Origin of the sequence: Microcoleus sp. N9_B4 (assembly GCF_036701635.1) — a bacterium.
Taxonomy (GTDB): Bacteria; Cyanobacteriota; Cyanobacteriia; order Cyanobacteriales; family Microcoleaceae; genus Microcoleus.
In genome coordinates this window covers 1-115,343 of the sequence record NZ_JAUBRC010000008.1, presented here as the reverse complement: position 1 = coordinate 115,343, position 115,343 = coordinate 1, and the positions used below count along the sequence as shown (strand labels likewise).

The 115,343-nt window shown below is 45.6% G+C and carries 99 protein-coding genes, 28 tRNA genes and 2 pseudogenes; 76 read left to right on the top strand and 53 right to left on the bottom strand.

Annotated features, from left to right (window positions below; all coding sequences use genetic code 11):
- The first annotated feature begins 99 nt into the window (after nt 1-99).
- Nucleotides 100-723: a type I restriction endonuclease gene (locus tag QUA43_RS07800; protein ID WP_333372495.1), complete on the top strand. Its 624-nt coding sequence runs from the start codon at nt 100-102 to the stop codon at nt 721-723.
- A 67-nt stretch (nt 724-790) separates the two neighbouring features.
- Here the strand turns inward: QUA43_RS07800 and QUA43_RS07795 are convergent, their stop codons facing one another.
- The 4 genes from QUA43_RS07795 to ispE all read right to left on the bottom strand — a co-directional run bounded on the left by QUA43_RS07795 (nt 791) and on the right by ispE (nt 4,054).
- Nucleotides 791-1,549: a hypothetical protein gene (locus QUA43_RS07795; RefSeq protein WP_333372493.1), complete on the bottom strand. Its 759-nt coding sequence runs from the start codon at nt 1,547-1,549 to the stop codon at nt 791-793.
- A gap of 298 nt (nt 1,550-1,847) precedes the next feature.
- Complete coding sequence (locus tag QUA43_RS07790; protein ID WP_333372491.1) at nt 1,848-2,465, bottom strand: DUF488 domain-containing protein; 618 nt, start codon at nt 2,463-2,465, stop codon at nt 1,848-1,850.
- Nucleotides 2,466-2,539: 74 nt separating this feature from the next.
- Nucleotides 2,540-2,893: a DUF3082 domain-containing protein gene (locus tag QUA43_RS07785; RefSeq protein ID WP_333372490.1), complete on the bottom strand. Its 354-nt coding sequence runs from the start codon at nt 2,891-2,893 to the stop codon at nt 2,540-2,542.
- 183 nt (nt 2,894-3,076) lie between these two features.
- Nucleotides 3,077-4,054 carry a 4-(cytidine 5'-diphospho)-2-C-methyl-D-erythritol kinase gene (ispE, locus tag QUA43_RS07780; RefSeq protein ID WP_333372487.1) on the bottom strand — a complete coding sequence of 326 codons (978 nt, stop codon included), beginning with the start codon at nt 4,052-4,054 and terminating at the stop codon, nt 3,077-3,079.
- Nucleotides 4,055-4,144: 90 nt separating this feature from the next.
- On the opposite strand from ispE, the gene QUA43_RS07775 reads away from it, so the two are divergent.
- Complete coding sequence (locus tag QUA43_RS07775) at nt 4,145-5,671, top strand: ATP-binding protein (RefSeq protein WP_333372485.1); 1,527 nt, start codon at nt 4,145-4,147, stop codon at nt 5,669-5,671.
- Nucleotides 5,672-5,797: 126 nt separating this feature from the next.
- On the opposite strand, the gene rsmA is transcribed toward QUA43_RS07775, so the two are convergent.
- The gene (rsmA, locus tag QUA43_RS07770) at nt 5,798-6,619 is read right to left on the bottom strand and encodes a 16S rRNA (adenine(1518)-N(6)/adenine(1519)-N(6))-dimethyltransferase RsmA (protein WP_333372483.1); all 822 of its coding nucleotides are present in this window, start codon (nt 6,617-6,619) and stop codon (nt 5,798-5,800) included.
- Between the two features lie 378 nt (nt 6,620-6,997).
- Here rsmA and galK point away from each other — a divergent pair, with 378 nt between their 5' ends.
- Nucleotides 6,998-8,077 (top strand): galactokinase, encoded by a 1,080-nt coding sequence (galK, locus tag QUA43_RS07765; protein WP_333372481.1) that lies wholly within the window; start codon nt 6,998-7,000, stop codon nt 8,075-8,077.
- Here galK and QUA43_RS07760 read toward each other — a convergent pair.
- The 4 genes from QUA43_RS07760 to QUA43_RS07745 all read right to left on the bottom strand — a co-directional run bounded on the left by QUA43_RS07760 (nt 8,067) and on the right by QUA43_RS07745 (nt 9,949).
- The gene (locus QUA43_RS07760) at nt 8,067-8,441 is read right to left on the bottom strand and encodes a signal peptidase I (RefSeq protein ID WP_333372479.1); all 375 of its coding nucleotides are present in this window, start codon (nt 8,439-8,441) and stop codon (nt 8,067-8,069) included. The genes galK and QUA43_RS07760 overlap by 11 nt on opposite strands.
- 309 nt (nt 8,442-8,750) lie before the next feature.
- The gene (locus tag QUA43_RS07755) at nt 8,751-9,443 is read right to left on the bottom strand and encodes an SRPBCC family protein (protein ID WP_333372477.1); all 693 of its coding nucleotides are present in this window, start codon (nt 9,441-9,443) and stop codon (nt 8,751-8,753) included.
- Between the two features lie 18 nt (nt 9,444-9,461).
- Nucleotides 9,462-9,713 carry a hypothetical protein gene (locus QUA43_RS07750; protein WP_333372475.1) on the bottom strand — a complete coding sequence of 84 codons (252 nt, stop codon included), beginning with the start codon at nt 9,711-9,713 and terminating at the stop codon, nt 9,462-9,464.
- Entirely contained in the window at nt 9,710-9,949 is a 240-nt protein-coding gene (locus tag QUA43_RS07745; protein WP_333372474.1) for a hypothetical protein, read from the bottom strand. Before QUA43_RS07745 ends, QUA43_RS07750 begins: the two co-directional genes overlap by 4 nt.
- A gap of 580 nt (nt 9,950-10,529) precedes the next feature.
- On the opposite strand from QUA43_RS07745, the gene QUA43_RS07740 reads away from it, so the two are divergent.
- Nucleotides 10,530-11,129 carry a class I SAM-dependent methyltransferase gene (locus tag QUA43_RS07740; RefSeq protein WP_333372472.1) on the top strand — a complete coding sequence of 200 codons (600 nt, stop codon included), beginning with the start codon at nt 10,530-10,532 and terminating at the stop codon, nt 11,127-11,129.
- Between the two features lie 21 nt (nt 11,130-11,150).
- Nucleotides 11,151-11,420 (top strand): hypothetical protein, encoded by a 270-nt coding sequence (locus QUA43_RS07735; protein ID WP_333372423.1) that lies wholly within the window; start codon nt 11,151-11,153, stop codon nt 11,418-11,420.
- A 110-nt stretch (nt 11,421-11,530) separates the two neighbouring features.
- Here QUA43_RS07735 and QUA43_RS07730 read toward each other — a convergent pair whose 3' ends face one another.
- Together QUA43_RS07730 and QUA43_RS07725 are read right to left on the bottom strand one after the other, a co-directional pair.
- Nucleotides 11,531-12,751 (bottom strand): ATP-binding protein, encoded by a 1,221-nt coding sequence (locus QUA43_RS07730; protein WP_333372422.1) that lies wholly within the window; start codon nt 12,749-12,751, stop codon nt 11,531-11,533.
- 163 nt (nt 12,752-12,914) lie between these two features.
- The gene (locus tag QUA43_RS07725; RefSeq protein WP_333372420.1) at nt 12,915-13,154 is read right to left on the bottom strand and encodes a DUF2281 domain-containing protein; all 240 of its coding nucleotides are present in this window, start codon (nt 13,152-13,154) and stop codon (nt 12,915-12,917) included.
- Between the two features lie 311 nt (nt 13,155-13,465).
- Between QUA43_RS07725 and ycaC the strand changes: the two genes are divergently transcribed.
- Nucleotides 13,466-14,107, top strand: a complete 642-nt coding sequence (gene ycaC, locus QUA43_RS07720; RefSeq protein ID WP_333372418.1) for an isochorismate family cysteine hydrolase YcaC — start codon at nt 13,466-13,468, stop codon at nt 14,105-14,107.
- Between the two features lie 122 nt (nt 14,108-14,229).
- Nucleotides 14,230-15,003 carry an antibiotic biosynthesis monooxygenase gene (locus tag QUA43_RS07715; RefSeq protein ID WP_333372416.1) on the top strand — a complete coding sequence of 258 codons (774 nt, stop codon included), beginning with the start codon at nt 14,230-14,232 and terminating at the stop codon, nt 15,001-15,003.
- 165 nt (nt 15,004-15,168) lie between these two features.
- On the opposite strand, the gene QUA43_RS07710 is transcribed toward QUA43_RS07715, so the two are convergent.
- Both QUA43_RS07710 and QUA43_RS07705 read right to left on the bottom strand, forming a co-directional pair.
- Complete coding sequence (locus QUA43_RS07710) at nt 15,169-16,146, bottom strand: heme o synthase (protein ID WP_333372414.1); 978 nt, start codon at nt 16,144-16,146, stop codon at nt 15,169-15,171.
- A 315-nt stretch (nt 16,147-16,461) separates the two neighbouring features.
- Nucleotides 16,462-17,376 (bottom strand): heme A synthase, encoded by a 915-nt coding sequence (locus tag QUA43_RS07705; RefSeq protein WP_333372412.1) that lies wholly within the window; start codon nt 17,374-17,376, stop codon nt 16,462-16,464.
- Between the two features lie 972 nt (nt 17,377-18,348).
- Between QUA43_RS07705 and QUA43_RS07700 the strand changes: the two genes are divergently transcribed.
- The 3 genes and pseudogenes from QUA43_RS07700 (at nt 18,349) to QUA43_RS07690 (ending at nt 20,669) form a co-directional block, all read left to right on the top strand.
- The gene (locus QUA43_RS07700; RefSeq protein WP_333372410.1) at nt 18,349-19,782 is read left to right on the top strand and encodes an ABC transporter substrate-binding protein; all 1,434 of its coding nucleotides are present in this window, start codon (nt 18,349-18,351) and stop codon (nt 19,780-19,782) included.
- Nucleotides 19,783-19,891: 109 nt separating this feature from the next.
- Nucleotides 19,892-20,298: pseudogene (locus tag QUA43_RS07695) on the top strand (XisH family protein).
- Nucleotides 20,289-20,669: a XisI protein gene (locus tag QUA43_RS07690; protein WP_333372408.1), complete on the top strand. Its 381-nt coding sequence runs from the start codon at nt 20,289-20,291 to the stop codon at nt 20,667-20,669. The pseudogene QUA43_RS07695 and the gene QUA43_RS07690 overlap by 10 nt, the downstream one beginning before the upstream one ends.
- A gap of 294 nt (nt 20,670-20,963) precedes the next feature.
- Here the strand turns inward: QUA43_RS07690 and QUA43_RS07685 are convergent, their stop codons facing one another.
- From QUA43_RS07685 to hflX, 9 genes are all read right to left on the bottom strand, one after another.
- A complete protein-coding gene (locus QUA43_RS07685; RefSeq protein ID WP_333372406.1) occupies nt 20,964-21,410 on the bottom strand; it encodes a hypothetical protein in 447 nt (148 codons plus the stop codon).
- Nucleotides 21,411-21,549: 139 nt separating this feature from the next.
- On the bottom strand, nt 21,550-24,051 hold the full coding sequence (locus QUA43_RS07680) for a glycosyltransferase (protein ID WP_333372404.1): 2,502 nt from the start codon (nt 24,049-24,051) through the stop codon (nt 21,550-21,552).
- 776 nt (nt 24,052-24,827) lie between these two features.
- The gene (locus QUA43_RS07675; RefSeq protein ID WP_333372403.1) at nt 24,828-25,409 is read right to left on the bottom strand and encodes a hypothetical protein; all 582 of its coding nucleotides are present in this window, start codon (nt 25,407-25,409) and stop codon (nt 24,828-24,830) included.
- A gap of 166 nt (nt 25,410-25,575) precedes the next feature.
- The gene (locus tag QUA43_RS07670) at nt 25,576-27,414 is read right to left on the bottom strand and encodes a CHAT domain-containing protein (RefSeq protein WP_333372401.1); all 1,839 of its coding nucleotides are present in this window, start codon (nt 27,412-27,414) and stop codon (nt 25,576-25,578) included.
- A 108-nt stretch (nt 27,415-27,522) separates the two neighbouring features.
- Entirely contained in the window at nt 27,523-28,662 is a 1,140-nt protein-coding gene (locus tag QUA43_RS07665) for a Gfo/Idh/MocA family oxidoreductase (RefSeq protein WP_333372399.1), read from the bottom strand.
- A gap of 271 nt (nt 28,663-28,933) precedes the next feature.
- Complete coding sequence (gene gshB, locus QUA43_RS07660; RefSeq protein WP_333372397.1) at nt 28,934-29,893, bottom strand: glutathione synthase; 960 nt, start codon at nt 29,891-29,893, stop codon at nt 28,934-28,936.
- 67 nt (nt 29,894-29,960) lie between these two features.
- Nucleotides 29,961-30,224, bottom strand: coding sequence for a glutaredoxin 3 (gene grxC, locus QUA43_RS07655; RefSeq protein ID WP_333372395.1), 264 nt, complete (start codon nt 30,222-30,224; stop codon nt 29,961-29,963).
- 488 nt (nt 30,225-30,712) lie between these two features.
- Nucleotides 30,713-31,051, bottom strand: a complete 339-nt coding sequence (locus QUA43_RS07650; RefSeq protein WP_333372393.1) for a PEP-CTERM sorting domain-containing protein — start codon at nt 31,049-31,051, stop codon at nt 30,713-30,715.
- A gap of 467 nt (nt 31,052-31,518) precedes the next feature.
- On the bottom strand, nt 31,519-33,114 hold the full coding sequence (gene hflX, locus QUA43_RS07645) for a GTPase HflX (protein WP_333372391.1): 1,596 nt from the start codon (nt 33,112-33,114) through the stop codon (nt 31,519-31,521).
- A 49-nt stretch (nt 33,115-33,163) separates the two neighbouring features.
- Here hflX and QUA43_RS07640 point away from each other — a divergent pair, with 49 nt between their 5' ends.
- The 3 genes from QUA43_RS07640 to QUA43_RS07630 all read left to right on the top strand — a co-directional run bounded on the left by QUA43_RS07640 (nt 33,164) and on the right by QUA43_RS07630 (nt 34,591).
- Nucleotides 33,164-33,289: a hypothetical protein gene (locus QUA43_RS07640; RefSeq protein WP_263053573.1), complete on the top strand. Its 126-nt coding sequence runs from the start codon at nt 33,164-33,166 to the stop codon at nt 33,287-33,289.
- A gap of 512 nt (nt 33,290-33,801) precedes the next feature.
- On the top strand, nt 33,802-34,014 hold the full coding sequence (locus QUA43_RS07635) for a chlorophyll a/b-binding protein (protein ID WP_333056696.1): 213 nt from the start codon (nt 33,802-33,804) through the stop codon (nt 34,012-34,014).
- Nucleotides 34,015-34,312: 298 nt separating this feature from the next.
- On the top strand, nt 34,313-34,591 hold the full coding sequence (locus QUA43_RS07630) for a Photosystem I reaction center subunit PsaK (RefSeq protein ID WP_333372389.1): 279 nt from the start codon (nt 34,313-34,315) through the stop codon (nt 34,589-34,591).
- Between the two features lie 151 nt (nt 34,592-34,742).
- On the opposite strand, the gene QUA43_RS07625 is transcribed toward QUA43_RS07630, so the two are convergent.
- The 3 genes from QUA43_RS07625 to QUA43_RS07615 form a co-directional block, all read right to left on the bottom strand.
- A complete protein-coding gene (locus tag QUA43_RS07625) occupies nt 34,743-35,282 on the bottom strand; it encodes a DUF1349 domain-containing protein (RefSeq protein ID WP_333372387.1) in 540 nt (179 codons plus the stop codon).
- Between the two features lie 15 nt (nt 35,283-35,297).
- Nucleotides 35,298-36,068 (bottom strand): CPBP family intramembrane glutamic endopeptidase, encoded by a 771-nt coding sequence (locus QUA43_RS07620; RefSeq protein WP_333372385.1) that lies wholly within the window; start codon nt 36,066-36,068, stop codon nt 35,298-35,300.
- A 366-nt stretch (nt 36,069-36,434) separates the two neighbouring features.
- Entirely contained in the window at nt 36,435-36,743 is a 309-nt protein-coding gene (locus QUA43_RS07615) for a DUF433 domain-containing protein (protein ID WP_333372383.1), read from the bottom strand.
- A 60-nt stretch (nt 36,744-36,803) separates the two neighbouring features.
- On the opposite strand from QUA43_RS07615, the gene QUA43_RS07610 reads away from it, so the two are divergent.
- The 12 genes from QUA43_RS07610 to QUA43_RS07560 all read left to right on the top strand — a co-directional run bounded on the left by QUA43_RS07610 (nt 36,804) and on the right by QUA43_RS07560 (nt 41,706).
- The gene (locus QUA43_RS07610; RefSeq protein WP_333372381.1) at nt 36,804-37,049 is read left to right on the top strand and encodes a DUF433 domain-containing protein; all 246 of its coding nucleotides are present in this window, start codon (nt 36,804-36,806) and stop codon (nt 37,047-37,049) included.
- A 54-nt stretch (nt 37,050-37,103) separates the two neighbouring features.
- Nucleotides 37,104-37,439: a DUF6883 domain-containing protein gene (locus QUA43_RS07605; RefSeq protein ID WP_015174268.1), complete on the top strand. Its 336-nt coding sequence runs from the start codon at nt 37,104-37,106 to the stop codon at nt 37,437-37,439.
- A gap of 10 nt (nt 37,440-37,449) precedes the next feature.
- A complete protein-coding gene (locus tag QUA43_RS07600) occupies nt 37,450-37,689 on the top strand; it encodes a DUF4926 domain-containing protein (RefSeq protein ID WP_015174269.1) in 240 nt (79 codons plus the stop codon).
- 123 nt (nt 37,690-37,812) lie between these two features.
- Nucleotides 37,813-38,046 (top strand): DUF433 domain-containing protein, encoded by a 234-nt coding sequence (locus tag QUA43_RS07595; RefSeq protein WP_333372379.1) that lies wholly within the window; start codon nt 37,813-37,815, stop codon nt 38,044-38,046.
- 12 nt (nt 38,047-38,058) lie between these two features.
- Nucleotides 38,059-38,232, top strand: a complete 174-nt coding sequence (locus QUA43_RS07590; protein WP_333033969.1) for a hypothetical protein — start codon at nt 38,059-38,061, stop codon at nt 38,230-38,232.
- Entirely contained in the window at nt 38,229-38,639 is a 411-nt protein-coding gene (locus QUA43_RS30820; RefSeq protein WP_333033967.1) for a GFA family protein, read from the top strand. The genes QUA43_RS07590 and QUA43_RS30820 overlap by 4 nt, the downstream gene beginning before the upstream one ends.
- Nucleotides 38,640-38,703: 64 nt before the next feature.
- Entirely contained in the window at nt 38,704-39,447 is a 744-nt protein-coding gene (locus QUA43_RS07585; RefSeq protein WP_333372376.1) for a class I SAM-dependent methyltransferase, read from the top strand.
- A 166-nt stretch (nt 39,448-39,613) separates the two neighbouring features.
- Complete coding sequence (locus QUA43_RS07580) at nt 39,614-39,808, top strand: hypothetical protein (protein WP_333372374.1); 195 nt, start codon at nt 39,614-39,616, stop codon at nt 39,806-39,808.
- Nucleotides 39,809-40,051: 243 nt separating this feature from the next.
- Entirely contained in the window at nt 40,052-40,312 is a 261-nt protein-coding gene (locus tag QUA43_RS07575) for a hypothetical protein (protein WP_333372372.1), read from the top strand.
- A gap of 14 nt (nt 40,313-40,326) precedes the next feature.
- A complete protein-coding gene (locus QUA43_RS07570; protein ID WP_333372370.1) occupies nt 40,327-40,656 on the top strand; it encodes a DUF433 domain-containing protein in 330 nt (109 codons plus the stop codon).
- A complete protein-coding gene (locus QUA43_RS07565) occupies nt 40,653-41,003 on the top strand; it encodes a DUF5615 family PIN-like protein (protein WP_333372368.1) in 351 nt (116 codons plus the stop codon). The genes QUA43_RS07570 and QUA43_RS07565 overlap by 4 nt, the downstream gene beginning before the upstream one ends.
- Nucleotides 41,004-41,082: 79 nt before the next feature.
- A complete protein-coding gene (locus QUA43_RS07560; RefSeq protein ID WP_333372366.1) occupies nt 41,083-41,706 on the top strand; it encodes a Uma2 family endonuclease in 624 nt (207 codons plus the stop codon).
- 253 nt (nt 41,707-41,959) lie between these two features.
- Here QUA43_RS07560 and QUA43_RS07555 read toward each other — a convergent pair whose 3' ends face one another.
- Both QUA43_RS07555 and QUA43_RS07550 read right to left on the bottom strand, forming a co-directional pair.
- Nucleotides 41,960-44,833, bottom strand: coding sequence for a zinc-dependent metalloprotease (locus QUA43_RS07555; RefSeq protein ID WP_333372364.1), 2,874 nt, complete (start codon nt 44,831-44,833; stop codon nt 41,960-41,962).
- 106 nt (nt 44,834-44,939) lie between these two features.
- Nucleotides 44,940-48,461 (bottom strand): hypothetical protein, encoded by a 3,522-nt coding sequence (locus QUA43_RS07550; protein WP_333372362.1) that lies wholly within the window; start codon nt 48,459-48,461, stop codon nt 44,940-44,942.
- Between the two features lie 637 nt (nt 48,462-49,098).
- Here QUA43_RS07550 and QUA43_RS07545 point away from each other — a divergent pair.
- The 3 genes from QUA43_RS07545 (at nt 49,099) to QUA43_RS07535 (ending at nt 54,147) form a co-directional block, all read left to right on the top strand.
- Nucleotides 49,099-49,323 carry a hypothetical protein gene (locus tag QUA43_RS07545; RefSeq protein WP_333372360.1) on the top strand — a complete coding sequence of 75 codons (225 nt, stop codon included), beginning with the start codon at nt 49,099-49,101 and terminating at the stop codon, nt 49,321-49,323.
- A 424-nt stretch (nt 49,324-49,747) separates the two neighbouring features.
- Nucleotides 49,748-52,873: a phosphoenolpyruvate carboxylase gene (ppc, locus tag QUA43_RS07540; RefSeq protein ID WP_333372358.1), complete on the top strand. Its 3,126-nt coding sequence runs from the start codon at nt 49,748-49,750 to the stop codon at nt 52,871-52,873.
- 137 nt (nt 52,874-53,010) lie between these two features.
- Nucleotides 53,011-54,147 carry a phosphodiester glycosidase family protein gene (locus tag QUA43_RS07535; RefSeq protein ID WP_333372356.1) on the top strand — a complete coding sequence of 379 codons (1,137 nt, stop codon included), beginning with the start codon at nt 53,011-53,013 and terminating at the stop codon, nt 54,145-54,147.
- 144 nt (nt 54,148-54,291) lie between these two features.
- Here QUA43_RS07535 and QUA43_RS07530 read toward each other — a convergent pair whose 3' ends face one another.
- Nucleotides 54,292-54,849: an HPP family protein gene (locus QUA43_RS07530; protein ID WP_333372354.1), complete on the bottom strand. Its 558-nt coding sequence runs from the start codon at nt 54,847-54,849 to the stop codon at nt 54,292-54,294.
- 412 nt (nt 54,850-55,261) lie between these two features.
- On the opposite strand from QUA43_RS07530, the gene QUA43_RS07525 reads away from it, so the two are divergent.
- The gene (locus QUA43_RS07525) at nt 55,262-55,411 is read left to right on the top strand and encodes a hypothetical protein (protein ID WP_333372352.1); all 150 of its coding nucleotides are present in this window, start codon (nt 55,262-55,264) and stop codon (nt 55,409-55,411) included.
- On the opposite strand, the gene QUA43_RS07520 is transcribed toward QUA43_RS07525, so the two are convergent.
- From QUA43_RS07520 to QUA43_RS07510, 3 genes are all read right to left on the bottom strand, one after another.
- Nucleotides 55,383-55,949: a diheme cytochrome C gene (locus tag QUA43_RS07520; protein ID WP_333372350.1), complete on the bottom strand. Its 567-nt coding sequence runs from the start codon at nt 55,947-55,949 to the stop codon at nt 55,383-55,385. The genes QUA43_RS07525 and QUA43_RS07520 overlap by 29 nt on opposite strands.
- 20 nt (nt 55,950-55,969) lie before the next feature.
- Nucleotides 55,970-56,878, bottom strand: coding sequence for an MBL fold metallo-hydrolase (locus QUA43_RS07515; RefSeq protein WP_333372348.1), 909 nt, complete (start codon nt 56,876-56,878; stop codon nt 55,970-55,972).
- A gap of 479 nt (nt 56,879-57,357) precedes the next feature.
- Nucleotides 57,358-57,870, bottom strand: coding sequence for an inorganic diphosphatase (locus tag QUA43_RS07510; RefSeq protein WP_006634582.1), 513 nt, complete (start codon nt 57,868-57,870; stop codon nt 57,358-57,360).
- A 42-nt stretch (nt 57,871-57,912) separates the two neighbouring features.
- Here QUA43_RS07510 and QUA43_RS07505 point away from each other — a divergent pair, with 42 nt between their 5' ends.
- Nucleotides 57,913-58,086, top strand: a complete 174-nt coding sequence (locus tag QUA43_RS07505; protein WP_333372346.1) for a hypothetical protein — start codon at nt 57,913-57,915, stop codon at nt 58,084-58,086.
- A gap of 37 nt (nt 58,087-58,123) precedes the next feature.
- Here QUA43_RS07505 and QUA43_RS07500 read toward each other — a convergent pair whose 3' ends face one another.
- From QUA43_RS07500 to ruvB, 7 genes are all read right to left on the bottom strand, one after another.
- Nucleotides 58,124-59,533, bottom strand: coding sequence for a serine/threonine-protein kinase (locus QUA43_RS07500; protein ID WP_333372344.1), 1,410 nt, complete (start codon nt 59,531-59,533; stop codon nt 58,124-58,126).
- 90 nt (nt 59,534-59,623) lie between these two features.
- Nucleotides 59,624-60,961 carry a serine/threonine-protein kinase gene (locus QUA43_RS07495; RefSeq protein WP_333372342.1) on the bottom strand — a complete coding sequence of 446 codons (1,338 nt, stop codon included), beginning with the start codon at nt 60,959-60,961 and terminating at the stop codon, nt 59,624-59,626.
- A gap of 158 nt (nt 60,962-61,119) precedes the next feature.
- Complete coding sequence (locus tag QUA43_RS07490; RefSeq protein ID WP_333372340.1) at nt 61,120-61,668, bottom strand: inorganic pyrophosphatase; 549 nt, start codon at nt 61,666-61,668, stop codon at nt 61,120-61,122.
- A 454-nt stretch (nt 61,669-62,122) separates the two neighbouring features.
- Nucleotides 62,123-65,305, bottom strand: a complete 3,183-nt coding sequence (locus tag QUA43_RS07485; RefSeq protein ID WP_333372338.1) for a GAF domain-containing protein — start codon at nt 65,303-65,305, stop codon at nt 62,123-62,125.
- 600 nt (nt 65,306-65,905) lie between these two features.
- Complete coding sequence (gene recN, locus QUA43_RS07480; protein ID WP_333372336.1) at nt 65,906-67,660, bottom strand: DNA repair protein RecN; 1,755 nt, start codon at nt 67,658-67,660, stop codon at nt 65,906-65,908.
- A 197-nt stretch (nt 67,661-67,857) separates the two neighbouring features.
- Entirely contained in the window at nt 67,858-68,421 is a 564-nt protein-coding gene (locus QUA43_RS07475) for a Uma2 family endonuclease (RefSeq protein WP_333372334.1), read from the bottom strand.
- Between the two features lie 12 nt (nt 68,422-68,433).
- A complete protein-coding gene (gene ruvB / locus QUA43_RS07470) occupies nt 68,434-69,522 on the bottom strand; it encodes a Holliday junction branch migration DNA helicase RuvB (RefSeq protein ID WP_333372332.1) in 1,089 nt (362 codons plus the stop codon).
- Between the two features lie 71 nt (nt 69,523-69,593).
- Here ruvB and QUA43_RS07465 point away from each other — a divergent pair, with 71 nt between their 5' ends.
- The 7 genes from QUA43_RS07465 to QUA43_RS07435 all read left to right on the top strand — a co-directional run bounded on the left by QUA43_RS07465 (nt 69,594) and on the right by QUA43_RS07435 (nt 81,967).
- Entirely contained in the window at nt 69,594-70,133 is a 540-nt protein-coding gene (locus QUA43_RS07465) for a hypothetical protein (RefSeq protein WP_333372330.1), read from the top strand.
- Between the two features lie 181 nt (nt 70,134-70,314).
- On the top strand, nt 70,315-71,169 hold the full coding sequence (locus QUA43_RS07460) for an ABC transporter permease (protein WP_445301954.1): 855 nt from the start codon (nt 70,315-70,317) through the stop codon (nt 71,167-71,169).
- 134 nt (nt 71,170-71,303) lie between these two features.
- The gene (locus tag QUA43_RS07455; protein ID WP_333372328.1) at nt 71,304-72,716 is read left to right on the top strand and encodes an ABC transporter ATP-binding protein; all 1,413 of its coding nucleotides are present in this window, start codon (nt 71,304-71,306) and stop codon (nt 72,714-72,716) included.
- A 15-nt stretch (nt 72,717-72,731) separates the two neighbouring features.
- Nucleotides 72,732-74,252 (top strand): methyltransferase, encoded by a 1,521-nt coding sequence (locus QUA43_RS07450; RefSeq protein WP_333372326.1) that lies wholly within the window; start codon nt 72,732-72,734, stop codon nt 74,250-74,252.
- A 42-nt stretch (nt 74,253-74,294) separates the two neighbouring features.
- Nucleotides 74,295-79,640 (top strand): glycosyltransferase, encoded by a 5,346-nt coding sequence (locus tag QUA43_RS07445; RefSeq protein WP_333372324.1) that lies wholly within the window; start codon nt 74,295-74,297, stop codon nt 79,638-79,640.
- 138 nt (nt 79,641-79,778) lie between these two features.
- Entirely contained in the window at nt 79,779-80,507 is a 729-nt protein-coding gene (locus tag QUA43_RS07440; protein WP_333372322.1) for a class I SAM-dependent methyltransferase, read from the top strand.
- A 179-nt stretch (nt 80,508-80,686) separates the two neighbouring features.
- The gene (locus tag QUA43_RS07435; protein WP_333372320.1) at nt 80,687-81,967 is read left to right on the top strand and encodes a glycosyltransferase family 4 protein; all 1,281 of its coding nucleotides are present in this window, start codon (nt 80,687-80,689) and stop codon (nt 81,965-81,967) included.
- 827 nt (nt 81,968-82,794) lie between these two features.
- On the opposite strand, the gene QUA43_RS07430 is transcribed toward QUA43_RS07435, so the two are convergent.
- The 3 genes from QUA43_RS07430 to QUA43_RS07420 all read right to left on the bottom strand — a co-directional run bounded on the left by QUA43_RS07430 (nt 82,795) and on the right by QUA43_RS07420 (nt 91,885).
- Nucleotides 82,795-84,339, bottom strand: coding sequence for a response regulator (locus QUA43_RS07430; protein ID WP_333372318.1), 1,545 nt, complete (start codon nt 84,337-84,339; stop codon nt 82,795-82,797).
- The gene (locus QUA43_RS07425) at nt 84,339-90,266 is read right to left on the bottom strand and encodes an AAA family ATPase (RefSeq protein WP_333372316.1); all 5,928 of its coding nucleotides are present in this window, start codon (nt 90,264-90,266) and stop codon (nt 84,339-84,341) included. The genes QUA43_RS07430 and QUA43_RS07425 overlap by 1 nt, the downstream gene beginning before the upstream one ends.
- Before the next feature lie 552 nt (nt 90,267-90,818).
- Nucleotides 90,819-91,885 (bottom strand): ISKra4 family transposase gene (locus QUA43_RS07420; protein ID WP_333372586.1). Its coding sequence is split into 2 segments (ribosomal slippage): nt 90,819-91,717 and nt 91,717-91,885, totalling 1,068 coding nucleotides; the frame shifts between segments, so codons are not numbered across the junction.
- A 162-nt stretch (nt 91,886-92,047) separates the two neighbouring features.
- Here QUA43_RS07420 and QUA43_RS07415 point away from each other — a divergent pair.
- Complete coding sequence (locus QUA43_RS07415) at nt 92,048-92,683, top strand: DUF1802 family protein (RefSeq protein WP_333372314.1); 636 nt, start codon at nt 92,048-92,050, stop codon at nt 92,681-92,683.
- Here QUA43_RS07415 and QUA43_RS07410 read toward each other — a convergent pair.
- The 3 genes from QUA43_RS07410 to QUA43_RS07400 form a co-directional block, all read right to left on the bottom strand.
- On the bottom strand, nt 92,670-93,320 hold the full coding sequence (locus QUA43_RS07410) for an ABC transporter permease (protein ID WP_333372312.1): 651 nt from the start codon (nt 93,318-93,320) through the stop codon (nt 92,670-92,672). The genes QUA43_RS07415 and QUA43_RS07410 overlap by 14 nt on opposite strands.
- A 153-nt stretch (nt 93,321-93,473) precedes the next feature.
- Nucleotides 93,474-94,229 (bottom strand): ATP-binding cassette domain-containing protein, encoded by a 756-nt coding sequence (locus tag QUA43_RS07405; protein WP_333372309.1) that lies wholly within the window; start codon nt 94,227-94,229, stop codon nt 93,474-93,476.
- A 177-nt stretch (nt 94,230-94,406) separates the two neighbouring features.
- The gene (locus tag QUA43_RS07400) at nt 94,407-94,988 is read right to left on the bottom strand and encodes an NUDIX hydrolase (RefSeq protein ID WP_333372307.1); all 582 of its coding nucleotides are present in this window, start codon (nt 94,986-94,988) and stop codon (nt 94,407-94,409) included.
- Nucleotides 94,989-95,379: 391 nt separating this feature from the next.
- On the opposite strand from QUA43_RS07400, the gene QUA43_RS07395 reads away from it, so the two are divergent.
- On the top strand, nt 95,380-95,652 hold the full coding sequence (locus QUA43_RS07395; RefSeq protein WP_333372305.1) for a hypothetical protein: 273 nt from the start codon (nt 95,380-95,382) through the stop codon (nt 95,650-95,652).
- Nucleotides 95,653-96,194: 542 nt separating this feature from the next.
- Here QUA43_RS07395 and QUA43_RS07390 read toward each other — a convergent pair.
- Nucleotides 96,195-96,626 carry a hypothetical protein gene (locus QUA43_RS07390; RefSeq protein WP_333251636.1) on the bottom strand — a complete coding sequence of 144 codons (432 nt, stop codon included), beginning with the start codon at nt 96,624-96,626 and terminating at the stop codon, nt 96,195-96,197.
- A gap of 508 nt (nt 96,627-97,134) precedes the next feature.
- Between QUA43_RS07390 and era the strand changes: the two genes are divergently transcribed.
- From era to QUA43_RS07355, 7 genes are all read left to right on the top strand, one after another.
- Nucleotides 97,135-98,046 carry a GTPase Era gene (era, locus tag QUA43_RS07385; protein ID WP_333040924.1) on the top strand — a complete coding sequence of 304 codons (912 nt, stop codon included), beginning with the start codon at nt 97,135-97,137 and terminating at the stop codon, nt 98,044-98,046.
- A gap of 143 nt (nt 98,047-98,189) precedes the next feature.
- Nucleotides 98,190-98,420 (top strand): DUF433 domain-containing protein, encoded by a 231-nt coding sequence (locus QUA43_RS07380; protein ID WP_006634608.1) that lies wholly within the window; start codon nt 98,190-98,192, stop codon nt 98,418-98,420.
- Between the two features lie 83 nt (nt 98,421-98,503).
- Nucleotides 98,504-98,701, top strand: coding sequence for a hypothetical protein (locus QUA43_RS07375; protein WP_333372303.1), 198 nt, complete (start codon nt 98,504-98,506; stop codon nt 98,699-98,701).
- Nucleotides 98,702-98,866: 165 nt separating this feature from the next.
- Nucleotides 98,867-99,067 (top strand): type II toxin-antitoxin system VapB family antitoxin, encoded by a 201-nt coding sequence (locus QUA43_RS07370; protein ID WP_333372301.1) that lies wholly within the window; start codon nt 98,867-98,869, stop codon nt 99,065-99,067.
- Between the two features lie 155 nt (nt 99,068-99,222).
- Nucleotides 99,223-99,462 carry a DUF2281 domain-containing protein gene (locus QUA43_RS07365; RefSeq protein ID WP_333372299.1) on the top strand — a complete coding sequence of 80 codons (240 nt, stop codon included), beginning with the start codon at nt 99,223-99,225 and terminating at the stop codon, nt 99,460-99,462.
- A gap of 183 nt (nt 99,463-99,645) precedes the next feature.
- Nucleotides 99,646-99,852: a PIN domain-containing protein gene (locus tag QUA43_RS07360; RefSeq protein ID WP_333372584.1), complete on the top strand. Its 207-nt coding sequence runs from the start codon at nt 99,646-99,648 to the stop codon at nt 99,850-99,852.
- A 476-nt stretch (nt 99,853-100,328) separates the two neighbouring features.
- The gene (locus QUA43_RS07355; protein WP_333372297.1) at nt 100,329-100,541 is read left to right on the top strand and encodes a hypothetical protein; all 213 of its coding nucleotides are present in this window, start codon (nt 100,329-100,331) and stop codon (nt 100,539-100,541) included.
- A 79-nt stretch (nt 100,542-100,620) separates the two neighbouring features.
- On the opposite strand, the gene QUA43_RS07350 is transcribed toward QUA43_RS07355, so the two are convergent.
- From QUA43_RS07350 to petM, 3 genes are all read right to left on the bottom strand, one after another.
- Complete coding sequence (locus QUA43_RS07350) at nt 100,621-101,538, bottom strand: NAD(+) kinase (RefSeq protein WP_190657000.1); 918 nt, start codon at nt 101,536-101,538, stop codon at nt 100,621-100,623.
- 1 nt (nt 101,539) lies between these two features.
- Nucleotides 101,540-102,517, bottom strand: a complete 978-nt coding sequence (locus QUA43_RS07345) for an NmrA family NAD(P)-binding protein (RefSeq protein WP_333165488.1) — start codon at nt 102,515-102,517, stop codon at nt 101,540-101,542.
- A gap of 197 nt (nt 102,518-102,714) precedes the next feature.
- Nucleotides 102,715-102,819 carry a cytochrome b6-f complex subunit PetM gene (gene petM, locus QUA43_RS07340; protein ID WP_172189541.1) on the bottom strand — a complete coding sequence of 35 codons (105 nt, stop codon included), beginning with the start codon at nt 102,817-102,819 and terminating at the stop codon, nt 102,715-102,717.
- 71 nt (nt 102,820-102,890) lie between these two features.
- Between petM and pdxA the strand changes: the two genes are divergently transcribed.
- A complete protein-coding gene (pdxA, locus tag QUA43_RS07335; protein ID WP_333372294.1) occupies nt 102,891-103,988 on the top strand; it encodes a 4-hydroxythreonine-4-phosphate dehydrogenase PdxA in 1,098 nt (365 codons plus the stop codon).
- A 120-nt stretch (nt 103,989-104,108) separates the two neighbouring features.
- Nucleotides 104,109-107,720 carry an OmpA family protein gene (locus tag QUA43_RS07330; RefSeq protein WP_333372292.1) on the top strand — a complete coding sequence of 1,204 codons (3,612 nt, stop codon included), beginning with the start codon at nt 104,109-104,111 and terminating at the stop codon, nt 107,718-107,720.
- 110 nt (nt 107,721-107,830) lie between these two features.
- Here the strand turns inward: QUA43_RS07330 and QUA43_RS07325 are convergent, their stop codons facing one another.
- Complete coding sequence (locus QUA43_RS07325; RefSeq protein ID WP_333372290.1) at nt 107,831-108,655, bottom strand: biotin--[acetyl-CoA-carboxylase] ligase; 825 nt, start codon at nt 108,653-108,655, stop codon at nt 107,831-107,833.
- Nucleotides 108,656-109,137: 482 nt separating this feature from the next.
- On the opposite strand from QUA43_RS07325, the gene QUA43_RS07320 reads away from it, so the two are divergent.
- The 28 genes from QUA43_RS07320 to QUA43_RS07185 all read left to right on the top strand — a co-directional run bounded on the left by QUA43_RS07320 (nt 109,138) and on the right by QUA43_RS07185 (nt 112,584).
- Nucleotides 109,138-109,211, top strand: a tRNA-Asp gene (locus QUA43_RS07320).
- 125 nt (nt 109,212-109,336) lie between these two features.
- Nucleotides 109,337-109,411: transfer RNA gene (locus QUA43_RS07315), tRNA-Glu, on the top strand.
- Nucleotides 109,412-109,485: transfer RNA gene (locus QUA43_RS07310), tRNA-Cys, on the top strand.
- 102 nt (nt 109,486-109,587) lie between these two features.
- Nucleotides 109,588-109,662, top strand: a tRNA-Met gene (locus QUA43_RS07305).
- A 3-nt stretch (nt 109,663-109,665) separates the two neighbouring features.
- Nucleotides 109,666-109,740 (top strand) — tRNA-Trp (locus tag QUA43_RS07300).
- Nucleotides 109,741-109,746: 6 nt separating this feature from the next.
- Nucleotides 109,747-109,820 (top strand) — tRNA-Glu (locus tag QUA43_RS07295).
- Nucleotides 109,821-109,825: 5 nt separating this feature from the next.
- Nucleotides 109,826-109,900 (top strand) — tRNA-Lys (locus tag QUA43_RS07290).
- Nucleotides 109,901-109,913: 13 nt separating this feature from the next.
- Nucleotides 109,914-109,995, top strand: a tRNA-Tyr gene (locus QUA43_RS07285).
- Nucleotides 109,996-110,029: 34 nt separating this feature from the next.
- A tRNA-Arg gene (locus QUA43_RS07280) sits at nt 110,030-110,104 on the top strand.
- A gap of 4 nt (nt 110,105-110,108) precedes the next feature.
- Nucleotides 110,109-110,195: transfer RNA gene (locus QUA43_RS07275), tRNA-Ser, on the top strand.
- A gap of 5 nt (nt 110,196-110,200) precedes the next feature.
- Nucleotides 110,201-110,273: transfer RNA gene (locus QUA43_RS07270), tRNA-Phe, on the top strand.
- A gap of 6 nt (nt 110,274-110,279) precedes the next feature.
- Nucleotides 110,280-110,354: transfer RNA gene (locus QUA43_RS07265), tRNA-Asn, on the top strand.
- A 10-nt stretch (nt 110,355-110,364) separates the two neighbouring features.
- A tRNA-Gln gene (locus tag QUA43_RS07260) sits at nt 110,365-110,439 on the top strand.
- A gap of 5 nt (nt 110,440-110,444) precedes the next feature.
- Nucleotides 110,445-110,518: transfer RNA gene (locus QUA43_RS07255), tRNA-Gln, on the top strand.
- A 29-nt stretch (nt 110,519-110,547) separates the two neighbouring features.
- Nucleotides 110,548-110,624, top strand: a tRNA-Leu gene (locus QUA43_RS07250).
- Between the two features lie 23 nt (nt 110,625-110,647).
- Nucleotides 110,648-110,728, top strand: a tRNA-Leu gene (locus tag QUA43_RS07245).
- A gap of 4 nt (nt 110,729-110,732) precedes the next feature.
- Nucleotides 110,733-110,805 (top strand) — tRNA-Pro (locus tag QUA43_RS07240).
- Between the two features lie 124 nt (nt 110,806-110,929).
- Nucleotides 110,930-111,003 (top strand) — tRNA-Leu (locus QUA43_RS07235).
- Nucleotides 111,004-111,098: 95 nt separating this feature from the next.
- Nucleotides 111,099-111,170, top strand: a tRNA-Thr gene (locus QUA43_RS07230).
- A 6-nt stretch (nt 111,171-111,176) separates the two neighbouring features.
- A tRNA-Thr gene (locus QUA43_RS07225) sits at nt 111,177-111,253 on the top strand.
- 5 nt (nt 111,254-111,258) lie between these two features.
- Nucleotides 111,259-111,329, top strand: a tRNA-Gly gene (locus QUA43_RS07220).
- A 258-nt stretch (nt 111,330-111,587) separates the two neighbouring features.
- A tRNA-Val gene (locus QUA43_RS07215) sits at nt 111,588-111,658 on the top strand.
- Between the two features lie 6 nt (nt 111,659-111,664).
- Nucleotides 111,665-111,737, top strand: a tRNA-Arg gene (locus QUA43_RS07210).
- 335 nt (nt 111,738-112,072) lie between these two features.
- Nucleotides 112,073-112,146, top strand: a tRNA-Arg gene (locus QUA43_RS07205).
- Between the two features lie 7 nt (nt 112,147-112,153).
- Nucleotides 112,154-112,230, top strand: a tRNA-Ala gene (locus QUA43_RS07200).
- 114 nt (nt 112,231-112,344) lie between these two features.
- Nucleotides 112,345-112,417: transfer RNA gene (locus QUA43_RS07195), tRNA-Ala, on the top strand.
- Nucleotides 112,418-112,423: 6 nt separating this feature from the next.
- Nucleotides 112,424-112,498, top strand: a tRNA-His gene (locus tag QUA43_RS07190).
- Between the two features lie 5 nt (nt 112,499-112,503).
- Nucleotides 112,504-112,584 (top strand) — tRNA-Ser (locus tag QUA43_RS07185).
- A 72-nt stretch (nt 112,585-112,656) separates the two neighbouring features.
- Here the strand turns inward: QUA43_RS07185 and QUA43_RS07180 are convergent.
- From QUA43_RS07180 to QUA43_RS07165, 4 genes and pseudogenes are all read right to left on the bottom strand, one after another.
- Nucleotides 112,657-113,895 (bottom strand): IS110 family transposase, encoded by a 1,239-nt coding sequence (locus QUA43_RS07180; protein WP_333372288.1) that lies wholly within the window; start codon nt 113,893-113,895, stop codon nt 112,657-112,659.
- Between the two features lie 241 nt (nt 113,896-114,136).
- Nucleotides 114,137-114,436, bottom strand: coding sequence for a hypothetical protein (locus tag QUA43_RS07175; protein ID WP_333372286.1), 300 nt, complete (start codon nt 114,434-114,436; stop codon nt 114,137-114,139).
- An 89-nt stretch (nt 114,437-114,525) separates the two neighbouring features.
- Nucleotides 114,526-114,993 (bottom strand): hypothetical protein, encoded by a 468-nt coding sequence (locus tag QUA43_RS07170; protein WP_333372284.1) that lies wholly within the window; start codon nt 114,991-114,993, stop codon nt 114,526-114,528.
- 38 nt (nt 114,994-115,031) lie between these two features.
- Nucleotides 115,032-115,343 (bottom strand): annotated as a pseudogene (locus tag QUA43_RS07165) (hypothetical protein); the annotation flags it as partial.

Genomic DNA, 115,343 nt, shown 5'->3' with positions numbered 1-115,343 from the left:
ATAGTATTTTACATTGTTGGCTCGCAAAACCAAAAGAGAAAAATCGCAAGATGAACGTGCAAATTGATATAATTAAATAAAAAGCAAGGACATAAAATTATGGTGGAAACAATTCAAGCCCAAAATATAATCCTCTATGACCTAGAAGCAAAGTTTGGTTTACAGCGGATAGACGACGATCAATTTTTCCGGGAATGGCAAGATGATTTACCGGAACTAACAGACTCGGAAAAGCAAGCACTAGATGAAGTAACAGCCGATTATATGCACTTGTCCAAGTATCCCATACTTGAGCCAGTTGTTAAATTGGTTGTGCTTGCTCCCCTATTAAGACTAGCAGGTTTTTATCGCGCTCCTTTTTACTTGAGTGCTGAAAAAGAGGTGATAATTGAATCTGAAGATGAGGGAACAATTGTCAGAGGACGGCTTGATTTACTGGTATTTACCCCAGATTTTTGGGTATTGGTAATTGAGGCAAAGAAGGCACAATACTCGCTAGAAGCAGGAATTCCGCAAGCTTTAGCATATATGCTGGGAAATCCTCATCCTGAAAAGCCTGCTTTGGGATTTGTCACAAATGGGATTGATTTTATTTTCCTGAAAGTGACAAATCAAGGAACACCTAAGTATGCTGAGTCCTATTCTTTCACGCTGCGGAGCGAGGATGGGTTGTACACTGTCCTGAAGGTGTTAAAGCGCTTCGCTCAATTATTCAGGGAATAGGTTTTTGTGTTGCAAAAAGTATGTAAGGGCGCTCTTATTGATTAAAAGCGCTTTTCTAACTAAAGCATTAAGATTTCTTTCTCATTTTTCTGTTGGAAGGTCTTTTAGGCAGTCGCTTAATTTCACTTTCTCCTCCTTGGACTTCTACTTTTTTTACATTTTCTTCTACTTCTTCTATAATTTCTAAATCACCAATTTCAACCTCGCCCCCGCTGATTTCTTCCTCTTCCTCAGCCTCCTCGGAATTCTGTTGATTTGCGATTAACTGCACGGCTAACCCAGGATTTTGAATCGGCCATTGTCCGATTTCTTGACTAATTGCAGCTTCTCCAATCCCATTCTCAATTTCCGCTGCCACTAAATCTTCCTCGAAAGCAGGAAAATCATTAAGTTCTTGACTAATTTCAGTTTCTCTGATTTCCTTGTCTACTAGCTGCATTGATAACTGCTGCTTTTCCCTTGACAATTGCTCAACCTTAGTTCCAAGCATTCTAATCTGTTCGTTGAGAACGCGAATTTCTCGGTTTTGCTGCTGAATCATTTCTTCGGCATCAGCAAGAGTTCGATTTCTCTCTAATATCACCTCATTTTTAGTTTCTAATTCCAAAGCGTTCATAGCCGCTTTAATTACATTATAAAAATGTGGCTTAGATACATCAACTTGTTTAGCATTATGGCGACTTTTTCCCAAAAGTCCTATCTTTTCTCCTTGCTTAACAGCCAAAACAAAACCTTGATGATTTTTTATTTTTAATTCTTTGACAAAATCTACTTGAACTAAACTGCAAATATATTTGTGACAGTCAAAATAAAATTCTGCTTTCATCAAAAAGCACCCCTTTCTGCTACAGTCCCGCAGAATTATAGCATGAACAAGGTTAAAACTAGAACAAAATTTCTAAAAATTAGGGTGGGTACAGAGGTGAGTACCCTAATTTATAAATGTATGCGATGTCAAGAGTTGTTCAGGACTTATGCGAAAAATAGTTTGACGCGCTACTCATAGCAGTAAGGGGCGCATTTAGCCCATACAAAATTAGGTTTTCCGGGCAGGAATCTAAATATTTTGGCTTAGCAAAATTAGCCAACAGCGACATATTTGATAAATTAATTAATTAATTGCTTTATTTGCTGACATAAGCAATTTCCCATCCGTGACGATAATAAGCTGTTTCTAAATCAACCCTTTCAGTTTTAACATCAGGTTCTAATTCAAACAAGCTTAATTGAATTGGTTTATCAGTTTTGGGGCTTTTGTTAAATTTGCTCAAAAGTCTTGCTTCTAAATGCTGGTGTGATTCTAAATTGCCATCTGACAGAATGTGATTAATTTGTAAATTAAATTCTTTCAGTTGGTGGCACACTAAAATAGTGCGGTGACAAGTAATCGGGTCTTTTTCCGCACACATTAAACAGATTTTATAATTGGCTGCGCCTTTGAGCAAGCGCTGCATTCCTGCGGAAAATAGAGGAGTTGCTGCTATGCGATCGTATAAAGCTTTACCGCTAGTATCGTAACAGCTTAAATCTTCGGGTCTCGCGCCCAACTCTTTGCCTAAAAAAACATATTGAATGCCGACACTTGACAGATAAGCTGTAATTTCGGATTTATTAAAATGAGGTAAATAGCGGCTAAAAGGATGCGATCGCACGTCCGCAACCGCCGTAATTCCGTGTTGTTGCAGCAGCAAAACAAACGCTTCAATACTCAGATTGGAGTGTCCGATCGTAAATAATTCCATTGCTTCGATTTTACTATGCAGTCCGCCTGCGCGAAGGAGAGTTTTTGCAGCCCGATGGTTTCAACCTGTAGACTTCAACCTGTGGGTTTTTTCACCAACTTTTGAATCACAAGTTGCAAAGCCAGCAGCATCAAACCCAAAGATGCAAAAGCAAAAACACCCGCACCCAAAGCCACAATCCCCATGACTAAAGTTCGCACAGCCGCGCCAATATTAATCGCAGTCACATTGTCAGAATGAATGGGCGAATTGGCAAAAGTTTCGACGATCGACAAAGTTAGCGCGTACAAAGCCGCCGCAAACCCGCCCGCGATCAGCGAACCCATCACGCACCGCAAAATCGTCGGCGGCGTGGAAGATGCAGAGGTTGCATCTCCAGCCGAGCTCAGAGGTTTAGAAGTAGAATTTGGATTAGTTAAATCAGTCATGGCGATTTTAGATTTTAGATTTTAGATTTTAGATTTCTGGTTAATTCACCAAAACTAAAATCGGTATTGCATGACATATTATCAGTTCTTCGATCTCAATAGACTCTGCGAAAAGTTAGATTCATCTTGACCCTCGCCTGTTAGACACGTTTAACGGGCGATGGCGATCGCACCCTCTTCGAGTTACACCCTCGAAATCGGCGGTTTCGTCTCGTTTCCCTCCGAAAAAATCTGAATCCCAGTATTGCTAAACTGTGCTACCCAAAAATCCAAATCGGGAGAAGCGATCGCACTTTTAACCCGTTCCAAAACCTGCTGAGCCTGCTCTGAAGACTCCGCCAGCGCAAACACCGTCGGCCCGGAACCCGACATCATCGTTCCCAAAGCCCCCGCCGACTCAAAAGCCTCCCGCAACTGCAACACCTGCGGGTACACAGGCAAAGCAACTTTTTCTAAATCGTTGTGCAGCAATTGACCAATTTTCGATCGATCTTTTTGGGCGATCGCCCCCACCATCGGGCCCGAATGCAGCCGTTGCCGGCGGCACTCCAAATCCTCCGCTGCACAATAGGAACTACTGAACTGCTGGCGATAAGTTTGATACGCCCATGCAGTAGAAATACTGAGATTGCGGTACTTGGCCAACACCACAAAAAAGCCGCCCAAATCAGGCAGCGGCGACAGTTGATCCCCGCGACCGGTTGCCAAAGCCGTACCTCCAGCAATGCAAAAAGGCACATCCGAACCCAACGTTCCCCCCAACTCTTGCAACTCCGACTGAGTAAGTCCCAATTGCCACAGCAGATCCATCCCGACTAAAACCGCAGCCGCATTGGCCGAACCGCCGGCGAGCCCCGCCGCCACTGGAATCTGCTTGTGAATAGCAATCTCGACTCCGCCGTATTTCGCCAAAGCATCGGGGAATTGCTTCGCCAACAAATCCGCCGCCCGGTAGGCCAGGTTATTCTTATCAGGAGGGACTTGCGGGTGATCGCAGCGCACGCGAATCGTGTCCGTACCGATCGCGCGCAAGTCAATTCGATCGGCTAAATCTATGCTTTGAAGTACCATCGCCAGTTCGTGATATCCGTCGGGGCGATCGCCTATGATTTCCAGATACAGATTGATTTTTGCTGAAGCTAGCAGAGAATATGAACGCATAGGTGATTAAGCCGCAGGTGAAAGAAACCCCTGGTTGAAATTAATTGACACCAGTCAGAGTCCATTTTCTCACAACTCAAAGGAAATATTATGCAGGAAATGTGGAAAAGTTTTTTTACTTCCGGGCCATTTATTCCTCACGGCCACTGCTATCTCTGGCATACCCCGTTAGTCTGGCTTCACCTTACCTCAGATTCTATCATTGCACTCGCGTATTTTTCGATCCCAATTACATTGGTTTATTTTATTTCCAAACGCGAAGATTTGCCCTTTAATTGGATCTTTGCCCTGTTTGGAGCCTTTATCGTCGCCTGTGGCATCACTCACATATTTGAAATCTGGACACTTTGGCATCCTACCTATTGGCTTTCAGGAACAATGAAAGCAATTACTGCCCTTATTTCATTTGCTACAGCCATACTTTTGGTAGACTTAATGCCTCAAGCCCTAGCACTTCCCAGTCCCGCACAGTTAGAATCTGCCAACCGACTCCTAGAAGCTGAAATTGTCGAGCGCCAATTAGCCGAAGCTGCACTAAAAAAAGCTAAAGAAGAATTAGAAATTCGAGTTGAGGAACGCACCGCAGAGTTAAAGTCTCAAACTCAACATTTAGAATTGGCAAACCGACTCCTAGCATCGGAAATTGTCGAGCGCCAATTAGCCGAAGCTGCACTAAAAAAAGCTAAAGAAGAATTAGAAATTCGAGTTGAAGAACGCACCGCAGAGTTAAAGTCTCAAACTCAACAGCTCGAACAAGCCTTGTCTGAATTGAAGCAGGCTCAATCCAAGCTAATTCATAGCGAAAAAATGTCATCTTTGGGGCAATTGGTCGCTGGGGTTGCTCATGAAATCAACAATCCGATTAACTTTATTTACGCGAATGTTACTCACGCTCGCGAGTATGCCGATACTTTGCTAGAATTGCTGAATATCTATCAAGAGCAGTATCCGAATCCCCTACCCACACTTAAAGAAAAACTCCAGTCTGTAGATTTAGATTTTATTATCTCTGATCTACCAAAAATATTAATTTCTATGAAAAACGGCGCCGAGCGTATTCTCGGTATTGTCAAGTCGCTGCGAATTTTTGCTCGCCATGACGAAGCAGAAATGAAATTAGCCGATATTCATGAAGGAATTGACAGTACACTGATGATTTTGCAAAGCCGATTGAATGCTAAGCCCGGTTTGGCGAATATTCAAGTGATCAAAGAATATGGCAATTTACCCCGAATAGAGTGCTACCCCGGACAGCTAAATCAAGTGTTTATGAATATCCTGGCTAATGCTATTGATGCTTTAGAAGAGGACAGTCACAGCGAGGGGATTGCAGCCCATGAAGCTAATTGTCCCCTCATCAAAATTTCTACCAAACTTTCAGACAGTGAAGTGGTAGAAATCCGAATTAGCAACAACGGGCCAGAAATAACCGAATCGGTGAGGAACCAGTTATTTAATCCATTTTTTACCACTAAACCAGTAGGTAAAGGCACGGGATTAGGTTTATCTATTGGCTATCAAATTATCACAGTAAGACATAAAGGCGAATTGCAGTGTATTTCTGCACCGGGGAAAGGTGCAGAATTTATTATTAAAATTCCCATGAGGCTGCAATAAACCTTTAAGAATCCCCATAAAACCTCAATTCAACTGTTAGTAGTCACAGCGAAAACTCCTGATTAAAGAAAATACCCAGATAGCCGAATAATTTAAGAATTCTGGTATCTAACACCATCCTGAAATTCAAACATCGCACATAATATTATTACTCAAAGTTACCCATTGATCCACGCTTAAATCTTCAGCGCGAGATTGAGGATTTATCTGTAACTCTTCTAGCAATTGAACAAGTTTATCTAAGTCCACAGCCCCTTTCAAATTATTTCGCAGCATCTTGCGCTTGCTACCAAATCCCAACTTGACTAAATTCTCCAAATAGCGCGGATTAACCGCCGGAGTTTCTATCTGTCTGGGAAGCAGCCGCACCACGGCAGAATCGACTTTTGGCGGCGGAAAAAAGTCTTTAGACGGCACATCGCAAATTAACTCGCATTCTGCTAAATACTGCACCCGCACCGACAAAGCGCCAAAAGCTGTCGAACCCGGTTTAGCGTAAAGCCTTTGGGCCACTTCTTTCTGCACTAACAGCACGATCGAATCGAAGGGTTTAGCAGCAGGAACAGATATCGTTCCCAGCAGTTTTTGCAGGATCGGGCCGGTGATATTATAGGGAATATTGGCAACAACTTTATTGGGATTTTGGAATTTGGGAAAGGCCGTTAGTTCAGCCTCTAAGTCCATTTCCAGGATGTCGCCTTGCAGCAGTAAAAAATTGTCGGTTTTGCCGAGTTGTTTGGCTAGCTTGAGACACAAATCTCGATCGATCTCCACAGCAACAACAGACTCAGCCGCAGGCAGCAAACGCCGAGTCAGAATCCCCGTACCCGGCCCGATTTCCAGGACGCGATCGCGATCCAAAGAAGCCGCTTTCACAATCTTATCTAAGGCTTTCTCGCTTTTGAGCCAATGTTGAGCAAACTGTTTTCGGGGTCTGGTCGATCGCATTTTTTGAATTGTGGGAGAAATCTTAGCCTGTCATTCTATCACAGCTCAATATCTTTTCCCAACCTACGGTGATGTTTATTTTTGTTAACAGGGGTTGAACTAACCAAAAAAATTGGGCACTATAATAAGGACAAACGATAAAAAATAAATTTATTTCTTCCCAATTACCAACAGCACGACACGGAAGTCACGGATACACAGATAGCTGTTTTTCCAAATAACCAATAACAAATATAGCATTCCTTGCAGGAGTCGTAAATTTTTTACCCCACCCCAACCCTCCCCTTATCAAGGGGAGGGAGTAAGAAATTTACAAATGATTTAGGATTGCTATAACCAATAACAAATAACCAAGAACCAATTACCACTTCCCCAAAAATGAAATTCCAACGAGTATTTGGTACATTACCCAAAACCACAGCCAGCGCGCCCGGAAGAGTAAACCTACTGGGCGAACACACAGACTATAACGATGGATTTGTACTTCCAACAGCGATTCCCCAGCGCACCACAGTACAAATCGGCTTCAGCAGCGACGATCGCCACCATGTTTATTCAGCAGAATATGACGAACTCATAAATTTTTCAGACGACGATACCATACCGCAAAAATTTGTCACTTATATCTGTGGCTGCCTCAGACTTTTAGAAAAAGAAGGATACAAAATACCGCCAATAAATCTCTACATTACCTCGACTGTGCCGATCGGAGCCGGTTTGTCCAGCAGCGCCGCTTTAGAAATAGCCACCCTCAGAGGAGTGCGCGCGCTGCTGAACCTCCCCATAGACGACGTGCGCCTAGCTCAAATCGGACAGCAAGTCGAAATCCGATATGCCGGCGTGAACTGCGGCATCATGGATCAAATGGCATCGAGTTTAGCAGACACCAACACCATGCTATTTATCGACACCCGCAGCCTCGAATGTCGCCCGATACCTTTTCCCACCAACACAGAAATTTTAATAATTGACAGTGGCGAAAGCCATCAACTGGCAGCAGGAAGCGGCTACAACCAGCGACGCGCCGAGTGTGAGGAATCCGCGCGGATATTGGGAGTTAAAGCTCTTAGGGATATCACCGATCCCCAAGCTGTCGAAGTATTGCCGGAACCCCTCAGAAAGCGAGCGCGGCACGTCGTTACCGAAAACAACCGCGTACTCGCAGCGGTAAAATCTGTGCCAGCAAAACGTTTTGGCGAGTTAATGAATGCTTCCCATGCCAGTCAGCGCGACGACTACGAAGTTTCGGTGCCGGCAGTAGACACGCTGGCGGCCATCTTGCAGTCAATTCCGGGAGTCTTCGGCGCAAGGCTGACGGGCGGAGGTTTTGGCGGTGCTTGCGTAGCCTTGGTGGAGAGTGGGAAAGCGGTTGTTATTGCATCAGAGGCGATCGATCGCTACCAGCGCGCGGGTTATAGCGGTCGCGTTTTGGTTCCCGAAGTTAAAGTTAATTCTTAACTCCAGAACTATCTCCCGACAGGGAAGGCCACCGCACAGTCACGATTACCGAATCCTCCTCGGCAGACCAATAATGAGGCACTCCCGGCAGCCAGAGAGCATAATCTCCTTCGCGAGACAGCAAGATTTCTTGCTCGGGAAATTGCAGGCGAAACCGCCCTTTTACCAGGATAGAAAGCGTCGTGGCTGTCGCATTTACCGCCCACTGAGTCCTACAATCTCCGGCGGGGTGAGTGCCCCATTTTACTTCTAAAACAGAAGTCGATCGCGCGTCGTCGCCCGGCGTCATAAAGTGACCCGCAAACCAACCGCCCCGACTTGCACCTTCAGCACCCGCATTTCCGAAAACCACTTGAGATGACATCAGTTAATCAGGTAAACAACAAAGATGCTTAAATCTGACATCTTGCACCATTTTCAATAAGCTTTTTATGGGCGGGCAGGATGCCCACCCCACAATAAATTCACTCTTTGTGGAACAGGCATCTTGCCTGTTCTGAGAATAGTGCAAGATGTCAGATATAACTAACATCTTGCACCCTTTTCAATAAGCTTTTGATGGGCGGGCAGGATGCCCACCCCACAATAAATTCACTCTTTGTGGAACAGGCATCTTGCCTGTTTTGAGAATGGTGAAAGATGTGAGTTAGATCCGGGGACACCATCTAACTTATTACTTGCGGCCCGAAGATTGACCTTCCGTAGTCGCTATTTCCCCAGTTTCCATCAACTGCTTAAAGCGACGTAAATCATCTGCAATTTGCTGTTCGGGAGCTTCGCCAAATAGTTTAGCAGCGCCAGCAGCAATTGCACCGCCCGGAGGATTGTATTCGATGACAACTTTTACCTCAGTACCCCGTCCTGCTGGTGCCGGTTGAAAGCGCACAAAACCCGAATTGTCAACATCAGCCCCTTCCACAGACGCCCAAGCAATTAAGCGATTTTCTTCTTCGCGGACAATCTCTGCATCCCATTCTACACTGTTGCCGATCGGCGCGCTGGCAATCCAGTGAGAACGTGTTTCATCTATTACCGTAACGTGTTTGAGATGCTTCATAAACCGAGGCAAGTTTTCAAAATTGCGCCATAAACGGTACAATTCATCAGCCGGTTTGTCGATCGTCACTGTCTTTTCAACTTTAATGCTTTGATTCGGATCTGCGGCCGACTGCAAACCCTCCACAACCCCCAGACCACGGGCTGCTAAACCGCCACCCGCAACCGCCAGCAAAGCACCTCGCAAAGAACGCTGCGACAAACCAAAAAGCACCAGCGCCCCGCCACCAATTAAAGATGCCCAGCGTTCGGTATCGCCGGTGTTAGTTTGGTTTTGTTTGTCGGAATTTGTCATTGAAGTAGATTCCATTGGTTTAAACCTGGTAAATTAATAGCGAAAAATAGCAGCTAAAGGTGCCTCCTCTGGCACCTGTTCCGGCGGCATCGCGTAAACAGTTCCGCCGTTGAGAATAGTTTGAATTGCTGCCGCATTCAACAAATCTTCGTCGCCCAATTCTGCATCGGGGTGGACTTGCACCGCGTTTGTATCGGGAATAAAACTACCCCACTGCTGAACGCCAAGAGCAACAAATAGTCGATCGACCCGTCCCAAATAAGCAGCCGAAACAGCTTGTTTCAAATCAGCAGAAATTTTATCGCTGCTTCTGATCGGACTGGCTGTAGCAATTCCACCGCTTCTTTCTTATCAAATCCGTACTCTACTATTTTGTCTTCAGCCTCTCTGATTAAATTTTTGAACCGAATCGGATTTTGTTGAGTTTCTGTTCCTTGAGCGACTGGCATATAAATTGATACGCACAATCCCGGAGATTGTTGTACCAGTGCTTTGAGTTCCTCTGCAGATATTAAGTTCACCGCTGAAACTCTTTTTCTAATAAGGGGTTGTGTAATGAAACAACCGATTCTTTAAAATGTATCTCCCTGACCTTGTTCCTGCGTCTGCCTAAAGTAATGATCGCCTGCTGTAGAGCCTTTCATCCCCGAACAAAAACGCGGTTTCCAGCCGCTGTTCCAATCGAAGCCCCTAATCCTTACGCCTCCAAGCAAATAGACCCTTTCTGCCTGCAACTCCAAAACCTTGCCTGTCTCGATTTGCCCGACAAGACACGATCGCACTTATCTTTTCGGCTTTGCATAATTTTGGGATAAATCTTGTGGGGTGGGCCGAAGAGCCCGCCAGAAAAATAAGCGCTTTTAGCTTTGATAAAATTCAAAATCATCCCGCCAATATGCAACGCCGGTTTTTAGAAGCCACTAAACCTTAGCGATGAACTCGATCTCGATAAGCTGCGGAGGCAAAGCCAAGCGCGGAGTCACAAGGATGGTGCTGGCAACCTCATTGAGAGCATTAGGGGCATTAGGATAGACTGCGTGTGGCGTGGACAAAGTTTTTAATTTCGCTGAAAATCTCGATCGACAGTTATGAGGTGACTCTATGGAGCCAAATGATACATCGGCCCGCTACGACCGAATTGCCCAATGGTGGCAAACTCAGCATCAAGATTCAACCTACGGGATTGCCCAATTAGAACGGGCGATCGAATTTACTTCTAAGCAGCACGCAGCACTTGATGTCGGGTGTGGAAGCAGCGGGCGTTTTATCAACAGCTTATCCAAGCATGGATTTCAGCCGGAAGGACTTGATATTTCTAGCGAAATGATCAATTTAGCCCAGCAGCTACATCCAGAAATCACGTTTTACCGGGAAGACATTTGTGATTGGCTGCCGCCGAAACTTTACAGCCTGATTGCAGCGTGGGATAGCACGTTTCATCTGCCAATCAACAAGCAAGCGCCTGTGATACAAAAGCTATGCGATGCGCTTGAACCTAATGGAGTGCTCCTGTTCACTTGTGGCGGCGGACATACAAGCAGCGAGGTTTCGGGAGCATTTCAAGGTCAAGACTTTGATTACAGCACTTTGGGTGTAGATACTTTCCTGCAAATTCTGGTTGAGCATCATTGCACCTGCCGCCATCTCGAATATGACCAGTATCCGCAAAATCATGTTTATATCATTGCCCAAAAGATCTAATCTATAATTCGCACCATTAAAGTGTGGGATGTCGCAACTGGTGGCTGTATTAGGACGTTGATGGGCGATCGACTGTATGAAGGAAGCTATGAATATTCAAGGGGCAACTGGATTGACGATCGCTCAAAAAGCGACCTTGAAAGCGTTAGGGGCATTACCATAATCATCAATACCAATCTGCGATCGGCGCTTGACAGCAGCGCTTCGCGAGTGCAAGTCCATTTCTTGGGGGGAGACATTGGCAAGATTTTGAGCAACCTGTCATTGACCTTTGAAGAAGTAGATCCGTGAATTTGTGCGGAGGCAAGTAGCCTCGAACCCTCACCAAAAACCTTGATTCCGTCCGTACCAACGCAGTATTGGGCTGCTGGCAAGGGGAGGAAATGAATAGACCACTCCGGTTAACAGTTAGTTAAGTAAGTAGCCAATTCCTCAGAAATCACGAAACGAAGTGTATTGTTGTAAGTGATTTCATAAATTAGTGCATGATTTTCTAAAATTCTTAGTTTACTCCTCAGCCAAGAATGATCTTCAAAAAAATACTCAAGAATTAAGTTGTTTTTGTCTCCGTTGTAAACTGCACCTTTGGGCATAATAATGAACTCACGGGCAACTGGATACTCCCGTAAATCTTTTTTCATCTCTGCTAAAAGTTCAGGAATCAGATTCTCGATATCTGTAAATATACTTTCCGATGGTTTAGATAACACAAAACTTGGTTTAGCTGCATTTTCGCGGGAAATAGTGAGTTTCAAAAGAACTTCGTTGATTGATTCAAGTGCTTTTACCATTTTTGCAGGGTTATCGTTTCCAATGGTAATTGGTGAAACAGACCCAGAAACTTCAATTTTGGTTTTATAAGGATAAAAGTTTCCGGCTAGATCGTAATACTCTACTTCAAGATACACGTCTTTTCCAAAACGCTCTTCTGCTTGGTAATAAGTTGATACATCAAAAAAGAATGGATTATTGCGATCGATAACCGAGATATGGAGAGGAAACAGACTGTCGCAATGTCTTATCATCTGGGGCAGAGGTGAAATGTTAATCTTAACATCAACTGCTGGAGCGTCTGTAAGTCCAATAATTCCAAGTTGGATAGTTTGCTCTTGCTCTGGTTTGAGCCTAAATAAATGCGTCAATCGCGGTTTAAAGAAATATCTTTTAGCCCAAATTGCATCAATAATGAAATGTCCGGCTGCAACTGTATGAGCACCTGCTCGAATGTAATAGCGGTGATCAGCCATGTGTGGTCCAGCATAACTTTCATGAATGGCAACGAGCAAAACGGCTGAATCTGGCTGAATAACACCCCGTCCCATCGGGTCTGATATTAGTTTGATGTCATATTTAGGAACTGGTTGCACTTGATGGACAATCTGATCAACCCAATCACGTAAATCTTGGTTCTTAATCTTTAAGGAGTAGCCATTGTCAGCATTGCCATTATCATCAACACCAACAACGAAATATCCACCTCCAGCATTGGCAAAGCCTGATACTGCACACCTTAGTTTCTTCTTGAGGTCATCGGGTGGAGTGCGACTTGATTTGAATTCAAAACGATCGTCTTCTACACTTGGGAGCTGTGTAAGGTCAAAAGTTTCAAGGTTAATCTTCATAAGCCTTAAGAGATATTAACAACCTCAAACTAGCACTTAACAAATGCTATTGAGGAAACGTGGCACCTAATACCAATACACAAACTGCGAACTACTACTATCCTCAGCGATAATTCAAGCAGCCCAACAAGATGTGGGTATCCAAAACGTACATCTAAAGCCTCTATTGTAGGATGTCTTGCCCCGAATTAGCACGAATGTCCTCCAAGGTAGGAAAGCCCTCTGCCCAACTTGCAGCTAAGGAATAAACCAGTTCTGCCCAAGGCACTGGAGCGACTTTACTGCTGGGTTGATTGCCATTTAGATATTTAGCTCGAATAGATTCAGCAAAAGTGAGAATCTCTCTGGCTTGGTCTTGAGGAAAAGATGTGACGAGTTCGTAAATCGGCTCGGCGATAGCCATACAGAGTGCCAGATAGAGTATACACCTGAAGGGATGCAAACTCAATTATATGAAACAAGAGCCTGTCTTGCCCCGCTACAACATAGTCCTAACTCAGCCATTAACTTGCGGATCTTGAGTGGTAAAATTTGGTAAGATTTTGCAAACTGAGTTCATGCCGCAACAGGTTACGCCATAAGCCATTTAGAAAAAATAGACGTTTCGCTTTTAATAAGGAAGCACATTTAATTGGTAGAACTCAAGGCTTTCTGATTCTTGACTCCATTCTGCAACTCCTCATTCACCCATAACCCAAATAGGAGAAATACCTCATGTCTACATTCAAATACAACCGTCTAGACAAGAATAATGCTGCGGTTTTGCTGGTCGATCACCAAACTGGACTGTTCTCACTTGTGCGTGATATTGGTGCCGCCGACTTCAAAAATAATGTGCTGGCGCTGGCAAGTGCAGCTAAATTTTTCAACCTGCCTACAATTTTGACAACTAGCTTTGAGCAAGGCCCCAATGGAGTCATCATCCCTGAACTGAAGGAGAAGTTTCCAGATGCTCCCTTTATTCCGCGTCCCGGACAAATCAACGCTTGGGACAACGAGGACTTTGTTAAAGCAGTAGAAGCAACAGGCAAGAAGCAATTGATCGTGGCCGGAATTGTCACTGATGTATGTGTTACTTTTTGTGCGCTTTCGGCATTGGAGGCAGGTTATGAGGTTTTTGTTGTCACCGATGCCTCTGGAACCTTCGATGAAGCCTGTCGCTATGCAGCTTGGGATCGAATGTCTCGTGCTGGAGTTCAATTGGTCAATTGGTTTAGCGTTGTGTGTGAATTGCACCGTGACTGGCGCAACGATATTGAAGGATTGGGTAGTCTCTTAGCAGGGTTTATTCCTGACTACAAAAACCTGATGACCAGCTATGCAGCAACGGCTAAGGCTGGATCTCCCAATAAGTAGTGAGAAAGCGCCTAGTTTATTTAGCTGGTGTGTAACTGAGTTAATATTGTCATCGCTAGGTTATTAATTTTACGTGAAGCATAGCGGTGACAAATACTTGGTTGTAAGTCACGTATAGGGTGTTGTTAATACCTCTTACGTCAAAGATTGTAAGTATTTTTCTAGTCATTTCATCTCATGCCCAACCTTCGCGATCGCATTCGTTAATCTCCCTTCTGTTTCAAGACGTGCTGCCGAAAATTGCCCAGCAATTTGGTGTCTCTAGGGTGGTTGTTCTGAATAAAACTTTTCTCTCAGTTAATTCTCTAAATTCTATGTTGGAAGAACCGTTGGCGAGCAATACCAGTGAAGAAAACTATCTAGTCACCGCTGTGATCTCTCATATCGTGAAACCGGGGCGCGAGCAAGGTTACGAAGCATGGTTTCATGGCATCGCCGCAGATGCACGAAAATCCAAGGGACATCTGGGTGTCAGCACTATTCGACCCCAACATCACGCTCATCCTGAGTACGTGGTCATTCTCAAGTTCGATTGCTACGACAATCTCAAGACATGGCTAGAATCTGATGTTCGGCGAGAGTGGATTGAGCGATTGCAGCCCTTGATTGAAAAGCCAGAAGATATTCAAACCCTGACCGGATTGGAAACCTGGTTTACGCTGCCCAATAAATCGATGAAGGCTCCACCCCCTCGCTACAAAATGGCGTTAGTTACATGGTTGGGAGTGTTTGTTACCATTTCTATTCTCAATCGTTTGGTGGTACCGCTACTATCAGGAATTCCTGCCTTGCTCATATCTCTGATGATCACAGGTCTCACTGTTATCCTGCTCACCTATTTGGTGATGCCGCGCTTAACACAATTATTTCGCAAATGGCTATATCCCATTCCATAAAGTAAACAAACAAAACCCGCTAGATGCGGGCTGAATTTTAAGAATTGCAATTTAACTCACTACTAGGACTTAGGCAGAAACCGGGTTTTTTAGCGAAATAGTGGATTTGAGACTTTAATACTGGTGAAAAACCCGGTTTCTTTAGTATTTATGGGTAAGTCCTAACTACATTACAACTGCACTAATCAAAGTTTGCACATTTTGTACAACAGCAGTAGTAAAGTTATGAGTCACAGGCAAACTGTCAACGACTATTCCGGCGCACAATAGCATCAGGTACAGAATAGAGTATTTGAAGAGCGATCGCGCAACAATCTTATCCTCTGGAGTCTGCAACAGCAACCAAGCTTTTTGGGCAAAAATAGCACCGAGGAAAATAGCTGTTCCCGCATACACCGCGCCGGCTAAATTCAGGGGATAAACTAGCAGCAAAGTTGCAGGAATCATCAATAGCGTGTAAATCCAAATTTGGCGGGCTGTCTCTTCGTCGCCCTCAATTACAGGCAACATCGGGACGCCTACTTCCTTGTATTCGTCGCGAATCATCATTGCTAACGCCCAAAAATGCGGCGGTGTCCACAGGAATATAATCCCAAACAGCAGCCACGCACCCCAACTCAAATCTCCGGTCACCGCAGCCCAGCCAACTAGCGGGGGAATCGCCCCTGCTGCACCGCCAATGACGATGTTTTGCACGCTGTGGCGCTTCAGCCAGTGGGTGTAAATTAGGACGTAGAAAACGATGCCTGACATTGCTAGCAATGCGGCTAATAAGTTGGCAACAACTGTGAGCAATGTAAAGGATATTGTAGCTAGGGCGATCGCAAATATCAAAGCATCCCGCTTCTTGACACGCCCCGAAGGAATCGGCCGCCACCGGGTGCGCTCCATAATATAATCGATGTCGCTGTCGTAAACACAATTAATCGTATTCGCCGACGCAGAAGCTAAAGCGCCTCCGGTAATAGTTGATACCAGCAATAGCGGATCTACTTCTCCTTTGGCGGCCATCCACATTCCTGCTGATGTGGTGATTAGCAGCAGTAAAATAATTCTGGGTTTTGTTAGTTGATAGTAACTTTTCACCACTTGCGAAAAGTTTTCGTGGAGGCGGGGGCTATTGTTTGTAAGAACTTCTTGCATCGGTTATTAGTTGTTAGTTGTTAGTTGTTAGTTGTCAGTTAGTTGTCATTGGTTCGTAGGGGCGGGTTTTACGATAGATATCTGCCGTAGCTAAAAGGATTAATAAACCCGCCCCCACCGACGAGTGATAAATCAGCCCTCTCTTACTCAAGGAATAGATAAATCTGCGTTTTATATCCTGTCCGGTTGATTCGTGCTTGTATGGGCGGGGCGGGTTTATGAAACTGTTGGCTTTTAGATCGAGAATCATGGTGAACCCGCCCCTACAAGACCTTGCACTATATAATAACGATGCTACCGGACATGATATTACTCTCAAGCTGATAAAACTCGATCGCGCCAAGCTAAAACACTAAAAGCTATCAGGGTTCCCAGCAAAGCAGCACCGACTGCTTGGTGGGCGACTGTCAGCGGTTCTACCTGAAGGTGCAGCCGGAAAGTTGCTAATCCCAGAACTAATTGAGCAATTAGGCAAACACTCGCCCAATTAGCCAGTTTTCGCAAATTTGGACTGAGTGCAGGCTGCCGCCAAGCCATGACTGCTACGGCTAAAGTCGCTGCTGTAGCTGGTACGATACCGGCGATGTGGCTGTTCATTACCGAGCACAATTCTGAGGAACTCAAACATTGGTGCAGCGCCCATCTAGAGCCTACTAATGCTCCTAGCAAACTTTGCAGGTAAACTAACAATGCTGCGATCGAACTTACCCAAGCTAATTTGCCGACATTTCCTGTAGCTTCGTAGGGAGTCAGCATGAAACCGATGACTAGCAGGGCGCCAAAAAATAGTAAAGCTGTTCCCAAGTGAGCGGTAACGATGTCAAATCTGAGCAGTTGTGTTACTGTCAAGCCGCCCAATACGCCTTGAAAAACGATTAAAAATAGTGCTCCGGCGCTCGCCCAAGGCAGCCATTTTGGCAGGTGGCTGCGGTAAAACAAAGATAGTCCTAAAAGTGCGATCGCGCTTAAGCCAATTGCTGCTGCGTCCAATCGGTGAAACCATTCCAGAAATACCTGCAAATTCATTTGCGCTGCAGGTATTAATTGACCGTAGCACAGCGGCCAGTCGGGGCAAGCTAGCCCCGCATTCATGACTCGCGTGGCGCTGCCTACAGCCATTAACAGCCAGGTTGCGATCGCAATTTTCCACACTAGGCCGCGGATAATATTTTGTGGCTGCCACTGCACTCCTGCTGCTGCGTTTGGCTGATTTAAAACTGAGTTTGCCATGAACTTTACCTTAGCCTTTGTTATCGATCGAACTTAATGAAATAGCGAGCTTTTACTTTTGCTGAGCTTAGCGGAGCTTAACACTCTTTTTCTGTGACAAACCGTCATCTATACTACCTTAGCTACATCGCAATCCAATTAGTTTGTCTTTAGATATTTTTCAACTTTCCTCTTTACATTACAAAGTATTGCAGCTATTTTTATAAATTTCAACAAACTTTAATTATTTTACCCAACCCTTTGCTGTTACAGCCTCCCTCCCTGTCCCCATCGCGGAGAAAAATAAAGATATGATTAAGAAAAGCTTTTTTTCAAATGTTTATGATATATACCCAACTTGAACGTAAAAATTTGTAACTAAATACAGGACTGAAGAGTTACCCCCTAGGTGTTATTCAAGGTAGTTCTCAGGTTTACTCACCTCAGATTGTATAATTCAGTTCCAACACTCAGCGTTTTATCTAATCCACCAGCTATCATTTCTTGCCTGCTTAACTAAATTTGGAATGGAGGAAGTGGTGCTCTTGCAGGGTAGGGTTGACTAATCTTTGAAGCGGTAACTTATAAAAATTCCTGCACTTTTCTGGTGGAACCACCTTGAAAGCATTCAGACTAAAGAGTGCGATCGCCCGGATTTGACTATGCCAATGTTACTGAATTATATCAGATCCGGGCGATCGCATATAATAAGGGAGTAGTGACTACTGAATTTTAGGCTGGCATGGTGCCTCAGCTCCCAGAGCATCAATTGATAGATCCAATCACCCTATCTGACGCACGCTACATCAATTCGCGATCGCCCAGTTAAAATCACTTTTTCTCCTTGGTCAATGTTTTTTCCTCGACCCTAATGACTAATGACTAATGACTAATGACTAATGACTAATGACTAATAACTAATGACTAATAACTAATGACTAATAACTAATGACTAATGACTTCGTTATTTCAAAAATCTAAAAAGGTAAAATTATGTCACAAAAAAATGAAACTGGTGTTCTCATCTTATCCCTCCTAATTACGATCGGGCTAGCCGGTGCAGGTATTTGGTGGCTGACAAGCCGAGGCAGCATCAATCTCGGAGGTTCATCACCCCCAAATCAGACAATTTCTAAGTCTCCGACGGGGAATTCGCCGCAATCAGAGCAGGCAATTGGGCAGCGTCTGAGCGCGGGGAACAAACTGTTAATTGCGGGGGGAGCAACAGCAAAAAAACAAGAAGCTGTAGGGGCGATCGCATCTGGCAACTATAACGCAGCTATTTCCGACTTACAAGCTTCGCTAAAAACCAATCCCAACGATCCCGAAGCCTTAATTTACCTCAACAACGCCCGCATCGGATCTCAAAAATCCTACACAATTGCCGCCGCAGTTCCCATTGGCAGCGATATCAATGCTGCTCAAGAAATTCTGCGGGGGGTAGCTCAAGCTCAAAATGAAATTAACCAAAGCGGCGGCATTAGCGGCACTCCCTTAAAAGTGCTAATTGCTAACGATGACAACAACTCAGAAATGGCGGCACAAATTGCCAGTGCTTTGGCAAGTAACTCGGAAATTTTAGGAGTAATCGGGCATTTTGGTTCAGATACGACGCTAGCAGCCAGCAAGATTTACCAGCAAAAACAATTAGTAGCAATTTCTCCCACAAGTACATCTGTGCAGCTTTCAGGAGTTGCCAAAAATATATTTCGGACAGTGCCGAGCGATCGGTTTGCGGCTAATGCTCTTTCCCGCTATATGGTGGGGAAATTGCAAAAGCAAAAAGCTGCTGTATTTTTCAATTCTGCTAGCAGTTACAGCAAATCTTTAAAAGATGAATTCACGACGGCTGTTTACGGAGATGGAGGACAAATAGTAGGCGAATTTGACTTTGCTAATGGCAATTTTAATGCCGCCGATAGCGTTAAAAGTGCGATCGCCCAAGGAGCAGAAGTGATTATGTTAGCATCCAATTCAGACACGATCGACCAAGCTTTGCAAGTAGTGCAAGTAAACGCCAAACGGCTGCCATTACTAGCGGGAGACGGTGCTTATACTGCTAAAACACTGCAAATCGGTGGCGCAGGAGCAACAGATATGGTGCTGGCGATTCCTTGGCACATTCTTGCAGATCCGCAGTCGAACTTTCCCCAAACATCCAAACAACTTTGGAATGCTGAAGTAAGTTGGCGCACAGCTTTAGCCTACGATGCGACGATCGCCTTAATTGTCGGTTTAGGGCGCAATCCCACTCGTACAGGCATTCAACAAGCTTTATCCGCGTCAGATTTTTCGGCAAATGGAGCATCGGGCCCGATTCGGTTTTTACCTTCGGGCGATCGTAATCGAGCAGTTCAATTAGTAACAGTTAAACCCGGAAATCGCACCAGTTACGGTTACGAGTTTGTGCCGCTATCTGGTTTGTAAACTATTTGCGAGCGCGAAAGGTAGGTTATAATATTCAGTGGTAAGTTCTCTGGCTGGTCAAGCAGAAGTGATTACAAGATGAGTAGTTATCCGCAACTAGAAAACTTGTATGGTAAAAGATCGGTTTCATGGTGTTGTTAAGACTGCTTTAGAAAAGCAAGGTTGGCAGATTACGGCCGATCCGTATGAAATCAATGTTGATGATGTAGATTTTGAGATTGATTTAGCGGCGAACTGTTAGCCGCCCAGCGAGATCATCAGAAAATAGCTGTAGAAGTTAAAAGTTTCATTAGCCCATCGAATGTTTCAGATTTTCATACTGCATTGGGACAATTTCTCAATTATCGCGATGCGCTGGAAATGATGGAACCCGATCGCCGTCTCTATCTAGCGGTGCGAGTGCCAATTTAGGAAAGTTTCTTTCAACGACGGTTTATTGTGGCTGCGGTTCAGCGATATCAACTACGATTGATGATTTATGATGTGCAACAGGAGGTTATTGTTCAATGGCTATAGAGCAATATCGGCAATACATTCGTCATCTTCTTTCAGAACGGCGAGAGCGCATTTCGATACAACGCAACGCGCAAGAATACGAAGTGCAAACCCTTTTTGATACTGAGCAAGATCATTATCAACTTCTGTATGTTGGTTGGCGTGGAAATAGACGCGATTTTGGCTGTATTCTGCATCTTGATATCAAGGGTGGAAAAATTTGGATTCAGCATGACGGTACTGAAGTCGGAATTGCGAACCAACTCGTCGAACTGGGAGTGCCTAAAGAAGATATTGTTTTAGCATTCCATGAACCCGATGTACGCCAGTTTACTGATTTTGGCACTGGGGAAGCGATTTGCGAACAATCGCCCTCAGTTTCTGCTATGTAAATTAGGTTTAACTTATTGATGATTAGGGATGATTTCTGTTGTTAACGTAAAATCTCAAATTTGACAGTTATGTCCCCAAAAATCAAGCTCCGGTTGTCATTTTGTCGCTGATGATGACGATCGCGATCGTAGGTACAGGTATTTTGTGGTTTCCAAGTCGCAGTGGCGCAAATATCCATATTCCAGCACCACCAACTCGTACTTTTCCTAATGCATCAACCCCTAAACCGCCATCGTCATCTCTCCGAATAGATGCACGATTTTTCAGAGAAAGCGGGTTATTTTCAACTTAGTTCAAAGAGGATTGACAACAAGAATACCTTTACCGGGACCTTCGTAAATTTCAACTCTAGATACTTGTCCGCTACCGGCATAAAATGTTACTCCGGCGAGTGATCGAGATGGCATTGATTGCCAAACACCGTCTTCTGAAGACACCAAATTAGTTGTGAATCCATCATCCCAGGTAATTGTAATTTGGTTGAGACTCTGCTTGATTGAGCAGCCGATCATTTGTGCCTGTGGTTGATTTTGTCCGTAAAAACTACATTGACCTTTATAATTTTTAGTAGAGCTACTTGTCTGGGCTTGAGCGACGATACCGAAAGTGGTCACAGATGCTAGGAGCAAATTTGTCACCAAAACCGCTTTATAAAACACAGATGACTTGAGTTTCATAGGTTCGGAATTTTTTACAAATATAACTGAATTTATGTTATCAAAAAAATTATATTCTGTCAATCAATTTTGGCTGTGCAAAAACGATTGAGCGGATATCGGAATGCCGTTTTCCGACAATCGATCGGGCAAGGAACACGGCAATGCCGTCTCCTGATTTATGGTAAGATTAATTCCGATGCTACCGGATTTGATATTAGTTCTAAACTTGCGAAACTCCGATCGGTCTAACTGACCTATTCCTCTCAAAAACAGCCCTCGGTTTCAAAGCAATTCTCAACAACAGCCACAGCGATCGCCATTCTCCCGGAGTTTCCTGCCGCTGCCACTGGCCCGGGCGACAGTACAGCATTTCGATTAAACAGCGGTGCTGGCTAATGTTCAGGCGATCGAACGCAATTCGCACAGTGGGAAATTCCACCAAACTGCACTCTTTTCCATCCCGAAAACTCGACTCCAACTGAGATTTATCGCTCACCAACTCAATCTTAGCCACAGGAATAAAACAGTTCTCTTCCATAATTTCCAGAGTCGCCGAATCGCAATCAATCAAACCTTTAGCCAAACGACGCTCCGTGCCCAGCTCAACAACAGACGGCGCTACCGATCTCATTGCTTTGACTGCCGCACTGCGAGGGAGCGCTTTTATTTTACCCTGCGATAAACTTGTCGGAACAGCATATTTTGGCAAAATCTCTGCTGGGGTCAAACTCTCTTTACTACCCTTACCTTTCACCGCAAAACTTGGCCACTGCGTCAGAGCAACTTCAGCGCCACTTTCCGAAATTACAGTGGTTACACCCCAAAAACTTTGACCGCCAATATTTAATTGTACAACCCGGCGTAAATTGAACCATTCGTAAATGTCCGGCTTAGGAATATCCACCAAAATCAGTAATGCAATCCCGATCATCAGCAGGTTGTAAGCGCTCCAAATCCATCCCAAACTTATGCCTTTTAACAAATCTGCCCTTTCTGATATTACCTGTAAGCTGCCCACATTTTTAACTAAATTAATGTTCAAATTGTGCCACAAACTGAATGCTGTAGCTGCAAACAAAACAATCAAAGGCCATCCCAAATTCCAGTTAAAACGAAAGCGATCGCTCGCCATTCCTTTTGGCGTCACCTGAAACCCTTTCCCAAAGGGATTCAGCATGGAACTCACCACCGTCACCGCTAAAGGAATACACTGGACGAACGAATAAATATCCGAAAGCAAAGCCGAGCCCGATCTGCGGTTCAGCCAAGAAAACACAGTAAGTTGCACCAAATAGTAAGGCAGGAAAAAGTACAGCAATTCCCGCGCACTTGCCCGCAAAGGAATTATGCCGAAAAATGAATAAGCTAAAGGTATCAACAGATATAAAACCTTGGTTAAACTGGTAAACCAGTGCAGCAATCCTTCCAAATGAGACAGCCTTTGTACGAATCTGAGACCGCGAATTGTTAAAGGATTGGAATCAATAAAAAATGCCTGAAGCGTGCCTCGCGCCCAGCGTAGCCTTTGATTTAGATGAGCTTCTATATTTTCAGCCGCCAAACCAGCACTCAATTTTTCATCTAAATAAACTAAGCGATATCCGGTTGCTGACAGCCTAATTCCGGTAAAATAATCTTCGCAGATTGAATCTGTGACCAAGCCTCCCGCTGCTTCTAAAGCACTTCGCCTCACTACAAAAGATGTACCGCAACAAACCACGCTGTCGGCGCTGTCTTTGATAATTTCAATTTGTCGGTAAAAGATTTCTTCTTCCGGCGCGAGCACATTTTCTAAACCTAAATTACGGGATATGGGGTCGTGGTTGTAAAAGCTTTGCGGTGTTTGAACGAGGGCGATTTCGGGATTTTGAAAAAATCCAACTGTGCGGGTTAAAAAGTTTTTAGTAGGAATAAAATCTGCATCGAAAACTACAATTAGTTCTCCATTTGTTAGGGCTGTGGCATGATTAATGTTTCCAGCTTTGGCGTGAAGATTATCGGGTCTAGTTATATACTCGCATCCCAGTTCTTTTGCCAGCAACTTGATTTCATGCCGCTTGGTATCGTCGAGCAAATATACTTTTTTGTTGGGATAATCTAAAGCTTGACAGCCGATTACACTGCGCCGTAAAATGAAAGCCGGTTCGTTGTACGTTGGGATAAAAATATCTACGGGCGGGGTGAAGTTTCCAGCTTCAACTGCAACTGCCATGCGATCGGCTTCTAGACGCCGATCTTTCATTCTCAGCATTAAATACAGTTGAATACTGGTGTTGAAAACCAGTAACATTTCTAGGAAAAACAGCCCCAAACTAAAGATACCGTTGAGGGGATCGGTTAAATTTAGAGTAGCGAGCGATCGCCATAAAACGTAGCGAATGGTTAAAGCCAGAACTATTGCAACTACCACAGCGCGCGACCATTTCTGCGGTTGAGGCGAAATTTTAATTGCAGCTAAAGCAACACAGACAAGCGCGATAGTCGGCACTAACAAATACATCTTGCTCGTAGCAGGCACTTGCAGCCACACAGGCGGGTTTTGCTGCCAAGTGTTGATTGTGGCAAAAATACCGCTGACAGTACCTTCACTGCCAAACCAGGCTGCGGCGATCGCACCTGCGAAAGCAACCGCCCCCAACACGACTAGCGTTGCCGTCGGCACCCGCGAAATCCGCCAAAAGCGGCGTTTCAAGTCTTGAAAATCAAATCTTGAAGTTGTCATAAAATAATTTTAAAGTCCCGATCGTGTATGCCACAGTAAGGGTTTCCTGCTGTCCACTTTTTACTTCAGTTGAAAATTCCGACACACCCCAATTACTCTCTTTACATTTTTTAACATTCTGACCATTGTATGATAATTCATCTTGCTTGCGGTTGCCAAACTGCTTAGCGAGTCCAAACCTGGCAAAATATAGCAGAAGGAAGAAGAAAGAAGGCTTTAGTTACCGAGGAGAGAAGTCAATCGATTTTAGATTTTAGATTTTAGATTAAAGAATTGAAGCATTGACCCTCCGGATAAATTGGGGGGCTTGTATCCTGGATGCTTTCGGTCAGAAGCAATATTCGGCAAGGATTTCAGCAATGTCCGTAACAGGCTTTCCGGCCTGTTCCATAATAAAAAATATTTCTTGTGGGCCGTTTCTGCGACGCCGCCCATAAAAATCTTACTAAAAATGCTGCCACATCTCAGTCATAAACGTCGGGCGCGTTTGCTATAGTTCCCAAAAAAATTACAGCAGTTCTCAATCAAGTGAGGTATGCCCTATGCCCTATGCCCTATGCCCTATGCCCTATGCCCGCTTATCAAGCGTGCACCTCATGTTACTGAGAAAGGCTATATCTTGTCTACAAATCAAATAGGATTGCTATATCAAAGCTATAGCAATCCCTAGGATTTAACAATTAGACGAATTTGACATCTAACTAAAGGTAGATTAATTTTATATTAATTTAAAAAAATTACCGCTATCCCAGCCCAAAAACCCAGCGATCCAAAAACTAATCAGCAACTTCTAATTGCGAGATTGCATAGCGGGCGACAGCCAAACTAACTCTAGCTTGTTCTATTTCCGACAATTGGGCCCAAGGTCTTTTAGTAGCCATGACCAATTCCCCCCCTTCCGAATCCACATCTCGCATCGCATAAGCCAAAGGACGTGCCAACACCTGCAAATCTTCCTCACCCCAGTGAGGCAAAATATCTAAGACGCACTCTACCATTTGGTCAGCTAAAGATTGATACTTAACAGTAGCGTTTTGCACGCTTTGAGCGATGCTGGCCAGAAAATCTTGAGGAACGCGAGCAAATTTTTCGCGCAAAGACTTTTGCAGAGCAGTCGTCAGCCAAACTTGTTCTAATTGGGAGAATAAAACTTGCGACTTCAGGGCAATATCGCTGTCGCTGAAGGAATCAGATAGCGCAAATTCCTGCTCTAGGGCAGTTAAATAAGATTCTGATTCAAGCTGTGCAGGATTCCAGGGATAAGCAACATCAGTCTGAACTATTGTGGCGAGAAGTTCCATCTGGGCCTGAGTTTGTGAGTCGCGAAAATATTCAGAATCAGAAGATTGGGTAGCCATGATGTAATACCTCAGGGGGAAAAGGAAAAGACAGAAGGGGGACTGTGCCAAGAGCTAGTTGCGAGCTATCAGTGGTAAATAACTCTTTAAAATTCAGACTGGAGACTCAACGCCCAGAACTTTGCTGTGCTACTCGCCGCTTGCCTTCATTAGCTACACCCGCATCTTAATTCGTTCCGCAATCAGTCTCACTGTAGCCCGAAGTTTTGGGAACCTCAATAGTGAACTCAAAAATCTGACCTTGAGAACTGCCAAATTTTAGCTGAGTCCCGCTGCGTAGCAGAAATTCTTGGTGGTGAACTCTCTGCCATCCCTCAGATCCCAAAACTAGAGTCCCGTAGCGAGAAAAATCGCGCAGGAAGTAGCTAGGTTCTTCCCGGCTATCTCCGATAGTGTTTCGGCAGAAAATCTCGGCGTGTTTTTGAGAAACCCACTGTTCTCGAATCACTACGTCATTTTCTTCCCAGCGTCCGACTCGAACCATACCCGCGCGAATCGGCCAAACCTGATTAATCGATTCGGTGGATTTGGCATTTGGTCGATCGCGCCCCCGCAAATAAGCACAAGACGGCAACCGTCCCAGCCAAGTAGAAGAATTTAAAGGTAACTCAGTTTTGAGGTCATCTACCGGCTCAGTTAGCTGACCGTCAAACTCAGGGTGCATATACAGCACAGGCAGCGTCCAAGCCGGTTGATTGAACTTGTAGATGGTCAATAACTGCTGTCTGGCGACGGCGACTGCCCGATCGATCGACATCCGCCCGGCCAAAGCTTGGGCAAAAGTTTGGATAAAACTCAGGGCCTCGCGATCGGCGATCGAGTCCCGCATCCCCAACACCGCAGGCACCCCGTGATGGATCAGTACCTCAGCCAAACTGCTACGGGCGATCGCCTGTTGCTGGCCGTTAGTTAAGTGCAACCTCTCCACCGCTGGCTGAGCACCCCAGCAGGCATTAAACACCGCCAGAGTCACGCGACACCGAACTAAAACCTGAGCCAGTTCAGTACCGTTAATCGCCGTTTCCGGCCCCAAAAACAGCAAGCCGCCGTCGGGGCCCGGTATCCCGTGGCCAGCGTAAAACAGAATGTTGTAAGCTTGCGTTTCCAGCCGCGAAATTAGTTCCGCCGGAGTAGGTTCGATCAAAGTATCGACGCGAGTCGGAACGCTGATGTCAAAATATTTGCCGCTGTCGTCGGTTTGAAAAGCACTTTCCAGAACGTCAGCTAGGGCCACTGCTTCTTCTTCCAACTGCAAATGACCGTTATTACTCTTGGAAAATTGAGAATTAGCACCGCCGCCGGGTTCTGCTTGTCCCAAAACTAGCAAAATGTTGAGCGACTCTGCAGGATGCAGGGGTGGCAAAGGTTCAACATTGCTGGTAGTGCGGCTAAAAAGCAATTGCTGCGACAGAGAAATTGCCGGTTGACCGGCTTGAGGCTGCATAATTTCCCAAGGTAAAGCAATTAAATACGGTTCGCGCAAGTCTACGCGCACTCGCAGGGGTAGATTTTGCCCGATCGCGATACCTTTACTTTCCTGGAGACTACCCTGAATCGGGCCTTCAAACAGCCACTGCCAAAGATTAATCCCCAAATGCTGCATCAGGCGGCTGCTGTAGCTTGCCGGTGGCCGAGGCGGATGCTGATCCCCTTTGTCGCCCCACCCTCGTTGACCGAGGTGGAGCGGCACAGAGGGCGTCGCTGGAGCGAGGTGGAGCGACTGAGGACTTTGTTGTTCAGTTTCTGCCAGTATATTCTGGTTGTTTTCCGGCGAGACGAAACTGCCATCAGGATTTAGGGGCAATTCGTGAATTGTCCCGGAGGGCGAAAACATTTCCTGCCAAGCTTTCCAAGATTGGGAGAGGGTATCGGGCCACATACAGTCGTGGTGAACGTACCCGCTGGGATAGGGAGCTTGTAGAACCCAAGTGGCAAAATGGTTTGCCCCAGCGGTTCTCAGGCGAGCGATCGCTATACTGAGGCAAGGACTTTCAGGGCGCGCCATTCACAACTACCGACTCTGGATATAGGGATTGATCGAGTTTATCTATTCGTAGTTTATCGGGTTTGGGGTGCGATCGAGTGCGTGAGATTGCTTTGGGACCTTTCACTTTTACTTAGTGCCCAAAAATTTATCTAAATTCGGTAAATCTACCCAAGTTCCCGTAGCATTCGACTCCTGGGTCAAATCCATCAACAACTGAGAGTAAACCCCTTCTCTGAGCGAAGGTATCAAAGATTTACCGGCATCTATTGCTTCTACCCACCTATCTACTACTCGAATAAACGGTGCAATTCTCCCGTCTGGATATACTTGAGGAAACTCCAATCTTTGAGGAATTTTGATTTCAGCTAAAGGTTCTCCACCTTGGGAACCCCACAAGCGAAATCCGTGGACGTAATCTTGCTGGTTGTCGCTTCCTAACACCAACGTACCCTTACTCCCATATATTTCCACCCAGTGTCCCCGCCCTTGATAAGTAACAGAACTCAAACAAACTTGACAAGGCGTTCCCCCAGCTAATTCCAACATCAACGTGCACGAATCATCTGCATCAACTAATTTTAATTTTCCCGAATCATTGGGATCAGGGCGCGCAGAAATTCCTGTAATCAATTGCCCAGAAAGCCTCTGCGGCGCGCCGAACAGCCAGCTAATATAATCAAAAACGTGAGAACCTGTCGCGCCCAAAACTCCGCCGCCTCGCTCTTTCTGCGCGTACCAATTCCAAGGGCGACTTGCATCAGCGCGGCTCGACACCAGCCAATCAATCTTAATTAAACGCTTTTCTCCCACATATTCTGCTGCCAATAATTCTGCTAGCATTTGCCATGCGGGGATGAATCGAAACTCAAAGTCCATTGTGGCAATTCCTCTCGAACCACCATTTTTAAAATCGGTTTGAGATTCGTTGTTTGCCAATCGGTAAAGTTCCCTGGCTTCATTTGCTGTCAGGGCTGTGGGTTTTTCTAATAATAAATGCTTGCCTGCTTCCAAGACGGTTTTTGCCATTTCATAATGCAAAAATGGCGGTGTGGAAATGCTGACGCCCGCTACTTCTGGGATCGCTACTATATCGGCGATCGAGTCGCAAGCGTAGGGGATATTGTGGGTAGAGGCGAGATCCTTTGCTTTGTCTAAATTCCGGTGATAAACAGCCACAACCTCTGTCCGGTGATGGGCCTGGAATCCGGGAAGGTGTACTTTTTGACCGAAACCGGTACCGACTACTGCAACGCCAATTTTTGACATAATTTTATAATTGTTGACTGTTGACTGTTGACTGTTGGCTGTTGGCAGTTTGTAGTTGGTAGTTGGCAGTTGGCAGTTGGCAGTTGGCAGTTGGCAGTTGGCAGTTGTTAGTTGTTATTTGTTATTTGTTATTTGTTATTTGTTATTTGTTAGCTGCGACCAATAACTAATGACCAATAACTAATAACTAATAACAAATAACGACTAATCAATGACTAATAACTCATCACTAATGACTACTGACTAATGACTAATGACTACTGACTACTGACTACTGACTAACTACCCATTCAATCACTTGTTTGCCCAAATTAACGCCGTCAAACAAGTCAATTTCTCTGATCCCTGTAGGGCTGGTGACATTAACTTCTGTGAGATAACCGCCAATAATATCAATGCCGACAAAGTACAGTCCGTCCCGTTGCAGCACGGGTTCTAACTGAGCGCAAATTTGCAGTTCGCGATCGGTAATTTCGGTTTTTGCGACTCGGCCGCCGACGGCCATGTTGCCGCGAAATTCATTGCCCGTGGGAATACGGTTGATAGCACCGATGGGCTTGCCGTTCAACAGTATAATCCGCTTGTCTCCCTCTTTGGCTTCCGGCAGATAAGTCTGAACCATCACTGGAATTTGCCCTTGTTGAGTGCTAATTTCGACCAGGGAGTTGAGATTGCGATCGTCCGCTTCCAAGAACAAAATCCCCTCCCCAGCTTTGCCGCCCAAGGGTTTAAGAACTGCTGCTCCTTTTTTCTCAACAAATTGCCGAATTACCTGCTTATTTTGAGAAACAATTGTCTCGGGAATCGCTCCCTCAAATTGCAAAGCATACATCTTTTCATTCGCCGCCCGCAATCCTTTGGGACTGTTCACTACCAAAGTTTTAGCCGGATCGATGCCATCTAGAAGGTAAGTAGCGTAGAGGTAAGGAATGTTGACTGGGGGATCTGTCCGCATAAATACTGCGTCCATTGCTTCTAGAGGCTGCAAAGTAGGCTGTTGTACCTGGTACCAAGCCTCAGTCGCCTCCCAGCGTCCCTCTACCACTTTTACTGGGGTGAGGGCTACCCGACTCAGAATTGCCCAGGTTTTGCCGCCGATGACGCTTAGTTCGTTGGCTTGAGTCGCCCAGACTTCGTGACCCAACTCTTGAGCTGCCTCCATCAGCGCTACGCTGGTATCGTGTCCTGGAATTAGTCGCGCGAGGGGATCGATGATGAATGCAAATTTCATTGTCAATTAAAATTAAGAATTGGTCGCAGGAAAATTTTGGCTAACGGAAAATTCGACAGGGAATGCCTCATTTTGCTGCTAGCAGCGGGTCTAGCTGGCCTTGAGCATCGAGTTTGTGGATTTCGTCGCAGCCACCTATGTGTTGGTCGTTAATGAATATCTGGGGCAGGGTGCGCCCTCCGTTGGCTCGATCGCTCATTTGAGCCCGTGCTGCTTCATCTCCGTCGATCGCGTACTCTGTAAAATCAATCCCTTTTCGTTTCAGCAGTGCTTTGGCACGAATACAAAACGGGCAGGTTCTCCAAGTGTAAATTTCTACTTTAGGGGTCATGGGACGCTCAAACAATAACAATATTTGTTAATTGTAATCTTAACCATAGTGCGGACTGTTTTTAGTTCCTAGGCTAAAACCCTCGATTTTTCGTTGGTAGCGAACTTGGCTTGGAGCCTTGAAACCCTTATTATACGGTTGACTCTCAAAAACTGTTGGAAGGATTGATCTTAACCAATCTTATTTTTATTTTTATATTTGAATTTTTATTATATATAGCAACATATAGCAACCTTATCTTTTGCACCGGAGGTTATTCATTGCTGAAACCCTTGCCGGGAAGTGAATTTGTCTTCTTCCTTCTTTTTATCCTGACTGAAGTCGCTATGGCTTTCTTCCTTCAACATCCGGCTCTATTTGCAGCGCACAAGCTAGGTGTCAAGTTATTTTTTATACAATTTTTGATTTTTTATATATTAAGTAAACAAATATCCACGCTTAAAAAAACGGAGACATTTTGAAGGCAAACAGGTTGGTCATCAGCCTGCCTAGCGCTGCGGACCAACCTGATTGTTTCGCTTTCTGCACGAACAAATCATACCTGCACCTGTCAGTAGGACTGCGATCGCAGTACCCGGTTCAGGAATAGAAGTTGCGTTTCTCGAAGGTGGGGTTCTGTATATTTGGGACAAACTCGGCTGGGTCGCCAATTGCGGGTCGGGTTCCGTTGGGGTTGATGCCGGCGTGGGGGCACAGGCAGTAGAATAATTTCCCGGCCCACACACATCTACTTGTGCTGAAGCCGGAGGGGCGGCAGCTAGATAGTAAAACGCTGTTGCCATTGTGGCAGAGAGTCCAATTGCTAGTTTTGCCAGTGGCGTACACATAACTATTTAGTTAAACAGTGGTAAAATCGAAAAATAGAAATAGTCTTAGAGATTAGCGCTGTACGACGGGCAAGGATTTTAGAGTTCTTACCATAAATGGATGTATTCTCTCGCGAACGTCTGTAAAAGATAGTATAGCGCTTGAGGTGAGTGCTCAAACACTTGAATAATAATATTATTCTCTTTCACATTGACATCGCCTACCGTGGTTGGCCCAGAGTGAAGCAACATCTTTTTGCAACCTCTGAACCAACAGCCGTTACAGCCATTAACAAAGAGTGTTTTTACCTTGACAGCGACATCGGGAAATTAATTATTTAACCGAGCGCAAAATCGAGCTGCTGTATTGTACTTTGCCATGCACAATCTGACTACTCTTTTATCATCTCATAGTTCGACTATATCTGTCCTCAGTATATGTACGTATATTCCCCCATGTCAACTATTCAAAAGGAATATTTAAGTATTTACCGAGGGTAGAGGGCGTATTGAATGAGCTGAGCTAGTCTGTCGCGGAGAGTTTCCATCCCAAGACCTTTGGCGGCCGAAATAAATACTGCTTGAGGAAATTCTTCTCGGGCGAGGGCGAGAGTATCTCCATCTACGGCATCGATTTTGTTAAAAGCTACAATGGCTGGCCCGGGAGTTACGGGCATATCGCTCAAAATATTCATGACCGATCGAATTTGGCTCTGCCACGCGGGATGGGAGAGATCGACCAGATGCAGCAAAGCATCGGCGTCAGTGACTTCTTCGAGGGTAGCCCGGAAAGCGTCGATCAAGGCGGGGGGCAGTTCGCGAATAAAGCCCACTGTATCTGTGAGGACGATCGATAGAGGTTCCCTGGTGACAGTGCCGGGAATGGTCAACCGTCGAGTTGTCGGGTCGAGGGTGGCAAATAACTGGTCGGCGGCATAGACTTCGGAATTTGTGAGCAGGTTGAGCAGAGTCGATTTACCTGCGTTGGTGTAACCAACGATCGCCACGGAGGGTACATCGTGATGATGCCGATTCTGCCGCAGCCGGAAGCGGTGGGCCAGCAGTTGATTTACTTCTTGCTGCAATCGAGAAATGCGTTTGGCGATCGTCCGCCGTTCGGTTTCTAGCTTAGTTTCCCCAGGGCCTCTGGTACCGATGCCGCCACCCTGTCTCGACATTGCCTGACCGCGACCTCTGAGCCGGGGCAGGGCGTACTCTAGCTGAGCGAGTTCGACTTGCAATTTACCCTCGCTCGATCGAGCTCTTTGGGCAAAGATATCGAGAATTACCTCTGTTCGATCGACAACGCGAATACCTATCTGAGTTTCCAAGTTCCGTATTTGTGCGGGCGCTAGGTCGCGATCAAATACCACGAGGTTAGCACTAATCGTCTGAGCGGTAAGAGAAATTTCCTGAACTTTGCCTTCGCCGACCACTGTCTGCGGATGGGGGCGCGATCGTTTTTGGCGCACTGTTTGCAGAACCTGACCTCCGGCGCTTTCAACCAGCCGCGTGATTTCTGCGAGCCCGTCCTCAAACTCCAACTGAGTCATGTGCTGAGTCATTACACCTACCAACAGCACTTTGTCTTGGTCTGCATCGACCTGCTTAGCGACAAACTCTGCTTGAAAATCTGCTTCGAGTCCTTCCACCAAATCCAGAAAGTCTTGGTCGGCGAGTTCGTCCAAATTCAGCGGTTCTGATATTTTCCAGGGAAAGTGTGGAGTTTGAATTAGTGACTTGGGAATTGAAGGCTCTTCTATTTCATCAGTTGAATCTGGTTCTAACTGAGCGCTCAAAACAGAGAACTCAAAATTTGGCTGATCTCCCTGGGGTATCAGGTGAGCGAGATAAGCTTCTTGGATGTAACCAGTCGCACCGCCGCCGCGGCGCTGAAATCCTCCCCCCGTCAGTGTCAGCCAAACCAGGGCGTCTAGGCGCTGAATTGCCATTGCTGTGAGGGCTGCTTCGCTTGGGGTTTCTGGCTTTAGGTGGGTGGCGATGCAGCGAATGCCGCTGAGGCGACCTCCCCCGTAGCGGGGCAATTCTAGGGGCGCAATCTGCGTTTGCCGGGGTGAACCCACGCCGACGCGAATTACTTGTCCGCGACGGTTGATGTAGGTGCAGATTGGTTTGTCTATTTCCGTGCTGATGGCGGCGACGCGCTGGGCGAATTCTGCAGTGGTGATGCGATCGCCCGGTAGTCGCTGGTGGTACAGCTTTTCGAGTTGCTTGAGCTGGCTGGACTTTAAACCTTGAAGATTGCCGTAGATGGTTTCGATAACTGTTTCTCCCGATCGATCTGTTTATCTCCTATTTTAATTAACTCCCGCGCGATGTGTTCGGCTTTTGAGTTGAAATTTACTAAATTTTCTTGCTTCTAGGATTTCGCGGATTGAGTCGGGGCGCGCTCAAAAACGGATACTTGCTTTCCGACAACTGTCGTGAGTCTGCCAAAAAATTTTAGAGCTTCCAGATTCATCTGTGGAGTAAATCTCAAATCTCAAATCTACTGAAGAGTCAAAAGCGCCATTGTTTGTCGCGGCAGCGCGATCGGGCTTTTCACAGCAGCAATCTCAACTTCCAGTTGTATTTAGTATCAAGAGATACAGGCGATCGCTAAAACAACTCGCGCAACAAAACTTAACACTTTATTTCCCGTTTCAAAATCCTCCTTTAGACTTGTCTGTATCTTGAGCCTAGAGACAGATAGCAAAGCAGAAATTAGGTCGCTACTATGAGAAGCGAACATTGTTAAGGAATGTAAAAACATGGAAACTCGTCCTACCAACTTGCCTCCTACAGCTAATGCTTACAACGGCAAAGATCGGAATGCCTTTTTGTTTGGCTTCAACCCGCAAGCAGAACTTTGGAACGGTCGCTTAGCGATGATCGGTTTCTTAGCTTATTTGCTTTGGGACGCCGCTGGATTTAGCGTTCTGCGTGACATACTTCACTTTCTGCCTACCTACATTGCTCAGTAATGAGTAGCGGTATTTCCTGTCTGGCAGCGTGAGTAAATGCCGCCACTGCCAGACAGGCTAAAAGTTACAAATGGCAGCGAGTATGGTTGTGTCCCTTTGTATCTTTCGTTACTTTTGAATGGCATTAAAAGACTTTTTGCTGTGATTAGATGATTACGGGTGGGGGCGCTGTCGCTGGCGCGGTGAATATTGAGAGCAACAGATATTTATTGCGTAAAGGCGATCGCCCCTGCTGTATTTTTGGCAAGAAATCTCATCGAGCATTTCTGATAATTTATGAAAAATAGGAGCATCAACGATGATTAACTCAAATTTACTGGCAGTAGTAGAATCGACTCTGACTGACACAGCATCAGGAAATTGGGAAAAGCCTCTGGTGATGTTTGTTTGCAATATCTTAGCATTGCTAGTTCTCAGCCGCCGAATTTGGTATCCCCACGTGGGGCCGAAAATGCCTTTGCCCTTCCCGTCTTTGTTCAACAATGTTAGCGTACCGGCATTTCTGGCTTGCATGAGCGCAGGTCATTTGCTGGGGGTATTCATGATTTTGACCCTCAACATCGACAAGTATTTTTAGGACAAATGGCGTCGCTTTTGTGGTGATTTCTTCCTGCAATTGGTTTGTTAAAAGGCGGACAATAAATGGCTGGGGTAAGTGAAAAGCACTCACCCCTAATTTTATTTTTATATATGGAGTGACGCCGAAATCGGTTTTTTTACCATCCACATTAGATCAGCTTACTATGCTTAAACCCTTCAAATGTGACTGCAAAGCCTTCACCTTGGGGAGCCGCACACATTAACCCAACTTGAACGATTGGCGACTCAGTTAGATATGCCAGTCGCATCATTGAATAGTCTGACCCATTCAACGAGTATTGCACTTCCACCGTTTCAGCTCGGCGCTTTACCCGCAGCCACAGGGAAACAGGCGGCACTTCAAGCGGCATAACAGACCAATCGGAATAGTCTCGTGTCACAACCGCACTCACGTTTTGCACTCCCTCAACAAACTCAATGCCGCACTTGAGCCAGATATTTTCGCTCTCTCGAATCATCAATCCTGCTTGATCGTAGAGCGATCGATAGCAACCAGTAATTTTGACTTCGGCTGTAAAGTCGCCTGAAACTTGACGGTAGTAAAAGTTGCCGTTATCGCGAATGAATCCGTAATGAGTTTGCCGCCAAAAGTCAGTCTTGGCGCCGGCGGTAATATGGATAACATCGTTATCCTCATGCCATTGTAAAGGTTCATTGTACCATTGCATTGTTTCCATCTCCTGCTAACTTCCTCCAATTCCGTGCAGTACCAAATCAGCAAAAAAATGAGATAACATAGCGTATTCTAATCCCCAACGCCAGTAAAGAAAACCAAAGGGAATTCCTAAGAGGGCATTGAGTGTAATGGTGCGGATAACGACGATCGGGGTTAGCCCCCAGAGATTGGCAGCGGCAGGCAAATGACCCACACCAAACAATATTGCCGCCGCCACAATTGCCAGCCAAAAAATCAATGTAGAGGGTTGCGGTTTGTCTCGCTCAAAAATCTTCCAAAGTAGCCACGCAATCAATGTCATACCGAACAGTCGCAGCAAGAGTTCTTCGGTGATGCCTCCGTAGAAAGAAGCTAAGAGGCGTTTCCAGAGGTCAATCTTTAACGCAGTTGTTGAAGTCATTGGAGGCATCCAAGGTTCAAACCCTAAACTCAATCCAATTAAGACGATTCCACCAACGCCACCGACTATCAGTGCCGTTTTGATAGCAGATTTAGAAAGAGTGGGAACAGGCTGTCGATACACCAGTGCACGAATGAGGGGGGTATCGAGTCCCATTGAGTTGCCTAGGCGCAGTCCAATCCAATTCAGGAGAATCAAAAGAAGTCCAGTCTGAAGGGCGGAGGCAATAGCTATAACAGGTAAGGGTGTAGGCAGTTGCGCGACTGCTGGATTCAGAGACAGCACATAAGGGAACACCGCCAAGCTTCCCAAACTACCCAGAAACGCCCAGAACAATGCCAATCGGAAGTAATGATTTTTTGCAGTGTTAGCAGACATAATTTTTGAGAAAAAAACGAATCAATTACACTAAATCAGTCTTGAATTTTTGAAACATTAAAGCTCGATCGCATTTATCCAACTTGTCTCAGGCGGAATATAGCCTCGGCTAAGGTGCTACAAAAGCTGGGAATGACGCAGGAAGGTAGCCAAAAACAGCGTGTTTTTCACCGAGGGCAGTTTGAAGAACTCGAACTTTACGGTTTACTCAAGAAGCACAAGTGTTGAGTCTTGTTACCAAACTTTACTTCATTGCTGCTATTCCTCCTACACCTCCTAAATTTATCCGGTAAAAATCAGTTTTTCTTTCCCAGTTTGAGGATATTGCTTATCTAGAAGATTTTTCTGTTGGCGATGTATTATTTATTATCTTAGCATTTCATATTTACCAAAGTTGCTGTGCAAAGCTTCAAGACGCTTGGCTGCTGCTTGATGGAGCAAATAAGTTTCAAGTTCTTGGGTGTTGGCATGATAGTAGGTGAGTGCGGCGTAGACTTCGGCGAGGGTGAGATGTCCGATGCGATCGCAAATCTCTTCAGCATTCAATCCTCGCTTGTACCAGGTTACGATGCGGCAAACGGTAACGCCTTTACCGAGGATGTGGGGACATCCACCATGCAGTCCGGGAGTGCGTGTAATGAGCTTACCACTGTCAATAGATACTGCTGCGGTCATAAATTTTATAATCTTAACTATACTCATAATAGATGAAAACCCTATAGAGGCCCACTGGTGATGAACTGGAAAGCACACATTCACTCAAATCCTAAAATTCTGCTTGGCAAGCCTGTAATTAAGGGGACACGAATATCAGTGGAGTTCGTTCTAGGGCTATTTTCAGAAGGTTGGACGCAGCAACAAGTTATCGAAAATTACCCAAGGCTTAATGCTGAATCTCTACAAGCTGTGTTTGCTTTCGCGGCTGAGTGCCCCAAAGAAGACGTATTTTACACACCTTTACTGTTTGCTGAGGCAAGTTAATGGGGTTTCTAGCAAATGAAAACTTTCCACCCAGTGATTTAACCATTTGGACAGATGAAACTACCCAACGGAGACAAGGCACTGCTGGGCGACAAGCTTGAGCGATACTCACTGAATATGCAGCATCCCAAAGGAAAAGATAAAGCCATCCTGTTTAGAAATCGATTGGGAATTACACTAGAAAACAAAACTATTTTAGAAGCCGCTATATTAGAATCTGCGGTCAATCAGGAGGCGGAAATTTACAAAACAGACAACTATGGAACCCAGTATGATATCAAATTTTTCATGACCACGGAAACCGGAAGCTCTTGGGTGCTGTCATGTTGGATGATTCGCACCGATGAAGACTTTCCCCGGCTAACTAATACCTATCCTGTCAATAAGTGAGGATACTGTGATGACGTTACACGAATATGATGTTGTTGCCTTGACCGAAGAAATTCACGCAATCCATAAAGCAACCTCTCAGCCAATTTTGCTCCGACCGGGACAAGTTGGCACTATTCTCATGAGCTTTGAGGATCGCGCTTATCTAGTAGATTTTGCGGATGCTCAAGGTAATACCTATGCAATGGAAACCATTCCCTCTGAAAAACTCATGGAACTTGTTTATGAGCCACTTCCTGCCTACGCCTAGCCTGCCAATAATACTTTACAGAGTATTGAGCTGGAAGTGGCGATCGCCGAATTATATCGTGGTGTGAGTTTGGGGCGATAAATGAAGTAAGCTAGAGACAAAGGTTTCAAACAATTTTAACCAATGCCAGCATCCGTTGCTGATCTGTTTGACCAAATCACAGTGAACCCAAGACAATGTGGCGATCGTCCCTGCATCCGGGGAATGCGGATTCGAGTCATCGATATCCTAGAGTTGCTAGCTGGTGAGCAAATTTTTGAGTTTATCAAAGAATTGCCAGACTTGGAACTTAACGATCTCAAAGCTGCGCTGATGTATGCAGTCCAAAAACTCAATCGTCCCGTTTTAGCCGCATGACAATTTGGTTGAATGCTCATCAATCGTCAGCGATTGCTGTGTGGATTACTGCTACTTTTGGTGAAATACATCAGCGATCGAGTGATCGGCGGTATTTTTCTATTGTATTGGGTATTGTACCGCAACTGCGATACAATTATAAGTTTGGCTTCACAGGAATTTGAGTATATTGAGGAAAGTGTATGACGATTCCTATTATTGGCGGTTGCGCGTGTGGTGCCGTCCGTTATCAATGCAATGCCGAACCAATTGCCATGCTGAATTGCCACTGTAAAGATTGTCAGCGTTCTAGCGGGGCACCGTATGCCTCTGGCTTCATTGTGACCCCGAGTGCGATGGAAATCAGCGGAGAAGTAGCGGCGCATTCTGTGGTGGGTGGAAGTGGCGCAAAGACAACTCGAAATTTCTGCTCAATATGCGGCAGTCCTTTATTTGCCTCCACTGAGGTCAGTCCTGCTTTTATGTCGGTTCGGTTTTCGACCTTGGATAGCACCGCTGACTTCGAGCCGAAACTGGATATCTGGACATCGAGCGCTCAGCCTTGGACATGTATGAATAGCTTGTCACCGAAGTTCGAGCAAAGTCCGATGTAGGTATGCTTGCCTCTAGACTAAATCATGCTCAACAACGGCGTTAGTTCGGACGGACAAAAGCGCCTTGTCAAAACTAATTGTAGCCTCCTTCGTTTTCACTATGCAAAACCAACAATCACCCACCCCATTCGACCAAAAGGCTGCGGCTTCCTACGACGAGAAAACCGCTGGTTGGGCATCGTCTCGCGATGCGCTCTTTTCGTTAATGCGCCAGATTTTCGCCGAGCTTCCGGCTGAGGCACGGATTCTGTGTGTCGGTGTCGGCACCGGAACGGAAATGATCGCTCTGGCACAAGCCTTTCCGCAATGTCATTTCACAGCGGTTGAGCCTGCATCTGCGATGCTGGATATCTGCCGTCAGAAAGCCGAAGAACATGGGATTACCTCGCGTTGCACCTTCCACGAAGGCTATCTCGACTCGCTGCCTGCTTCTGACCCGTTCGATGCGGCGACTTGCCTTTTGGTTTCTCAATTCTTGAAAGAAGCGGCAGAGCGGAGCCACTTTTTCAATCAAATCGCGCAACGCCTTCACCCCGGTGGAATTTTGATCAATTCCGATCTGGTTCTGGGTCTGTCGGCTCCGGTTCATAAAAGTTTGATTGAAGTTTGGCTGCGAATGCTCGGAGGCTCTGGCTGGGGTGAAGAAGACATCGAAAGGATGCGCACTGCCTGGCGTCTTCACCTCGCGGCTTTAACCCCACCTGAAATCGAAGCAATCATCGCAGCGGGTGGCTTCGATACTCCAGTGTTGTTCTTCCAAACCCTTTTCATTCACGCCTGGTTTTCAAAGCGAACATCGTCGGGTTAAAAGCTCCAACTGCCGCCCAACAACGCCCATGCACACCGACCGCCGAGAGATATTCGGTTATGATGTAAAGGTTATCTGCAGCGGGTGATGGGCACCGTTAGACCGCTAAATCTGAGTTGGGTAGTGGCTTTAGTGTATATCAAATTCCAACCCAAAGGTGAATGCCATGCAAGCCAAACTTCAAGAACAACTTTCTCCTGCTGATGCCGAAGTCATTTTGAGACGCTTGCCAGAACGAATTAAAGCGGATCTAATCGCGCGTGCTGCGAAAATTGAAGATCCGATCGCAGTTTCGATCGCCAATTTTCTCGACACAGAAGCATTAGGTTTCGTAGATTGCAAACCAGGACGCGGGCAGTAAAATCGAGAAGTCCCAGGCGATCAAGTTCGAGATAAGGTGAAAGCCCGATCGCTAAAATGATGAATAGATGTTGCTGCCAAGATAACCATGACCACCATCACCCTCAACCTCTCTCCCGAACTCGAACACCAGATCCGCACTGAAGCATCTAGACAGGGCGTTGAACCCGATCGCTACATCCTCAACGCCCTGCAAGAACGCCTCTAGCCTAGACTTCCAACCACCCAACCTACTGAAGCCGACTTGCTGCAACAAATTAACATCGGCTTTAGTGCACAAACCTGGGAAGAATACCATGCCCTCATCGCCAAGCGTCATGCCGAAACCCTGACTCCCGAAGAACACAAGCAACTGATCCAAATGAGCGATCGCCTTGAACAACTCAATGTTGCCCGCATTCAAGCCTTAATTCAACTCGCAACCTTTCGCAACCAACCTCTGACAGACCTCATGCAGACCCTTGGCTGCCTGCGGGTTCTTCCGTCTATGATAATAAGTAGTTAGAATCAAAAAAATGTATGCCAGTTGTAGCAGTTAAAACTTACATAGAGTATCGGAATGATGCCTATTGGGTTGAAGGAACTCGGATTTCTCTTGACTCGATCGCCTATGCTTTCCAACAAGGATTATCGCCCGAAACTATTGTTCAGTCTTTCCCACTACTGACACTGGAACAGGTTTATGGCGCGATCGCATTTTATCTAGCCAACCGCGCTGAAATCGACGCTTACCTAGCCGCCGAAGAAGCCGCATTTGATGCCATGCCTCAACCTCTACAAACCAGCGCTCCAGCTTTGTACAACAAACTGATTGCAGCTAAAGCAGCAAGACAGCAGGTGCGATCTTGAATATTCGCTACCAAGCTGATGCTGACTTAAATCAGGCGATCGTCACAGGATTACTGCGACGAGAATCTACAATCGACTTTCAAACTGCTTTTGCTGCTGGGTTAGAAGGCGTTAAAGATTCCGACGTGCTGGCAATTGCAGCACAGCAAAGACGTGTTCTTGTCAGCCACGATCGCAAAACAATGCCATCGGAATTTGCTGAGTTCATTACTACTAATCAGAGTGCTGGAGTCATTATTGTTTCCCGAAAAATACCGATGGAAGTTATCATCGAAGAACTACTCTTGATTTGGGCAGCATCTAGTGCAGAGGAATGGGTCGATCGTATTGCTAAGCTACCCCTTTGATGCACACTAAAATGGAGATCGAAAGCGTTAAGCTAGAAACAGACAACAGAGAGCCAACCTACGCAAAAGGTTAATATCAATGGTTGCGATCGCCCAAAAAACCCTTTCCTTCGAGGAATTTCTCAACTGGGATGACGACTCCGGTAGGTCGTTCGAGCTAGTCAATGGAGTTGCGATGCCCCTGAGTGAACCCACAGCCAAACATGAGGATGTTGTCGATGGATTATGTCGTCTCTTGGTAGATCATTGCCAATCATTGAACCTTCCCTACGTTCCTCGACAAAGTAAACAAGTCAGATTGAACGCTGCCCCGGGCGAAAGTGAATCGAGTCGTAAAGCCGACATTGTGGTGTTTGCCAAGGAAGAATGGGTCAGAATGCGTCAAAGTTCTGCCTCTGCTGCTGCCTATATTCCACCTCCCTTGGCGATCGAAGTTGTCAGTACGAATTGGCGGGATGATTACCGCATCAAATTGAATGAGTATGAAACTTTAGGAATCCTGGAGTATTGGATCGTTGATTATGCAGGGTTGGGAGGCGTTCAGTATATTGGTTCTCCAAAACAGTCTACGGTGACTATCAACCGCTTAATCGATGGTGAATATCAGGCACTGCGATATCAAGGAGAAGCCATTATTGTTTCTCCAACGTTTCCTCAGTTGGTATTAACCATCGCTCAAATCGTTGCGATGACACAAGTTTAGTGTTGGTAAATTATTAGACTTGCAATTGTTAGTTGACGAACTGTACGAGCAATTGGGATACAATTATTTCATCGATTACGATAGCAATCCACCATCCCCTTGGTTAAAGTCAGAGATAACGGACGTTTTGTCAATTGATCGGCGATCGCTATTATTTTAACTTGACTGAGATTCTCAGAAACCGGGTTTTTGACCAAATCTGCTGGCTGCAACGAAAGATATTCCTCAAAAACCCGGTTTCTGAGCCCCCAAATTAATTCGACTGAATTTGCGAATTCAAAACCTTAGAAATACGATCGCGCGTTTCCTCCAAATGAGCCCGCGTATAAGCATCAGCATTCCGATCCAAATTCCGAATACTCTTGCTCAAACCCTCCCGCAACTGCCGCAACTCGTACCAAGCCAAACTCCGCGCATCCTCTGGAACACTCGTTTTTCGCAGCACCATTCCGATCAAAATTGCTAAATGTTCCCGCTGCAACGATCGCCGAAAAGTTGAAATTTGCATCTTCTTTTCCGGCTGCAAAACCTCTTGCCAGATATCCTTTTGCACAGTATTCAACACTTCCGGCAACCTCAAAGCAGTTTCCGGCGCAGATTTTAACTCGGCATCCCGCAGCCTCGCCAGCCGCGTCGGAGATAGCAAAACTCGTAACACAAACCGCTGCAAAAAAGTAATTCGATCGCCGATCGGGTAATCTAGAGGAAACACCAAAGCCGGACTTCCCCAGTGCTCCCAGCGCGAAGGCGCCAATTTATTCAGCAATTCCGGGGCAAAACTAAACGCATCCGGTGCAAAAACGTACTTTTCAAGGGTTGCTAAAGCTTCTCGCTGCTGAGAAAGTTCGATCGGCACAAACGGCAACTTCGCATTAGTATCTCCAGGCCGAATCCGACTAAACGACTGTCCCCCCACATACAAAGTAGCATTCATCACTTGGTTGACATAATACCCGAACACCGAATCAAACATCACCCGCAGTTCGTTATAACCATCTCCCCCAACCGGAATTCGCTTTTCTAAACGCTTCCACATCGCCCTCGCATTATCCAATTGCCATTGCGAATACCTCAGCATATTGGCGCTGAGATCAAAGGTATTTGCAGCGGGATCGAGAATATCCACAGAATCCTCATCCGGCGCGTAAGCTAATTGCTGTTCTGCAGCGCGGCTGGCAATTTGTTGCAGCGCTGGTAAGTCGCTGTTCGGGTTTGCGCCACCAATCACCTTGTAACCATACTCGATCGCCCAATCGTCATAAGGCCCTACCATCGTCGGATAATAGTCGCCCTGCACAGTTCCCGGAGGTGCCAAATTAATCGGTACATAATCCATAACCGACGCTACCAAACCTTGCGTGCGAGTTAGCTGAGTATTGTTCAACTCCTCCGGTTGCAGCATCGTACTCCCGTGAAAATTGTGCCTCAAACCGAGAGTGTGACCGACTTCGTGGGCTGTCAAATATCGGATATATTCATTCACATAATTGTCAATTGCCGGACTGCTAGGCGCTGCATTTTCCAACAGATCCATCGACATTGCCCCCATCGCAAACTGGCGGCTCGATTCCAACCCAAAACACATATCCGAACTCGACATCAACCGCCATAAAGGCGAGCGCTTTTGCTCTTGGTATCTTTCTACCAAAGTCGGCAAATCATCAGCAATTCCACCTTGAGCATTTTCCCCGCTGCTTTTTCCTAAATCCCCATTTTCTAGCACATTCAAATAGCGAGAATACATCCCAAACTGACAAGGATTCGTATTAGAACCGTTTCGCCCTTGAAAACTCTTAGATAGCGATCTATTTTGTTCCACCAAAGCCCGATAACCCTGTTTGATTTGCCGGACAACATTAGCATCCAAAAGAATGTCAGCATCCAAAATTTCCCCAGTCAACGGGTTAGTGCGAGACGGCCCGATGCCTGCAAACTCAGGCTCAAAAGAACTCGACCAGCGGATAGTATTGTAGCGAACGTCAGCCGGGTCCCATTTAGCATTGTCCGGCATTTGTTTGACCTGAATTGCGTCAGTAAAACCTGCCTTTTCAAAAGCTTTGTTCCACTCCAAAACGCCCTCACGAATTGCGTTTCGGTATTCGGGAGGCACATTATTTTCAATCCAAAAGACGATCGGCTGTACCGGAGGCGACATCGGCGCTGTCGGGATTTGCTTTTGCAAATGCCAGCGATTGATATAGCGCACAAAAGGCTCCCGGCTGCTCTTGTCAGAAAAGTCCTTATATGCTGTGAGAAAATAGCCCACTCGCTCGTCCGCCAGTCTGAGGCGGTAGCCGTTATTTAGCGGCACTTCCGAGAAACTGTAGTGAATGCGGAGGTTAAAAGCCCGACTGTCAGGAACCGAAGGTAAATAGTTAACTTCACTGTCATTATCGCTAGAAAAACCATAGACAGAAGCAATCTCCACATTCAGCGGAAACGCTTTAACATCTTTAAAAGAAGACTTGTCTGCATCGATCGAGTAAGAAGCGCCCAAAATCATCGGTAAAATCGCTTTTACCCCTGGTAAATCGCGTTTTTCGCTCATCAGCAAATCTCCTAAATCGATTAGCAGAGTTTGTCTTTGCGGATGAATACTTTTGAGAGGCAAAGAATAGAGAATCGACTCGCTAAATCCCCGTGCTACCGAACCTGCTTGCGGGTCGCCCGGACTTGTGCGAAAATTTATATTTGGTATCACAAACTGCACGTTATTTTGGATGCGTCGCAGTTGAAACAAGAAATCGCCGATCGGCATTCCGCTCAAAATGCCCGCTTCCCCCAAACCCGATGCCAATGTCACAAAGCACAGGAACTTTTTGTTGAGTTGTTCCGGTTTAATTTCCAGATATACTTTATCAGTTGCTTGATTGCGGTAAAGGGTAAATAGTCCCTCTAACTTTTGTGCGTCTTTAACCACCTGTTCAAAAGGTGCCAGAGTTGGCTGTTCGCTACTTTGTTCGTTGCTGGGCGGCCCAGAGGATAAAGCTAATGGTAAAAAGAAACCTTTATACAAACTGAAACAGAAAAATGCTAAAGATAATATAAAAAATATCAAAGGCCAATTTTTTCTAGGATTTTTTATCTGTGTATTTTTGCTATTTTCAGGAAATATCAATCTTTTCATTTTCAGTATTTAGCCACAGGAAAGAATAGCTTTGAGATAGTCGAGCCGCACTCGCAACTTTGGGCTCCTTTAACTTCTAAAATAACTCAAAACTCAAAACTCAAAACTATTGTTTAGCAGGCCAGGGAATCATGGGATCTTGAGCCAACCGCTTAGAAACTGCAACAGCACCGTAACGGTTGAGGTGGCTGGGGTCGGAAAAAGATTCCCGCGCCTGGGGCCACAATAAACTCTTATCTAGGAAAATTAGTCCGCTTTGGGCTGCTAATTCTTGCATATATTGCCGGAATTCTTGTTCGTAACCTGTCCGCACCGGGTCTAAATAATCTTCAGTCAGAGGCATATTCACAAACACGAGATTGATGTTGCGAACTTTGGTAAATTCGATCAGATTTTTGAGTGCTAGAGCTTGTTCGCCTACCAATTTAAAATTTTGATAGTCGGAGTCGTAATAACCAGATACTTTCGGGTGCTTCTGAAAGTAAGTTTCGGGATTGAAGCGTATATCGATCGGCAAAAAGCCATTTGGTTGATACTCGCTGACGGGTTTACTCGCAGCAGTGGGCTGAACGTTTTCAGTTGTTTGTTCACCCAGGGCTGCGGTTTGGGGGCTGTCGGTGGCAACAGGGGCTGATGAGGGATTAACGAGCGATCGCAAAAACCCTTTAAGTCGATCGCGCTTTTTGTAAGTTGCAGAACCCTCCACCAACTTTTGACTCACCAATTGCTGAACATTAGCTTGAGCTTGTCCCAAATTATTCACCAATTCAGTGGCAGTCGCCACCGGATTGTTGGCGCTTTCCTTCGATGTTTCGGATTCTAATTGATTGGTGCGGATCAGAAAACTACCCCGGCTCAATTGCCTGTAACCTTCCGAAGATGCGATCGCACTAAAAGTCAAATCCGGCCGCCCGCTGTTGAGAGCCCTCGCCCCGTCAGCCAACACCAGCAATTTCGGCAGTTGTTGCGGTGGCAAAATCCGGCGGATGAGCGAATCTACAACTTGGAGAGTAGCTCCATTAACCCCAAAATTGTAAGCCCTCAGCCCCGGATAGCCCGAAGCTGCCAAAGCGGTTTCCAAAACCGCCGGGTCGATACCGCGCAGCGCCCTCGAACTACCGACAATTAAAATATCCGGCGGTTTTTTGTGCAGGTGAATGTACTCTTGATAGCGCGCTATCTGATCGTCAAGCTGCTCGCTCCTCAAAGTTGGGAACACCGGAGGAGCAGAAACATCAGCTACAGGAACGCTAGTATTTCCCGGTTTCGTAAACCCAGAGCCATTAAAAGCTTCTTCCCGGTTGGCTTCCGGCGACGGCTGCAACGGAGTTTGAGGCAAATTCACCTCCTCAGCAGGGGGAACGGGGTTCGGGGTTTCCTTGGGAAGTGGGGCTGTAACGTCGCCCAAAGCCTTGGGAGCTGAATTTTGACAATTTGGCCCGCGGCAAACTTCGGAAGCGCTAGGAGCTTGACTGACCGCCGCAGATTGCAGAAATAGACCGAGCAGCCAATCGGTATTGAAAGTCAGCAGACAGCCAGCGATCGCCCAAATCAAAGCCATTCCCGCCGCGCGATCGGCTCTCACGCCACCGGGCGCAGCAGCATTCGTTGATAAACCATCGTTGGGAACAAACAAACCCGAAGCGACAAGCGGTTGCACCGCAGCTTGAACTAATTGCTCGCCCAGATTGTATCCGGGGAGTCGGATTTTGAAACGGGGCCGCCAGGAGTTGGGCATCGGAGCATCGAACACCAAATTCTCGCCCAAACCCGAAAAGCTCCCATCCTCCGCCGGCGCAAACTCCGGCACCGGTTCCTTTTCCAACACCGCCACTTGCGAGGGAACCGGTGCGGGTGTCGTCGCTGATTCCTCGTCAACAGCCGTTCTGAGGTCGATTGCGTAGCGCCACAGGGGCAGTTTCTGGCCGGCGCGCCGTCCGTAGACTCGCACCCCTGCCACTCCGGGAATTTGTAAGTGCCGCAAGAATTTCGCCACCGGCGGCCCTACCTTCGACTGAGAAGGGCAAGTCAGAGCTTCTGTCATGACGTGCAGCACGTTGGCTTTTTGCAGCACGACAGCCCGAATCCCTCCTGTTTCCAGCTTGCGTCTGAGATTGGGGTTGAGCAACCTGTTCAATAAAAAAGTCAGAGCCAATTGGTCGCCCTCGATCGCCAGCGTTCTAGCGTTTGCAGCCAAGTCGGGGTGGTGGGCGGCAGGCAAGTCTACCCAGTCTATCCACACCGGGGACTCCGGCGCCGCCTGAGAGTCCTTGGCTGGTTCTACGCCGTAGATAGTAGCTGCGCGGATGCCTTGGGGCGCAAAGGAAGCTAATAAAGGGGCGATCGCGTCGGTGGTTTGCTGCTTGTCGGGGTATTCTTGCCGTTTAGGCTTTTGTCCTTTTTTGGCAGTTTTGCTGCAAAACAGGTGGAGGGTTGCTTCTTTGAGGGTGGCCCGCACTTCGACTCTTGATGCAGCCAAGTGTTGATTTAGCAGTTTGGCGATCGACTGTACGTCTCCCCACCTGGCCCATTCCTTGAGAATTTTGTCCGGCGAAGTCAAATCCACTCGCAGCAGCCAGTCCGGCTTGGCTTCGCCGCTGACTTGGCTGGCGATCACGGCTTCCCGGAAATCCTCTAGTTGCAGTTTCCGTAGCCTGCCGGCGATGGGTTCTGCCAGCAAGGAGGGGTCGGGGCTGTAAGCTGACTCGCACAGCACTAGCAGTCGGCGTTCCTTGGGCTTGATATTTTCCGGCCCATTCATCGGCACGGTTTCTCGGCTGCTTTTGAGTTCTTTTTCGCGAATGCTTACTTTCACCGAAACTCCCATCGGCCCGAGGATTTCGCTGAGATAGCTGGCGATCGCATCTGGATAGCCCCGGCGCGCCAACGTTTCCGGCGAAACCGTTAATGTTCCATCGCGATCGCCCTCGCCTGAGTCAGCTTCGGGGGATTGAATCAAAGCCACCGCGCCACGGTTCGCTTTCTGCTGCGGGGGAACGGCGGAACTAAAAGCTTCCCGCGTCGCAGCAGCCGAAGTGTCGATCGTCACGGGGGAAGTTTCAAAAGCTTCTGGGTATTCAATGCGGGAGGCGATGGGCAGACTTTCGGCGTCAAAATCCAGTTCTTCCCGTACTTGTGGCGGGTGGGCTACTGTTTCTACCGGTTTTGGTGTCTGTTTGAGTTTCTGGTTGTCATTCTTAAATTTGCCGAAAAATCCGCCTCTTTTAGGGCTTGCGGGTGGTTCGTCGGGGGAAGTCGCTGGCGGAGGCACTTCGGCAACTTTTGGTTCCTGTTGCTGTGGCTGTTGCTGTCGCTTGGGACTGCTGCAATCAAGCCGGACTGTCCAGTCATTTTGTCGGGAACCGATTTTGCGGCCGCACAGAAACAACTGGTAAATTTTAGGTCGATCGGGCAGCAGTCGCGTTAAATCCGTGTGTTCGAGGGCGTTGGTAAATCTCGCCGTCACCAATTCTTGAGACGGACACTGCGCTGCTTCGCACAAAATGTGCAGGTGGTTTCCCCGCAAACGCGCTTGTACTTGAACTTCGGGAAGCCCTAAAGCTTCTTGCGCCCACTGCGAGGCGCTTGATGGATTGTCTGCCAATATGCTCCCGTTCGCATTCAACATGAAACTCTAAATTTTGCCAAAGCTGGTTTTGTTTTCTAGAAATAGCACAGATACAGATTTTACAGACAATTATTTGATTTGCCGAGCCTAACCGTTTTGTCTGGTTTAAGCCATGCTGGACTTACTGTCTTGCCTTGTATCCCCTGGGCTTCGATCCGTTGGGGAATATTTTTTTGATAATACCTCGACATTTTGGCACAGATAAGTCCAAATTAAGCCAAGCAAGAAGTTATTCGTTATTAGTCATATCGTTTCCGTTTGCATCCGAATAATAATTAGACCTCTCTCATAATTCTTGTGGAACAGGCATCCTGCCTGTTCAAGACTGGCTTTTCTGGAAATGTCTATTATTGACTGTAGTGCTGTGGTTTTGCTGGGCTAGGCGGAGAGAGTCGCACGATCGACTATCGCATTTGGGGAGTATCCCGATTTTATACAAAACGTTTTTTCCGAGTGCGAGCTTAATATCTCGCGACAAGATATTTATAGACTTGGCTACGCGGGGACGATCGCTGGCACGATATCTTTCGTCGGATGTCACCGGATTTGATATCAGAAGTTATTAGTCAGAAAGCAGCGGTCAAGATGATTATTTGGCTTGTAAACTGAGGATTATGGATTGACACAGGAGGAATGTATGCCGTCGGAAAACCAAGACTTGCTCAAAAATCAAACACCTGAGAGTCCAAAGTTGCCAGTTCCCTCAGACATTTTGTTGAGCTTGGTCGCTTTACCCATGCTGGGCGGGTTGGTAGTGGCTAAGGCTGCTGGTGAGTTTGTTGCGTCGATCGGCGTTGAAAGCCAGGAAGTATTTCGGGGCTCGCGCCTCCCCGTGCTCAACTTTCCTCAATCACAGGATTAGAAGGCCCAAGAAAGGATGCTGCCGCTAGAAGTTAATTTTTTTGACCCCGCCCAAAAACGGATACCAACCCCCGACTTTTGTCGTGGAGAGATCAAAATTTTCGACTCTTGTTCAAGCTTCCAGATTCATCTTGGGAGTAAATCTAAAATTGTTCGACGATCGCGAACGTCGAGTCGCTCGCGATCGCCGAACGTCTGACGCCGATCGTCTAAAATCTAAAATCGCAAGTCAAGTGATATGAAAGCTTGACAATAGGTACAATCTGTGCTGTAAAAATTAATCTTTCCTTATACTTTGTACATAAGTGCCTTCTACTTTCTACGTTGCAATAAGTTGTCTCAAATTTGACTGCAAACAAAAGTGTTTTAGGCGAAACTAAACCATACAATTTTCTTGACACCCGCAGCTATTGAGGAACAGCCCGATGAGTTCAGTCCTCCAGTCTTCAGAACAGGCTATTGATGCAACATCTATTTCCCATTCTCCCGCTTACTCAAAATCAGACCTGTTTCTGCGAAATCGCCTCAAAGTTGTAGAGGACTTGTGGGAATCGGTGCTGCGACAGGAGTGCGGGCAGGAATTGGTGGATTTGCTCCAACAAATGCGATCGGTCAATTCCGCCGAGGGACAAGCCACTCACTTTCGCGAGTCAAATGTCGTACAGCTAATCGAAAAGCTCGATCTCAACGCCGCTATCCGCGCCGCTCGGGCTTTTGCACTGTATTTTCAGTTGATCAACATTGTCGAACAGCACTACGAACAGCGAGACCAACAGCTAGCTTACGCTAGCAGCAACGACGCTGGTGGGCGGATGTTTTCTAAGCTGCCCGGACAAGCAACGGATGCCCCCGATCGCCCCCGCCACCGGGAAGGCCCAGTCCCAGCCCAAATGGCTCCTCGCGGTGCAGACAGCAGCGAGACGATCGCCCGAGACGCCGGAACTTTTCACCAACTGTTCCCGATGCTGCTGCGCTTGAACGTGCCCAGCCAGCAAATCCAGCGCTTGATCGATCAGTTAGACATCCGCTTGGTATTCACCGCTCACCCGACGGAAATTGTCCGCCACACGATCCGCACCAAACAGCGACGAATGGCGAAGATTCTCCAACAGCTAGACCAAGTTGACGAGAAATTTCAGGTGATCGGGGCCGACTCTCCAAGCCCCTACCCGGTGTCTTGCTGGGAAGCAGCGGCTCTCCAAGAGCAACTGATGGAAGAAATTCGCCTCTGGTGGCGCACTGACGAACTGCACCAGTTCAAGCCGACTGTACTTGACGAGGTGGAGTACACTCTGCACTACTTTGATGAAGTGTTGTTTGATGCAATTCCAGAACTCTACCACCGACTCAAGCAAGCGCTGCACGCTTCTTATCCTTACCTGAAACCGCCGAGTTACAATTTTTGCAAATTCGGTTCTTGGGTGGGTTCCGACAGGGACGGCAATCCTTCTGTGACTCCGAAAGTTACTTGGCAAACCGCTTGCTATCAGCGCCATTTGGTGCTGTGTAAGTACATCAACGCCGTGAAGCGGCTGAACGAACTTTTGAGTTTGTCGCTGCACTGGAGCGACGTGCTGCCGGAATTGCTCGAATCTCTCGATCGCGACAGATCGGAATTCCCGGAGGTTTACGAGCAGTGGGCGATCCGCTACCGCCAAGAACCTTATCGGTTGAAGCTGGCCTACGTGCTGCAGCGGCTGGAAAATACGCGCGATCGTAATTGGCGGCTCTACAAAGGAGACGAGTTGCAGCGGGAACGCGAAGCTTTGTCAGAAAATCCCGGAATGACCGGCCTTTATCGATCGGGTGCTGAGTTTTTAGCCGAGCTGCAGCTCATCGAGCACAATTTAGTGGAAACAGGTTTGAGCTGTCGAGACTTGGAAAATCTGCTCTGCCAAGTAGAAATTTACGGATTTAATTTGGCTTACCTAGATATCCGCCAAGAGTCAACAGTACACTCCGACGCTTTGAGCGAAATTGCTGAATACTTGCAAATTTTGCCCAAGCCTTACAATCAAATGTCGGAATGCGATCGAATTATTTGGCTGGCCACTGAACTGCAAACTCGTCGCCCTTTAATTCCAGCAGAATTGCCCTTTTCTCCCAAAACTTGCGAGACGATCAATACCTTCCGAATATTGCGGCAAATGCAGCAGGAGTTTGGCCCGGAAATTTGCGAAACTTACGTCATCAGCATGAGCCACGATGTCAGCGATTTACTGGCGGTTTTGCTGTTAGCAAAAGAAGCGGGAATTTACGATCCTGCAACAGGAATTAGTAACATTCAAGTAGTTCCCCTGTTTGAAACGGTGGAAGATTTGAAAAAAGCACCGGAAGTTATGCAGCAAATATTTGATTTGCCACTTTATCGAGCTTTGCTAGCAGGAGGATACGCGCAGGAACTAGCGGTAAAAAACGCAGAAAATCTCAAATGCCCAATCGAAATTCTCAAATTGCAAGAGGTGATGCTGGGCTATTCCGACAGCAATAAAGATTCGGGTTTCCTCAGCAGCAATTGGGAAATCCACAAAGCTCAAAAGGCTTTGCAAATGGTTGCGGAAAAATACAATGTAGAGTTGCGGATTTTTCACGGCCGAGGCGGTTCTGTAGGGCGCGGCGGCGGGCCTGCTTACAAGGCAATTTTGGCTCAGCCTGGAAAGAGTATTAGCGGGCGAATTAAGATTACCGAACAAGGCGAGGTTTTGGCTTCTAAATATTCTTTGCCGGAGTTGGCGCTTTACAATTTGGAAACTGTGGCGGCGGCGGTAATTCAAGCTAGTTTGCTGCACACTGGTTTTGATGGCATCGACCCTTGGAATGAGATTATGGAGGAGTTGTCGGCGAAATCGCGATCGCACTACCGCAATTTAATCTACGAACAGCCGGATTTAGTCGATTTCTTCCACCAAGTTACCCCGATTCAAGAAATCAGCCAGTTGCAAATTAGTTCTCGTCCGGCCCGGCGCGGTGGCAAAAAAGACATCAGCGGTTTGCGAGCAATTCCGTGGGTGTTTAGCTGGACTCAAAGCCGCTTTTTACTGCCTTCTTGGTACGGTGTCGGCACAGCTTTGCAAGAGTTTTTGCTGGAGGAACCGGAAGAACACATGAAACTTTTGCAGTATTTCTACTTGAAATGGCCATTTTTTAGAATGGTAATTTCTAAGGTGGAAATGACTTTATCTAAGGTGGATTTGCAGATTGCAGAACACTACGTGCAGGAGTTAGCTTTGCCTGCTGATAAGGAGCGTTTTAAGGCCTTATTTGATCAAATTGCTGCGGAATTTCACTTGATTCGCGATTTGGTTTTAACGATTACCGGACACCAACGTTTGTTGGACGAAGATCCATCGCTGCAGCGATCTGTGCAGTTGCGAAATGCGACGATTGTGCCTTTGGGCTTGTTGCAGGTTTCGCTGCTGAAACGCTTGCGGCAGCACGGTAGTGGCGGGGTTCCGGGGGTGATTCACTCGCGTTACAGCAAGGGTGAATTGTTGCGGGGAGCTCTGCTGACGATTAATGGAATTGCTGCGGGGATGCGGAATACCGGCTAGGCAAATAGTTTTGAGTTGTGAATTAGTGGTGAGGTGCGCGATGGAGCACCTTGCTACTGGTAGTTTCAGAATTCGGGCGATCGCCCATTGTAGTCACAGCCATAGGAAACTGTTCGCTATCCTAGCTGAGATTTTTGATGTCTAAACGCAAACAGTCTGAAGGTTGTCGCCCGATGCTGCGGCGCACTTTTTTATTTTTAACGGGTATAGCTTTGGCGCGGGTTGTGGCTGACTATTTTGCGATCGCCCAAAACCGAGATAGTTTTTTGACTCTGGCGGGTCAATTGTGGCAAAAGTCACTCGCTTTTTTATCCAGTATACAATCAAATCAAACTCCTCAACCTCTCCCTAGCAATCCCGTTGTAAAATCGACAAAAACTAATCAACCTCTGCCGAGTAATCCTATTGTAAAATCGCCCGAAAATTCTCCGGCTGTGCAGCCGTCTCAACCTCAAATTATCAAACGTTCTGCTAAGCAAGCAAAACCTGTACAAGTCAGCAGCCAAAATGTAGCTGGCGCAAGTTTTTATCTCACAACTATTGACCTCGCAGATCCCGACATTTATATCACAATTGGGTTAGCTAACAATGCAGATTTTGCCAATACTTCTAAAGTAACGCGGGGCGACGAACCTTTTGAAAATATGGTGTCGCGTTACCGGGCTGCTGTTGTTGCTAACGGGACTTTTTTTGGTAAAGATGAGCAGAAATCTGTGCTGGGAAATATGGTGGCGGCGGGTAAGTTTCTGAAATATAGCCGATGGGAAAATTACGGCACGACTTTGGGGATTAAAGCGGGAAATCAATTGGAAATGGTGACGGCGAGAATCGAAGGTAAGCCGGATTGGAGTCAACATTGGTTTTCTCTGACTTGCGGGCCGAGATTGGTTAAAGGGGGGAAAGTTTGGCTGTCTCCTTTGTCGGAAGGTTTTAAAGATGCTGGTGTTTTGGGCGTGGGTTCGAGAACGGCGATCGGCTTTCCGGCTTCGAGAGATAAGTTATTTTTGGTGACTTTTCTTGATAGTTTGTCTTTGGAAGCAGAAGCTAAAGTTATGCAGGCGATCGGCTGTTTTGAAGCGATGAATTTGGACGGGGGCGCTTCGGTGGGTTTGGCTTATCAAGGGGAGATTTTATTGCCGCCGGGACGGAATTTGACGAATGTCCTGGTGGTTTACGATAAAGAATATCCGGCGCCGGCTCAGTTAAAGCAGTCTTGGGAACGCTTTCACAATGGATCTCGAACTTCCCCCGATTCGTCCGTTTTTTTTGATTGATCTAGCAGAAGGAAGTTCGGCAACGAAGCACGCGATCGGGATGTAACGGATGGAAGAAAGAAGGAAGAAGGAAGAAGGAATCGAGGGAGCATCCAGATTTTGGGTAGTGATCCCGAGGGAAGGATGAGAAAATTAGAGACAATGCTATAACCAGTGGTTGGGATACGTCCTTTCTGCCGCTAAATTATTAAAGATGACGGCGCACAAGACCAAGATTATTGAGCCCTCAAAAGCAGGTGTTAGCAAAAATTTCCAGTCTGGTTGGGTCATCATGACGACTAAGGCAACTGCTCCCGAAGGCGGATGTAGAGTTCTGGTAATCTGCATAATTCCGATCGCACTAGAAACAGCCATTCCCATCGCCCAGGGAGAAGAACCGAGAAAATGCAGAATCATTAAACTGGTGAGAGCAGCGAAGAAATTGCCCCCAATGACATTCCGGGGTTGAGCCAAAGGGCTGTCAGGGACACCAAAGATCAGAACGCTTGTAGCGCCAAACGGAGCCATTAGTAAAGGAGAATTAGTTTTTAGAGCAAGATAGGACGTTGCAGTAATTGCCAAAAAACTGCCAATCAAACTCCAAAAAATATGCCGAGGATGAGGTCTGTCTACGGGGCAGCTCAATGGACACGATCGCCATCTCCCAAAGGTTTTAAACCAATAACTTTCCCATTTCAGTTGAATTTTTTTACGGTCAATCATAAATCAGGTTACTTGATAACCAGGCTTCTTAAATTGTCTGAACTAGCCTCCGCTGAAGTTAAGATATCATAACAATTGGTCAAAAAGTAGTTAAAAGCACAGATTTTTTACTTCTATGCCGATCAAGCTGCCGCTAACCACTCGGTTGGAACTCACATCTTGCACCATTCTCAAGAAAAGGCAAGATGCCTGTTCCACAAAGAGTAGATTTTCCTCTTGTGGAACCGGCCCCAGAGCCCGTTCATCAAAGGCTTATTGACAATGGTGCAACATCTCAGTTGGAACTGACTAGCGAGTTTGGTCGGTTTGGCAACAGGCGTTATCGGCAGTCGCAGAACTTCACCCTTAGCCGTCAGAGTTATTGAGGATGGTAAAGCGAGAGGTTATTTGTAAGGTGCGATGCCCAGTAAGCATGAATTGTCAAGATCGCACCCACACTTTGGATAAGTCTCTAGTTCAGAATGCGATCGCCGTTTTCTGGTTAGTGCGATCGTCTCGATCGCACTCGGATATAATTACGAACTTAATCTTCGCTACGGAGAGTTTTCCCACTCGGCGGTAAGCTTGCGGAAATTGTATTGAGATGCACCGGGGTGACAAGTAACGCAACTGCTGATATTTGCGGGTTGTGACATTTTGACTTTGGGGTGCAGTGCTTTGAAATAGCGAGAACTGGCGACTCGGTAGGCGATTTCTTCGTCTTTGGCTTGGGGACGGGAAAAAGTTTGCAGGTAGTTCCAGACTAGCAGGCGGGGCGGGTCTACTAGCAGTTTGATGCTTTGTCCGTAGTGTTGGGAATCTTGCAGCAATCTGCGCCAAGTTTCTGTAGGTAATACTTGCGGCGGTAAAGCGATGTGACAGGTGGCGCAGTTTTCTAGGTACAGTTGCTGTCCGAGTTGGTAGCGTTCGGGGATACGATCGACAGTTCCAGTATCCTCGATCGAAGACACCTGAGCAAGTCGCGCGGGAGTGCGAGAGTAGGCAGTCTGAGCTGCAACCCATCCGCCGCAGGTACAGCAGATAATTATCAATACTAGCAACGTTGAGTAAAGCCCCCGCAAGCCTACTCTGCGACGTTTGCGGGGTTTTTCCTGTTTCATAATTCTGAATTTATTTTTGGTTAAATCACTGGTATGCTCATGCCTTCGCGGGCTAAGCAGCTATTGGCGAACGCTGCCTGCACTTCTGCTTCTGTACGATCGAGAAAATTGTCGTCGTGACCCGGATCATGGTGAAACATCACGATTTTTTTGACTCCAGCAGCTTTCGCTATTTCTACTCCTGCTTGCCAAGTCGAGTGTCCCCAGCCAACTTTCGGGGTTTTGAAGTTGTAATACTCTTCGTTGGTGTAGTTGGCGTCGTAAATCAGCACGTCGGCGTTGCGAGCTAGGTGTATCACGTTGTCGTCCAGGCGATCGGGAAAATGTTCTGTATCGGTGCAGTAGACGGCTGTGTGTCCCTCCCAGGTGACTCGATATCCGATCGCGGTGTTGGGATGGTTCAGCAGTGCCGTTTCGATTTTCACATCGTCGAGTTCGAGAATATCCCCAGGCGTTAAATCGTTAAATTTGAGGTCTGACTGCATGACTTGGATGGGGACGGGAAAATTGGGGTGCAGCATTTGGTCGGCAAGACGGTGTTTTATTGTAGTGCCGTTGGGGGCGATCGCACCGTAAATGTGAAAGCAGTTCCCTGGGATAAAGGCAGGAGTAAAAAACGGAAACCCTTGAATGTGATCCCAGTGAGTATGACTAAAAAACATATGGGCTTCAACCGGCATTTGCCGCAGCAGGTTGAGGCCGAGAACTCGCAGACCCGTACCGCCGTCAAATATCAGGCGTTTTTTGCCCAAGCGCATTTCTACACATGAGGTGTTGCCTCCGTAGCGCAGTGTTTTGGTGCCGGGGGTGGCGATGCTGCCCCGCACACCCCAAAACTGAATGACAAACTCGGTCAAAGGACTATTTTCCATAGTGGCTTTGTGATCGGAAGGCTGTGGATTGGGTACAGAGGGTGCGGAATCTGGCATTTTTTTTAGCTTTGAGGGCAGGAATTTGGGAGTTGAAATCTTAGTTTTTAGTTTTTACTTGTTAGCAATCTGTACTATAATCAAGCGCTTGATCGGGAAACCATTCGAGTGCCTAATACTTGTAGGAGATGTCACGCTTGAGAGATTATTTTTTGTACCCTGTGGGCTGCCCGGCTTGTTCTGTGTTCTGAGATTAAGATAGCGCCGAACCAGAGTGTTCGGGTAAAATTTCCTCACACGTAGAACACATTCCCCAGTGGTATAATTTGCGCTTCATCTTACTCTAGGAGTAGTATTTTTTTCAAGATTGGGGTCGGCAGGGTTTTGAGGAATGCTGTTCCGGTGACTCGGCATTCACGACTGATTTGACATTGTAGCCACCCGTTCCTCGACTGCATCCTTAGACGTGCAGCGGTCGCCTTAAGTTCGGCCTCCTGAGTTTTTAGTCGGGTTGCAGTCGAGGAGTGCGGGCTAGGGGCTTATTTGCGATCGGCTGCGATGCACTTTTCCACTAAGGGCATGACTTGATCGACATCTTGCCAACCCAGAATTTCCGTGACTTTTTTCTCCAAATTTTTGTAGGTTCTAAAAAATTCGGCTATTTCGTCCAAGCGGTGGGGTGCTACGTCTTTGAGGGACTTATAGTGAGCATAGCGGGGGTCTTTGTCGGGAACGCACAAAAGTTTTTCGTCCCTGTCGCCTCCGTCGATCATTTCCAGCATTCCGATCGGACGGGCTGCGATTATGCACCCTGGAAATGTGGGCTCATCCATCATCACCATGCCGTCGAGGGGGTCGCCATCATCGGCTAAGGTATTGGGTATGAAGCCGTAGTCGCACGGATATTGGACTGAGGAAGAAAGCACCCGATCGAGAGCAAAGGCTTGTAAGTCTTTATCAAATTCGTACTTGTTTTTGCTACCGGCGGTAATTTCGATGAGGACGTTGAGCAGTCCTGGTTTCGGCTGTGCCGGAATTAGCGATAAGTCCACAACAATATCTCCAAGTTAACAGATGATTGGGATGAGTGCTACTTGCCAAATCCCTTTGATAGCATTTTACGGGCGATCGGGGCCGACGGCTGCATGAGATTGAGAGAAAGCGGGGGAGTGCGATCGGGGTTGCACAATTTGAGGATGATGCTTGTGGGGTGTCCCGCCTGCTGGGAAAATACACCGGAGGGGGGGGACGCCCATCCCACAGTTTGAGGGGGCTATGGTTTCAGAGGGCGATCTGGAGATATTTTCAGACATACCATCTAATAAATTCACGGTATGTCAAAGTCCTTTTAATTTTCAATCCCAACCACTGGCTTAATTCTGTTGCCAGCCACTCGATTTCTGCTTCATTTAATTTCTGCTTCTCTCCTAGTCGATATTTTTGGTCTCCGGCTTGAACTATCAAAGAAACTCTACTCAATTTCTGTCGCGTGAACGGAATAGTAGATTCAATTTGTTCAATTTCTAACTTGCAAATATCATGTCTCCTAGCTGGCTGAGAATAATTCCATGTCAAGTCCAGCAGATGGTTCATACAGGAGATTTGCTGCCGATCAATCTTGAAATGCAATTCCTGAATTATTGCCTTAATTAACTTTAATCCTCCGATCGCAGTTAAAAAAGAGGCTAGTAGGAGAAGAAGTTGCGTATCTATATCTCCCTTATAAGCGATATATGAACTGATAAATAACTTGGCATTTGCAGTGATAGCACCTGCAAGCATTGCAATTACACCCAAACCGACTCCCTGTGGCGGAATTTTAATTTCTATAAACTCCGAATTTTTTGTCAGTTTAATATCGCTACCTTGCCGCTGCACTGCCATAGGTATTTTGTCGAGCGTGCGGGGATTTTTGAGCGATATCCATGCTTCCCGAGCCGAAGATAACCGTTTGTCCAAACTCGGTTCTGTCATCCACTCCAGCCAATCAATTAAATTAGGATTGAGATGCGTCGCCCGATCGGCAAATTTAATTTTCAAATCCTGCTGCGACAGTTCAGTGGGATGCAAACCCGTTACCAAATAAATTAAAGTTGCACCTAAACCGTACAAATCCGAAGCCAGAACGGATCGCCCGCCAAATTGTTCCGGTGCCATATATCCGTAAGTTCCGACTACTGTAATTGTGCCGCCCAATTTTGCTGCTTGGTTCTGCACGGAACCGAAATCAACTAAATAAACTTGTCCGACACTGTGGCCGGATCTGCTGTGCAGTAAAATATTGCTGGGTTTAATATCGCGGTGAATCACAGGTGGCACTTTCGTGTGCTGCAAATAAATCAAAATTTTTAATAGCAATTTAGCTAATTCTTTAACCTCGCTCTCGCTAAAACTACGCCCCGATCGTAAATGATCTTCCAAAGTTTTTCCTTTGACATAAGTTTGTACCAAGGCAAATCCTTTACTCTCTGGTTCGTTAATTTCCAGGTAATCGAGGTAGCGAGGAATTGCTGGGTGAGAAAGCTTTTTTAAAGTTTCCGCTTCCCGTTCAAATAGCTTGAGGTCTTGCCATTCAAAATCGCCACCGAGGAATAGCTGTTTGATGACAACTAATTCTTGATTTTTCAAGTCACGAGCTAGCAGCGTTTGGCGACCAGTTTGTTTTCCCAATTGCTGCAGCACTTCGTAGCGTTCCGCTAATATTTTACCAATCATGTTGTTTGGTCTTGATTTTAACTTGACATTAAAAGCTTTTTTTTAAATCCCCGACTTCTTAGAGAAATCGGATATCTGGGTATCGCGATCTTATTCTCTATTGGAGATTACAGTCTGCTGGCTTTTTGATAGATACCACCGGGTAAAAGAGTTGGTACTTGCCCCCATTGAAAGTCCTGCCATTAGCGACGGTGCAAGCACGACAATAATGAAAGCAAGATGCCAAACACCCCCAACATTCAGCGCCCAAGGACGCACCATGTGAAAGAAGATCATGCTTATCCAGGTGCAGAGTACAATACTCATTGTAGTTAAAACCTGTCGGTAAAGTTTGGGATTAGTTAGGGGAACGAACCACAAGCGCGTCACAATTCCTACGATTATTCCGTTCGCCAACCCCAGACTCAAGCCGAGACAAACGCCCTGAAATCCTGTGATCATTCCCCACCCTGGCCCAAGGAAGGTGGTGTAAAGGGTTCCACTAATTCCTACAGCTAGAGATCCTATCGCAGTGCTGTACCAAATCGCATTCTCGAACAAGCTAAAGGTATCTACCGTTTTTCCCGGTTTCAATGGCAGGGAATATTTATGAATTTCCTGTGGTTTTTCTAGAACTTCTTTTGCAATCTGAACTGAGGTGGGACGGCGATCTAAACTCGGATGCGTCATCCACTTCAACCAATCGGTAAAAGCGGGACTTAGTTGGGTGAATTGCTCGAACTCGATCTGCAAATCTTTCTGCGGCAAGTCGGCTGGATGCTGCTTGGTAATTAAGGCGATTAATGTTGCTCCCAAGCCGTACAAGTCGGAAGCGGGAACGGCCCTCCCGCCAAATTGTTCTGGTGGCATATAGCCATAAGTTCCGACAACTGTGACTGTTTTTCCCTGTTGCGTGGCTAGAGTTTGAACTGCACCGAAATCGACTAGGTAGACTTCGCCGACGCTGTTACCCGATCGATTTTTGAGTAAAATATTGCTGGGTTTAATGTCGCGGTGAATGACCGGGGGCTGTCGCTGGTGCAGGTAGGCGAGGATGTCTAATAATGCTGTTGCTAATTGTTTGACTTCCCTTTCGCTGAAGGTGCGCCCATCTGAGAGATATTCTTGTAGGGATTTGGCTTCGATGTAAGTCTGAACTAGGGCGAATCCTTTGCGGTTGGGGGTGTCGATTTCAAAGGAGTCGAGATATCGGGGAATTGCGACATGGGATAGGGATTTTAAGGTTTCGACTTCTCGCTCGAACAGTTTTAAGTCTTCCCAGTTAAAGTCGCTACTGAATGACAGGAGTTTGACGACTACTTGCTGTTGGGTTTTTAAGTCGCGGGCGAGTAAAGTTTGCCTTCCTGCTTGCTTGCCGAGCCGCCGATCGCACTGATAGCGATCGGCTAATATTTCTTTTGACAAATCGCCGATGTTTTGTCCGCTCATGTTCTCTTGCCCTAGAACCGATTACACCTAGTCTAGTTGACAAAAGTGCAATAATCGGAAATGTTCGGGCTACAGCAAAAAAATTTCTGTCAAAGAGCAACCGTCTTTAATAGCCAGCGTTCTCGCACAATAAAGACGCCCCTGAGTGAAGGTTGAATTTAATTTGGGATTTGCTTGTAAATTGACTGCACTACGTCGAGCAGGCTCAAGACTTGCTGCCATTCGGGGGCATCGGGGTTGTAGCTTTTGGCGCGCTGAGTTTTCAAACTGTGGTGCAAGAGGGAAAGCAGCGCGTCTGGAGACTGTAAAGAATTGTCATCTTCATCTGCTGGGGTTTGGGCTGCATTTTCTTCGATATCTTCTTTAATTTTTTGTGCTCGATCCGCGAGGGCTAAAGATCTGCCTGCAAGGTTTTCCGGCATTTTGGGCTGTGCGGACAAAGACGCGCTGGTTAGTTCTACCAATAGTTGGCAGACTCGATCGACCCATTCGCGATCGTTTACTGAAAAGGAACCTGATTTGAACACTTGCCCGTCAGGTCTTTGTTGAATGCTTTGTACCTTCTGGATCAGAGGGATGGCCTTAACAGTGATATTTTCCGGGATTCTGGGGATATCTGACAGGGAGCTCCGAGCAATCTCCAGCAATAGTTGGTAAACCTGATCTACCCACTCAACATCTCCCGATTGCGAATTCCAATTATTCATAACTGACGCTAGTGGTTTTCTATATCTAAGACTAGAACATTGACTATCTGCGAAGGAAGCTCTTTTTAGGAGCCGCTAACGCTATTAAAACTTACGCGGGCGGGGTGAAAAACCCGGTTTTTAAGCGGCTGTTTCGTCGCCTTTCTCCAAGATTTTTCTCAGAAACCGGGTAACGCTGCCGCCAGTCATAACTATTTTTAAGCGCTTCAAATAATAGAAGTGCTAAGTTTGTTGCGGTAGGTAGTGCGAACGAAACACGTAGGGCGAAACCCCCGGCATCTCGCTTGCCAATTCAAATCCGGTTATATAACCATAATACCTGTTGGAGCTTATTTACAATTATCTCAATAGGATATTAAGGTTAATTGGTGGTGGGATGGGAGCCGCACCCCCGATCGCGATCGCCCCCGCCCCGAACCCTGACGCCACCGCCAGCATTTGCTGTGGGCCACTGCTATTTTTCTGTGAGATTCCACACACCATCCCAGTTGAGTACGTCTGAAAACCGATGTTGAAATAACATACAGCGATCGACGTGCAATTTAGCTGCCTTGTTTTTCGGGTCAACTTCCAGAACGGCGTTAAATTCGCGTTCAGCGTCTTTAAAGGCTTGCTTGGCTTTGGGTTCTAAGGCTTTCTTAAACTCGCTCAGCAGTTTTTTCACCCGATCGAGTCCCAGGTTTTCAAATTCCTCATCTAACATTTCTGCAACTGTCTCGCAGGCCCGACTTTTAATTTTCGCCTGCAATAGCTGCCTGATCTCTGCCGGTTTCAGCCGCTTGATTTGGGGATTTGATGGTTCTAAGATGTCTGCTTCCAATAGCTTTTTGACTTCGCCTTCTTGCAAGTATTTAATATCGTCTGCTGATAGGGGCTTGATTTTTGCTTGCAGCAGCATTTTCGCTTCGTCTTCCGAGAGGTTTTTGATGCCTTCCAATTTCAGCAGTTGGATTTCTGGCTGCAACAGTACGATGAGTTTGTCTGCTTCGGACAGGTTTTTCGGGTCATACTCTGACAGCTTTTTCAGTTGATATAACAGCTTCCTTAGTTCGTGTTCCAACTGTTGCTCTAGATTGTAGGACAGTTTCTTAATCTCTGCCTCCGGCATTTCGGCGACATCCTTTAAGATGTTTTTCACCTCACTTTCTGAGAGTCTTTGGCTAACTGGAGTTTTGTAATGTTCGCGTCCCTTGGTGTAATGTTCTATAATTTGTTGCTGTGTTTCGGTTAGTGACTTGCCCACTGGCGAGTATCCCTCGCGGATGCCGACGAGTTCGTAAACGATTACGGGTTCGCTTTTGCCTTTGACAGTAATAAAGTCGAGTTCTCGCACGTACAGCCGATCGGCATAATCTCTGTAAGTATTGTCGCTGATGATCAAATCGGTTCCGTACTGCTTGCTAGCGCCTTCTAAGCGAGAGGCAAGGTTTACACCGTCTCCGATCGAAGTCAATTCCATGCGTTTGCTACTACCGATGTTGCCGCTGACAACTTCATCGGAATGCACGCCCATACCAATGCCGATCGGCAATTCCCCATGTGCCATACGCTCTCGATTAAACTCAGCCAGTTTTTCCCGCATTTTCACCGCCGTTTGCATGGCGCACCAAGCATGATCCTCTAGGGGCGCTGGAGAGCCAAAAACTGCCATCAGAGCGTCGCCGATGTATTTGTCGAGAGTCCCACCGTACTCGAATACGACATCTACCATCACTTCAAAATATTTATTCAGCATCACTACCACTTCTTCGGCTTGCAATTTTTCCGTAAGTGTGGTATAGCTGCGAATGTCTGAGAACAGCACCGAAACGTTTTTGCGCTTACCGCCCAATCCAGTATCCCCTGAAGCTAACAGCGCTTCGGCTACTTCTGGAGTCATGTAACGGTACATCAAGTTTTTGACTTGCTTGGCACTGCTAATATCTTCCATTACTACTAACGCGCCGTTGACCTTGCTGGGGTCGGTAGCGTCAGTCATTGAATTAATCGAGAGATTGATACTCTGCGCTTCTCCTTCAAAGGAAAGCAAAACTTGATCTGGGTAATACTGCTGGCGGTCGTTATCGTCTTCGGGAGACAAAGACGTATCAAACCATTTGGCAAAATCGCCTTTTTCTAACTTAATTAACTCGCGCAAAGATTGACCTTCGGCTAATTCTGCATCGCTGACACCCAGTAATTTTTTCGCACTGGGATTTGTCGCTACTATATTGCCTTTTTTATCTGTAGAAATCACGCCGTTAGTCAAGGCGTGCAGCATATCTTTTTGTCTTTGTTCTTGCTGTTTGACTTCTGCAAACAGTTTGGCGTTTTGCAGCGCGACTCCTGCTTGGATGTTAAACGCCTTCATAAATTCCATGTCATTGCGATTGAAACTCGCTTTCCACTGTTCGGGGGCGTGAGGCCAATCTTGGGGGTTGTAGGGGGGGAATTCTCCTTGTCGTTTTTTATTAACTAATTGGGTGACGCCAATCAATTTTTTGTCCGAGTTAAAGACTGGCATACAAAGCATACTGCAAGTGCGGTAGCCCGACTTTTGATCTACTTCTTTGGAAGTGGCGGCGCGGGGGTCGTCGTACACGTCAAAGGGAATCAGCAGCGGTTCGCTAGATTGGGCGACGATGCCTGCAAAACCGGCGGTTCTGGGTATGCGAATTTCTTTAAGGTTGCCGCCCATCGGGATTTTCGTCCACAGTTCGTCTTTCTCTTCGTCGATCAGCCACAGGGTGCTACGATCGGCGTTCATGAGTTCTTGGGCCTGATCCATCACCCGCTTGAGGGTATCTTCTAAATCTAAACTGCTCTGAGAAAGAGCGTTGACGGCATTCATCAGCGCCGTTGCTGCTCGTTGTCTCTGAGTTGCTGCGTAGAAAGATTTGGAAGATTCTAGAATTAGGCGAATCGAGGGAGCAAATTCTTTAAAAACTTGTTCGTCTTCTTGAGTAAATCCTGCCTTGTCAATCTGTGATTCTAAAGTACCATAATGTTCGTGGTTGGGTTTGAGTTTATTAATCAGTTGAACTACTGCTACTAACTCTCCTGTTTCTTCGTTGATCAGGGGCATCGCCAGCATTGTATAAGTGCGATATCCTGTAGTTTCCTCAACTTTTTTGGCGTTAGCAGAGCGGGGGTCGTTATAAAAATCATAAGGAATGTTCACCACTTTTTTTTCCGTGGCTACTTCTCCGGCAATGCCCACATGGGCCGGAACTCGGATCTCTAGACTTTTGCCATTTTCGTCTTTAGCGACGATCGCCCAGAGTTCATTCTTTTCTTCGTCTAATAAAAATATCGTGCTGCGAGCGGCATTCAGCAATTCCCCTGTTTTGAGGGTAATCGACTGCAACATCTCGTTGAGGATGGCATCAAATCCCTCGCTCTCCAGGATATTGTCGAGCATTCCCAGGGTTTGATTGACAACCTTAAGTTTGTCTTCTACTTCCTTAACTACTACTGTGAAACTTTGCTTATTTAGAAGGTCGAGAATGCCAGAGAGGTTTCCTTGGCGTGGGATAATTGCACTGCTCCTAATTTCCGGGGGAGAATAATTTTCCTGATGATGATTTTCACCGCCGACAACAGCGACATCAATCACGTTGTCCAGAGAAGAGTAATTGGTGGAAGATGCAGATTTCATAGACCTTTACAGAAGCTTAAGTGTAAGGGTTAGTCTCTAAGCGGAGAGAGCGGGGAAGTTGATTAGTGAGTCACCTGTCGCACAAGACTCAAGTATGTGTGAAAGTATTTCCCAGTGTACAGAACTCCGGCCACAAGGCAAGGGAAATTCAGTTAGGCTTGCTGCTGAACGGAGGGTGGGAGAGTAACGAGGCGGTGGGAGTGCTGCAATCTTTTTAGAGATCGCGAATCTTGTTTAAATGGTTTATTAACTGATTTTGACATTGTGCGTGCCTGATTTAAGTAAGTTCTGCCGATCTTTGAGCCGATCGCCCGCAGGAACATGAATGCGTACTGGCGGGAGGACTGCTGAAAAAGGGGTAGCCTTGTGGGACTAGCCGCAATTGTGACACTACCAGTTGCTAGTGATGTGTGCCCTTCTCTACACAATTGTGGTTTTTAACTAGAATTTCTCTCTATTTTGCTGCTCTTAGCTTTCATCCCACTAAATTCACGGGGTTTTCAGCTTTTTTTTGTAAAATTAGCGGTTGATATTTTTAGTGTAACCTCCGACTCTGAAAAAACTCCGCCTTTTAACCCCCCGATCGGCTTGAGGGTCTGATCAGGGTTGGGCCGACTGAGTTTGGCGCAATCCGGCGGCTTCGACAAGCAGGGATTCGGCGAAGGCGATAGCTTCTGTTGCTGAGCGGCCACTGGCGAGTTGGGCCAGTTCTTCCCGTCGCTGCTCACTGTTGAGAGCGGCAACTCTGACTACTGTACGTTCGACTGGTTCGGAGTTGGCTGCGGGTTCCTCGATACTTGGTTCTGCTTCGATCGTCTGTTTGTTGACGCGAAAATGAAAATCAGCCATCGCGGCGATCAGCGGCTGGTGGGTGACGCAGAGAACTTGGTGTTTGTCGGAAAGTTGGTAGAGTTTTTTGGCGATTGCCCCGGCGACTCTCCCGGAGACTCCGGCGTCGATTTCGTCAAAAATCAACGTACCGGCACTTTCTATTTGGGAAAAACAGGCTTTGATGGCGAGTAGAAAGCGGCTCATTTCTCCCCCGGAGGCGATCGCGCCCAGGGGTTGCAGAGGTTCGCCCGGATTGGGGCTGAAACAAAAGGCGATTTGGTCGGCACCGGTAGCGGTTGGGGTACAAGGCGAGATTTCGACTTGAAATTGCACTTTTTCCATTGCTAACGGCTTAAGTTCTCCTACGAGGTGCGTTTCTAGTTTGAGGGCTGCTTCGCGTCGCAGGGTGGTGAGGTGGCTGCAAGCGTCTTTTAATTGCTCTAAAGCGGTCTGATATGCGAGTTCTAAGGCTTCCATTGACTCGCCTCCTTCTAAAAGTTCATTTAGTTCGTTTTGAATGCTTTGGTAGTAGGCGATCGCTTCTTTGAGCGGCCCGTATTTGCGGCAAATTTGTTTGAGCTCCCGAATCCGATCTTCTACTTCTTCGAGTCTTTCGGGATCTGCTTCTAATTGTTCGCCGTAGCTGCTAATTTGCCTGCTTGCTTCTGTGGCTTGAGCTAAAGCATCGCTGACCATTTCTAGGATTGGTTGCAACTGCACATCGTAAACGGCCATGTCGCTTAAAATTACTTCGGCTTTGCTCAACAAGTCGGCGGCTGATGCGCTGTCGCCCTCGTTTTGGTACAGGGCTTGGTGGACTTGGTAACTCTGCTGCTGCAATTCGACGACGTGGCCCAGCCGGATTGATTCGTGTTCTAGCTGTTCGAGTTCGTCGGCGTCTTCGATGTGGGCTTCGCCGAGTTCTCGGACTTGGTATTCTAACAAATCAAGTCTTTGCAGTCGCTGCTGTTCCGACTGACGCCTGCGTTTGAGGGCTGTTTTGGCGCTGTTGGCTCCCAGCCACGCGGAGGTAATGATCGATCGCGCTTCAGTGAGCTTTTTGCCGCCGTATAAATCGAGCCATTCTCGCTGGAGGGTTTCTTGTCCGAGGTGGACGGTTTGGCCTTGGGCCGTAATTTCGACAAGCCGATCGCGCAGTTGATCCATTAACTGGCGGTTGACGAGAATTCCGTTCAAGCGAGATCTGGTGCGTAGAGCACCGCTTGATGCGTTAATTTCCCGGCTGCAAACGGCTAAATTTCCGTCTATGGGTTCGATTTCTTGCTCGCCCAGCCACAAAGCTGCGGCTTTGTCCAATTCAAAGGTAGCTTCCAATATTGCCCGCGCTGCTCCGGTGCGAATCGATCGGCGATCGACTTTCCCGCCCAACACTGCATCGATCGCATCTAGGATAATCGATTTACCAGCGCCGGTTTCCCCTGTAAATACGTTCAAACTCGGGCCAAATTCTAGATCTAGGCAGTCAATTAAGGCAAAGTTTTCTATTCGGAGGTATAGCAACATGAGGAATGGGGAATGGGGAATTGTTAATTGTTAATTGTTAATTGGTAATTGCTAATTGCTAATTGCTAATTGGAGGGAGAGCCTGGAAAATTATTGATACCCAATAACAACTGTCAACTGTCAACTGTCAACTGTCAACTGTCAACTGTCAACTGTCAACTGTCAACTGTCAACTGTCAACTGTCAACTGAGTTCTGCTATAGTTTCAACCACCCAAACAAATCTCCTACCGTCAGCCGCAATTCTGCTGCCCAATCTGGAACCGGCAACAATTCTTCTGGTTTTGCTAAAAGTTCCGGTTGCTTTCCAGGGGGATAAATTAAGATCGAGCGCACCATCGGATCGATCAACCAACCCATTTTAGTGCCGTTTTTCAGACAGTGTAAAATATTCCCAGTTACTTTAGTTTGACTCTGGCCGGGAGACAGAATTTCAATTGTCCAATCTGGGTAAGTTTCAAATACATTAGCAACATCCCCATTTTCATCAAGTGGTATTCTTTCCCAAGTAAATACTGTGACATCTGGCACGATCGATCTACCGTCAAAAGTACAGCGCAATTCAGGAAATGCTAGGGCAATCTTTCTCGGTTCCACTATCTCGTTAATTTTTGTGACTAGCTTTCCCTGTAACTTGCTGTGTTTTCCTTGTGGCATAGGTTTTTGGATGATTTGACCGTTGATATATTCGCTAGCTGGTTCTGTTTCTGGCAGTTTTAGAAACTCGGACAAAGTTAGTATTTTTGTTTGTATTTGTACCATTTTTTACTCCTTTTATTCCATAAAACCCAAATGTTTTCTAGCAGCAAGAGTTACCATTCTGCCCCGACTTGTCCGCTGCAAAAATCCGATTTGCATTAAGTACGGTTCGTATACATCCTCAATGGTTTGAGTGTCTTCTCCTGTGGAAGCTGCGAGGGTTTCTAAGCCCACGGGGCCGCCGTTAAAGTTCTCAATCATTGCTGTCAAAATCCGCCGATCTGTCCAATCTAAACCTAGCGGATCGACGTTGAATAATTCCAGGGCGAGTGAAGCAACTTCGGCATCAATTGGCTTTAAATTTTTGACTTGGCTGTAGTCTCTAACTCGTCGCAGCAAGCGGTTAGCGATCCGGGGGGTTCCGCGAGCTCGGCGGGCAATTTCTGTGGCTCCTTCTGGGGTGATTTGAGTGTCTAGAACTTGGGCGCTTCTTTGGACAATTAGACTAAGTTCGTCTATTTCGTAGTACCGCAATCTTTGGATCAAGCCGAAGCGATCGCGCAATGGAGATGTGAGGGACCCGACTTTTGTGGTTGCTCCTACTAAGGTAAAGGGTTTCAGGGGAATACTGCGGATTTTGGCGCTTTTGCCTTGACCGATCGTAATATCTAACCGACAGTCTTCCATCGCCGGATAGAGGATTTCTTCTGTAACTTTAGATAAGCGGTGAATTTCGTCGATAAACAGCACGTCGCCTGCTTTGAGGTTGATCAGCAATCCGACAATATCTCGCGGTTTTTCTAACGCTGGGGCGGTGGTGATTTTGCATTCAACTTCCATTTCTGCTGCTAGAATTAGCGACATTGTGGTTTTTCCCAACCCTGGCGGCCCGTAGAGTAATAGGTGATCCATAGGTTCGCCACGAGATTTGGCTGCTGCAATTGCGATCGCCAAAACTTCTCTTAAGTCTTTTTGCCCGATGTATTCAGCTAAACGCTGAGGTCGGATTTTGTCGTCTTGTTTGCTGTTGATTTCGTCGGGTAGTTCTTGCGATTCTAGCAAAGATTCCGCCTGGGGTTTGGCGGCTTTTTTGCGACGGGCGGGGGCTATGTCTTCGGGTAGATTTGGGTCGGGGGGCTGTTGTTTGGAGGAGATAATAGCCATATTTATCTGCGATCGCGCAGCGGGAAGTGTTTACAATTGTTAGCAGAATCTTTAAAATTATTGAGTTCGTTATGAGTATTCCATCTTCTTTATTAGCATCGGAAAGCATAACTTTTGAGGGGGCGATCGAGCTGACTCAATCTTTACTGTCGTTCATTGACGCCGATCGACTTTTACAAGCCGACATCCAGCAAGCTGTGGCTTCTCTGGTGAAAACACAGAACGGTGCTAGGGGGTTTTTTGTCACCTATCTAACGGACGATCGACAGGAGGCAGATCACCCGTCACCCGGAGTAGTCGAGGCGCTGCGATCGGCTCCTGAGATCGTAGCAGAACTGCTGGTGAAAAATTTGGCGATGTCGGCGGCAATGGTTGTACATCATTCGCGCCAGCAAAAGGAGAAAATGGTGGCCGATTCTGCTAGAGTGCAGGAGCGATCGCGCAATTTAATTCAAATGCTGCAAATGCCAGCCTGTCAAACTATAGCGTCGCAAATGCTAGAAAGTTTGCAGAGTGCCAACGGCGAGTACGAGGAATTTTTCCAGCGGTGGGGCTACGACGACGAGCAAAAACTAGCGATCGGTTCGGCAGTGCGATCGGCGATCGGCTAAAATAACCTCCGAAGGAAGGGGAAAGAAGAAAGAAGGAAGAAGCCCAAGCCCGGGTGGCAGATGCTTGATCAAAACGACGGGGCTGTGGAATAATTGCGGTTTAGCAAAAGCTGCACAATTGTAGCTTGAGTTGATTTAGGTGTGAAGCTAGTGAACGAGGGCGAAAAAATTGCAGAGAACTGTGAAAGGAGTTGCCCAAAAGGCCCGAAGGCTGGGTGGCAGGCTGCCCAGAAGTACACGCCAACAGCGCTGGGCGAAGCTGAATCTGCTGGCAACATTGGTGCGCCGGGACTTGGAAGCTCAATACAAAGGCTCGATTTTGGGCAATTTGTGGCCGCTGCTGAATCAGCTATCGCAATTGGTGATTTACACATACGTATTTTCGATCGTCCTCAAGGTAAAGCTCAGCCTTGCAGGCTTCCCAGAAAACAGCGACATTACATTTGGAGTCTGGTTGTTTGCAGGTTTGCTGCCTTGGACTGCCTTCACCAGCGGTTTGATTAAGTCGGGAGTATCGGTGGTGGGACAGCCGAATTTAGTGAAAAAAGTGGTATTTCCTCTCGGTTTGTTGCCCCTAGTGCCGATTTTTACAGCTTTTCTTGAAAGTTCTCTGGGTTTAGCAGCTTTGATTGTGATAGTAGCAGTGTCGTCGCAAAAGCTCAACGCTACTTTATGCTTGCTGCCGCTGGTGTGGGTGCCTCAGTTGCTGATAACTGCTGGTTTGGGATATTTGACAGCGGGCTTGACTGTATTTTTGCGAGACATTCCTCAGACATTAGGTGTTATTCTAAATTTTTGGTTTTATTTGACGCCGATCGTCTACCCAGCATCAATCATCCCCCAAGAGTGGCGAGGGTGGGTATTTTGGCTAAATCCAATGGCCGCCATCTCGGAGGTTTATCGAGACCTCATACTGCTTGGAGAAGTTAAGCATTGGGGCGAATGGGGTGTCGCCACGCTAATTTCTGCTGCTATATTTTGTGGAGGTTTGGCGGTTTACCGGCGTTTACGTCCCGCTTTTGCTGACGTGCTGTAAATTTGTTTGAGATCTACAGTCAATCTAAAATCTAAAATCTAAAATCTAAAATCGATTGTGCTGTAAATATGTTTGAGATTTCAAGTCAATCTAAAATCTAAAATCTAAAATCTAAAATCGATTGACTGCCGCCAATGACAGAAAATGTAATTTCACTAAAAAATGTTTCCAAATGCTTTAAGCGGTACGATCGTCCAGGAGACCGCTTAAAGGAAATTATTTACCCCAGCAAAAAACTGGCTGACGAATTTTGGGCCCTACACGACATCAATCTGGAAATTCCTCAAGGACAAACTCTGGGAATCGTCGGTCGCAACGGTTCGGGAAAAAGCACTCTCCTGCAAATAATTGTAGGGACGCTGACTCCTACCACAGGAAGCGTCGATGTTAAAGGCCGAGTCTCCGCTTTGTTAGAACTCGGAAGCGGGTTTAACCCGGAATTTACCGGGCGACAAAATGTGTTTTTTAACGCTCAGTTACTGGGATTCAATCAAAAAGAAACTGAAGAAAAGTTTGACGATATAGCTGCTTTTGCTGATATTGGCGATTTCATTGAACAGCCAGTCAAAACTTATTCTAGCGGTATGTTTGTCAGGCTAGCTTTTGCCGTTGCGACTAGCGTCGAGCCAGATATTTTGGTGGTTGACGAGGCGCTTTCGGTGGGCGACGAAGCTTTTCAACGCAAGTGTTTTGCCCGCTTGCAAAGCATTCAAGAAGGTGGCGGAACAATTTTATTTGTTTCTCACGCTGCTACTTCTGTGGTGCAACTTTGTACCTCGGCGATTTTAATGGATAGCGGTGAATTGCTGCTCGCTCACACGCCGAAGGTGGTAATTTCTAAGTATCAAAAGCTGATTTATGCCGATCCGGATCAGGTTCTGGGCTTGAAGTCAGATATTCGAGCTCTGAACCAACTGACAAAACAGGAAAGTCAAGACCACCTTCAGGAGGCTAATTTAGAAAGCACAAAGAGGGAAGTTAAACCGGAGCAACATCTCTCTAAACCCAAGGAATATTACGATGAATTTTACGATCCGGGGATGATACCATCGAATACGGTAAGGTATCCGTCTCGTGGAGCGGAAATTATCAACCCCCACATCGAGACGCTGAAGGGAAATGTGGTAAATCACTTGCTAGGTCGTCAAGATTATATTTATACTTACTCTGTCACTTTTTCGAGGTCAACTTCCAAGGTTAGGTTTGGAATGTTGATTAAAACAATTAGCGGTTTTGAGTTGGCGGGTGCTTCTTTGAAGGCTTCTAGTCAGTCAGTTAGATATGTGGAAGCAGGAACGACAATTGTAGTGAAGTTTCAGTTTAAATGTTTGCTGAATCCCGGGGTTTATTTTCTGAATGCTGGGGTTGTGGGAACGGTTGATGGAGATTTAACTTATCTGGATCGCTGTGTTGATGTGGCGATGTTTAGAGTTCAGTCTTGTACGGAGTCCTGCGGTAACGGCATCGTTGACTTGCTGATCGAACCGTGTTTAACTGTTGTTAATGCTGATGCTCTAGTGAAAGAGCAGTCAACAGAGGTTATCTAAAATTCTGTAAAAACAATGAACGATATCAATTTAGATTTAGTCGAAAATCCCGTAATCAAAGCATTTATTCAAGATCAAGCTAAGTTTCCCGAAAATTTTAAACTGAATATCTGCGAAGACGATGAAATGTATTTGTTCAGCTTGAACAACGTCAAAGACGATCGCGATCGGGCTTTGGTGCGCTATTATTCGATCGGGCGTCGCATCTTGGATACTGTTAAACAAGTTGTGGAATGGCATTTTGGCAGTTTTGAAAATGTACCGTCTTTTCTAGATTTTGCCTGCGGTTACGGTCGATTTACCAGGTTTTTGATTCAAGAAATACCGCCGGAACGAATTTGGGTTTCTGACATTTATGCTAACGCGGTTAAGTTTCAAACTGAATACTTGGGCGTCAACGGTATTGTCTCAACTGGGAAACCCGAAAATTATTTAATTGACCGCAAATTTGACTGCATTCTGGCTAATTCTTTTTTCAGCCATATGCCGGAAAGAACTTTTACAAGTTGGTTGCAAAATTTGTACGATTTGTTGACTCCTAACGGCATTTTGATGTTCAGCGTTCACGATGAGTGTTTGCGCCTAGCCAATATAGAAATGCCAGCTAATGGTATTTTGTTTAGTGCTCAAAGCGAAAGCCAGTCTTTAGATAAGGAGGAATACGGCACAACTTATGTAACTGAAAAGTTTGTGAGAGAATGTGTCGAGAGAGTTAGCGGAGGCAAAGCTTTTGTTCACCGCATCAAAAAAGGCATCTGCAGGTTTCAGGATTTGTATGTTGTCACAAATGAGTTAGTTAGAGATTTTTCGGAGTTGAATTTCAATCACCACCCAGAAGGATATATTGATGTTGCTGCTTTTACGAATAAGGAGAATTTGTATCTGGAAGGATGGGTAGCTGATGTGAATCTCAACGGTCGAGTTGAGGATCTGCAAGTGCTGGTAAACGGGGAGGTTGTACAGAGGTGCGAGCCTTTTTACGATCGCCCGGATGTGGCTGGATATTTTGAAACTAATGGGGCTTTACAGTCGGGTTGGAGCTGTTATTTACCCAAAAACACTGTAGGGTTGCAGGATGTGTTAATAGTCAAAGCAATCAATAACTATGGTTGGGAATGGATTCTGGAAACTTGCACTGTTAAATCGCTGGTTAACCAAAGACAATCGCAGTCTTTGTTGGGTTCTACTCAGACAAAACTCAAATTACTTGAGACTCAGTTAGAGTCGGCTAGGATAGAATGGGAGCAAAATCAAAGTAAGTTAATGATTACTCAAACAAAGTTGGAAGAATCTCACACAATTTTGCAAGAAACTCAAACTCAATTAGTTTCAGCTCAAATGCAATTGGAGCAAACTCAAAATCAGTTAGTATCTGTGCAAATGCAATTGGAGAAAACTGAAAATCAACTAATTAATCTCAAGCAAGAACTAGAGCAAGCGAAGTGTCGAGTTTTGGCAATGGAAAGCAGCAAGTTCTGGAAGCTGAGAAGCGCGTGGTTTCAAGTCAGGCGATCCCTGGGCTTAGCGGGAGAGTAGGGAGTAAATTTGGTGTGGGAATTAGGGCGAGGGAGAGAAATTGTGAGTACAAATGACAGCAAACCATCGGTTTTTATTGTTACCGGAATGCACCGTTCCGGTACGTCTTTAACAGCTTCTTTGTTTCAGAAAGTTGGGGTTGATATTGGCAAAAAGTTAGTGGGCCCGGCCGACGGAAATGTGAAAGGTCATTTCGAGAATGTTGATTTTGTGGAGTTTCACAAAAGTGTTTTGCGATCGCACGGTATTGATGAACTCGGATGTACGTTTGAAAAAACGATTCCGGTAGCAGCAGAATACGTGGAAATCGCCAAACGCGCGATCGACCAAAATCAACAAACTCACAAACATTGGGGTTGGAAAGACCCGCGAACAGCCCTTTTTTGGGATTTTTGGCTGACTTTGCTCCCCGAAGCTAATTTTATCTGTGTTTATCGATCGCCCTGGGAAGTAGTCGATTCCCTTTACCGCCGGGGAACCGATGTCAGCTTGCTGCAAAATCCCGAAAAGGCAGTAAAAATGTGGATTCACTACAATCAAAAAGTTTTAGAACTTTACGAACGTTTCCCCCATCGCTGTCTCCTAGCCAACGTTTACCCGATCGGCAACACTCCTGAACTTTTCCTCGATCGAGTCAAGGAACAATTTAATGTTAACTTAGGTGCGATACCGGGCGACAATTTTGAAGAATCTTTATTAGTCAACGATATTGTCAAAAGTCACAGACCGAGTTTAATAGAAAAATATTTTCCCGAAGCATTAGAACTATATGAACTTTTGGAAACCCAAGCTGGCAATCTGAGCAGCGAATCGAAAGATGCGATCGATCAAGTTATTCATTTCCCAGCCTCTCCAGTCTGGCCATTTGAAGATTGGCTAAAAATCCGCTTGCTGGAAAAACAGCAAAAAACCACCTCTTCCGAACTCAAACAGTGGCAAGAACAATTTCACCAGGCCCAGGCGAAAGTGTTGGGATTAGAGACCGAATTAGGAGCAACTCAAGTACAGCTTGCAGGCAAAGAATCAAATTTTCAAGAAGCTTTAGCAAAACTCCTCGGATTAGAAACAGAATTAGGACAAACTCAGGTACAGCTTGCCGGCAAAGAATCGCAATTTCAAGAAGCTTTAGCAAAAGTCTTAAAATTAGAAGCAGAATTAGGGGACACTCAGGTACAGCTTGCCGGCAAAGAATCGCAATTTCAAGAAGCCTTAGCGAAACTCCTCGGATTAGAAACAGAATTAGGACAAACTCAGGTACAGCTTGCCGGCAAAGAATCGCAATTTCAAACAGCTTTAGCAAAAGTATTAGAATTAGAAGCAGAATTAGGGCAAACTCAGGTACAATTTGAAGAGACTGAATTTATATTGCAGCAAAAGTTAGCTGAGTTAATTCAGTTAGAAACCGCACAAAGTCAAAATCAGGAAAGATTAAAGGATACTCAGGAAAAATTAGAACACTCCCGCCAGGAAAATGAAAATTTTCGGGCAGAACTTGCTCTAATCAAGTCTTCAATAGGGTGGCAACTGAGAGAAAAGTTGTGGGAAGTTCAGCGCAAAATCCGCGACTTGTTCCCTAAATTTATTTTTTCGTTAGACCAACCCACTACTTGGCAAGTTTGTGATTCCAACCTGCTAATTGTCGGCTGGGTTTTTAACCAAAAAAGAGAGACTACAGCAGTTCGCGCCAGAATTAAAGACCAGAGTTTTGCAGGCGTTTACGGCCTAGATAGAAGTGATATAGCGCTAGCACACTCTAATATTCCGGCTGCGAAGAAATCCGGTTTTACAATTGAATTGGAAGCGCCTGCGGGACGGCACGAAGTGCTACTGGAAGCGCAAGATGAGCGAGGTAAATGGCATTTGTTGGCAGCTTATCCGTTGTTAGTTTCAACGATTCAAGCATCGTTAGATGTACCAGTAGTGTGGGAACAGCGTCAGGGTCAAATTTTGTTTGCAGGTTGGTGCTGCCACCACGATCGCAAAATTGCTAAATTAAGCTTGTTGTGCGGCGATACTTCTGTAGAATGCGCCTACGGTTTACGGCGAAAAGATGTCGGCGAAGTGTTTCCCGACTGGGTTAACAGTTCGGAAAGCGGTTTTGAGGCCCTTGTCGATTTGCCACCAGGGGAATGGCACGTTTCTCTGCAAGCTGAGTTAGAAACCGGGGAAATTTTGTCTTTTCAAGCGCCTAAAATATTGACAGTGCGGCGCTACCATATCTGGCAGCGAAGTGCAGATAAGTTTGAGGAGTTATCAAGGTTTACAGCCGCAATTCAGCAGCGGGCGAGGGAAAGAAAACAGCGTCTTGGGAGAATTTTGCCCCTGCCCTGGGAAATTGTGAAAGTGCTCCGCCAGTTGGGGAAGATTTATCGGCAGCAAAAACAGTTTACTGCGCCTGGGGAATTGCTGCCGCCTGCGGGTTTTGTGCTTCCTAAACCGATTGATAGGTATGATGCTTGGCTGGAGGTGAATCAGTGGAACGATCGCGCGCGCGATTACTTGATTTCTCGGTTAAAATTCTGCCGGGAACCCCTGCCAAAAATTTCGGTAGTAATGCCAGTTTACAACCCGCAGATAGATTTTCTCGAAAGTGCGATCGACAGCGTAATCAATCAAGTTTATCCAAACTGGGAACTCTGCATTGCCGATGATTGCAGCACCGAATTCACTGTTGCTGAAAATTTAAAAAGCTGGGTTCAAAAGGACGATCGTATCCGCATCACATTTCGTACAGAAAACGGCAACATCAGCGCAGCAACCAACAGCGCCGCCGCCCTCGCAACAGGCGACATCATCCTGTTTTTAGACAACGACGACGAACTAACTCCCGACGCATTAGGCGAAGTCGCCTTATATTTTGCAGCGCATCCAGCTACCGATTTTCTCTATTCCGACGACGACAAAATCGACACTAAAGGTCGCCGATTCGCCCCGCAATTCAAACCGGAATGGTCGCCGGAACTGCTGCTTTCCTATATGTATCTCGGTCATTTGTGCGCCGTGAGAAGACACATTTTTGAACAAATAGGCGGTTTGCGGCTAGGTTTGGAAGGCTCGCAAGATTACGATTTTGCCTTAAGAGCAACCGAAATTTCTCGCCACGTCGCGCACCTGCCGCTAGTGCTGTATCACTGGCGAACAGCACCCGGTTCTACAGCCATATCTGGGGCCGCGAAACCTGCCAGTTTTTCCGCCGGTCAAAAAGCCATTCAAGACGCACTAAACCGCCGCCAAATTAACGGCAATGTCGCTCAGCACGCATGGGCGATTAAAGAAAATTTGGGCATATTTGCCCAGGATTTCCCGGATAACGGCCCATCAGTAACGGTAATTATTCCTACTAAAAATCAGCTAAAATTGCTGAAAGCCTGTCTGGATTCTCTAGAAACTACAACATACAAAAATTATCAAGTTGCCGTCATCGACAACGAAAGCGACGACCCGAAAACTCTGGAATATTTAAAGCAATTAAATTGCCAAGTTTTGCATATAAAAAATCCTGGGGGAAAGTTTAGTTTTGCAGCCATTAACAACCGCGCTGCCGAACAAGTTGACAGCGAATATGTGTTGTTTTTGAACAACGATACTGAAGTAATTAACCCGCGCTGGCTGAGTCAAATGGTGGGATATGCTCAAATCGCGGGCGTGGGTGCAGTCGGGGCGAGGCTGTTATATCCCGACGGCAGAATTCAGCACGCGGGCGTAATTCACGGGCTGCATCACGGTTTGGCGGGTCATGCTTTTAAGCTGATGGACAAGAATAATCGAGGCTATCTTTCTCAAGCGATGGTAACGCGAAATTACTCTGCGGTAACAGCCGCTTGCACGATTACTCCACGTCAATTGTTCTTAGAATTGGGCGGTTTTGATGAGGAAAATTTTGCTGTTGCTTACAATGATGCAGATTACGGATACCGATTGTTAGAACGGGGTTATCGGTGCGTATATTGTCCCGATGCGGAGTTGTTGCACAAAGAGGGAACTTCTAGGGGTTTTACCGACAATCCTCAAGAAGTGGCGGCTTTTAGGCGCAAGTATGCGGGCAAAAATGACAGTTTTTACAGTCCTCATTTGTCTTTAGAAGATGAGTATTTTCATATTCAACCCCGACGGGTTTTTATGAAGGAAGAAGAGAGAAGGAAGAAGGAAGAAGGAAGAGGGAAGAAGGAAGAAGGTTATACATTGGAAGTTTCCGATTCTGGTTTGTTGGTAGCAGAAGCAGAGAATTTGATTCATCCTATCAGAGTTTTGATGTGCAGCAATTCGCTGGATTTCACGGGTGCGCCGCTGCATCAGTACGAAATTGCAGTGAAATTAGCGGCTGAGGGTGTGATTAAGCCGATCGTACTTTGCGTAACAGACGGGCCCCTGCGTCAAGCTTACGAACAGCAGGGAATTGAAGTAATTGTGCGCGACAATCCTCTCGAACACATCTATCAGCGCGATGCTTATGATGAAGCCATCCGCAGTTTTAGCACAGAAATTGCCAGTTTAAAAGTAGATGCAATTTATGCCAATACTTTAGAAAACTTTTTTGTAGTTGATGCCGCGCGGCAACTCGGAACTCCTACAGTGTGGAACGTGCACGAAAGCGAACCTTGGCAAACTTATTTTAACAGGTTTGGTTCGGAGATTGCGGCGAGAGCTTTAGAGTGTTTTCGCTTTCCTTACAAAGTGATTTTTGTGGCGGATGCCACGCGGGACAGGTATTTGCCTCTCAACAGCCACCACAATTTTACAGTGATTCACAACGGCTTAGATTTGAGCAAACTGGAAAATTCGGAAAACTCTGAATTGGCTAGAAAAACTTTAGGTGTTGCAGCGGAAGATGTGGTAATTTTGCTGCTGGGAACGGTATGCGAACGCAAAGGACAGCAGGATTTAGTTAAGGCGCTTTCACTTTTGCCGGACAAATGGCACAATAAAATTAGGTGTTTTATTGTGGGCGATCGCCCGAGTATTTACAGCAATAAATTAGCCGATTTGGTGGGGGAATTGCCAGCAGAGTTGCGACAAAGGGTGACAGTAGTCCCGGAAACTGGGGAGACGGGAAAATATTACAAAGCGGCTGATATTTTTGTGTGCACTTCTCGCGTCGAAAGTTTTCCGAGAGTGATTTTGGAGGCGATGGCTTGCGATTTGCCAATTGTTACATCGCCGGTTTTTGGGATTAAAGAACAAGTGCGGCCGGGAATTAATGGTTTGTTTTATACGCCCGATCGCCCGGACGAATTAGTTGCAGCTTTGATTAGTTTATTGGAGGATAAATCTTTGCGGCAGCAGTTAGCTGAAAACGCTAAATATGTCTTGGATTCACTTAATACTTTTGAGGAAATGACTCAAGCTTATGCAGAGATTTTCTGCGAAGCATATTTCAGCCGTCATTAGTCATTTTACAGTGCCAGCATCCCCGCCAGTGAAGGGCAGTAACTCACCTCGTAGACTTTTGGCAGGATTTAATATAATTTGCCAAAAATTGCGGAACATATTGAAAATTGAGCCATCAATACTATAAAATAATCAAAAATGAACGATGATAAAATGACCGATCGCCCAAGAGTAGATTATGAAAAGGCATGGGACAGTTACGCCCAACAGTGGCAAAAAACTAATGCCGAACTTGCCCATATTGGCGACGAATGGATAGGTAAAGCTGCCGGTGCCGCCAACTCCTTAGCCGAATACGAAGCGCTGATAGAACAGCAATTTATTGCACCGTACATCAAAAAAGAACATACGGTTTTAGAAATTGGTATCGGCGGCGGAAAAACTGGTTCGCTGCTGCTGAAATATTGCGATCGACTAATTTGTGCCGACATTTCCAGTCAAATGCTGCAAGCGGCGCGATCGCGCTTGGGAGACGATCGCGTTTCTTACGTCAAACTCGACGGTTTAACATTAGACGGCATCGCTCCAAGTTCAGCCGATGTCTGCTTTTGTTACGATACAATGGTACACGTAGAGCCGGTAGATATATTTAACTACCTGACTCGAATTCCCAAACTGCTGCGGGGCGATCGAATTTGCGTGTTTCACCACACAAATATTTTCACCGAATTAGGGTGGCAAAAATTCGCCAGCGAGTGGGACAAAAACTTGCTAGGGCACAGAGACGGCACAGCATTTTCAGTTATGACTGATACAATTATGGAAAAATTTCTCAACCATTTAAACTATCAAATCATCCTGAAAAATACATCTTCAGTACCGCGAGATTGCGTCTGGATCTGCAAAGCACCAACACCCAATGAATAAAATCAAAGCTTTTTAGCCACCTCAAAATATTTTCTTCCAACTAACAACAGTCAACAGACAACAGTCAACAGTCAACAGACAACAGTCAACAGTCAACAGTCAACAGACAACAGTCAACAGTCAACAGTCAACAGTCAACAGTCAACAGTCAACAGTCAACAGTCAACAGACAACTGACAATGAAAGCATTATTTCTCCATCCCAACTTCCCCGCCCAATACCGCCACATTATCACGGCTTTAGGCGCAGATCCCAAAAATCAAATTGTTTTCGGTACTAAAAACGAGCGCCCAGAGTGGAACATTCCCGGCGTTCGCAAAGCAGCTTTTACCCCCAGCCGGGAACCCCACGCGCAGACTCACCAATACGTCCGCCCTTTAGAAAGTGCCGTCATCTACGGACAAGCCGTATTTAGAATGGCAGAACAACTCAAAGCAGACGGTTTCATACCGGATATTATCTGCGGACATTCCGGTTGGGGGCCAACATTATTTGTCAAAGAAGCTTTTCCAAATACGCCGCTTTTGTGCTATTTCGAGTGGTTTTATCATGCTATTGGTTCCGACGCAGATTTTGACCCAGCGGAACCTTTAACAGTTGACGATATGGCCAGAATTAGAATCAAAAATGCGCCGATTCTGATCGATTTATACTCTTGCGATTGGGGTTTGTCGCCCACTTATTGGCAGCGATCGCAATTTCCGCCAGAATTACAACAAAAATTATCCACACTCCACGACGGCGTAGATACCGATTACTTCAAACCAGACCCCGGTGCTAAACTAATTTTGCCTAACTTAGACTTGTCTGGCGTTGATGAAATTGTCACCTACGTATCGCGGGGAATGGAACCTTACCGGGGCTTTCCCGAATTCATTGAGTCGATCGCCTATGTGCAAGAACGCCGCCCCAACTGTCACGTCGTAATCGTTGGTTCAGAAAGAGTTTGTTATGGGCGTTCTTTACCCAACGGCGAGTCTTACAAAGACTATATGCTCAAAAAAGTACCCCTAGATTTGTCGCGGGTTCACTTTGTCGGGCCCCTACCTTACGGACTGTATCTAAAAGTAATTCAAGCATCCGACGTACACGTTTATTTGACCAGACCTTTTGTGCTATCTTGGTCGATGATTGAATCTCTATCAACCGGATGTTTAGTAATAGGTTCCGACACAGGGCCAGTCAGAGAAGTTATCCGCGACGGAGAAAACGGTTTGCTTGTCGATTACTTCTCACCAAAACAAGTAGCCGATCGCATTGATGAAGTTTTAGACCATCCTACCCGCATGGCAGACATTCGCATCAAAGCCCGTCAAACCGCCCTAGAACGCTACAGTTTAGCTAAAATGCTGCCGCAACATCTACAACTGATCGAGCAAGTAGCAAATCGTTCCATGCCGCCTACAGTTGGTATGGAACCAGAACGGGAATTAGCAGCATCTTTTGCAGTGAGAATTTAGCAATAAAGTTGGTCAGGACTAAACCCCGGTTCACAAGCTCTCCTGTACGACTACACCGCACAGGAGAGGGCTGTTTCATTCTCTTGTAGGGGCTGCCCCCGTGGCTGCCCCCATGTCCCAAATGCCTGTGAAATCGTCTGCGGGGGGTAGGCATTCTTGGCACTACAAGAGTCAAAATCGCGATTTTCGTGAGAATAAAACTGCCCTGCCGCACAGGAGGGTTCACCAACTAGACGATAAACATCGGAACATCTGGACGTTTTAGTTTCCCAATTAAATATTTTGATAGCAGTCCGTTAATCCCTTCTAGGCTAGTCGCAAACTAGCTTCGAGATCAATAATTTAGGTGTTGCATAATAGCGGGATGATTTTGATTTTTTGTGTGGGATGGGCGTCCCGTCCGTCCCGTGTATTTTCGGGCGTTGCATAATGGAAGTATGAACTGTCCTAAATGTATCCTAAATGTGAATCCGCCGCAAATAGCAATAGCAAGGGATCATCTCATATTTGTAAAAACACTTCTTCTCCTTCCTTCTGCCTCTTTCCTTCTGCCTCCTGCCTCAAAACTCCAATTTCTAGCTTGGCTGCAAAAGTGAGAGACTCCCGAAGGCTTTTATCCCTCTCTTAAGCTGTTGTGCATTAATTTGTATGTTGAGGGCGGGCAGGATGCCCACCCCACAAGAGGAAAAATTTATTTGACCATGCAATTTAAATGCGGATTAGCTTACTTCATTACCTAAAGTATTGGAATATCCCCCTGCCTGATGATTTTGATTATAGTTGTGCAACCCTTAAAATTTATTTGACTCCCCTTAATTTAAAATCCACTAAGAAATACCCAAAGCTGTTTCAGACATCGTAATTAAATTTTTAGCAAACATTTTCTGGTGAATTGGAATATCAATAATAAAGATTGCCCCCTGATTAGGAGCTGAAATACAATTGAGCTGCCCCCCGTGTTTATCAACTACAATCTGATGGGAAATTGACAGCCCAATACCAGTACCCTTCCCAATAGGCTTAGTAGTAAAAAATGGCTCAAATAGATGTTGGCTAATTTCTTTTGTCATCCCAGGCCCGTTATCCTTAATATGAATTAACACTCGATTAGATTCCGTGACCTCAGTGCGAATGAAAATCTTAGAAGGATTAGCTTTCATTTCGCTTAACGATCGCGTCGTATTATAATCATCTATGGCATCAATAGCATTAGCAACAAGATTCATAAACACCTGGTTAAGCTGACCCGCATAACACTCTACCAGAGGCAGATTGCCGAATTCTTTGACCACCTCAATTGCAGGTCGATCGCCCCTTCCTTTAACACGGTTATGCAAAATTAACAGAGTGCTATCAATACCCTGGTGAATATCCACCGGTTTCATTTCAGATTCATCCAATCGCGAGAAGATTCGCAGCGACTGAACAATTTCGCGAATCCGGTCTACACCTACCTTCATAGAACTCAGCAATTTAGGTAAGTCTTCCACCAAAAAAGCTAGTTCTATTTCGTCTATTTTCTGTTCAACTTTTGGCCCAGCCGCTGGTAATTCTTGGTGATAAAGATTGACGAGATCGATAAGATTTTGGGTATAATCATGGGCGTAAGAAAGATTACCAAATATGAAATTAACTGGATTGTTGATTTCATGGGCTACACCTGCCACAAGCTGGCCGAGAGAAGACATTTTTTCGCTCTGCACAAGTTTAGTCTGGGTCAATTGCAATTCGCGAAAAGCTTTTTCTAAGCATTGAGCTTGGGTTCGCAATTGAGCTTCCGATTGTTGCAATCCCGCCTCTGCTTGGAGACGCTCTTGAATCTCCTGTTTTAACAATTGATTGGATTGTAAAAGTTCAGCCGTCCTTTCCTCAACTCGCCTTTCTAACTCCGATGCCAGCTTCAAGAGCGAGGATTCAGCTTTGATACGCTGTTCGATTTCTGCTTGCAAGCACACATTTTGCTCTAAGAGTTTCTTTGACAAATTGCGAAGCTTCATGTGGACATTAACACGAGCTAAAACCTCTTCATGCTGAAGAGGCTTAGTGATATAATCCACCGCACCCAGACTCAAACCTTTAACCTTATCCACCGTATCAGCAAGAGCCGTCATAAAAATCACGGGAATGTCTCTCGTTGAATCATTCGCTTTCAAACGGCGACAAGTTTCAAACCCATCTATTCCCGGCATAAGCACATCCAACAGGATCAGATCTGGCGCGGCATATTCGACCTTTTGGAGAGCACTTTGGCCATCCCTAGCTACCAATACTTTGAAGCCAAAATCCGCCAAAAAATCGAACAGTACACCTAAATTAGTCGGGGTATCATCTACGATTAAAATCGTGCTTTGTTCGGGAAGTTCGTTATTCATTATTTCGCAGTCCTATATTTCTTAATAAACTCCAAGATTTGTTGTTCTTCAAATCCTTTCACTAACTGGCGCAGATGGGTAGCAAAGGGCCCCCATTGCTCATTGAGTTGTTCTAGCTTTGTAGCTCGCTCCCCAATGGCTCGAAGATCGCCCATCATGGCTAGATTGAATAAAGCGGCAATTTCGTCATCGGGGGGAGCTACAATTTCAGAGCTTAGAGATTTTTTTTCTGCTTCTGCTTTCCTAATTTCTTCCAAATTATCTTCATAGATCCATTCTAACCCTAAATGAGTACGTAATTTTTCTAAAAGCTCCTCTATTCGTATTGGCTTAGGAATAAAATCATTGCAACCTACATCAACACTTTGTTCTCGATCGAAATCAAAAACGCTGGCTGAAGTAGCAATTACCACTAGATTAGTCTGACCTTGTGATTTGCGAATCCGGCGGGTCGCTTCTAAACCGCTCATTATTGGCATCATCAAGTCCATTAAGATACAGTCGGGTTTAAACTCTTGCGCCTTGTTTAAACAGTCCTGACCCTCGATAGCTTCCATCAGTTCAAAGCCTAAAGGCTGAAGCATTCCCACCATCATCGAACGATTCTGCCACTTGTCATCAGCGATCAGAATTTTGCATTTTTCGCCTTTGAAACCAACGATGACGTGAGCATTCGCTTTGGCCTCATTATTCGCCCATTCGGATACTTCTGGCAAATCTAAATCGAAGAAGAAAATGCTCCCTTTTCCTAATGTACTTTTTACCTTGATTTCACCGCCCATCATCTGGACTAATTGGCGGCTAATTGCCAGTCCCAGCCCGGTTCCTTCAACCTTGCGAGTGGCATCTCCTACTTGGTGAAAAGGCAAAAATATATCTTGCAATTGCTCTGGTGCCATCCCAACTCCGGTATCTTCCACTTGAAACCGGATTTTGCCATCCTGATATCCTACTTTGAATGCCACTCCACCTTTTTCAGTAAACTTAATCGCATTGCCGAGTAAGTTAATTAAAACTTGCCGCAATCGTTTTTCATCACCCTCGACAGCAAGAGGTAATTTAGTAATTGGCTCGTAAATCAGGGAGATTCCCTTTTGTTCTGCCCGAATATTGCAAATTTCAGCCAGGCCTTCCAAAAATTGTGATAAATGGAAATTACTCAAGTGGATTTCCATTTTTCGGGCTTCGATTTTGGAGAGATCTAAAATATCGTTAATAAGGGTTAAGAGGTGTTCGCCACACTGACTAATCACGTTCAGACCATCTTTTTGCTGGTCAGCCAAGTTTTTTTGGCGTTTGAGGATTTGGGTGTAACCCAAAATGCCATTAAGTGGCGTTCGGAGCTCGTGGCTCATATTAGCCAGAAACTCACTCTTGGCAGAGTTGGCAGCTTTCGCTAATTCTTCTGCTTTTTGTAAATCGATATTTTTTTCTTGTAACTGTTGCGTTCTTTCTGCCACCTTCACTTCTAAAGTAGCGTTTGCTGCTTCCAAATCGTTATAAAGACGGGCATTTTCAATCGAAATAGCTGCTTGAGAAGATAAAAGTTGTAAAACTTCTAAACGATCGGGAGTAAAAGCACCAGTTGTGAGATTATTTTCTAAATATAAAATACCAGTAAGTTTTCCTTGATGGACGATGGGAGTACATAATACTGACTTGGGCTTGTGGTTGACGATATAAGTATCCGCCGTGAAGGTTCCCTCACAACTCGCATCGTTTAATACAACATTTTCCTGAACTCTGGCAACATAGTTAATCAAAGATATGGGTAGTTGCTGACTTGTTTCTACTGGTATTGTTTGCAGCACTTCTACATCGCTATCTACGGTTCCATAGGCTTCTATTAGTAAATTTCCCGCTTTTTCTAAAATGAAAATGCCAGTTTGAGCGCCCGCATTCTCGATCGCAATTTTCATCAATTTTGCCAACAGCTTACTCAGTACAATTTCACCAGAAAGAGCTTGAGATGCTTTGATCACAGTAGCTAAATCTAGAGATCCTGCACTTCCTCCACTCGTCGAGGTAGTTGTCATAGTGACCGGGCTACGTTGACTTTCTGGCTTGGCTATCCGGGAAAGTATTTGAGGATATCTGGCTTCTAAATCTTTGACTATAGCTTTCGCTCCCCAGCGACTATATCCGTAGTAAGCATCGGTTAAATAAATCCGAGCAATTTTATCTTGAGCGCGGGAAAAATACAACTCTGCTGCTAGTTCGTTGGCTAATGCTTCTTCTTGGATATATCCCTGTTCTTTGGCTCCGGCTATGGCGCGATCGTAATAATCGCTCGCTTCTAAAGGTTGTCCCAAAATCCGCGCTTTTTCTGCTTCTACTAAGTCATACTTATGCTGGAAATTACTCGGTGCATGGAACGCCCAAGTCTTCATTTTTGCTTGGTTTATTGATACTTGACTTAGGTATTCTTCTTGGTCTTTTGCTGAGGCTTTTGGATACATTGCTAGGAGGCTAAGAGAATGGTATAAGTTGCCAAGGGCATTCTGAATTAATCCCACACCGCAATTGGCATATTTTGATACTAAACTAGCATTGACTATTGCGCCTTCGTAATCTTTAAAACAATAACGGAGCATCCCTTGAACGGCATGGTAAAAAAAGAGCAGAGTCCCATTATTAGATTCTAGGAAAATTGGAACCATTTCTTCTTCATTAAAACTCTCACCAATCAACCGATATTTATCTGGGGCTTTGTCAAGCAAATTCTTAACTAATTGCTGGTAAATTTTGATAGCAAAAGTATCATAATCTTGCTTATATTTAATGCTAATAGCAACATATTTTTCCTGCTCAAATTCTACTTTCTCTAGCTCTTTTTCTGTTAAAAATGTCATGTAGCAATAATTGATTAGACAGTGACAAGCACATTCCAAATCACCTACTTCTAAGCCACTTTGCATTGCCTTAATCAAAGGTTCGCGGGTTTCTCTACTATGATCTTTCCAGCATCTAAGAATAGCATTAAATATTAACCCCACCTTACAGTTGAGGGAGTTAGTTTCAAATTTCTCCAATACAACAATGGATAGTTTACCAAATTTATATCCAGAATCTATATCCCCCATTGGTCCACATAGAAGAGAGCCATAGAAAACGTAAGCGTAAGCAGATTCGGGCGAGTTGCCATACTTGATCGACAAATCGATCATCGTATATATAATTAGTGGCAGCATCGCTCCATTACCAAGATAAGCCGAGATCACGATGCTGCTTAATATCCGCATAGCCGCAAGTTTATCAACATCTGTCATTGGTGGCAGATTGGCTAAATCCTCAATGATCAATGTTTGAGGGGGTTCTTGCTCTAGGTAAACGCCAAACATTTCGAGAACACTAATACCAGTATCTATTGCTGATTGTGCTCGGTTTTCAGCCATATCAAACTGAATTTTTAGTTCATAGACTTTTCTTTTTTCTAGGATGGTTTTTGCTTTTTTGATAATCACAGCAGACAACTGTTGCGATCGCTCAAAGTGGGTGGTGATAAATTCCGCTTCTGCTGCTTCTAAATAGAGGTTTAACGTCAGCTTATATTGAGTCTCCCAGCTATCAGCAGCGAGGAGTCCTAAACCCATATTCAAATATTTAACGGCTGACTCATAAGCTGTTGCTGCTTTTGCTTTTTTCCCGGCGATCAAATTGAGTTCTGCGAGTTCATATTTTTCACTTTCTAAAGTGAGTAAATCACTACCATAATTTAGCTGGTTAACCAGTATAAAGATGTTTTCTTTTTGTTCTTCAGGGGTGATAGAATGCAGTAGTAATTGACCGATCTTGAGGTGAGTTTCTTTTTTCTGATCGTCGGGAATTAGAGAATAAGATGCCTGCTGCACTCGATCGTGCAAAAACTTATAAATGACATCAAACTGTTCGGTTGAATTTTCTGTCGATGTTTCCGATTCAAATAGCAGGGGGATTTTGTAGGAATTATTTAGCGGGATAACAAAACCAGCTTGTAGCGCTTCCCATAAATCTCTTGCCGTCTCTGACTGAGATTTTTTATTAGCAATTGCCAAAACTTCTAAACTGAATTTGTCTCCAATACAGGCAGCTAATTTTAATACCTTCTGCGTCTGGGACGACAGCTTTTGAATTTGGCTGACCATCAATTCGACGACATTATCGCTGATATCAATGCCTTGAAGCTGTTGAATATCCCACTGCCAGCAAACTCGATCGAAATCAAAGGATAGGAGTTTGTCTTGATAAAGGGATTGGAGCAGTTGAGTTAAGAAGAAGGGATTCCCCTGGGTTTTCTTAAAAACTAACTCAGCCAGGGGCAAAACTTCGGAAATTTGACTACGCAGGGTTTCGCTGACTAACTGGTTGACATGGGAGATTTCTAAAGCTTGGAGGATAATATTATTGACTACCGCATTGGTATTTTGAATTTGCTCTAAGGTATAAATTAAGGGATGAGTAGGACTGACTTCATTATCCCGATAGGCCCCAATTAATAGCAGATATTTACTATCGGGATCGGTCATAATTAGCTGGATTAGCTTGAGGGAAGCTGAATCTGCCCACTGCAAGTCATCCAAAAATAGAACTAGGGGGTGTTCGGCTTGACTAAACACCTGTATAAATTTTTGAAACAGTCGATTAAATCGGTTTTGGGATTCGGTCGGTCCCAAGGTCGGAACAGCAGCCTGTGGGTCAATAATCTTTTCTACTTCGGGAATAACATCAATAATAATTTGCCCATTGGCACCAAGTGCTTCGAGAATTTTAGCTTTCCACATTGCTATTTGAGTGGAATTTTCAGTGAGCAGTTGCCGCATCAATCCTTGAAATGCTTGAATTAAAGAAGCATAAGGAATATTCCGCTTAAATTGGTCAAATTTACCAGAAAGAAAATACCCTCGAGCTCCGACTATAGGTTTATCAACTTCGTAAACTAAGGAAGATTTTCCGATACCTGAATAACCGGAAACTAGCATCATTTCTGTTGTCCCACCACTGACGCGAGCGAAAGCTTCTAGCAAACTAGCAACTTCTCTTTCCCGTCCATAGAGTTTTTGCGGAATCAGAAATTGGCTGTAGGAATCTAGTTGACCGATAATAAAGTGGGAAATCTCTCCTGAAGAAAGCATCTGCTGGCAGGTTTCCAAGTCAACTTTTAGTCCAAAAGCGCTTTGATATCTATCTTCAGCGGTTTTCGATAATAATTTCATTACAATTTCAGAAACTGCATCCGGGATTTCGGGATTCAGCTTTTGAGGTGGTATTGGTGCTTTAGCTATATGGCAATGAACGAATTCTAGGGGGTCTTTTGCGGAAAAAGGTAGCTTACCCGTCAGCATTTCATAAAATGTAATACCGAGGGAGTAAAAGTCGGTGCGGTAGTCCACTGAGCGGTTCATTCTGCCGGTTTGTTCCGGCGACATATAGGCGAGAGTTCCTTCTAATAAGTTGGGATTGGTGACGGTTTGATTTTCTCTATCTAAGAGAGAAGCAATGCTGAAATCAATAATTTTTACTTCTTTTGTTTCTGAGTTAATTAGGATATTTTGAGGTTTAATGTCTTTATGGATAACATTACTATGATGGATCTCTCCAAGAGTTGTTGCCAACTGAATTCCGATTTTTAGAAATGCGTTTATAGCCAAGGGTTGATTGTTAAGGAAATCTTTTAAAGATTGACCGCTAAAATTTTCTACTATCAGCGCTAAGCCGTTCTGATAGTTTTCTAAGGCTATGGGCTTGACTATTCCTTCACTTTCTAAATGTCTGAGGATTTTATGTTCGTGTCTTAAGCGGGAAATTTCTTCGATTGTCGGATGCTCAGTTTTGAAGGTTTTGATAATTGCTGAGGTTCGATCAATATCTTTGGTGCCGCGATAAATAATAGTATTGACACTTTCGTAAATGGCTTCGCTGAGGTTGTAACCGAAAATAGTAATGCTCATGTGCGTAATTTCACTAATGAGAAATTGAAGAGCAGGCAGTATTTCAGTAGGTCTACTGATATTTATGACAGAACCGAATTAAAAAACAATTTTCAATGCACTATAAATAAGTATAATCTAAGCTTTTTGAATAAAATTTAAATTTTAACAAATCTAAATATGATTGTTTGTCACTTAATATGCTATTATTTCTAGATCTTATTAAATATTCAAGTGAAATCCTGAAAAAATTAACGACAAAATTGCTGAATATCCCCGGTGTGATAGTAGAGGATAGCTTGGAGAAAGAAGAGACGATTATTTTATAGTTAGAGTAATAAAGATAACAGCAGTTTGCCCACGATGTAGTCCAACCAATTATTGTCTTTATCAAAATAAGGTAGTCTTGCATATAGCAATCCTTGCAGAAGTCGTAAATTTTTGACCCCACCCCAACCCTCCCCTTATCAAGGGGAGGGAGTAAGAAATTCACAAATGATTTAGGATGGCTATAGTCACGACTACCTTATTTTAACAGGAAAAAATGGGGTGCATCTCACTTTGGCAAATACATCAAATTGAAAGTTGACCGTTGAGGTAAGCACAGCGAAGAGAAAGGATAGAGGGAACACTCTCAATATTCCATTGCGCTCCTGATATTTTGACCCTGAATCCAATTCGTTTAATAATTGATTCAACTGTTCCAGAACCAATCGAACTTATGGATTCTTCTTTATAGTATTGGTAGTTGACTATTCGACAACGATGGGTTTCTAAATAGTTACAAAATGTTTTAACTTCTTTTTTTTTCATTTCTTTAAATAGATTAATGACTTCATCTATTTTGCCTTGCCACAACATATTTTCTGCTAGCTTTAAACGTTTTAGTGAGCCTCCTATCTTGTAAAGATTTTCTTTTAGATGATACCAATCTAAAATTTCTTGTCTTTGTTCGACATCTCCGATTTCTTGAAATATCTTCCAAATTCCGGCATGACCATCTCCCAAACAATACATAGGATGTAGCAATTTTTGGCTGTTAGTCCAATCAATTAAATCTTGATTATTTTGAAAGAATGCTCCCGAATAAACATTATCGAAACAAACGGCTTTATAGTCTTTCCAGTAACACCCTTCGCCTTTAGATTCGTTGCGTAGTCTGACTTTTCCGCCATCTAATGTAATTTCTTGGACTCCTTGTTTAGATATAGGTAATTCAAATTCTTGTCGCTTGACTAATCTATGTAATGTACTGTGAGAGATTTTGATACCAGTGAAAATCTCTAAATCTTTTTCTGCCATTTGATAAGATTCGTTGGCACTGATTAAAAGACAGCATTTTTCCATCAGTGGACTGAATTGACTATAAGCTTTCAATCCAAAATATTTCGCTTGATTGTCTGTAATTTCGAGCGAACCGACTATTGATTTTATTTTTCTGGATTTTCCTGTTTGAATCCCTGATGCTGCTGAAAAAAAAAGCTACCTAGTTCTGGACCCACTTCTTCTAGCATTTTCTGACGGAGAGATTTTTCTATACTGTCAAAACTTTCTAACTCGGTTGGATCCGTATTTCTGTAAAGAATTTCTGCGGCGGCTTTTAAGTAGGCTTTTAGCTGTTCTTGGTCTGAGGGTGTCATTTTCTTTACCTCATCTTTATTTGGCAATTTTACTAGCTTTTTCATTTTAACCCTTTTTGGGCATACTCGCCAAAGTGAGATGCACCCAAAAAATAAAAAATGGCTGTACTTGCTTGAAAATACCGATTTTTGTTACTATTGTTAAAACCCAACTAAATTCCTATGAAATCAACTACTAAGGCGCTGAAAGAATGGAATGTAGCAGTTAATGCTTTGGAACAAGGTCAAACGATTGTGCTGTTGCGGAAGGGGGGAATTCGCGAGCAAGCAGGACAGTTCAATGTCACTGACAAGCAGGTTTTGCTGTATCCAACTTTTGAACACCAACAGTCGGGTTTATTAAAGCCGGAGTTTGCACATCAAGTCAAGACTGTCGAATCTGGTTGGCATCCTGAAGTTATTAGAATCGGCAGTTGGGCGGAGATTACTGATGTTTTTTTGGTAGCTTGGGAACCGGCAATTACTGCGCTATTTTCTTACCATATTTGGAATGAAAATTTTGTCAGCGATCGCCTGAAATGGAAACAAACTCAGCCAATTTATATTTTATTGCTGCGGGCTTATCGCCTTGCAGAAATCCGCGAAATTCCCTACATTCCTGAATACGGCGGTTGCCGTTCTTGGATCGATTTGGCAGATGCTATTTCCCTGGAGGGAAGCCAAGCTGTTTTGAGCGATCGAGAGTACATGGAACGCTCAAATGAAATCCGCAATCTGATAGCGAATCCTGCGAATAATTCTGGTTTGCAGAGAGTGACAAAGCTGACAGATGGCAGTCAGGATTTTAGTCCTGATTAAGAGTTTTTAATGTACTTTTCGAGAGGCGGGCTTCTACCAAACCCAGCCCAAAATCCGCAACTAATGCCATTAAAGCGGCCGGAATTGCCCCAGCCAAAAGTAACTGATTGTTGACTGTAGCAACGCCACGAAAAATAAACACCCCCAAGCCACCCGCGCCAATTGCAGCGGCGATTGTAGCAAGTCCGATCGCAATTACCGCAGCAACTCGCACCCCCGCCAGAATCACGCCTAGTGCCAGGGGAATTTCCACTTGCCATAACAGTTGCATATCAGTCATCCCCATGCCTCTTCCGGCTTCCGTAATCGCTGGATCGACGCCGACAATACCAGTATAAGTATTGCGGATAATTGGCAGTAAAGAATACAGAGTGAGGGCGATAATTGCCGTGCGATCGCCTATTCCACCCACTATCGGCACCGGGATTAGCAAGCCAAACAAAGCTAAACTGGGAATGGTTTGCATAATATTAGCAAATCCCAAAATTGGCTTTTTCAATTTTGGTTTTCTCGTGGCTAAAATTCCCAGGGGCATCCCCACAATAATAGCGATAAAAATTGCAACAGTTACTAAATATAAGTGTTCAGTTGCGCGCTGAATTATCTCAGCGCCATACCGATTGATAAATTGCATCATGTAGGAATTAGTAATTAGGAATTCGGACTTGTAAATTATGGTATAATCGAATATCTCGTAGGAGTGGGTTCACCAATATATTTAATTTCCCGCCATCAGCTTCAAAAACCCAGCCATACCCATAAACGAATGATGCGATCGCACATTATATTATTACCCCGTCCCGGGTAATTGCAAACATTCAAGAAATGCCCCCGCTTCTGGATGCTGAGATGCGATAAAATCATTAGGTGTTGCCAATTCAATCAACCGTCCGTCTTGCATCAAACCAATTCTAGAAGCTAACAAAAAAGCTTCTTGAATGCCGTGAGTCACAAAAATCACAGTTTTGCCGAGTTGCTGCTGCAATTGACCGAATTCCCGCTGTAATTCCAGACGAGTAATCGGGTCTAAAGCACCAAACGGTTCGTCCATTAACAATATCGGAGGGTCAGCGGCCAGTGCTCTGGCGACGCCTACCCGCTGCCTCTGTCCGCCGGATAACTGATGGGGATAGCGTTTGGCGAAGTGCTGGGGGTCGAGGTTGACTAATTCTAACAGTTGGCGGACGCGAGACTGAATACGATCGCCCTCCCAACCTTCTAATTTTGGCACTAAACCGACGTTTTGCTCGACGGTAAAATGGGGAAATAAACCAATTTCTTGAATGACATAGCCAATTTTTCGGCGCAGTTGAATTGGGTTCCACTGAGTTGTCGGTTTTCCCATGACAAGAACTTCGCCGCTGCTTGGCGTTAGTAAATTATTAATCAATTTCATGGTAGTAGTTTTGCCACTCCCGCTGCGTCCCAGCAATACTAAAACTTCACCTTGCAGCACTTTGAAATTGAGTTTGTCTACTAAATGCCTGCGGTTGAGGCGATATGTCACGTCGAGGCATTCGACAGCAACTTCATGATTGAGAGGCATGATTAGTTCCGGTGATTTGGGTTTTCAGGAATTTTAGGACTTACAGACAAGGAGCTAGAAACCCGGTTTTTTTCTGAGATAATTTGCTGCTTAACCCAAAATTTGTCAGAGAAACCCGGTTTATGAGCGTAAGTCCTAAAATTCAAATCAGCGAGCATCGGGGGACAATTCCCAATTCTAAAATCTAAAATCGACTTGATTTTGCCATTCTAGCAGTAAGGCTCGACATTGGAGGCAAGTTAAATTTTTAAGCAAGTCGCGAATTCCATCTGAGGTGACAGGATATTCCGCACCGATAAGTTCGGGGTTTACTATTGCTGTAGGGTGCAATTCTGCAACAAAACCGTAGAGTTTTTGATTGGAGAAGGAACTGTTTATTGCCCAGCCGACGGTGTTGATCGGTTCGATGCGGGCGATCGCACTTTCTGTCACGCCTAATTCTTTCTTGATTATAGCTGGAACGGCCGCTGCTGGAGTGGCTTCGGCTGGTAGGCGACCGCCGGGAAAATCGAGGGTTGCGGATGCCACGCCGGGGCGATACATCGGTGTGGGAAATAGCAATTTTCCAGCTTGAATTGTCAAGATTACCACTGAATCTGCTCTTTCTACTCGCCAATATTCTACTGTTTTTCCTTCGGTTGTTTCGAGATGTTCGGCGATTAGTTTTACCCAATGAGAGTTGATTTCTACAAAGCGATCTAGAGTTTTCCACTGGGATTTGGCAGTTGGGTTCATGTCGGAATTTTTGAAATAAATCATATCTATTCCGGTTGCACCGAAATGATGTTGACTGTTGACTGTTGACTGTTGACTGTGAATCGAACAACTGAAAATTGCGCCGAGATAGGTGGCGACTTGTAACAATCATTCATGAATTGCCCTCTAATTTATCACCTGACGATGCAGCCCGAAACGATATCAGATGTTGTTTGCTATGGTAGGCGATTTTTGCCGAGCTGAACAATAGCCGATCGACCTTTTCAGCTTTGAGCCTGTGTTTTCCTCTCGATTGTAAATTTTTGCTACAACGTTACACATTCGCCTAGATAATTCCGTAACATAGACTACATAATCAAAGTTTATCTGCGCCTTCGCTCTGCGTTGTTTCAACCGCGCCCTGGTGCAGACTCTTAGCTAGACAGGAGTAGTTATGCAACTGCAAACAGATATTCGTACTTGGCAATCCCAACCAACGCCCGGAAGCTTCGCCAGTGTCAGCGACTGGGAAAAATTTGGCTGCGCCGTACCTGCACCAAAATTGACTCCTTCTATGTGGGTTAAATTGTTCAATCCGCCAACAGCATTCAGCTTTGACGAAGCGTGGCTGTTGTGTGAATGTTCGGAAGAACAGTGGCTAGCTTGGATTCCTGATTATGGCGAAATTTTACTGAGTACACATGAATTTTGCGCTACTAAATCGTGAATTACGCAGACAAACATTCATAAACCAGGTGTTAAAATCCATATTCTTCGGGTTCCACGGGATTTTTTGGAAAAAAGCTGGTTTCTGCGTAATTATGTCGTTTGCAGTGAGGAATGCAAGTCCTTAAACTTTGATAAGGGCTTGCATTCCTAACTACAAACCTCTTATATGATGTCGTTTCAGCCGATATCATATAGCAATCCTAAATCATTTGTGAATTTCTTACTCCCTCCCCGCGAGTTCGGGGAGGGTTGGGGTGGGGTGAAAAATTTACGACTCCTGCAAGGATTGCTATATAAGTCCTAATAAATATTAATTGAAATTTCGCCAACAAAAAGAGCAATAGGTTTTCTATTGCTCTTTTTGTTCAAAAACACTCTCTAGTTTTTATCTTTAGATAGCGGAAGTTATATCAACTGGCTTCGATTGACCCCAATATCGCTGCGGTGACGGGTTTACTGTATCGATGCTTGCATGGGAGATATTGGTGAACCCGCCCTTACAGCAATTACGGTCAATTTAGCCCCTGTGATATTGCTGGCTTATTTGCAAACTGCACGGTTATTTGCGTTTCTGACAATCGTGCCTACTCTACCATTAATCTGAATCGGGTTCTTGGTGCTGGCTCGAATCAAGAGTGGTTGTTTGGCGAGACATTCTCTGATTGATGCTGCCCAGGCGGTGAGAGCTCCGGTGTATTCTGTACGACCCGCTGGGGCGCGAAACTGATCGGTAATTAGGAAATCCGAGGTGATGCTAGTGTCAGTACCAACATTGGTAATAATTGGAAAGTCAAAGGCTTTGGGCAAGGTTCGGTCTTGGATTCTGCCCGGTACCAACTGATATTTCTTCGAGCCACCCTTGTAGTCAATACCTGCTTGAGGGCTGGTGGGAGGGCTGGTTTGAGCCAAGGCGGAAACAGGCAAGCTTGCTACCAAAACGGTGCAGCAACTCCAAAATAATTTCGATTTCATCTGATTCATCTCCTCAACTTTATGATGATTAGCACTAATTAGGTAGGTTCTAAAAACAGTAGCTTTTATGAAAAAAGCGCCTCATGACATTGAGCTTTTGAGTTTGAGTTTAACCTGCCTAATTTATTACCAAACATTCTCAAAAATGTTAAAACTGGTTGGCCTGACAAACTGTAGAAAAGTTTCAGTTGAGTTAGATATTTACACATCTGAAGTTGTTACAGCATTGGGGAGTCGGTTTTACCAGAATGATTCATTTTTGAGCGATGTCATTGGAACTTTATCAAATTTTGTCTCAGATATCAAGTTTTGCCGATCGCGTATCACGTTTTAACACTGGTTTGCGGCTCGATCGAGGTTTGAGTGTGGCGCGCCATACCAGGGCGAGAAAGATGCTACAGTGCATCGATGGGCGTTTGAGTATTTTCAGGCGACAATAGACAGAGAAGGGGCTTGAAAATAGGTGATTTTAGTGGAAGATAGTAAATTTATCGACGTATCGGACATTATGGGTGTTCCCGTGGCTCCGGCGGGTTACAAATCGGGCTTTGTGGGTATTGTCGGACGCCCGAATGTCGGAAAATCAACGCTGATGAATCAGTTGGTGGGGCAGAAAATTGCGATTACTTCGCCGGTGTCTCAGACGACGCGCAACAGGCTGCGGGGCATCCTAACGACACCTGAAGCACAAATTATTTTTGTAGATACTCCCGGAATTCACAAGCCACATCACCAATTGGGCAAGGTTTTGGTGCAGAATGCCCGCACAGCGATTCAGTCGGTGGATGTGGTGCTGTTTGTGGTGGATGGTTCGGTAGAATCGGGAGGGGGCGATCGATATATTGTCGAAATTCTCAGCAATTGCAAAGTTCCGGTGATTTTGGGGATGAATAAGTTGGACGAACAACCGGAGGATTCCGTGTTGATCGATCGAACTTACGAGCAAATTGTCAATCCTGAGTGGCCTGTAGTGAAATTTTCCGCTCTCACGGGCGAGGGTGTCGAGCCGCTGCAACAATTGTTAATCGAACATTTGGAGGTTGGGCCTTACTATTATCCGCCCGATTTGGTGACTGACCAGCCGGAACGCTTTATTATGGGCGAATTGATTCGGGAACAGATTTTGCTGCTGACGCGGGAAGAAGTGCCGCATTCGGTAGCAATCGCGATCGACATAGTTCAAGAAGAAGCAAAAATTACGCGCATTCTGGCGACAATTCACGTCGAACGGGATTCCCAAAAAGGTATTTTAATCGGTAAAAGCGGCAGTATGCTCAAGTCGATCGGCAGTGCGGCCCGCGAACAGATTCAAAAGTTAATTGAAGGCAAAGTGTATTTGGAGTTATTTGTCAAGGTGCAGCCGAAGTGGCGGCAGTCGCGTACTCGTTTAGCCGAATTGGGCTATCGGGTAGAAGAATAAAACTTTATCTGTTAGCAGTTTCCCTCTCTTAATCCTGATGTGCTCAGAAGCAGATTAAAAACAAGATTGACAACCTGGCCAGATCCGCAGCCCTAGGCTAAGATTTTGCAAAGGTCGAGAACACAAGGACGATAATTCCAACTATGAACTACCGAAACCATATCACGATCGAAGCAAATAAACGCGGTGGTAAGCCTTGTGTGCGCGGCTTGCGAATTACGGTTTATGAAGTGCTTGAGTACCTGGCTTCCGAGATGACCGAAGCAGAAATTCTCGACGATTTCCCCGATCTGACGCGAGAAGATTTAAAAGCCTGCATAGCTTATGCTGCTGACCGTGAGCGTCGGTTTATGACCGCCACCTTATCCGCATGAAATTACTTTTTGATGAAAAGTTGTCGCCCAAGTTGCCGAATGATTCGGGGATTTTGTGAGGAGTTGGGGATTGAGGTGCCGTTATGAGCAATAAATCGAAGAAAGGCGTTCCTCAACTAAGATTTTCTGAATTCTCAGAAAGTTTACAGCTTATTAAATATCTTGGCGAAATGTTGGATTTCAAAAATGGAATCAATGCGGATAAATCCCAATATGGTCAAGGAATTAAGTTTATCAATGTTTTAGACATCAACTCCTGCAAACCTATAAACGGGGCGTAATATCGAGCAAGTTTATCGCGGCTTCGACCTTATACCAGAACCTGAATAAACTATCTGAATCGACTAAATTATCACACCCAATCTAAAGATGTCGATCGCTGCCGATGGGCGATCGCTTATAATCGGATGAAAGCGCGATCGATAAAACTCACCCCAAAAGCACCTATGAAAAGCACGATCGAAATCGATAACTCCCTCATCACCAATGCGCTCCAAGTCACCGGACTGACTGCACAACAAGAAGTCATCGAACTGGCCCTGAGCCTGCTGATCCAAATGAAAAACCAAGAGAACCTACGTGCGCTACGGGGTAAACTCGCCTGGGACGGCGACCTCAATCGCATGAGAACGGATACGGAACAATAGTAAGCCCATAATTATTGTTGATTCCAGCGTCTGGATTGACTACTTTAACGGACAATCCACCCCATAAACCGATCGCCTTGACCTTTATTATCAGACTACAAAAAATGTTTGTGTAAATCGTTAAAATAGTACCAAAACCAACCAAGGAGAAACCCATGTTAACCCTAGAAATGGCAATCCAAAAAATCCAACATTTTTCCCCAGAACAACGCAATAAAATTATTGAATTTATCGAATTTCTAGAATTTCAAGCCAGCCAAACTAAAACGATAGAACAAAAAAACGATGACTCCGATCGAGAACAATCCTTTTTTGAGCTAGCAGGAATCTGGGAAGGAAAAAATATCACCCTAGACGACATTCGCAAAGACGCATGGGGTAAAGAAAACCAATGATTTTGTGTGACACCAATATTCTCATCGAATTCTATAAAAACAATACCGCCATCATTCAATAACTACGGCAAATCGGCAGCCAGACCTTAACCATTAGCATTATCACCAGAGCCGAACTGTACTATGGCGCACTCAACAAAAACGAACTAAACCGCATTCAAAAACACCTCGACTTACTTCAAAATATTCCCATCGATCGGCCCATCGAGCGAGCAATTCATCGAACTCATGGCGCAATATTCCCTAAGCCATAAACTCACAATTCCCGATGCCATGATTGCCGCCACCGCCCTAACCCATAACATTAGCCTTTATACCCTAAACCTCAAAGATTTTCGCTTTATCGAAGGCTTACAAATATATCAATCTCCCTTCCATGACCCAAACTGAAGCAGTGGGGTAACAGATTCAGCGCACCGAACAATTCAAAAAAGGCTTGCTGCAAAAAATGTTTGTGTAAATTAGGGAATAGGGAATAGAAATAAACTCCATTTCGAGAGAAATCGGAGGCAATGAGGTGGTTAGCCGAGTTCGGTAGGAGAGAGGAATTAAGCAAGTCCCGATTGATGAAGTCAATCGATTTTAGATTTTAGATTTTAGATTTTAGATTTTAGATTTTAGCATTGACCCCACGGATAAATTCGGGGGCTCCTTTATCGGATACAGGTTTTTTATTTGTGGACGGATGAATCCGGGGGCTTGTATTCAGGATGCTTTCGGTCAAAAACGACCTGTCAGGTTATTTGCAAGTTGCCGAGAAGGAAAGGGCATCAGCATTGAGGCAATGAAGGCGAAATATAACAACCCCAATGCAGCGGACGGACGAGAGTCGCTGTGCTGAGTCCTGAGATAGCTACCGCCACTGATTGGGAGCGTTATCTCGCAAACGCTGCCTGACTTTGCAGATGATTCGGAAGCTCGATCGAGAATTAAGGATTCCGGTGGATAAATGTCGGGCTACATTACCAACACTAATTGCTGCTTTATTCTACGATTTATCAACAGATAAAGAAATCAAAATCCCTTCAATCGGTGAAAAACGGGAACGGGAATTGCGATTTCCTACAGCTAGGACTTGATATGATATCTACGAGCAAGCCAACTGGTTGAGCCAACAATCCCCGTACCTCGATCGTCGGGGAGTGTCAACAACAACTATCATGGCAACTCAACCGAACTCGGTTTAGCAATGTGAGGCAAGCCCCAGCCCAATTTTTCCCGCAAAATGTGGAAAAACTCAAAAGATTGCACCCGAATAAAGCGGGCTGGGTACTGAGCTCGCTCGACTTGCACCCAATCCTCGGGCAGAACATAACATCCGCCGTTCCCGTCTACCACCATTACCAGGCGGTTCGGACTCGCCGGCAAAATCTTGACCGGCTCAGTGTTGGAAAACACCAAAGCCCGCGAAGCCATTGAATGCGGGCAAATAGGCAGCAACTGCAACACCGGCACTCCGGGAATGATGACAGGGCCACCGGCAGAAAGGGCGTAAGCTGTCGATCCTGTGGGAGTTGCGATGATGACTCCATCTGCAGCAATGTCAATAGAGGCGTGCTGACCGATCGCCACTTCAAAATGACACATACAAGTCAGCGGTTCCCGGTGCAGCACCATTTCATTGAGACAAAGGGCTTCCCAGAGGCAGTCGTTTTCTCGAAACAGCCGCACCGCCAGCATCGATCTTTCTTCTATTTCGTATTCTCCGGCGATTACCTTTTCCAAAGCTTGCGGCAGCAAGTTCAGGTAAGTTTCTGTTAAAAAGCCCATGTGACCGGTATTGACAGTCAACAGCGGCACTCCAATAGGAGCGACTTGGCGAAATGCCGACAGCACCGTACCGTCGCCGCCCAAAACCACTGCAAACTCCATGTCGCTGTCAAAACCGGGGGGGACGAGTTGTTCGATCTGAGTGTGGCACAGGGGGCGATCGGGGCTAGAATAGCCCAGAATTCCTCCGGAACCAGAAACCGAGCAAACCTCCCAGCCGCGGGCAGTCAGCTTGTCTTCCAACTCTGCGGCAATGCGACAAGCCACAGGTTTAACGTCGTTGTATATAATCCCAGCTTTCGGCACTTTAAAATGTAAAGGGCATTTTTTGTTTACTCCGTTTTTTAGTCTTAAGCTGCTCGTACTCTATTTCCTTGAGCTTCTTCATAATCAGATTAAAGTATTCTTCGAGATAAGACTCCAAAGTAGTAGTTTCTTTCGGGTCGATTCCGAAGACACTGTAAACATCATCCATCGGAGCTTTCAAGGGTTTTCCGGCGGCTAAAACTTCTGAAAAAGCCAATCTGTCAGCTACGTTCCAACTCCACTGAAAGAACTTAGCAAATTGACGAGTAGCCTTCAACAAGGCGTCTGGGGTGCGCGTAATTTTGGCTTGCTTCCCTGACAGCCGTTCGCACAACCGCACAATTTCTTCTGCATCCCAAGCGCGATTTCCCACCACCGGAAAGCTTTTTTTCTCGGTTTCAGGAACGGAAAGAGCCCGGACGGCAAATTTAGCAACGTCCTGAGTGTTCATGTAGGCAAGGGCAGATGGCTTATTGGGCAGCCAGACTGCCTGATTGTCCAAAATCGGCATTGCATACAGGCTCAACAGTCCTTGCAAAAAGCCGCAAGGTCTCAAGATTGTGTAGTCTAGACCGGATTCTGCTAAGAACAATTCGGTACAGCGCTTGATTTCCAACAAGGGGACTTGGGGATATTTCTCCGCGTCGAGAAAGGAAAAGAATATGTAACGCTTGATGCCTGCTGCTGCTGCTGCTTGGATCAGCGATACTTTTCCGTCCCAGTCTACTCTTTTGATGCTGACAGAATCGGCTGCACTTGCTGTTGCTGCATCGATAATAGCACTGACGCCTTCTAGGGCCGGAGGCAGACTGTCTGGCTGGCAAAGGTTTCCCGGTACGAGTTCAGCGCCCCATTCTTTCAAAAATGCAGCTTTTCTGTAACTTCTGACTAAACAGCGCACCTGGTAGCCCTCGTCTAGGGCGCGGCGGGCTATTTGGCGGCCGAGAGTGCCGGTGGCACCTAAAATCAATAAAGTCATCTAGGGATTAATTATGAATCTTAAACTTTCTATAAGATGGTATCAGGTTTTTGTTAAGTTTGTTATAAAAACTTAACAAAAACCTGAAATTTTCTCATTTTAGGCTTGAGATATTCGCCAGAAGGCTTGCTTTCGGCAGCAAGTAGACTCTAGAAGGCAGAAGGTAGAAGGCTTCTGAAGGATTGGTTGAAAAAAACTTATTCTTCGCCGCCTTGCAATTTGAGCAGGAGGAAGCCTCCACCTATACCCACGAAAATTAGGGAAAAGGACAAAAAGGCTGCATTGAAAATTTCAGGATTCATGATTTTGATATGTCCAATTGGGCGATCGCATTAAATAAAGATAATATAATTTGGGGCAACCAGGTACATGAATGCTAAAATTTCAGTGCCGAAATTCCTGTATTTTGTTGGAGAAAACTGCCTTGAGTCTCGATCGGGAATCAAAACTAGCTGTAACTCTGGGAGATCCAGCGGGAATTGGCCCGGAAGTGATTCTCAAGGCATTGGCAGATTCCGCTGCTGGTTTGAGGGTAACGGTTATAGGTTCTAGGAGAGTTTTGCAGCAAACTTACGATAAGTTGCGATCGAGCAATCCTGCTGCAGAAGCGGCAAATCCCGAAACATTAAATATTATTGATATCGAACCAGACAACAAGTGGGGCGAAATTGTCCCCGGTGTCGGGAGTGCAGCTAGCGGGGCGGCTAGCTTTGCTTACATGGAAAGTGCGATCGCCCGTACCATCGCCGGCGAATTCTCCGCGATCGTCACAGGCCCGATTTCCAAAACTTGCTGGCAGGCGGCAGGTTACAATTATCCCGGACAAACAGAACTCCTCGCAGAAAGGGCGAAATCGCAGCGATTCGGAATGCTGTTTGCCGCCACATCTCCACACAGTGGCTGGACGCTAGTAACTTTACTCGCTACCACACATATTTCGCTCCGTCAAGTCCCCGATGCTTTAAGTCCAGAATTACTGAGTGAAAAACTAGAATTACTGATAGACTGTTTGCGGGAAGATTTTGGGCGGGAAAGACCGAAAATTGCGATTTCTGGCTTAAATCCTCACAGCGGCGAAAATGGCAAACTGGGAAATGAAGAGCAAGACTGGATGATACCTTGGTTGGAAACGCAGCGCGATCGCTTTCCTCAAGTGCAGTTAGACGGGCCAGTCCCCCCCGATACCCTGTGGGTAAAACCGGCTAAAGTTTGGTACGGTTTAGCCAAGGAAGCTCACGACGGTTACTTGGCAATGTACCACGACCAGGGGTTGATTCCAGTAAAATTGATGGCTTTCGATAAAGCAGTCAACACTACAATTGGCTTGCCTTTTGTCCGCACATCTCCGGATCACGGCACAGCTTTTGATATTGTAGGTCAAGGGATTGCGGATGCCTCCAGCATGAAGGCAGCATTGCAGTTGGCGGCCCAGTTGGCTAGTCGCAGAGCAGCAGTTAAAATAGGGCGATAGCTTTAGTACGCCTGACGCTTGGAACAATTGTGTCATTCCTATTGATTTTCGCTGGGGTGAGGCGGCAAGCAAGCTGGTAATTTCCTTCGGTCGATTAAAATCAACTATTGGTAGCGCAGTATGGCAGCATCTAATGATAATTCAGGCAAAATATATCAGTCAGAGAAAGAGGTTTCTGATGCAACTCTGGCAAGTTCTAAAGCGGGAGAGCAACTTCAGGAATTGCTAACCATACTGACTGAATTTCAGTTATTAAAAAAATCCAAAAAAGAACCAAGCGAGCTGAAGTTACCGCTTTCGGAAAAGTCTGTGCAGCGGTTGGAGGATGAGGAAAATCGGCGCCAACAATTGTCTTTTCGGATCGAATCACCGAGTATTGTACCGGAAGTATTAACTAACGATGAAGAGATCCCATCTCAAAGACGAGAAAACAATAATCAGGAACCCGATTTATCTATGGTCGGGAAGGTAGCCAAAAATAATCGGCACTCGGAGGAAGAATTAGAACAAGCAGTAGAGCAGTTTAAACAGTTGCAACAACTACTGTTTGAAAGGGATTTACCGGAATTTTACAGTAATGTTTTGAGCGTGGAACAAAGGTTAGAAAATTTTGAGAAGTTGATGTCTGAGCCCGAAGAGTTGATGATTTTACTGAAACCGTTAATTCCTGAATTAGTGAGAGATGAATTAGATGGGTTGAAGTTGGAATTAAAAAAGGCGATCGACCTCGCGAGCAATAATAAAATTAATCCGATCGAGTTGGAGGCAAAATTAGCAGATTGGGAAAATCAGATTGCTAATTTGAACCAGCAGCCACTGCCGAATACAGAACACTTAATCCAACGGCTGATGCCAGTGGTGGGCGATCTACTCAACCGTAAGGTAGAGGAGTCTAAGTTAGAGGTGGCTTCGGCGATCGCACCGAGAGTCAATCAAGTAATTCACAATCAAAACGGACTTGAAGAACAGGTAGTAAGAATTGAAGATAGAGTTGCGAATATTCAGCAGCGTTACCAGCAGCAACCGGAAGATTTAATCAAGCAGCTAGTACCAGTAGTTAGCGATTTGCTGAACCGAAAAATTAGTGAATTAAAATTAGAGGTTGTAGAAGCTGTCGCCCCCTCAGTACAGGTAAGAATAGCTTGGGTAGAAATAGAAGAAAAAGTATTGAGCATCATCGAACGCCGACTGGCTACGCAACAGTCGCCAATTCAGAAGCCAGAAGAGATAATGGCGATGCTAATGCCGGCAATAACTGATTTGCTGAATCAGAAAATCGATGAATCAAAATTACAAGTAGCAGCAAACATCCAACCTTTGATAGAATCAGCAATTCTTCAAAGGGAAGTTCAAGGAAAATTGAGCGACGTAGAAAGTAGACTAAATAATCTTCAGCGACAGCAAAAAAGTCAGCCGGAAGATATAATGGCAAGATTAATGCCGTTAATGATTGAGTCGCTGAACCGGAAAATCGAGGAGACAAAGTTAGAGGTGAGAGAGGCGATCGCACCTGGTGTCAACACGGCTATTCAAAACAGCGGTATTGCAGCACAAATATTAAATAATGAAACTAAGATTGTCGAAGTTCAGCAGCAAGTTTTAGCCGAGATAGAAGGGTTGATGGCAAGAATAATGCCAGTGATTGTAGAAATGCTGTCTCGAAACATCGGGGAAGCAAAGCTAGAGATAGAATCTGCGATCGCCCCCACTGTCGATGCCATCATTCAGAATAAAAGGATCGATCAAAGACTCGGGAAGATCGAACAACAGATTGTGGCGATCGAACACCGAATTTATGAATCGACAGACTTGTTTACCGATTTACTGAAACCTTTGATTGACGAGCTGATGGTTAGCCATCACGCCCAACTACAAAAGTCGGTGATCGAATCTATTTTACCATTGTTAGATGAAGTTGTAAGTTATAATTACAGACTCAACGATAAAGTAGGGGAACTCGATCGCAAAATTACTGATGCTGAATGGGGAGGCGATCGGGAAGAATTAATCGCCCGAATTAAAATCATGTTTCCCGAAATGATGCTCCAAACAATTAATGAGTCGAGAAAATCATTTGTCGAAACCATAAGTCCGATAATTGATGAAATAATTAATACCAAAACCAGAGAAAATAGACAATCGATGGGAGTAGCCATATCACCGGCTCTGACTGTGGGAATCAGCCACAGAATGAGTGAATCGCCCGATGAAATTGCCATGGCGATCGCGCCGGAAATGGCCGCGGCTATCAAACAGCAAATTCATCTCAAGCGAGAAGCAATGTCGGATGCACTTTATCCGATCATCGGCAGCACGATTTTAAAATACATCGCAGAGATGATTCGGGACATTAATCAAAAACTCGAATCATCTTTAAGCCCAGAGGGAATTAGTCGCAAAATTCAAGCCAAATTACAGGGAATTTCAGAAGCAGAATTGCTGATGAAAGAAACAACACCACTGAGTGTTAAAGCTGTTTTTTTAATTCAAGCACAATCGGGCTTAGTAATTTCAGCAGTGCAGCAGTCTGAACGCGAACAGCTAGAATCAGACATGGTAGCGGGGATGCTGACTGCTATTCGGGCTTTTGTCAACGATTGCATATCTCAGTCGGGAAATATTGCCGAGATTGATGCCATAGAATACGGCACATCTACCATAGTATTGGAAGTAGCGGGTTCGTGTTATCTGGCAGTAGTGATGCAAGGAGAAACCCGCCAGTGGTTTAAGTACAAAATGCGATCGATATTCAACAATATTGTTCAAGAATACGGAGATCAAATTCAGTCATTTAACGGCGATCCAGCAACTGTACCACCCGAAGTCAACTCGAAATTGCAAAAATTAATCGATACAGATGTAAAAGTTAAATCTCGTAAACTTCCCATTTTACCCATGATCGGTTTGGCAGCGTTAGCTTTAATTGGCGTACCTTGGGGAATTAATCAATACCGCAGCAGAGTTGAAGCGAGCTTAGAAGCAGATACGAATTTAGCATTACAATCTGCTCCAGAGTTATCGGTTTATCGTATCGCTGCAGATGTTAAAGATAAATTATTGGAGATTTCGGGACGAGTGCCGAATCAAAATCTGCGATTAAAAGCGGAAAAAATCGCTCAGCAAGCGGCTCCACAATCAAAAATTGAAAATAAAATTATAGCCGTTGAAGTACCTCCTGATCCGGTTTTAGTAGAAGCCGATGTCAAGCGGACTGCTGCTCTTTTGAATAAAGTAGAAAGCATTAATATCTCAGCTCGCTATGCAGAGGGAAAAGTCGCCGTTGCAGGCAGCGTGAGCAAAGTGCCAGATGCTCAGAAAATAACTCAAGCTTTTGAGAAAATTCCGGGGGTGAAGTCTGTAACAAATACAGTGATAATAGGAACTCCACCGCCGCCAAAGATAATAATGCCAGTTCGCGTGTATTTCGGTGCAGGCTCGGCAAGTTTGCAGGCGAAAGATGTAGCACAAAAGCTTAGCAAAGTCAAGGAATATATGGATAAAAATCGCACGAAGAATTTAAGGGTAGTTGGCTACAGCGATTTTAAAAGCACTCCGGTAGAAACTCAAAAGTTGGCACTGGAAAGGGCGACAAATGTGAAAAATATTTTGGTTAGACAAGGGATAAATGGCAACAGAATACAAGTTGCTTCTACTAAGGGTCGTCCCGAAGGTGTGGAGGCCAATCAACCGCTGTGGCTGAGCAGATTGGTAGTATTTGAGGTGATAAATTAAAGTTGGGAATTGGGCATGGGGCATGGGGCATAGGGCATAGGGCATTGCTAGCAAATAACAAATAACAAATAACAAATAACTACTAACTAATGACTAATGACTAATGACTCTTAAATTAATCGAACTCGCCCGGAGGTAAAGGCTTGTATTCGATCGCCCGCCAAGCATAGTAACAAGCGGCCGCTGCCGTCAATGCCGGCGGCTTCTCCGCAGATGGTTTCTGAGGAAAGTTCGATCGCCACCGGGCAGCCAATCAACGCATCGCGGCGGCGCAATTCGGGTAAAAGTAGCGCTAAACCGGACTTGGAGGCTGGCTTGTCTGTGGTAGAAAACATATCGGCTAGTTCGAGTAAATAGTGCCGCAGTCGATCGACCAAACACAGTTCATCTGGTACTGTACTAGCAATAGAATGCAAGCTTACCGCATTGCCGATCACCCTTTCATCCAATCCCGCAGCCGCGAAATCGACGCAGCGGTTGAGTCCAATTCCCACAACAGCGCGAGTTTTACCCAAAACATTGCCAGAAGTAGCTTCGCAGAGAATTCCGGCTAATTTGTGGCGATCGATCCAGACATCGTTTGGCCATTTCAGGCGCAGCATATCGCGACAGTCGGGAACCAAATCTTCGATCGCGTAAATCACGGCTAAACCCGCTGCTAAACTGATCCCGGGCAACAGAGTGGGGTTGAGGTTGTCGAGAACAAAACTAACAGTCAAGACACCGCTTGGGGCGTGCCAGGTGCGCCCGTGTTGGCCGCGCCCGCTGGTTTGTCGCTTGGTAAATACTGCATCTCCGTGGTGGAGTTGGGCCGCGCGGGCGATCGCCCAACTGTTGGTACTCGGACAGGTATCCAACGAGTGTAGCCAGTGAGGGAGGTTTGGGCGATCGGGTTCTGGGGTTGCGGGCACGGGAGTTAAGGGCAATTCAGACAAGGTGTGATTTGTAAAAGCTGATTATCGCATTTTCCACAAGTGCCACCTCGCGCGACGGCGAGAATTCAGAGACATTAGAGTGTAGTACAGTTTCAGCATCAGATTTACCTTACGCCAAAACATCGGTTTAGCTGCAAAATCTCTTGATTTATATGGGTTTTGGGGAACGCAGAGGGTTGGTTGGAGCGATCGACACCCCTTTAAAAAACCCAATTTTAAAAAAAGTTGTATTACCCCCTTGACAGTCTTGTATTATGCAATGTAGTATCAATATATTACGAAGGGGAAAGAGCTTCAAAGCCTTACCCCACGAGCAATATGAACCTTGAAAACAGAATAGGAAGTTAATCATGTCACATAATTGTGGACATCGGCGGTGTAGACTCCGGCAACAATAGCCCGATCGGGTTGTAGTACGCGGAATCAACCGCCACCCCGTCCCAACTTGAGTAATTCAAGGACAGAATATTGTTTATTTTCGCGGGGGTATAGCTCAACCGGTCAGAGCAGTCGCCTGTCGAGCGAAAGGTTGCGAGTTCAAGTCTCGTTACTCCCGTCAGTCGATTTTAGATTTTAGATTTTAGATTTACTCCACAGGAGAAGAATCTCGGAACTGGAACTTTGGTCTAAAATCCACACCTCCTGTCGGAAAGCAAGTATCCGTTTTTCGGCGGGGGTCAAAGTCCCGTAGGCAAAAGTCAAGCCGTCTCCCCCTCAAGGAGAAGATTGCGAGTGCAAACCTCGTCGGGACTTCCAGGTTAGGTGGCCGAGTGGTTGAAGGCGTCGGTCTGCAAAACCGATTTTCGCGGGTTCAAATCCCGCCCTAACCTCTGTTCCCTATCAGAAATTAAAAATTAGAAATTAAAAGATTAAACTAACAGTCTTTTAATTGAAATTTTTAACTTTGAAAAGGAACGAAGCGAAAGTGACATTGCAGCGTAGCTTAATAGTAAAGCGCCAAGTTCATACCTTGGTCAATGCGGGTGCAAATCCCGCCACTGCCACCAAAAGCAGGGATGGTGTAACTGGCAACACTCTGGTCTCCAAAACCAGCATTCTGAGTTCAAATCTCAGTTCCTGTGCCAATTTATAGTGCTGTAGGCAAATGGTTTAAGCCGCTTGGTTTTCACCCAAGTGATTGCGGGTTCAACTCCCGTCAGCACTTCTCGTGGGTCGTTGGCAGAATGGTTTTGCAGCCGCCTTTTAAGCGGATGGATCGAGGTTCAATTCCTCGACGACCTACCAAAATTTCTATCTTGGGTCGGCCCTCCTATTGGCGTGGGTAGCTGTCTGTAAAACAGTAGCTTAAAGCGTTGCTGGTTCAATTCCAGCCCGACCCATTTGTAACTGCATTTAATATGCAGTTGCAATTTTGAGAACGTGGTGTAACTGGATAACATCTCAGTCTACGAAACTGAAGATTTGGGGGTTCAAATCCCTCCGTTCTCGCTGTGGAGAGGTGGCCGAGAGGCTTAAGGCGCTTTCCTGCTAAGAAAGAGCGGTTTAACAGCCGTCGAGGGTTCAAATCCCTCCTTCTCCGTTTTCCCCCCGATAGCTCAGTTGGTAGAGCGCTTGTGTGAAGAACAAGAGGTTGTCAGTTCGATACTGACTTGGGGGATTGCGTTGCCTTATAGCTCAATGGTAGAGCAAGCGGTTGTTAACCGCTAGGTTGTAGGTTCGAGTCCTACTGGGGCAGCCATTTTTTAAATTGCCGAGTGGACGAAAGGCAAGTCGCATGGCCCTGAACCATGAAGTTGCAGGTTCAACCCCTGCCTCGGCATCCAATTATTGGGAAGTCGCCTAATCGGTATGGCACCGCTCTTTGAAAGCGGCAAAATGCAGGTTCGAGCCCTGCCTTCCCAGTTCTGCTATTACCAAAGCAGATCAATTACACTCCTGTAGCCCAATTGGCAGAGGCCGCAATTTCAAAAATTGTGTTGTGTGAGTTCAAATCTCACCAGGAGTACCAAAGTTTCAACTAAGTTTCTACTTGCTCCTGTGGCGGAATTGGCAGACGCGGCAGACTTAAAATCTGTTCTATTTTGATTGTGAGTTCGAGTCTCACTAGGAGCATGAACGGGATGTAATTCAGCGGCCAGAAGCCATGCTTTGGGAGCATGGAGTCGTTGGTTCAAATCCAACCATCCCGACTTTACCCCTGTGATGTAATTGGAAAACATCACTCGCTCAGAACGAGTGTTTTTTGCAGGTTCGAGGCCTGTCAGGGGTATGAGGTTTTATTCAATCTCAAATCTCAAATCTCAAATCGGTTTTGCCCCTGTAGCCCAATCGGTAGAGGCGCTAGATTTAGGATCTAGTTAGTGCTGGTTCGATGCCAGTCAGGGGTATTTGGTGACATCGCGGGTGAAGTAGCCTGGGTAGGCTTGGAGGTCTCATAAGCCTCTTAATAGCAGGTTCAACTCCTGCCCCCGCCACCAAAAATGCAGGTGTGATGTAATTGGCAACATGAGGCTTTTGTAAAGCTTTCTTGCGAGTTCAAATCCCGCCACCTGCTTGGCGTGCTGGTGTAGCTCAATTAGGCAGAGCAACTGATTTGTAATCAGTCGGTTGTAGGTTCAATTCCTATCACCAGCCCCACAATTGCGGATATGGTGTAACGGTAGCATTCGAGTCTTCCAAACTCTAGGCACGAGTTCGAGCCTCGTTATCCGCTTGGGGAAACAAGAAGTTTGTTAAATCTCACCTCTTGCACCCTTCTCCAGAACAGGCAAGATGGCTGTTCCACAAGAAAATATACTCTTTGTGGAACAGGCATCTTGCCTGTCCATAAAAGGCTTATTGAAAATGGTGCAACATCTCAGTTAAATCCAAAATCTCAAATTTTAAATCGGTTTGCGGATGTCATGTAGCGGCTAGCATCTGAGTATGCCATTCTCAGCGCATGGGTTCGAGTCCCATCATCCGCTTTTGTAGTCCTGAGCTTCGATGGTAGAGCGTTTGCCTTACAAGCAGACGCGGGGTAATCTCCTGTCAGGACTACCAATTTATGGGAGTGTAGCTCAATGGATAGAGCGCCGTGCTTCGGACGCGGATGTTGTGGGTTCAAGTCCTACCACTCTCGTTGTTTTTGCTTTAATTTAAGGAGGTTGATTCCATTGAATGGATAATTTTTTATATTAAGAGCGATCGCTCTTTGCGTGTCCCAATTTTTGGAGCCTACATACTTTAGTACGAGAGGAAAGGTAACGCTGTCAAATTCAGCGGGCGTTTGAGAACGAGGAGTGCCATGAACCCGGCAGGTTGGCTTAAAGGTAGCCATCCTTTAAAGAGTGTGTAGTAACTCATCGGCGGAGTCCCTCTAGTAACTGAGAAAACGCAATGCTCTGATAACTTGCACGTCAAAGTGCGTGAAGCGCAGCTATCCCGTAGGGAATCGTACAAATCAACAAAAAATACGGGAGTGTAACTCAACTGGATAGAGTGTCGAGCTTCTACCTCGAATGTTGTGGGTTCAAGTCCTACCGCTCCTGCTGTCTGGGGTTCGTAGCTTAATTGGTAAAGCATCTAACTGGCTGTTAGAAAGATATCGGTTCAAATCCGATCGCAATCCACCACACCAATTTTCGATTTTAGATTTTAGATTTACTCAACAGGTGAATCTTTTACGTAGGGTCATTCGATTTTAGATTTTAGATTTTAGATTTACTCCACAGATGAATCTTTTACCCGGGGTCATAGCTCAATTGGTAGAGCGCTTGCTTTGCACGCAAGAGGCCAGGAGTTCGATTCTCCTTGACTCCACTTTCGGTGTCTGAAGTCGAAGCGGTCGAGACGCTAGCCCGTGAAGCTAGTTATTAGCGGGTTCAAGCCCCGTCGGACACCCCTGGGAAGATGCCGCTAAATGGTTGGCAACCAGTCTTGAAAACTGGGGTACAGGCAACTGTAAGGGTTCGATTCCTTCATCTTCACTGTAGACAATTTTTGGGTGATTAAAAGACCCGCGGACAGATTAATCCTGCGGGTCTTTTGGATTTTAGATTTTAGATTTTGACAATGCTGCACAGTTCTTTGAACAACTCCCGGATGCACCGGGCAATTACTCGCTGACGGGCTAACTTAATAGGGGTTCCCCCTTTTTTTCGGCGTCTCAAGTTTTCTGCCGGCGATATTTGCTCTGCGTCTTTGCCCTGACCGTAAGTGAATTGTAACGGCGGATTATTTCGCGCTACTTCCAAGCGAGTAAAACACCATTGCCACAAAGCTTTTCTACAAAGTGCGCTGCCTGATTGTTTGCCCTTCTTTTTTTGACCGCTATCTTCTCGGACTACACCCATGCCTACGGCTCGCATGAAGCGGCGCTCTGAAAGTTTAAGTTTGGATTGTTTTCCGGTCTGGCGGTTTTTGCGAAGCTTGATTTCTGCCTGACCGTCTTTGAGGAAATCTTCGATCGGGTAAATAGCTCCTAGTAAGTAGCCTTGGAGCTGGTAGCCAAATCCAAACTTGGTAAAAATCCGGCGATATTCCTCAAACTGGGGATGATCTATCAATTCAAGTAGCTGCTTTTTGAGATTAAAGATTTCTTCCTCAATTTCGCAGTATTGTTTGGCGGCCCACCGAGTTTGTGGCTCAATACCAGAGCCGATCGTTGTCTCCAAAATGCGATCGTACTTTTGGGATTTTCGTTGACCGGCAAGCCAACCCCACAGCAGCGGGGGCAATTCCTCTTGCAGTTTTGCCGATCGCACTAAAGCTATTTCGGGGCACTGCCAACTTAATTCTTGCCGCATTCTATTGATGATTGGATTTTGCACTCGGTTGAGGTGCTCCAAACGCAGACAAACGTGTTTGATTCGACTAACTAGGGGGTCACGAATTTTTAGGTAGCTGTCTAGTTCTTTGTCGAAATACCAGCAGGCAATAGCAAAAGCATCAATATCATCCGTTTTGGCCCCGCTCTTGCCTTCCTTTCCCATTAATTCAGCTCTGTAGTTGGGGAGTTTGCTGTTGGAAATCATGCGTACTTCAGCGCCCCAGTCCGCAAGTTTGTTCATCCACAATTGGGCATAATTCATCCCGGTCGGCTCGCAAATAGCAATAATTTTGTCAGCTTTGTAACTTTCAATTTTTGCCCTTAATTTATTCAAATTTTCAATGTTCGCTTGATACACTTCGATGTCGGCGTCAAAGTAGTCATCACGGGGATTGCTGGGTTTTTTCAGCAGAAAACACGCGGCTATTGACGACCGAGAAACGTCAATGCCTACGATTAAATATTTCATCTAGTTTAGGGAGAGTGACAATTGAAAGGACAAGAGAGCCTACGAATCTCCCAAAAGCAATTAAGCTTACTTCACTGATTAAGGCTCAATTATTTTGTCCGGTTTAATGCGGGCTGGCGCTTACGAAGATGAGATAGCAACTAAGCTAATTTCCTTTTTAAAGCGCCACTTGTCCGAGGACTCATCCCGCGACTCCCCCTTATTAAGGGGAGTTTCGACCGCTGAGTCGAGGTGGCCATCATCAGGCGGTAACTGTGATTGAATTGGTGCTGACCAAGGCGACGTACACGTATATGCAGTCAAGGTTTTGAGTTAATGCGCGGCTGAATTCCTCAGTTGAGTAAGTCCTCAGCAGGTAATTAGCGGTGTTGATATACTCGCTCAAGCACAGGTCGCGCGGTTGTTTCCGCAGCAATCCCCGCGCTTTGGCTTCTTTGATGCAGAGAAAAATTTCTTGTTTTTTGGCATCGCTAAAATCACCAAATTGTTCTTTGGCGGATTGCACTAAGTCAGCAATCTGTCTGTTTTGAGTTTGATTCATGGTAAATTGGTAGATGGCATTGTGAAAGAAATAGTCAAGATAGCCTGGATGGCAATCGGTTAAAGTTATGAATTGACCGATTGCTTTTTTTAGTTGTTATTCGATTGAAAATTAGACCTAAAAACCTCTTTACTCAAATTGTTTTTGTGCATTTCTAGGTATCCATGCAAGCTGTCTGTAATTTGTGCTTCGCTCATACCCTCCATAGCAATTTGTACTGCTTGGGAGAGCTGATTCATTATGTACTCAGGGTTTGCAAGCGGGTTAAGCATTAAAATCATTTTCAGTCCAACCGCTCCAAAGGTTGCCGTTTCAAATATGAGCCGTTGTTCGTTGGCGGGTAAATCTGTTATTGTCAGCGGCGCGGGTGGTGGCGGACTGTCAGAAACTCCTAACAGCGAATCGCGTTCAAACTCGCAGCAAGCTATATGGTTGCCTAGCACTCCGGCGAGTTCGTCCAGTTCGCGCGCGCTCTGACACTTCAGCATCAAATCGGCAATTTGGCAGTCGAGCGCGGTAAGTTGCGGGATAATTTCAGGTCGGACAGGGGCAGCCATTCCAAAATCGCTCGTCTCGTTATTCATGGTTTAAAAAACTAGGATGAGTCGGACTTGTCGCCCGATCTAATGGGGGTGATAGCTTTTTGATAGCTTTTTGAGGGTTTCTTTTTGCCAAAACCTGCTAAAGGCTTAGCTTTGGCGAAGGCTTCGGCCCGATCGCAAATTTCCTCTTTCTCAGCCGTCAGTTCCGTTCCTTCATCATCTGGCGGTTCTTCATCGGGCGGTTGAGTGCCGCCGATGAGCATTTCGAGGTAGGCGGAAACTGCCATTCCCGCTGCTGCTGCTTTCTGTTCCAGTAGTTGGTAAGCTTTGCCACCGATGCGGACTTGCTTGGCTCTGTCCTCTGG

What these genes read in the sequence shown, in the direction of transcription:
- QUA43_RS07800 (WP_333372495.1), top strand. Translation starts at nt 100, where the DNA reads ATGGTGGAAACAATTCAAGCCCAAAATATAATCCTCTATGACCTAGAA.
- QUA43_RS07795 (WP_333372493.1), bottom strand. Translation starts at nt 1,549, where the DNA reads ATGAAAGCAGAATTTTATTTTGACTGTCACAAATATATTTGCAGTTTA.
- QUA43_RS07790 (WP_333372491.1), bottom strand. Translation starts at nt 2,465, where the DNA reads ATGGAATTATTTACGATCGGACACTCCAATCTGAGTATTGAAGCGTTT.
- QUA43_RS07785 (WP_333372490.1), bottom strand. Translation starts at nt 2,893, where the DNA reads ATGACTGATTTAACTAATCCAAATTCTACTTCTAAACCTCTGAGCTCG.
- ispE (WP_333372487.1), bottom strand. Translation starts at nt 4,054, where the DNA reads ATGCGTTCATATTCTCTGCTAGCTTCAGCAAAAATCAATCTGTATCTG.
- QUA43_RS07775 (WP_333372485.1), top strand. Translation starts at nt 4,145, where the DNA reads ATGCAGGAAATGTGGAAAAGTTTTTTTACTTCCGGGCCATTTATTCCT.
- rsmA (WP_333372483.1), bottom strand. Translation starts at nt 6,619, where the DNA reads ATGCGATCGACCAGACCCCGAAAACAGTTTGCTCAACATTGGCTCAAA.
- galK (WP_333372481.1), top strand. Translation starts at nt 6,998, where the DNA reads ATGAAATTCCAACGAGTATTTGGTACATTACCCAAAACCACAGCCAGC.
- QUA43_RS07760 (WP_333372479.1), bottom strand. Translation starts at nt 8,441, where the DNA reads ATGTCATCTCAAGTGGTTTTCGGAAATGCGGGTGCTGAAGGTGCAAGT.
- QUA43_RS07755 (WP_333372477.1), bottom strand. Translation starts at nt 9,443, where the DNA reads ATGGAATCTACTTCAATGACAAATTCCGACAAACAAAACCAAACTAAC.
- QUA43_RS07740 (WP_333372472.1), top strand. Translation starts at nt 10,530, where the DNA reads ATGGAGCCAAATGATACATCGGCCCGCTACGACCGAATTGCCCAATGG.
- QUA43_RS07730 (WP_333372422.1), bottom strand. Translation starts at nt 12,751, where the DNA reads ATGAAGATTAACCTTGAAACTTTTGACCTTACACAGCTCCCAAGTGTA.
- QUA43_RS07725 (WP_333372420.1), bottom strand. Translation starts at nt 13,154, where the DNA reads ATGGCTATCGCCGAGCCGATTTACGAACTCGTCACATCTTTTCCTCAA.
- ycaC (WP_333372418.1), top strand. Translation starts at nt 13,466, where the DNA reads ATGTCTACATTCAAATACAACCGTCTAGACAAGAATAATGCTGCGGTT.
- QUA43_RS07710 (WP_333372414.1), bottom strand. Translation starts at nt 16,146, where the DNA reads ATGCAAGAAGTTCTTACAAACAATAGCCCCCGCCTCCACGAAAACTTT.
- QUA43_RS07705 (WP_333372412.1), bottom strand. Translation starts at nt 17,376, where the DNA reads ATGGCAAACTCAGTTTTAAATCAGCCAAACGCAGCAGCAGGAGTGCAG.
- QUA43_RS07700 (WP_333372410.1), top strand. Translation starts at nt 18,349, where the DNA reads ATGTCACAAAAAAATGAAACTGGTGTTCTCATCTTATCCCTCCTAATT.
- QUA43_RS07690 (WP_333372408.1), top strand. Translation starts at nt 20,289, where the DNA reads ATGGCTATAGAGCAATATCGGCAATACATTCGTCATCTTCTTTCAGAA.
- QUA43_RS07680 (WP_333372404.1), bottom strand. Translation starts at nt 24,051, where the DNA reads ATGACAACTTCAAGATTTGATTTTCAAGACTTGAAACGCCGCTTTTGG.
- QUA43_RS07675 (WP_333372403.1), bottom strand. Translation starts at nt 25,409, where the DNA reads ATGGCTACCCAATCTTCTGATTCTGAATATTTTCGCGACTCACAAACT.
- QUA43_RS07670 (WP_333372401.1), bottom strand. Translation starts at nt 27,414, where the DNA reads ATGGCGCGCCCTGAAAGTCCTTGCCTCAGTATAGCGATCGCTCGCCTG.
- QUA43_RS07665 (WP_333372399.1), bottom strand. Translation starts at nt 28,662, where the DNA reads ATGTCAAAAATTGGCGTTGCAGTAGTCGGTACCGGTTTCGGTCAAAAA.
- gshB (WP_333372397.1), bottom strand. Translation starts at nt 29,893, where the DNA reads ATGAAATTTGCATTCATCATCGATCCCCTCGCGCGACTAATTCCAGGA.
- grxC (WP_333372395.1), bottom strand. Translation starts at nt 30,224, where the DNA reads ATGACCCCTAAAGTAGAAATTTACACTTGGAGAACCTGCCCGTTTTGT.
- QUA43_RS07650 (WP_333372393.1), bottom strand. Translation starts at nt 31,051, where the DNA reads ATGTGTACGCCACTGGCAAAACTAGCAATTGGACTCTCTGCCACAATG.
- QUA43_RS07635 (WP_333056696.1), top strand. Translation starts at nt 33,802, where the DNA reads ATGGAAACTCGTCCTACCAACTTGCCTCCTACAGCTAATGCTTACAAC.
- QUA43_RS07630 (WP_333372389.1), top strand. Translation starts at nt 34,313, where the DNA reads ATGATTAACTCAAATTTACTGGCAGTAGTAGAATCGACTCTGACTGAC.
- QUA43_RS07625 (WP_333372387.1), bottom strand. Translation starts at nt 35,282, where the DNA reads ATGCAATGGTACAATGAACCTTTACAATGGCATGAGGATAACGATGTT.
- QUA43_RS07620 (WP_333372385.1), bottom strand. Translation starts at nt 36,068, where the DNA reads ATGTCTGCTAACACTGCAAAAAATCATTACTTCCGATTGGCATTGTTC.
- QUA43_RS07615 (WP_333372383.1), bottom strand. Translation starts at nt 36,743, where the DNA reads ATGACCGCAGCAGTATCTATTGACAGTGGTAAGCTCATTACACGCACT.
- QUA43_RS07610 (WP_333372381.1), top strand. Translation starts at nt 36,804, where the DNA reads ATGAACTGGAAAGCACACATTCACTCAAATCCTAAAATTCTGCTTGGC.
- QUA43_RS07605 (WP_015174268.1), top strand. Translation starts at nt 37,104, where the DNA reads ATGAAACTACCCAACGGAGACAAGGCACTGCTGGGCGACAAGCTTGAG.
- QUA43_RS07600 (WP_015174269.1), top strand. Translation starts at nt 37,450, where the DNA reads ATGACGTTACACGAATATGATGTTGTTGCCTTGACCGAAGAAATTCAC.
- QUA43_RS07595 (WP_333372379.1), top strand. Translation starts at nt 37,813, where the DNA reads ATGCCAGCATCCGTTGCTGATCTGTTTGACCAAATCACAGTGAACCCA.
- QUA43_RS07590 (WP_333033969.1), top strand. Translation starts at nt 38,059, where the DNA reads ATGCTCATCAATCGTCAGCGATTGCTGTGTGGATTACTGCTACTTTTG.
- QUA43_RS30820 (WP_333033967.1), top strand. Translation starts at nt 38,229, where the DNA reads ATGACGATTCCTATTATTGGCGGTTGCGCGTGTGGTGCCGTCCGTTAT.
- QUA43_RS07580 (WP_333372374.1), top strand. Translation starts at nt 39,614, where the DNA reads ATGCAAGCCAAACTTCAAGAACAACTTTCTCCTGCTGATGCCGAAGTC.
- QUA43_RS07570 (WP_333372370.1), top strand. Translation starts at nt 40,327, where the DNA reads ATGCCAGTTGTAGCAGTTAAAACTTACATAGAGTATCGGAATGATGCC.
- QUA43_RS07560 (WP_333372366.1), top strand. Translation starts at nt 41,083, where the DNA reads ATGGTTGCGATCGCCCAAAAAACCCTTTCCTTCGAGGAATTTCTCAAC.
- QUA43_RS07555 (WP_333372364.1), bottom strand. Translation starts at nt 44,833, where the DNA reads ATGAAAAGATTGATATTTCCTGAAAATAGCAAAAATACACAGATAAAA.
- QUA43_RS07550 (WP_333372362.1), bottom strand. Translation starts at nt 48,461, where the DNA reads ATGTTGAATGCGAACGGGAGCATATTGGCAGACAATCCATCAAGCGCC.
- QUA43_RS07545 (WP_333372360.1), top strand. Translation starts at nt 49,099, where the DNA reads ATGCCGTCGGAAAACCAAGACTTGCTCAAAAATCAAACACCTGAGAGT.
- ppc (WP_333372358.1), top strand. Translation starts at nt 49,748, where the DNA reads ATGAGTTCAGTCCTCCAGTCTTCAGAACAGGCTATTGATGCAACATCT.
- QUA43_RS07535 (WP_333372356.1), top strand. Translation starts at nt 53,011, where the DNA reads ATGTCTAAACGCAAACAGTCTGAAGGTTGTCGCCCGATGCTGCGGCGC.
- QUA43_RS07530 (WP_333372354.1), bottom strand. Translation starts at nt 54,849, where the DNA reads ATGATTGACCGTAAAAAAATTCAACTGAAATGGGAAAGTTATTGGTTT.
- QUA43_RS07525 (WP_333372352.1), top strand. Translation starts at nt 55,262, where the DNA reads ATGAATTGTCAAGATCGCACCCACACTTTGGATAAGTCTCTAGTTCAG.
- QUA43_RS07520 (WP_333372350.1), bottom strand. Translation starts at nt 55,949, where the DNA reads ATGAAACAGGAAAAACCCCGCAAACGTCGCAGAGTAGGCTTGCGGGGG.
- QUA43_RS07515 (WP_333372348.1), bottom strand. Translation starts at nt 56,878, where the DNA reads ATGCCAGATTCCGCACCCTCTGTACCCAATCCACAGCCTTCCGATCAC.
- QUA43_RS07500 (WP_333372344.1), bottom strand. Translation starts at nt 59,533, where the DNA reads ATGATTGGTAAAATATTAGCGGAACGCTACGAAGTGCTGCAGCAATTG.
- QUA43_RS07495 (WP_333372342.1), bottom strand. Translation starts at nt 60,961, where the DNA reads ATGAGCGGACAAAACATCGGCGATTTGTCAAAAGAAATATTAGCCGAT.
- QUA43_RS07490 (WP_333372340.1), bottom strand. Translation starts at nt 61,668, where the DNA reads ATGAATAATTGGAATTCGCAATCGGGAGATGTTGAGTGGGTAGATCAG.
- QUA43_RS07485 (WP_333372338.1), bottom strand. Translation starts at nt 65,305, where the DNA reads ATGAAATCTGCATCTTCCACCAATTACTCTTCTCTGGACAACGTGATT.
- recN (WP_333372336.1), bottom strand. Translation starts at nt 67,660, where the DNA reads ATGTTGCTATACCTCCGAATAGAAAACTTTGCCTTAATTGACTGCCTA.
- QUA43_RS07475 (WP_333372334.1), bottom strand. Translation starts at nt 68,421, where the DNA reads ATGGTACAAATACAAACAAAAATACTAACTTTGTCCGAGTTTCTAAAA.
- ruvB (WP_333372332.1), bottom strand. Translation starts at nt 69,522, where the DNA reads ATGGCTATTATCTCCTCCAAACAACAGCCCCCCGACCCAAATCTACCC.
- QUA43_RS07465 (WP_333372330.1), top strand. Translation starts at nt 69,594, where the DNA reads ATGAGTATTCCATCTTCTTTATTAGCATCGGAAAGCATAACTTTTGAG.
- QUA43_RS07455 (WP_333372328.1), top strand. Translation starts at nt 71,304, where the DNA reads ATGACAGAAAATGTAATTTCACTAAAAAATGTTTCCAAATGCTTTAAG.
- QUA43_RS07450 (WP_333372326.1), top strand. Translation starts at nt 72,732, where the DNA reads ATGAACGATATCAATTTAGATTTAGTCGAAAATCCCGTAATCAAAGCA.
- QUA43_RS07440 (WP_333372322.1), top strand. Translation starts at nt 79,779, where the DNA reads ATGAACGATGATAAAATGACCGATCGCCCAAGAGTAGATTATGAAAAG.
- QUA43_RS07435 (WP_333372320.1), top strand. Translation starts at nt 80,687, where the DNA reads ATGAAAGCATTATTTCTCCATCCCAACTTCCCCGCCCAATACCGCCAC.
- QUA43_RS07430 (WP_333372318.1), bottom strand. Translation starts at nt 84,339, where the DNA reads ATGAATAACGAACTTCCCGAACAAAGCACGATTTTAATCGTAGATGAT.
- QUA43_RS07425 (WP_333372316.1), bottom strand. Translation starts at nt 90,266, where the DNA reads ATGAGCATTACTATTTTCGGTTACAACCTCAGCGAAGCCATTTACGAA.
- QUA43_RS07415 (WP_333372314.1), top strand. Translation starts at nt 92,048, where the DNA reads ATGAAATCAACTACTAAGGCGCTGAAAGAATGGAATGTAGCAGTTAAT.
- QUA43_RS07410 (WP_333372312.1), bottom strand. Translation starts at nt 93,320, where the DNA reads ATGATGCAATTTATCAATCGGTATGGCGCTGAGATAATTCAGCGCGCA.
- QUA43_RS07405 (WP_333372309.1), bottom strand. Translation starts at nt 94,229, where the DNA reads ATGCCTCTCAATCATGAAGTTGCTGTCGAATGCCTCGACGTGACATAT.
- QUA43_RS07400 (WP_333372307.1), bottom strand. Translation starts at nt 94,988, where the DNA reads ATGATTTATTTCAAAAATTCCGACATGAACCCAACTGCCAAATCCCAG.
- QUA43_RS07395 (WP_333372305.1), top strand. Translation starts at nt 95,380, where the DNA reads ATGCAACTGCAAACAGATATTCGTACTTGGCAATCCCAACCAACGCCC.
- QUA43_RS07390 (WP_333251636.1), bottom strand. Translation starts at nt 96,626, where the DNA reads ATGAAATCGAAATTATTTTGGAGTTGCTGCACCGTTTTGGTAGCAAGC.
- era (WP_333040924.1), top strand. Translation starts at nt 97,135, where the DNA reads ATGGGTGTTCCCGTGGCTCCGGCGGGTTACAAATCGGGCTTTGTGGGT.
- QUA43_RS07380 (WP_006634608.1), top strand. Translation starts at nt 98,190, where the DNA reads ATGAACTACCGAAACCATATCACGATCGAAGCAAATAAACGCGGTGGT.
- QUA43_RS07375 (WP_333372303.1), top strand. Translation starts at nt 98,504, where the DNA reads ATGAGCAATAAATCGAAGAAAGGCGTTCCTCAACTAAGATTTTCTGAA.
- QUA43_RS07370 (WP_333372301.1), top strand. Translation starts at nt 98,867, where the DNA reads ATGAAAAGCACGATCGAAATCGATAACTCCCTCATCACCAATGCGCTC.
- QUA43_RS07365 (WP_333372299.1), top strand. Translation starts at nt 99,223, where the DNA reads ATGTTAACCCTAGAAATGGCAATCCAAAAAATCCAACATTTTTCCCCA.
- QUA43_RS07345 (WP_333165488.1), bottom strand. Translation starts at nt 102,517, where the DNA reads ATGACTTTATTGATTTTAGGTGCCACCGGCACTCTCGGCCGCCAAATA.
- petM (WP_172189541.1), bottom strand. Translation starts at nt 102,819, where the DNA reads ATGAATCCTGAAATTTTCAATGCAGCCTTTTTGTCCTTTTCCCTAATT.
- pdxA (WP_333372294.1), top strand. Translation starts at nt 102,891, where the DNA reads ATGCTAAAATTTCAGTGCCGAAATTCCTGTATTTTGTTGGAGAAAACT.
- QUA43_RS07330 (WP_333372292.1), top strand. Translation starts at nt 104,109, where the DNA reads ATGGCAGCATCTAATGATAATTCAGGCAAAATATATCAGTCAGAGAAA.
- QUA43_RS07180 (WP_333372288.1), bottom strand. Translation starts at nt 113,895, where the DNA reads ATGAAATATTTAATCGTAGGCATTGACGTTTCTCGGTCGTCAATAGCC.
- QUA43_RS07175 (WP_333372286.1), bottom strand. Translation starts at nt 114,436, where the DNA reads ATGAATCAAACTCAAAACAGACAGATTGCTGACTTAGTGCAATCCGCC.
- QUA43_RS07170 (WP_333372284.1), bottom strand. Translation starts at nt 114,993, where the DNA reads ATGGCTGCCCCTGTCCGACCTGAAATTATCCCGCAACTTACCGCGCTC.